A 112,105-nucleotide genomic window follows, 5' to 3' on the forward strand; every position below is an offset into this window, starting at 1 on the left:
GATGGGCGTGCCGACCGCGATGTTCACGCCGCTGTTCGTGATCTCGCGTACGGCCGGCTGGAGCGCGCACATCATCGAGCAGCGCGTCGACAACAAGATCATTCGGCCGAGCGCGAACTACACGGGTCCGGACGATCTGCCGTTCGTGCCGCTGGCGAAGCGCGTTTGAGGCGAGCCGCGAGCTAAACTCACCGCACTGTCCGACCGGCCGCGCGAGCGAAGCGCCGCCGCCGGCCTCCGGCATCCTGTCCGGCGGCCGATAACCGTCCTGTTCCTACGTCATGAATACTGCCAACCGCAAACGCCTTCCTGGCACCGAGCTCGACTTCTTCGATACGCGTGCCGCGGTCGACGCCATCGAGCCCGGCGCCTACGACAAGCTGCCGTACACGTCGCGCGTGCTCGCCGAAAACCTGGTGCGCCGCTGCGATCCGGTGACGCTCACCGCTTCGCTGAAACAGATCATCGAGCGCAAGCGCGAACTGGATTTTCCCTGGTTCCCGGCGCGCGTCGTCTGTCACGACATTCTCGGCCAGACCGCGCTCGTCGATCTGGCGGGTCTGCGCGATGCGATCGCCGCGCAAGGCGGCGATCCGGCGCTCGTGAATCCCGTGGTGCCGACGCAGCTCGTCGTCGATCACTCGCTGGCCGTTGAATGCGGCGGTTTCGATCCGGATGCGTTCGCGAAGAATCGCGCGATCGAGGACCGGCGCAACGAAGACCGCTTCGATTTCATCAACTGGACCAAGCGCGCGTTCCGCAACGTCGACGTGATCCCGCCGGGCAACGGCATCCTGCATCAGATCAACCTCGAACGCATGAGCCCGGTCGTGCAGGTGAAGGACGGCGTCGCGTTTCCCGACACGCTGGTCGGCACCGACTCGCATACGCCGATGGTCGACGCGCTCGGCGTGATCGCGATCGGCGTCGGCGGCCTCGAAGCGGAAAGCGTGATGCTCGGCCGCGCGTCATATATGCGGTTGCCGGACATCGTCGGTGTGGAGCTTTCCGGCAAGCCGGGCGAGGGCATCACCGCGACCGACGTGGTGCTGTCGCTGACCGAATTCTTGCGCAAGGAGAAGGTCGTCGGCGCGTACCTGGAGTTCTATGGCGAAGGCGCGGCGAACCTGACCTTGGGCGATCGCGCGACGATCGCGAACATGGCGCCTGAGTTCGGCGCGACCGCCGCGATGTTCTATATCGACGAGCAGACGATCCGCTATCTGAAGCTGACAGGCCGCGACGACGAACTCGTCAGACTCGTCGAAACGTATGCGAAGCACACCGGCTTGTGGGCCGATACGCTGAAGCACGCCGAGTACGAGCGCGTGCTGAAGTTCGATCTGTCGAGCGTGGTGCGCACGCTCGCGGGGCCGTCGAATCCGCATCGGCGCCTGCCGGTGTCGGAGCTGGCCGCGCGCGGCGTGTGCGGCAAGGTCGAGAGCGAGCCTGGTCTGATGCCCGATGGCGCGGTGATCATCGCCGCGATCACGAGCTGCACGAATACGAACAATCCGCGCAACATGATCGCGGCGGGGTTGGTCGCACGCAATGCGAACCGGCGCGGACTCGTGCGCAAGCCGTGGGTCAAGAGTTCGCTCGCGCCGGGCTCGAAGGCCGTCACGCTCTATCTGGAAGAGGCAGGGCTCTTGCCTGAACTCGAACGGCTCGGCTTCGGCGTGGTCGCGTATGCGTGCACCTCGTGCAACGGCATGTCCGGTGCGCTCGACCCGGTGATCCAGAAGGAAGTGATCGAACGCGACCTCTACGCGACCGCCGTGCTGTCGGGCAACCGCAACTTCGACGGCCGGATCCATCCGTACGCGAAGCAGGCGTTTCTCGCCTCGCCGCCGCTGGTGGTCGCCTATGCGATCGCGGGCACGATCCGCTTCGACATCGAGAAGGACGTACTAGGCGTCGATGCCAACGGTCATGCGGTCACGCTGAAAGACCTGTGGCCGTCGGATGCGGAGATCGATGCGATCGTCGCGGCGAGCGTGAAGCCGGAACAGTTCCGCAAGGTGTATGAACCGATGTTCGCGGTGCACGCCGACACCGGCGCGAAAGCCGATCCGCTGTACGACTGGCGCGAGCAAAGCACCTATATTCGCCGTCCGCCGTACTGGGAAGGCGCGCTGGCCGGCGAGCGCACGCTCAAGGGCATGCGGGCGTTGGCCGTGCTCGGCGACAACATCACGACGGACCATCTGTCGCCGTCGAACGCGATTCTGCCCGATAGCGCGGCCGGCGAGTACCTCGCGAAAATGGGCCTGCCCGAAGAGGACTTCAACTCGTACGCGACGCACCGCGGCGATCACTTGACCGCGCAGCGCGCGACCTTCGCGAACCCGACTCTGAAGAACGAGATGGTGCTCGAGAACGGCCAGGTGAAGGCCGGGTCGCTTGCGCGCATCGAGCCCGAGGGCAAGGTCACCCGCATGTGGGAAGCGATCGAGACGTATATGGAGCGCAAGCAACCCCTGATCGTGATTGCAGGTGCCGATTACGGGCAGGGCTCGTCGCGCGACTGGGCGGCGAAGGGCGTGCGGCTGGCGGGCACCGAAGCGATCGTCGCGGAAGGCTTCGAGCGCATTCACCGCACGAACCTCGTCGGCATGGGCGTGTTGCCGCTCGAATTCAAGCCGGGTGTGAACCGCCTGACACTGGGCATCGACGGCACCGAGACGTTCGACGTGATCGGCGAGCGCAAGCCGCGCACCGATCTGACTCTGGTGATTCATCGTCGCAATGGCGAGCGCGTCGAAGTGCCGGTGACATGCCGGCTCGATACGGCCGAAGAAGTGTCGATCTATGAAGCCGGTGGGGTGCTGCAGCGTTTCGCGCAGGACTTTCTCGAATCGACCAGGGCGGCGGCTTGATGAATTGACGCACGTTTCGCAGTGAGCGTCACAACAGACGAGGGCGATGCAGCTTGACTGGCCGCATCGCCCTTCATCAAGATCACGTCATCTCAGGACACTTTCATGCACTTACCCCAGATCAGGATTCCGGCCACCTATATGCGCGGCGGCACCAGCAAGGGCGTGTTTTTCCGCCTGCAGGATTTGCCCGAGGACGCCCAATCTCCGGGCGCCGCGCGCGATGCGCTGCTGATGCGCGTGATCGGCAGTCCCGATCCGTATGGCAAGCAGATCGACGGCATGGGCGGCGCGACGTCCAGCACCAGCAAGACCGTGATCATTTCACGCAGCAACCGGCCCGATCACGACGTCGACTATCTGTTCGGTCAAGTGTCGATCGACAAGGCGTTCGTCGACTGGAGCGGCAATTGCGGCAACCTGTCGGCCGCGGTCGGGCCGTTCGCGATCAGCGCGGGCCTCGTCGATGCGAGCCGCGTACCGCGCGATGGCGTCGCGATCGTGCGCATCTGGCAGGCCAATATCGGCAAGACGATCATCGCGCACGTGCCGATGACCGGCGGCGCGGTTCAGGAGACCGGCGACTTCGAACTCGACGGCGTGACCTTTCCGGCCGCCGAAGTGCCGCTCGAATTCCTGGACCCGGCCGCCGACGAAGACGGCGCGGGCGGCGCGATGTTCCCGACCGGCAATCTCGTCGACGACCTGGAGGTGCCTGGCGTGGGCACGTTGAAGGCGACGATGATCAACGCGGGCATTCCGACGATCTTCGTCGAGGCCGAAGCGATCGGCTACAAGGGCACCGAGTTGCAGGACGCGATCAATAGCGACGCGAAGGCGCTCGCGATGTTCGAGACGATTCGCGCGCATGGCGCGCTGCGCATGGGGCTCATCAAACATCTCGACGAGATCGCGACGCGGCAGCATACGCCGAAGGTCGCATTCGTGGCGAAGCCCCAGGACTACGTCGCGTCGAGCGGCAAGCCGGTGCGCGCGGCCGACGTCGATTTGCTGGTGCGCGCGATGTCGATGGGCAAGCTGCATCACGCGATGATGGGCACGGCGGCGGTCGCGATCGGCACCGCGGCGGCGATCGCGGGCACGCTCGTCAATCAGGCGGCGGGCGGCGGCGAACGCGAGGCGGTGCGCTTCGGGCATCCGTCGGGCACGCTGCGCGTCGGCGCGCAGGCGAGTCTGAAAGACGGCGAATGGGTGGTCACGAAGGCGATGATGAGCCGCAGCGCGCGCGTGTTGATGGAGGGTTGGGTGAGGGTGCCGCAGCAAGGCTGAGGCGCTGCCGATGCCGGCGGATGCGGGCCGACGCCGGCGGCACGCAAGGCTGGGCGAATCAGGCGAAAGCTCCAATGGCGGTTCGAAACGGGCCGCTTTTCCTCAAGCGGATCCAATCCGATGCCACGCCTATAATGAATCGCGACCGGTTGACCAATCGAGCATCATCAGCATCACTTACGCAACGAGGCTGACAGCATGTACATCGCGATGAACCGCTTCAAAGTGGCACCCGGCTCCGAGGCCGCCTTCGAACATCTGTGGACCACGCGCGACACCCATCTGAAAGAGGTGCCGGGCTTCATCGAATTCCATTTGCTGAAGGGACCGCGCAAAGACGATCACGTGCTCTATTCGAGCCACACTATCTGGCGCGACTACGCATCTTTCGAAGCATGGACGAAGTCCGACGCTTTTCGCGCTGCGCATCGCAGCGCCGGCAACGAAAACCGCGTGCTGTATCTCGGCCACCCGGAATTCGAAGGCTTCGAAGTGATCCAGACCGTTAGATAACGCGCCACTCACCGAGGAACGAAAACATGAAAGCCGTCAGAATCGGTTCGCCCGCCACCGTCGATAGTTTGCGGGTCGTCGATCTCGCCGATCCCGGGCAGCCCGCGGCCGGGCAGATTCGCGTGCGGATTCGCGCGAGTTCGCTGAACTACCACGACTACGGTGTCGTCTCCGGCAATTTGCCCGCCGAAGCGGGCCGCATCCCGATGGCCGATGGCGCGGGCGTCGTCGAAGCGGTCGGCGCGGGCGTGAGCCAATTCAAGGCCGGCGATCACGTCGTGTCGTGCTTCTTCCCGTTGTGGGAGAACGGCTCGCCCGAGATCGGCGATTTTTCGACCACCCCCGGCGACGGCGTCGACGGTTACGCGCGCGAAGCCGTGGTGCTGCCGAGCCACTACTTCACGCATGCGCCGGCGGGCTATAGCCATGCCGAAGCCGCCACGCTGACCACGGCGGGATTGACCGCGTGGCGCGCGCTCGTCGTCGACGGTCAGCTGAAGGCAGGCAGCACGGTGCTCGTGCTGGGTACCGGCGGCGTGTCGATCTTTGGTCTGCAGATGGCGAAGGCGATGGGGGCGTCGGTGATCGCGACCTCGTCGTCGGATGCGAAGCTCGCGAAGCTGCGCGACCTCGGCGCCGACCATGCGATCAACTATCGTGACAATCCCGAGTGGGGCAAAGAGGTGCGTCACCTGACGAATGGACGCGGCGTGGACCACGTGATCGAGGTCGGTGGGCCCGGTACTTTGCCGCAGTCGATCACCGCGTGCCGCATCGGCGGGCATATCGCGCTGATCGGCGTCTTGACCGGTCGCGCCGGACCGGTGCCGACCGCGCATCTGATGGTGCGGCAGCAGCGCCTGCAAGGGCTGATCGTCGGCAGCCGGCAGGATCAGATCGAGATGGTGCGCGCGCTGGAGACGACCGGCATCAAGCCCGTGATCGACAGCACGTTCGAGCTCGACAAGCTCGCCGATGCGTTCCGGCACGAGGCATCAGGTGCGCACTTCGGCAAGATCTGCGTGGCGATCTGAGTCAGGTACCCCGCGCGAGGTCCGCGAAACACACACGCGTCGCCTCGCAGGCCTGGGTGAATCCTTCGTCGTAGCTCGTGAAAAATACCGTGGGCGTGGCGCCGAGCGTTCTGAACAGATCGGCGAGCACCGAGCGCGCGGACGCGTCGAGTCCTCCGGCGGGTTCGTCGGCGATCAGCACACGGGTCTCGCCAAGCGCGGCCGCCGTCAGGAACACTTTTTTGCGGCTTCCCAATCGCCAATTGACACCGGAGGATGCGGCAGCCCTTCTCGCTGACGCTGCGCAGGGCGTGAACGCAAAGCTGGCGGCCATGGACGCTTCATGGACGAAGCACTGACCGGCTTGGATCTCTGACAATAAAGGCGGCGCAATGCCGCCTTTTTGTTGAGCTGCAATATCGACAAAACGCGATTGAAAATGAGATGTCTGGAACTATTGTGAATATTTGTCAAATCGGCTCTATCCCGAATTAAAGCTGTTGACCATGACCCGTTTAGGTGGTCAATTTATCGGGTATTTCTTAAATCATAAGAGGTCGAATGAAACAACAAGCGCAGGAAGGCGCCTGGGAACTTATGACGGACGAGGAAGAATGTCTTGCTGCCGCATAACCTATTCAATATATTCCAAGTTCCCGCCAATGTCGTCCGCAATGGCACTGAACGTCGAAACCGGCGAATGGTTTCCGTTTGACAGGCTTCGGTCGTACTCAACGGGGTACCAAATGGCCGACGCTTTGGGCTACGCATGGGCCTGCAATTGTCGCGGACGCGCGCAACAACCGGACGTGCCGCAGAATCTCGGTAATGCACATGCGTTTAAATACAGCGGGGGTAACCTCCCGTATGCTGGCGAAGTGGAGGAACTAGCTGGAACGACAAATGAAAAATACGCCGGAAAATGTTTGGTTACGATCGTTCCACGTTCCGTGAAATGATCCACAGATTCAAGAAGAGAAATGGCATCGGGCCCGCTGACAATCTTGAGTTTGAAGAGAATGGAGACGTGTATTTCCGGGAAATCTACATTGACAATTTTCACGACTACGGCAATTAAGGGGCGGGAATGACGGACAGACTTGTTGCATCAGCGAGTTTCACGATAACGGGCGATCATGTCGTGCCAGAGTGGTGGACACAGTATTTTGGTGTGGCGCCGGATGTGGCGGTAACCAAGGGGGAGCCGCTTCGTGATCGGACTGGACAGGGCCGCACCTTGGCACGACGAACGGGCGTGTGGGGACTTGATAGCGAAAAGACAGTGCGTAGTGAGCGCTTGGAGCCGCATCTGCGCTACCTGATACAGCGATTGGCACTGCCCCGGGCGGATTTGAAACAGCGCGTTGAAGGCGTGGGCGCGAAAATGCGGTTTTTCTGTTACTGGGTCAACGAGTCGGGAGATCGAGTCCCAGATATTCCAGAGGATATTCGCACGATGATGGAATCCCTTGGCGGAACCATCGAGATTGACGAATACCGCGATTAACTCGAAACTAGGTATTTAGCCTATATATATGCATTTATCTATGGCCTGCCATACGACATCTGTTCGAAGCGTTTGTCCAGATGTGGCGTGAGGCCGAAGCGTTCGGCGAGCGCGAGCGCGTCATCGGTGAGCGCGCTGTGTCGCGCCGCAGCGCAGATAGTCGCGGCCGGTCTGATCGGGCCAGTTGATGCTGTCTTCCGCTACTTACGTGAGCAGTGCTTGCGCGGCATGCGCGGCGGTGCGCAGCGAATGACCGTCGAGCCATACGTCTCCGGTATCGGCTTCGAGCGCGCCGGCGAGGATGGCGAGCAACGTCGACTTGCCGCTGCCGGATTCATCGTTTAGCGCAACGCAGCCGGACGTCGCGTCAAAGTGCAGTCCTTCGAACAGGGCGCGGTCGCTATAGCGCCTGCTGAGGTTGTCGAATCGAAGGATCGGTTGGCGCGCGAAGGGCGATAAGTACGCGCGCAGGATTGCACCGCAGCTCGTGCGAAATCTTCTGCACGGTCATGTCGTGCCAGTCTAGCGCCGCGCCGGCTGCTTCCGCGCGGTTACAGCGGCGCCACCGTCTCCAGAAAAAACTCCACCATCCGGTCACATACGCACTCGAACATTTGCGTGCCCGTCACGGTCCGGCACCCGCGCGCGTGTGCCGCTTCGATCAGCGGCGTGAGCGGCGGCTTCGTGACGACGTCGCCGACAAAAGTTGTGCCCCGCAAGCGCGCGGCGTCGATCGGCAACGGATCACCCGTGCGCATGCCAAGCGGCGACGCATTGACGATCACGTCGTACCTGCTCAAGTCGAGTTCGGCCGCCACGCCGCGCGCTTCGCCTCGCCCAAGCGCATTGAGCCGCGCGCTCAGCGAGCCGGTGCGTTCCGCGTCGTTGTCGCGCACGTCGAGCGAGCCAATGCCGCGCTGAATCAGCGCATGGCCGATCGCCGAGCCCGCGCCCCCCGCGCCAACCAGCAGCGCGCGCCTGCCCTGTAACTCGCAGCCCGCGGCGACGAGCGCCGCGACGAAGCCGGTGCCGTCGAACATCCCGCCGTGCCAGGTGCCGTCGGCGTTGCGGCGCAGCGTGTTGACCGCGCCGAGGAACGCCGCTGCTTCGGCAAGCGTCGCGCAATAGCTCGCGGCGCTGAATTTGTGCGGCACCGTGATGATCACGCCGTCGACGTTGCGCATCGCCGCGATGCACGTGAAGAACGCGGGCAAATCAGCGGGCGCGACGTGCGCGGGCACCACCAGCGCATCGCGGCCAGCCGCGCGCAACGCGGCGGTCACACCCGACGGCGAGCGCACCTGCGCAATCGGATCGCCGACGATGAAATACACGCGCGTCGCGCCGCTCAGACCCGCGTCGAGCGACACCGGAAATGAAGGGGTATCTCCCGCCTGCTGCATGGTCGAATCTCCTGAAAGGGCTGTGCGTTTGCACTTTCGATGGCGGCGCGTCGATCACGTGACCGACCCGCTGGCGCCACGCAAGAAACTGTTCGCCGGGTGCGCGCCCTTTCGTGCCAAAGCGGCTGCACGACACGACCGTGCGCGAATCGTCCGCGGCGCGGGCGGCGAGGTGGGGCGGCAACGGAGACTGGCTCATGAAATGACCGCTATTGCGTGCATGGACGGATTGACGGGGCAAGGCGGGGCCGAACCAGCCAGCTTTCCTCGCGCCCGCGCCCTTTTTGAGACACATGGTCAAGCCGCGTCCAGAAACAACGCTATCGTCACACGATACGATTGCGGTTGGCTTTCGATCGAGAGTTGATGCATCGGGTACCGGGATAGTGCAGTGCAGGGCAGAATAGTTGATGCCGCCCGGCATCGGCGCCAATAACGTGGAACCTGAGAGAAAGTGGCGATGACGCGAACGGACCCGTAGAGGCCCGTCGCTCATCCGCCCGCCTTCACCGTCATACCGTGGCGTTGGCATTCGTATCCGGCAATTTGATTCGATTTTTCAGGCGGCATCGGAAGCCACGTTCCCGGCCGCTTCCCGTACCGGTTCGTCGCGTGCCTTCACCCGCAAAATCGGCGCTTCGATAAATCGCCACGACAGCAGCGCAATGCCAAGCGAAATCGCAAATGACGCGAAGATACCAAGCGCATGCGCCCACATCGGCACGTTGCCTCCAAATAGCGCTTCGGCGTGCCGGTTACGCGTGAGGTCGGGGATCAGGTTGTGATACAGGTAGAAGCCATAGCTGATACGCCCAAGCCCGGCGAGCCAACGAGTCTGCAACAGAGCCATCACGACAGCGTTGCGGCAACACGCAATCGAAGCGACCAGCGCCGCAATGCCGGCCCCGTACACGGCGCTGATCGCGGTCAACGGCAACGGATTGCCGAGTGTGTCCCACACCGGCTCCGCCGCGCACAAACCGATTACGACGAGACTGAGCGCGAACAGCGTCAGACCATGACCGAGCCATGCACGCGCGCGGCCGCGATCGTTCGCGATCACCAGAGCGCCGACGCCGCCTAACGCCAGCAGCCAGACATTGCTCAACGGGTGCGTGTAGATCGCGATCTCGTCCCAGTGCGCGGCGTGCATCGCGAACAACGAAGCAAGGCCGAGCGCCACGATCGCCCAACATGCCGCGCGGTGCCGCCGCGTGGCAAGCAGCAGCAAAAGCGGCGCAACCACGAGATAGAACTGCTCCTCGATCGCGAGGCTCCACAAGTGCGAATAGCGGCCCGGCCAGTAACGCAGCACCGAGCCGATCCAGAAGTTCGACAGATACGCGAAGTGAAACGGCATGCCGCCCGCGAGTTCCGGATTTGCCAAGCCCAACGCCATCAGCACGCACATCACGACGAGCATCAGGTAATAAATCGGAAAGATGCGCACGGTGCGGCGAAACAGGAAGCGCCCGAGTTCGGCGCGGAAGCGACTGTCGCCCGATTCGATGCGCGCGCGCTGCGACGACAGAATGCCGATGATCAGAAAGCCGCTCAGCGCAAAGAAGATCCACACACCGAGATGCCCGATTTCGCCAATGTCGCCGAACAGTCGATGCTGCAAAAACACCATCAGCACGGCGATCGCGCGCAATCCGTCGAAGCCGGCAATTCTGTTTTTCATAAAGCTGTATACGCAAAACGGCGGAAAGCATGAAAACATCGTACGGAGAAAAAAGAGCGAAAAAAATCGTGCTGTGTGTTTGTTTATTTATTTTTGAGTGCTGCACCATCCCAACTTACCGATGCCCCCGTTTCGGGTGTGAAAAGCCGCAAATCTTTCCGTCGATTCGCTAAAGACGTACCCAGTATTACGAGTCACCAACGCGTCCATTTCAGAATGCCGTTGTGAAAGCGAAAATGAAAGGCGGCCTGTCAGTGCGCATTCTTCGAGAAGACGAATGAAAAACTCTGACCTTGTTCGTGGACGATCGGTCGAAGTCGATTTCTTTCGTGGCGTGGTGCTGATCGTCATCGTGCTCGATCACATGCCCAGCAGCACGCTATCGCATCTGATGCTGCACGCGTATGCACTGTGCGACTCGGCCGAGGTGTTCGTGTTTCTCGGCGGCTATGCATCAGCGGCGGCTTATACGGCGGTGCTCGCGCATCGTGGCGAACACGCGGCGACGCTGCGCTTTTTCAAGCGCTGTTGGGAGATCTATCGCGCGTATCTGTTGACCGCCATGTTGACGCTCGTGTCCGGCGCGATTCTTGCGGTGCTGAATCTGAACCGGCCGATGGTCGAGCTGAGCGGCTGGCCGCCGTTCGCATCGCAGCCGTGGCGCGAAGCCTTCGATATCGCGCTATTGCGCCGGCAACCCTATCTATCCAGCGTGCTGCCGATGTACACGCTGTTTGCGCTATACGTGCCCGTCATGGTGCCGCTCGCGCGCCGCTCGACATCGCTCGCACTGGCCGTGAGCCTCGCGGTGTGGGCGGCCGCGCGGCCGCTTGCCGCGTTATTCAGCATTGACGATGTCGCCGGCTGGGCATTTAATCCGTTTGCGTGGCAGTTGATGTTCGTGCTCGGCATGCTATGCAGGGTGCAGCCGATCAGCGAACGCTTTCATGCGAGCCACGCCGCGCACTGGTTCACGCGCGTCGCGGTGGCCGCGGTGCTTGGCTTCGCCATCATCAAACTCTTCGTGCTGACGCAACCTGTGCCCGGCACGCACAAGCAGAACCTTTCCGTGGAACGTGTGATCAATTTCATCGTCATCGCGTGGCTTGCCGCCCAGTTCGTGCGGATGGGCAGCATCGCATGGCTCGCGAGGCGGCTCCCCGCCGTCGTGACGGTCGGACGCACCGGGCTCGTGTGCTTCATTGCTGGCACGCTCGTGTCGTTGATCGTCGATACGGCGACGCCGCACACGTTTCACGGCTTTCGCGGCGTGCTGGTCGGACTCGGCGGCGATCTGGCCGCGATCGGCGCGCTGCTCACCATCGCGCGCGGCTGGAGCGGCTGGAAGGGACCGCAGCCGGGTGCGCATGCGAATGGCGCGCGCTACGGATGACGCGGCGCGAGCACCGCGGGCGCATCACGCCCACGATGCGCACGAAGCGCAGGCTCGTAGGGCGCGCGAGTGTCGTGAGTGTCGTGAGCGTCGTCGTGACCGCGTGGCTCGCGATGCACCGCACGGCCGCGTTGGCCGAAGAAACACCGCTCGCGATGCGCTGCGCTCAGTTCGCGGGCGCGGCGGTGTCGCCCGAACTGATCGCGATGCCGACGGCAGGCGCGCAGATCGAAAGCGCGGGCATGATCGGCGCGACCGCGCCGGGCAATCAGCAAGGCGGTGAATATTGCCGCATCACAGGCCGCATCAAGGCGCTGAATCCGACGACGCCCGACATCCGCTTTGATCTGAATCTGCCGCGTCACTGGAATGGGCGCGCATTGCAGATTGGCGGCGGCGGGTATGACGGGGAGGTCGTCAGCGGCATCGGTGTGATGCCGTTTTCCCCGGATCGCGCGCCGCTCGCGCAAGGCTATGCGACGTTCGGCGACGACTCGGGGCATGTCGGCAATGCGTCGCTCGCGATATTTGGTCTCGTCGATGAAGCCGTGACGAACTTCGGTTACGCGCATCTGAAGAAGACGCACGACGCCGCGCTCGCGCTGATCGCGCGCGCTTACGGCAGGCCGCCGCAGCGCATGTATTTTGCTGGTGGCTCGACGGGCGGCCGTGAAGGCTACACGGTGATGCTGCGCTTTCCCGAGGACTACGACGGCGTAATCGCCAATTCGCCCGCGCTCAATTTTTCCGGCGTGCGGCTGATCGGCGTGAAGCTCGGCCAGGCCGAGTACGCTTCACCGGGCGGCTTCGTGCCGCCGCCGCTGCTCGAGCGCGTGTATCAACGCACGCTCGAGGTATGCGACCGGCTCGACGGCGCGGCGGACGGCATCGTGAGCGACGTCCAGGCATGTCGCGAGCACGAAGCGCAAATTATCGATTCACTGCGTTGCGCGGTTCATCCCGAATCGCACGATGCCTGTCTGACCGACGCGCAATTGGCCACCTTGCTGGTGATGCGCAACGGCCTATCGCTGCCGTATCGGCTCGCGTGGGACGTGGCCGGCTATCGCGGCTACAACGTGTTCCAGGGCACGCAACTGACGGGCGCGCTCGGGCTTGCGCATCAACCGTGGCGCCAGCCGGTGCCGGCCTTCTATGCGAACGGCTATCTGTTCGCGCAAGGCGACGGCTACCTACGCTACTTCATCGCGCGCGATGCGGACTTCGATTCGCTGACGTTCGATCCGCAACGGCCCGGCAAATACCGGGCGCAAATGATCGCGCTGTCGGCCACGATCGGCTCGATGAATCCCGACCTGTCGCGCTATATCGCTCACGGCGGCAAGCTGATCACGCTGCAGGGCCTCGCCGACGAAGTGATCAGCCCGAATCAGACGATCGCGTATCACGACGCGCTCATCGCGCGCTTCGGCAAGGACGAGGTCGATCGTTTCATGCGGCTCTACATGGTGCCGGGTTTTCAGCATGGCAACGGCGTGTTCATTCCATCGGTGGATCTGCTCGGCGCGCTCGACGCGTGGGTCACGCGCGGCGTCGCGCCCGAAACGCTGACAGCCACCGATCTCGCCGCGGCGACGAATGGGCGCTCGCGGCCGCTGTGCCGCTATCCCGGGTTCCCGCGCTATGTCGGCAAAGGCAATGTCAATCTGGCGAGCAGTTTCGTCTGTGCGCTGCCGCCAGGCGACCGCTGACGCGCTGCACGCTTTCGCGCTTTCCATTACATTGCGGAAGCGGCGCGCCAGTGGGCGCCGTTCCCTCTCATTCAACAGCGGTGTCTGCCCCTAGAGTCCATGCAGCCAATCGTTTCAATCACGAACCTGTCGAAAACCTATGCCAGCGGTTTTCAGGCACTGAAGAACATCAATCTGGCAATCGACCGTGGAGAAATCTTCGCACTGCTCGGGCCGAACGGCGCGGGCAAGACCACGCTCATCAGCATCATCTGCGGCATCGTCAACGCGAGCGCGGGCAGCGTGACGGTAGACGGCCACGACATCGGCGCTAACTATCGCGCGGCCCGCTCGCTGATCGGCCTCGTACCGCAGGAGCTGACTACCGACGCGTTCGAAACCGTGTGGGCCACCGTGTCGTTCAGCCGCGGCCTGTTCGGCAAGCCGAAGAACCCCGCTTACCTCGAGAAGGTGTTGCGCGACCTGTCGCTATGGGAGAAGCGCAACAACAAGATCATCACGCTGTCGGGCGGCATGAAGCGGCGGGTGCTCATCGCGAAGGCGCTGTCGCACGAGCCTCGCGTGCTGTTTCTCGACGAACCGACCGCCGGGGTCGACGTCGAGCTGCGTCGCGACATGTGGAAGCTCGTGCGCTCGCTCGCGGCGAGCGGCGTGACGATCATCCTGACCACGCATTACATCGACGAAGCCGAGGAAATGGCCGACCGCATCGGCGTCATCAACGCGGGCGAGATCATGCTCGTCGAAGAGAAGGCGGAGCTCATGCGCAAGCTCGGCAAGAAGCAGTTGACGCTGCAACTCGAGAGTCCGCTCGTCGAGGTGCCGGCTTCGCTTGCAGGCTACGGGCTCGCGGTCGTGAACGGCGGCAACGAACTGACCTACACCTACGAAGGCGAGGGCGGGCGTACCGACATCATCGCGCTGCTGAAATCGCTCGACGACGCCGGTATCTGCTTCAAGGACCTGCACACCACGCAGAGTTCGCTCGAAGACATCTTCGTCAGCCTGCTGCGGGGGAACCAATGAACATCTACGCAATGCGCGCGATCTACAGGTTCGAAATGGCGCGCACGTGGCGCACGCTGATGCAAAGCATCATCGCGCCGGTGATTTCCACTTCGCTGTACTTCGTCGTGTTCGGCTCGGCGATCGGCTCGCGCATCAAGGAAGTGGAGGGCATCAGCTACGGCGCGTTCATCGTGCCGGGGCTGATCATGCTGTCGTTGCTGTCGCAGAGCATCGCGAACGCGTCGTTCGGGATTTACTTTCCGCGCTTCACCGGCACGATCTACGAGCTGCTGTCGGCGCCCGTGTCGTATCTGGAGATCGTCGTCAGCTATGTGGGTGCGGCGGCCACCAAGTCGATCCTGCTCGGGCTCATCATTCTCGCGACCGCTTCGCTGTTCGTGCCGTTGCAGATCATGCATCCGCTCTGGATGGTGCTGTTTCTCGTGTTGACGGCGATTACGTTCAGTCTGCTCGGATTCATCATCGGCATCTGGGCGGACAACTTCGAGAAGCTCCAACTGGTGCCGCTGCTGATCGTGACGCCGCTCACGTTTCTCGGCGGCAGCTTCTATTCGGTGAACATGCTGCCGCCGTTCTGGCGCAGCGTCACGCTGTTCAATCCGATCGTTTATCTGGTCAGCGGTTTCCGCTGGAGCTTCTTCGAGCTGGGCGACGTCGACGTGGGCCTGAGTCTCGGCATGACACTGCTGTTTCTCGCGGTGTTCCTCGTGATAGTCGGCTGGATCTTCAGGACCGGCTATCGGTTGAAAAGTTGACAGGGCGCGACGGCGAGAAGCCGTCACGCCCTGCTCATCGATACGCGGCGACGCAGCCCAACTATGACAGATAAGCCTGCGCGACATTGATCAACTGCACGCGATTGCGCACGTTGAACAGCTGGCGCAAGCGCCGCAGATGGTAGTCGACGTTGTGCGGCGACAGCCCGAGGAAATACGCGATTTCCTTGTCGCGCTGTCCCTGCACGACCGCTTTCAGCACCGCATGCTGCAACGTGCTCAGCGCGACGCGCTGCTGCTGCGCGGGCGCGATGCCGATCACGCTCTTTGCGTGCGTCCAGATGAACTCGTGAATCGTGTGCGCGAACATCAGTGTTTCCGCGACGATCGATTCGGTCATCCAGCGCGGGTTGCCGATCTCCGAGTTGAAGCACAGGCTCGCGCTCAGATCCGGCTCGGGCAGCGGCATCTGCGTGAGAATGCCGCTTTTGCGTCCGGCCGCCTCGAGCATGTCGATCAGATCACCGAGCCGTTCGCTGCGCGACTGGGCGCGCGGCAGATCGGCGCGCATGTCAGCGGTATTCCACAGAAACGGCATGCCAGTCGGCGACGCGTGCGCGACGCGCGGATCGAGCTCGAAATAGCGCTCGCGGAAATAGCGCGTGAGCCACGCCTGCGACTCGTAGCTCGTCAATACGAACATCGTCTTGTGATGTGACGATGTGCGCGTGGCGGCATAGCTAAACGAGTCGAAGCCCAATTGCCTGATGCGCTGGCGCACGAACTCCATGCGGTCCTGCACGCTGCCGAACCGTCCGAGCGGACTGATCAGCGGCCCGGCGCGGCGCCCCACAGGCGGCGGCATGCCAATCTCCTCCTCGGTGAACAGAGTCAGGAAGCTACTGCGCGTCGCGCCATTGGCGGCGCGGGGAGACGTCTTCGATGCTTCAGCCGCGTGGGCTGAATTTGCGGCGTGCTGCGCACCGGCCGGGTAGGCCGGTTGGGCGGACGCCGCTCTCGGGTTTGCTGCCGACGCGTGCCCGGCTTCGCCTTGTGGCGAGCCGGTCAGCCATTGCGGCAGCGTATCGCATTCATGTTCCATGAAACGGTAGCTCCGGCGTTCTAAACGCGTGAAAGACGACAAACTCAATGATTAGCGATTTCGTGAATTAGCGGTAGCCGGTTCGTTGCTATCATTTTTGTGACCTTGCCGTGACAGTGGACCGGCAATCCGGGTACGGCGGCGCTTCCCCTTGCATACGGCACCTCCTTTGAAGGGTGTGATGGCACGAATTCCCCAGCTCACGACGACGCCCGCTCGCGACCGCTACATGGCCGGCCAACGACTCGTGGGGAGCGTGGCTCGCGCACGGTGGCATCGGGCGCTGCGCTCGTATCTCGAGCCGGTGCGGCAATACCTGCTCGAAGCGCCCGGTTTGCGCGACTTCACGCTGATGAGGCTCGCGAGCGGCGCCGAGCACCTCGACCGCAACCTCGGCAGACACTGGAAAAGCGCCGGCATGCGCGTGAACGACCTGTGGTTCGTGCATTCGATCAGCGACGAGCCGCTCTCGACCATGCACGTGTACATCAAGCGCGGTTTGATCGATAGCGTCGCGCAACAGATGGGGCTCGACGCGGGCCGAACGGCCGGCGCCGCGCCGGATCCGGCGGGTGACAGACTACATCCGCGCCAAGCTCGCCGAAAATCTGGCCATCGTCGAACTGACCGGACAGGCCGGGCTAAGCACTTTTCATTTTGCCCGGGTGTTTCGCCGCGAGACGGTCGAGACGCCGCTCGCCTGCCGCTTGCGCTGGGATGCGCGCCAGCCGTAACGGCGAGCCGTGAGGCGAGCCTTTCTCCAGCCAAAATCACGCACCTGCGAAGTGTGCGTTGCATTGCGCAGCTTGCAAACTACGAACTTTCGTGGCGGCGCGCAGTGCAAACTGGCACGGCAGGCTGCGCAAGGCTTCGCGGCACGTCATTCGCAAGCAACCTCGTGCGGTCTAACTGGCCTGACCGGTGCCCGGGCAACTGTACCTGTCGAAACCTTGCATAGGACGAGAGAATCGAAGCGCCTTTCAACCTCACTGACCGGATGACCTGCGATGACCCGACTCACCATGACCGCCTGCGGTCACACCTTTATCGCCGAGACCCATCCTGATGCGCCGCGGACCGTGGCCGCATTCCTGAAGCTGTTGCCGTACCGGCAGAAGCTGATCCACGTGCGCTGGAGCGGCGAAGGCTGCTGGGTGCCGCTCGGGGAGTTCAAGCTGGAGAACGACGGCATCGCGGTCGGCTTCGAAAATCACACGAGCCATCCATCGGTCGGCGACGTTCTGTTCTATCCGGGCGGTTACAGCGAGACCGAAATCATCCTTGCGTATGGCGCGTGCTGTTTCGCGAGCAAGATGGGCCAGCTCGCGGGCAATCATTTTCTGACGATCGTCGAAGGCAAGGAGAAACTGCGCGAGCTTGGCACGAAGGTGCTGTGGGAAGGCGCGCAGGAGGTGGTGTTCGACAAGATCTGATTGGGGGTAGCTCCTTGCCGGGCACACGCGATGCTGGTTCGCAGAGTCGCTAGCGTTCAGGTCCCGGTTCCGTCTGACCTGCGCGGCAAGGAGGACGAAATGCAAGGAATAAATGACAAGCTCCGCGCTGCAGTTTTTGCCATATCAGCCGTGTTGCTCTTCGCATGCGGCGGGGGCGGCGGGGGCGGCAGCGGCGGCTCGGGTAGCGGCAGCAGCACCGCGGCGGGGCCGGCCGGCGGCGTCACCCTGCAAGTGGTGTCGTTTGGCGACAGCCTGTCGGACGTCGGCACATATGCGCCGCTCGCGAGCGCGGTGGGCGGCGGACGTTTCACGACCAATCCCGGCCAGGTGTGGACCCAGGACGTCGCGCAATACTACGGCGATACGCTCAGCGCTGCGTACACGATCGACATCACTCACAAGCTGAGCGCGCACGGCGGCCTTGGTTATGCCGAAGGCGGCTCGACGGTGGCGACGCCCGCGAACCAGTACGACTTCCTGAGCGATGTCATCGGCAACATCGAAATGCCGGTGAATCAGCAGGTGTCGAGCTATTTGAGCGCCCACGGCAGTTTCAACGCCAATCAGCTCGTGCTTGTGTGGGCGGGCGCGAACGATGTGCTGCGCGCCGGCAACCTGCCCGCCGCGGCCCCGATTGTCCAGACGGCGGCCACCACGCTCGCCCAGCTCGTCGGGCAGATCGTGCAGAACGGCGGCGCGCACGTGGTAGTGGTCAATCTGCCGAATATCGGGCTATCGCCGAAAGGACTCGCTTCGGCCGATGGTGGCGCGAACCTCACGCAGTTGTCGCAGCTTTTCAACAATACGTTGAACGCCGCGCTACAAACCGATGGGCTGCAGTCGAAGGTGATCGAGGTCGACTCGTACACGTGGACCAATCAGGTCATCGCGAACTTTCGGGCGAACGGTTTCGCCGTGTCGAATACGGCGCAGGCCTGCGATCCGGGCAAAACGCCCGATGACACCTCGCTGCTATGTTCGGGTGCGACCTATGTGAGCGCCAATGCGGACCAGACTTACATGTTCGCCGATGATCTTCATCCGACGACGCATATGCATGCGCTGTTTGCGCAGTTCGTCGAGCAGCAGATTGCTCGCAGCGGGTTCGGGCGGTGATGGGGTGTCGTGACTAGCCGGCAGCAGGCGCGGCCCGGGATCCGCACCCCGCCCTCGACAGGGCAGGGGTGCGCGAGACATCACTTCATCAATTGAACAACTTCATCGCCTGCGACAGTGTATTGAACACGCCCCATGCAAGCGGAACCATCACATACAGCCAGAACACCACGAGCATCGTCTTGTTGGTCGGATGTGCGGTTTGAACGGTCGGCATACGGATCTCCTCACGCGCCCTTGGCGACTTGTGCATCGGTCATGTGGTGCTTGGCATCCACGCGCTTGACCAGCAGGTTGCAGATAAAGCCGATTACCAGCAGCACGGCCATGATGTGCACGGTCATCGTGTAGGCGTCCGCTTTCGCGACGCCGCTCGCGACTTCATACGCGCGGATGTAATTGACGAGCACCGGACCCGCGACGCCCGCCGCGGCCCAAGCGGTCAGCAGACGTCCATGAATGCCGCCGACGAATGTCGTGCCGAACATGTCGGCCAGATAGGCGGGCACCGTCGAGAAGCCGCCGCCGTACATCGACAGGATGATGCAGTACGTCAGCACGAACAGTGCGATCTGCCCGTTGGCGGCAAAGCTCGGCACGAGGTAGTAGAGCACCGCGCCAAGCGCGAAGAAGATGAAGTAGGTGTTCTTGCGCCCGACCCAGTCCGACGCCGACGCCCACACGAAACGTCCACCCATGTTGAACAGCGACAGCAGCCCGACGAAGCCGGCCGCCGCCGCCGCCGTCACCGTGTTCTTGAAGCTCTCCTGAATCATCACCGAGGCCTGGCCGAGAATGCCGATGCCAGCCGTCACGTTGAGGAACAGCACGAGCCAGATCAGATAGAACTGCGGAGTCTTCAGCGCCTGATCGATATGCACGTGATTGTTCGTGATCAGCCGGTGCTGGGTCGCCGCGGGCCGCGTCCAGCCGGCCGGCTTCCAGTCCGCCGGCGGCACGCGGATCGCGAGCGAGCCGATCGTCATCGAGATGAAATAGACGATGCCGAGCACGACGAAGGTCTCCGCGACGCCGACGCTCGTCGCGCTATGGAAGTGGTTCATCAGCGCTACGGACAACGGCGCCGCGATCATCGCGCCGCCGCCGAAGCCCATGATCGCCATGCCGGTCGCCATGCCGCGGCGGTCCGGAAACCAGCGGATCAGCGTCGACACCGGCGACACGTAACCGAGCCCCAGCCCGATGCCACCGATCACGCCATAGCCGAGATACAGCAGCACGATCTGATGCAGATACACACCGAGCGCGGACACGAGGAAGCCGCCGCCAAAACAACATGCGGCGGTGAACATCGTGCGGCGCGGGCCGACGTGTTCGAGCCATTTGCCCGCGAATGCCGCCGACAAACCGAGGAACACGATTGCAAGCGAGAAGATCCAGCCGAGCGCGGTCAGCGACCAGTCATCGGGGGCGGACTGCGTGATGCCGATTACTTTCGTTAGCGGTCCGTTGAAGACCGAGAACGCGTAAGCCTGGCCAATGCACAAGTGCACGGCAAGCGCGGCGGGCGGCACCATCCAGCGCGAAAAACCGGGCTGCGCGATGGTGGCCTGTTTGGAAAAAAATGGGGCGGAACCTCGCTGGGTGCCCGGTTCGCTGATGCTGCTCATATAGGTGGGTCTCCTTCCGGTTGGTCCGTTGCCGGCGGGTTGTGGATTTTTAGGGGACGGACCAGTGTACCGCGTGTAGGCCGCCTCGTCATCGCTATATGCAATTTTATTTCATATGTCCCGTTTTCAGGCACCGGGATTCGTTCCAGGATGGACAATAGGACGAGCACGACGGCTTCGCAATATGAAGTGAGCCGACATAAGGCGTGATCTTTATGAAACGGGCTGTTTTCCGCGTGCGTCGCTCCGAAGGTTGAACTCGAAGGGCCATGGGAAGACAGCAAGAACAAGCCGCGCAAAAGAGAACTCGCGCGGCATGTGCAGGTTCGCGGTGCAGCAGTTCAGCGCGAATGCGTTATGAATAGGCGGCGAACATGGATACCTCATCCGCGCTGAACCAGTAGAAAACTCACGCCGATCGCCGCCAGAAATCCGCCGCAGCAGCGATTGAACCAGCGGCGGATCTTCGCGCGCATGAGCCATTTGCCGAGATGCATGCCGGCCCAGGAATACAGCGCAATTGCGACCCATTCGAGTACCAGAAAGCTCGCGCCGAGCGCGGCGAATTGCGGCAAGATCGGCTGCGCGACATCGACGAATTGCGGCAGGAACGCGGTGAAGACCAGAATCGCCTTCGGATTGCCCGCAGCCACGAAGAACTCGTGCCGCGCAATGCGCGTGAGCGCGGCTTCCTGCGGTTGCGACGTATCGATGGCGGGGGCGTCGCTGCGCCACAACTGGATCGCGAGCCAGATCAGATAAGCGGCGCCCGCGAGTTTGATCGCGAGAAAGATCCATTCAGACGCATGCAGCACGACGGCGAGACCGGTCGCGGCGAGCGCGAGCATCATCGCGAAGGCTAACAGCCGGCCAGTGCCGCCGACGAAGGCCTTCATGAAGCCATGACGCGCGGCGACATTGATCGACAGCAGATTATTGGGCCCGGGTGCGAGATTGATGGCGAAGCAGGCGGGCAAAAAGAACAGCCAGGCGGTAAGGGACATGATCGGGCACATTCCGAACGGGAGATCAGGCTGCATCGCGTGGCGGATTGCACGCGATGCAGCACATGGATTGTAGCGAAACCGGACCGCGCATCGGCCGACCGCGCGTTCAGTTCACCGCCTTGATAAAGCCGGGATCGTCGATCAATGCATCGACGCTGAGCTTGACCGTGTTGTCGATCGCGATCGTATCGTTGGTGAATTTCGGCGACTTCTGCTTCACGGTGCGCGTGGTCGAGAACATCACTTTCTGCGTCGACGCGTCGGTGACCACATAGTGCATCTTCAGCGTCCACAGTGCTGGCGAGCGCGTGTCGTCCACCGTGAATGTTTCGATGCTGCCGCTGAGCACGTGTTTGTGGTCGTCGACACGAAAGCCGGCCACGCGCAGGCTATGCTCGACGTCATTGCGCACGAGGAAGCTGATGTCGTCCTTCATGACCAGCGCGGTCATCGCGGTATTTTCGATGCGGTTCGGCGAAATGTGATCGTCGCGCGCGGGCAGATACGCGAAGCCGCTCGCAGGTGCGACGCTGAGCGAGCCGGTGCCGTGGTGCTTCGCGTGCGTCGTGCTGGCGTGGCTATTGAGGCCGAACCATGACCACGAGCACGCGGACAGCAGCATGGGCAGCAATACGGCGCCGCAGCCCTTGAGCACGACGGATCTCAACGGCCAACACGCGGCAGCCATGCGGGAGAAAGCGGCGGTCGAAGTCAGAGGAAGTGCCCTTTTAAGTAGAGTCGTCCTGGTAGAGAACAGCATGGTAGCAGCGAATCGGAGCGTCACCCCTTGGTGCGGCGCGACGGATACCCGCCGATCCGGGCCGAGAGGCGCGCATCGGGGTGGCTAGATCGCGCATCATATGGGCCCTCGGTGGCGACGGATATTGGGGCTAAGCCCAAAGCGCATGCCGGGCAGGCTTGCACGCGCAACGATAGTCGCGGCGGATGGGAACGAGGTGAAAATGGATTGCACGCACCGCGTGTTCGCGCTGTTCCTGATCTGGTCAGAAAAAGCCGGCTTTTCCCTGCGTGATATCGATCAGCGTTCGTTTGGCATCGTCGAGAGCGTTGGCGGGCACGCGCATCGTCATCCTCACGAGCATGCCGTAGGCGCTGTCCACGAGCGGATAGCCTTCGGCGTCCATCCATCGGCGGATTTTGGCTTCGTCGGCATAACTCACTTCGACGCCCAGCAAGACCTGTGCAATCCTCTCGACGCGCTGCGCGCCGAGCAGGGCGGAGGCGATCGCATCGGTATAGGCACGCACCAGACCGCCCGCGCCGAGCTTCACGCCGCCGTAATAGCGCACGACGGCCGCGAGCACGCCATCCAGATCATGGTGCCGCAGCACTTCGAGAATCGGCCGGCCCGCGGTGCCGGACGGCTCGCCGTCGTCGGACATGCCGGACTGGCCGCCCGCGAGCAGCGCCCAGCACACATGCGTCGCGGCCGGATGTCGTTCGCGCAGGCGTTGCAATTCGGCCATCGCGGCATCGCGGTCGGCGACCGGGATCGCATACGCGATGAAGCGGCTCTTGCGAATCTCGAGTTCTGCGCTCAGCGGCGCGGGTAGGGTATAGGTCGGCAATGTGGAAACGGCAATGGATGAAAAGAAGACGCAGTACGCGGCGCAACGTCCGTCATGGTAACGAATTGTCCGTGCCTGAGGCCCGCGCACGTAGGTCTCGTGCCTTCGTCTACAATGATCCGCACAACGCGCACCGCTGGCCTCGCTCCCGCGCGTCGCAAGGAGACGACATGCTTGATCTATCCACGTTGGGGACTTTCGTCGCCGTCGTGCTCGGCCTCTTTCTGATTCCGGGCCCGGCCGTGCTGCTGGTTTTGACGCGCACCATGCACGGCGGACGCAAGGCCGGCATTCTGACCGGCCTCGGCATCGCTGCCGGCGACTTCGTGCATACCTTGGGCGCCGCCGTGGGCCTCTCCGCGCTGCTGATGACATCCGCGCTGGCCTTCAACGCGGTGAAATTTATCGGTGCCGCGTATCTCGTCTATCTGGGTATTCGCGCACTGCGCGAGAAGCAAGTGAGCGCGCATCTGCCGGTCGTCGCGCCGGTGTCCGGTTCGAAAGCGTTCTTGCAGGCGATTCCCGCCGAAGTGCTGAACCCGAAAACCGCGCTGTTTTTCCTCGCGTTTCTCCCGCAATTCGTGCGCCCCGAACATGGCTCGACGTTTCTGCAGTTCGCGACACTCGGTCTGATTTTCGTCGCGATGAGCGCGCTGTACACGACGCTGATCGTGTTGACGATGCGGCCGTTGGGCAAGCTCGTGAAGCGTTTGACGTGGCTGACGCGCTGGCAGAACAAGATCATCGGAGTGGTATTCATTTCGCTCGGTCTGCGCGTGGCCGTTCAGACGCGCTGAGTCATAGAGGGGACAGCGATGAATGACGACGCGACTTCGCCCGCGCGCGCAATCGAGTTCTGGTTCGACTTCGGCAGCAACTACAGCTATCTGAGCATGATGCGTATCGAAGCGTTGGCGGCAGCGCGCAACGTGACGATCGTCTGGCGGCCATTTCTGCTCGGTCCGGTATTTCGTCAGCTCGGTTTCGAGAACTCGCCCTTCGTACTGCAGAAAGAAAAAGGCGCGTACGTCTGGAAAGACATGGAGCGTCAATGCCGCAAATACGGCATTGCACTCACCCGTCCCAGCACGTTTCCGCGCGCGGCCGTTCTGGCGATGCGCGTCGCGGTGCTCGGTGCGAACGAGCCGTGGATCGGTGCCTGGTGCCGCAAGATCATGCAGTTGAACTTCGCCGACGACCGCGACATCGGTTCAATCGATGTCGTGAGCGAAGCGCTCGACTCCCTCGGCCTACCCGCGCAAAGCGTGATCGACGCCGCACTAAGCGACGCGAACAAACTGCGCCTGCGCGAGCAGACCGAAGTGGCCATCCATCGAGGGATCTTCGGTGCGCCGACGTTTTTTGTCGGCGGCGAGATGTTCTGGGGTAATGACAGGCTGGAGGATGCGTTGGATTACTGCGACGCGATCGCGGCGCGCCAGTGAGCGTGGAATAGAACGCTCAGTCAGCCTGCTGACAGAAGCGCCGCCCCGGTACGTGAGAGACCACGGCCTGGGCGATTTCGAGCGGAGTACTTTCGGCGGGAACGACGCGACGGATCGATTCGGGCATGTGCTTCATCGTCCATTCGACGAGCCGGTATGAACGGCCCCAAGGCGGTTGCAGCGGATCGGAAACCTTGCAGGAATGAATCTGGTGAGTCCATTCATGGCCGGGCATCGCATGCAGGTGTTCGACGACCATCTCTTCAACCATGACTTGCCTCCTTCTTTTCGTGCGTGTGACCCGTTTTCAGTAGCGTTACTGGCAGCCCCAGAGAAAAAGCGCCGCCGATGTTCTGGCGGCTCAACAGGGGATTTGCGACATGTTTGCAGGGAACAATTAACCGAAACTTAAGAAAAACAATCATTGCGCAGCCCAAATCTCAAGACATGTAAGCAAGTGCAAGTGAATGCAAGCGCGGTCTGACCACCCGCCGCGACGCCGCCCTCCAGACCTCGGCGGGCGGCCTCCGTGCGGCAGCAGGTGCGGCTCGGTGATCCCGTCGCGCGATATGGCGGCGAGGAATTCGCCGCGCTGCTGCAAGGCGATCGCGCAGATCGACGCCGCCAGCGAGCCGGATTGATCGCTCGCCACAGACGCAACCCGACACAACCCGTTACACTCCGGCCGCATCCGGCGGCACCCCTAGCAACTGCAAAGCGCCGCCCGTCACGCCGCTGAACACCGGTCCAGCGACCGTGCCGCCATAAAACGTCTTGCCGGCCGGGTCGTCGATCATCACGGCGACGATCAGGCGCGGATCGCTCATTGGCGCCATGCCGACGAACAGCGCGCGGTAACGGTTCTTCGCGTAGCGCGCGCCGATCTGCTTGCGTGCGGTGCCGGTCTTGCCGCCGACGCGGTAGCCCGCCACCGTCGCCGCGCGTCCCGTGCCGCCTTCGCCAGTGGCCATTTCGAGCATGTTGCGGATCGCGCGCGCGGTGCCGGGCGTCGTGACCGGCGCGCTGCGATCGGCGAATGACGCGGGGGCGTCCGCATCGAGCGGCTCGCGCAGCAGGCTCACGCGCTGCATCGCGCCGTCGCCCGCATAGGCGGTGTAGACCTGCGCGATCTGCAGCAGCGATACCGAGAGGCCGTAGCCATAGGCCATCGTCGCCTGCTCGATCGGGCGCCAGCGTTTGTACGGCCGCAGCTTGCCCGCGGCCACGCCGGGGAAGGGCAGCTCGGGCTTCATGCCGAGTCCGTATTGTCGATACTTGGTCCAGATCGTCTCGGCCGGCAGATTCAGCGAGAGCTTGGCGAGCGCGATATTGCTCGACTTCTGCACCGCCTCGGCGACCGTCATCGCGCCGTGATTCGACGTGTCGTGGATCACGGCCGGGCCGATCCGATACGAGCCGGGCGCGGTATCGATGATGCTTTGAGGCCGCACCTTGCCTTCGTCGATCGACAGCGCCACGACGAGCGGCTTGATCGTCGAGCCCGGTTCGAACGTGTCGATCACGGCGCGGTTGCGAAGCTGCCGGCCGGAGAGGCGCGTGCGGTCGTTCGGATCGAAGCTTGGGTAGTTGGCGAGCGCGAGGATCTCTCCATTGCGCGCGTCGAGCACGACCACGCTGCCGGCTTCGGCCTGGTGCCGGGCGACGGCTGCTTTGAGTTGCGTGTACGCAAGTTGCTGGATGCGCCGGTCGATCGTCAGCTGGATCGTCGCGCCGTTGCGCGCGGGCACGAGCGGCCGCGTCTCCGAGATCACACGGCCGAGCCGGTCGCGGATTACTTCGCGCTCGCCGGGCACGCCTTGCAGCTGCGCATTGGCAGCGAGCTCGACGCCTTCCTGGCCGTTGTCCTCGATGTCCGTGAAGCCGACCACGTGCGCGGCCGACTCGCCCTCGGGATAAAAGCGTTTGCTGTCGGCGATCTGCGTGATGCCGGCAAAGCCGAGGCGCGACAAATGCGCGGCAGTGTCGGCATCGACCTGGCGCTTGAGCAGCACGAAGCTGCGCTCACCGCTCAGGCGCCGGCGCAGTTCCGCCAGTGGCAGATCGAGCAGTCTTGCGAGCGGCGCGATTGCGCTTTCGTCGACCAGCTTCGGCGAAGCCCAGATTTCGTAGGTCCCGAGGCTGACCGCAAGCATGGAACCATTGCGATCGACGATCCGGCCGCGCGTCGCGTCCAGTTCGAGCAGACGCTGATAGCGCTTCTGCCCCTGGTCGACGTAGAACGCCTGATTCACGACCTGCACCCAGAACGCGCGGGCCGCGAGCATGGCGAACGCGCCGAACGCGAGCATCACGACGAACGTCGAGCGCCATGCGGGCAGGCGCGCGCCGAGCAGCGGGTTCTTCGCGGCGGTGCACGGATCGTGCGATGACGGTTTTTTCTGGCGGATCATGGGCGGCGGGCAACGACCGTTGCGAAGGGTAGCGGAAAGGACCTGCGTGAGGCCGATTGTAAATAAAACGTAATCTAAGCGCGAGGATCGTGAAAGGTGTTGGGGAAAACGAAAAGCCGCGCGGACTTGGAAAATCCGCGCGGCCGATTCGTTCGATTGATGCGTCGACTCCGACGCGGCGTGTTGAAGGGGCGCTCCCAGCCTGGGGAGCGCCTCCTTTTTGTCGCGCCCGTTGCGGGCGCGGTGCTACAAGCTCAGGCCGGCAGCGCGAAACTCGCAATTGCCTCGCGCAACACGCCGACCTGATCCTTCAGCGAATGCGCGGCGGCTGCCGCTTCTTCGACCAGCGCAGCATTTTGCTGCGTGACCTGATCCATCTCACCGACCGCGCGATTGACCTGCTCGATGCCCGCGCTCTGCTCGCGCGACGCGTGGCTGATCTCTTCGAGAATCTCGTTGACGCGCCGCACGGACTGCACGATTTCGCCCATCGTCGCGCCCGCGTTGGCGACCAGCGACGCGCCGGTCTCGACCGTATCGGTCGAGGTTTCGATCAGCGCCTTGATCTCCTTGGCGGCCGTCGCCGAGCGCTGCGCGAGGCTGCGCACTTCGGAGGCGACCACCGCGAAGCCGCGGCCCTGTTCGCCGGCGCGGGCCGCTTCGACGGCGGCGTTCAGCGCGAGGATGTTAGTCTGGAACGCGATGCCGTCGATCACGCCGATGATGTCGCCGATTTGCCGCGAGCTCGCGGTGATCTCGCCCATCGTGCGTACGACGTCGTCGACCACGCGGCTGCCGCGCGTCGCGACGTTCGCCGCGTCGCTGGCGAGTTGCGCGGCCTGGGTAGCGCTGTCCGCGTTCTGCTTCACGTTGACCGTCATCTGATCCATGCTCGACGCGGTTTGTACTAGCGCCGCCGCCTGCTCCTCGGTGCGTTGCGACAGGTCGGTGTTGCCCGCCGCGATTTCGTTCGCGCCGACGTTGATGTTTTCGGTGCCCTGACGCACGCGCGAGACGGTGTCCACGAGCCCCGCCTGCATGGTATGCAGCGCATGGAGCAGGCTGCTGCTGTCGTGCGGGTCGATCGGCACCGGCGTCGCGAGATTGCCTTGCGCCATCAGCCGCGCGTGCTTGACCGCCACTTCGAGCGCGCCGCCGAGCGAGCGGCGGATGCTGCGCAGCACGGCCAGCATCACGATCGTGGAGAGCGCGCCGAGCGTCACCGTGATCGCGAGCCAGCGCAGCAGGTTGCGGTAGAACGCGCTTTGCACGTCGTCCATATACATGCCGGTCACGAGGTACCAGTCCCACGGCGCGAAGTGCATCGAGTAGCTGGTCTTCGCGACCGGCTGCTCGCTGCCCGGCTTGGCCCACAGATAATCGACGAAGCCGCCGCCGTCGTGGTTGCCCGCGTTGACGATATCGATGAACAGATGATTGCCCGCCGGATCGGTGAACTGCGCGAGGTTCTTGCCGATGAGTGCGGGCTTGATCGGATGCATCAGCATGACCGGTTGCGAGTCGTTGATCGACAGGTAGCCGTCCGTGCCGTAGCGCATCGCGCCAAGCGTCGCGAGCGCCTGTTTCTTCGCGTCGTCCTCGGATAACGCGTGCTGCTGCACGAGCGCGTAGTAGTGACCGACGACGTGGTTCGCTTCCTCGATCAGCGAGCGCAGTTGTTCGCGCCGGTCCGAGATCATCGACGCGCGGCTTTGCCACGCGCCGAAGCCCCCGATCAGGATCAGGCCGACCCACAGAACAGCGATCATCGACGCCAGTTTTCGGTTCAAAGTCATAGCGATGGGAATAGGCTTTGGGCCAGTAAAGTCCGGGGGATGGCGGCAAGGTGCCGCTCGCTGTGTTTACGGCGCGAAATCGCGTTGATCGAGGCAGGGGAAACCCGTTGTTTCGCATCGCTATCGGATTGACAGGCTCTGTGCCATCGCAAGGGCGAGTTTTTCCATCTCGCCGTCGAAAACGGCGTGTGCGGCGAGCGCATCGCTCGCGGCCCCCTCACACTGGATCTTTATCCGGCGGTCCCTCAGGCCGCTGCGGCTCCTCGACGTGATGCCCCGGCGACGGCGGCACGAGCGGGTCGGCTTCCGGGTCGCGGTTGGGATCGGCATTCGGGTCGGGAATCGGGCTGGTGTGCATGTCGTAGCTCATTGCGTCACCTTTGCGGATGAAATGCGCGAGTCAGGCGTGGCTGGCTTTTACCGCCGATGCGCGCCGTCATATCGGTAATCCGTTCTCAAGCGTAGGCGTTCGCCGCGCTTCCTGCGCGCTCCTTTTCCCTACTTTCTCGCGCGTTTACGGCCGGCGCTCAACTGCCAGTAGCGCTCGGTCGCGAACACATCGTCGTAATTGCCTGGCCCGAAAGCGCGCAACTGGCTCGCGTACGCGTTGACCGCTTCGCGCTTCAGATGCGCCTGGCGCTGCATGTCGATCGTATTGCTCATGCTCGGCGTTGCGGGTGTCGCGACGATGCCGCGTTGCGCGAGATCCGCGAGCCGCGCCTGTACCACGCCCGGTGTGAGCCGGTGAATCGCTTCCTCGTAGCCGAACCAGTTCAGGTGCGTGAGCCGCGGCAGGATTTCGCAGCATGCTTCGAACACCCGCACATGATCGTCGCGATCGAGGCCGAGCGGCATCAGCAGCGTGTTCGCGGTCGTGCGGTAGATCGTTTCTTCCAGCGCGGCCGCCATCTGGCCGATCGACGGCGAATCGCCGTACTGGCTGTCGCGAAACGGCATGCGCAGCGGAATCGCGTCGAGCACTTCGAGCGCGCGGTTGTCTTCGATCGTGCGTTCGCGGATCGCTTCACGAGCGTTCGCGAAACCCGCTTTTTCGTCCCACTCCGTGTGCATCTCGTGTTCGGGGGGCGCAGCGAATACGGTGCAGACGGCGGCGTCGGGGTGGGCCGCGAGCAACGCGCCGCAACTGAAAACGGCGTCGTCGAAATGGGGCGAGACGATGAAAAGGCGCGGGCTGGTTTCGCTCATGGGCTTGCGTGCGGCGTTCGAGGCGAGGCGGACTGGACGTCGAGGCTGACGAGCGCCCAGGCGCCGCACCCGAAAAAACGTGGCGTCACCACAGCTTAGGCGTAATCGGCGCGGCTTGCGCGCGAAACTAGCGTCGCGCAAAGTGCGTGCCTGCTAGCTGGGATGTCGCACATGGTCGAGCAGCGCGCCGATGTCAACATGCTTTAGAGCCTGCGCAAATCGTCCGGCGTATCGACGTCGCGCAAGATGCCCGGGTCGTCGACGTCGATGCGCGTCAGCGCGTGTGACATCAGCAGCGCTTTCGCGCCACTGTCACCGTCCAGCGCGAGCAGCGCGTCGCGGTGCTCGATGCCGAAGCCGACCGGATGGCCGCGCTGGCCTTCGTAGAACGGCGCGACGAGCGGCGCGCCGTTGTCGAGCGCGCGGGCTACCGCTTCGATCGTCGCAAGCGCGATGCGCGGCATGTCGGCCAGCGCGACGAGCCAGCCTTCGGCCTCGTCGCTCGCCGCGATGCCCGCGGCGAGACTTGCGCCCATGCCGCGCTCGGCGCTCGCCGCAAACACCACATCGCAGCCGGCGTCGTTCAGCACACGGGCGAGCGCGTCGGAGCCCGGCCGCACCACGGCGACCACGCGCGGCACGACCCGTAGCAGCCGATGCGCGGCTTCATGCGCGACCGGCGTGCCGTCGGGCATGTGCGCGAGCAGTTTGTTGTGCAGCCCGTTCGGATCGAAGCGCGAGCCGAAACCGGCGGCGAGCAACACGCCAGTGGCGAGCGAGGCATAGGCCATCGGCGAATACTGGTAGTCAGGAATGCCCCGATTGTGCGGTGCGACGGGGTCAGAGGCAAGCGGCGATGCGAACCGCCTGCCGTTGCGTGCCCCGTGGCGTGCGCCGCGCACCATCGCCCGTTCAGGTCTGCATCACCTTGTCCAGCGTGATCGGCAAGTCGCGCACCCGCACGCCGGTCGCGTGATACACCGCGTTAGCGACCGCCGCCACCACGGCCGTGATGCCGATCTCGCCGACACCGCGCACGCCGAGCGAGTTGATATACGGATCGGGCCGGTCGAGAAACGTAATGTCGATCGTGCCGATATCGGCATTGACCGGCACGTGGTACTCGGCGAGGTTCGCGTTGGTGAAGCGCCCAAAGCGCTCATCGAGCGTGCTTTGCTCCTGCAGCGCCGCGCCGATGCCCCACACGATGCCGCCGAGCATCTGGCTGCGCGCGGTCTTCTCGTTCAGCACGCGGCCGACGTCGTACACCGCGACCACGCGCGGCACGCGGATCGTGCCGAGCTCCGCATCGACGTGGACCTCGGCGAACACTGCGCCGAACGAGTGGAACGAGTACTTCTGCTTCTCGTCGCCGGGCTTGACGGTCGCGCTTGCCTCGATCGGCTTGCCGCCCGAGCGCGCGATGATCGCGGCGGCCGGATCGCGTTTGCCGGGTTGTGAGCGGCTCACCACCCAGCCGCTTTCGACGGTGACGTCCTCGAGCGGCAGGCCATGAACGGGCGAGGCCGCGTCGGCGAGCGCCAGCGCGATCAACTGGCCGCGCGCCTGGCTTGCCGCGTCGCGCACCGCGGGCGATACGCTCGCCGCCGACTGCGATCCGCCCGAGACCGGCGCGTGCGGCAGCGTCGAATCGCCGAGCGCGAAGCGGATTTGCTCGGGCGTGAAGCCGAGCGCATCGGCGGCGACCTGGGTCATCACGGTATAGGTTCCGGTGCCGATATCCTGGGTGCCTGATGCAACCACCGCGCTGCCGTCCGGCAGAATCTGCGCGAGCGCCGATGCCTCGCTGCGGTTGGCCGGATAGGTCGCGGTCCCCATGCCGTAGCCAATCAATGTGTTGCCTTCGCGCATCGAGCGTGGCGCCTGTGGCCGGCGCGACCAGCCGAACTTCTCGGCGCCGATCTGGTAGCACTCGAGCAGCGACTTCCCCGACCACGGCTTGAACTCCTGCGGATCGCTCTGCGCATAGTTCTTCAGGCGCAGTGCGAGCGGGTCCATCTTCAGCGCGACGGCGAGTTCATCCATCGCCGATTCGAGCGCGAACGAGCCGGTGGTTTCGCCCGGCGCGCGCATGAAGGTCGGCGTGCCGACATTCAGTTGCACGAGACGGTGCGTCGTGATCTGGTTGGGCACCGCGTACAGCATGCGCGTGACCATGCAGCAGGTCTCGGTCCAGTCTTCGATCATCGACGTGTTCGAGATGCTGTCGTGACGCATCGCCGTCAGCGTGCCGTCATGCCGCGCGGCGATCACGAAATGTTGTTCGGTGCGCGGCCGTGCGCCGACCGGGCCGAACATCTGCGGACGTTCGAGCGCGAGCCGCACCGGCCGCCCGGTTTGCCGCGCGGCCATCGCGCACAGCGACACGTGCGACCACGACGAGCCCTTGCAGCCGAAACCGCCGCCGATCAGCGGCGAGATCACGCGCACGTCGGACACCGGAATGCCGAACGTCTTCGCGAGCACCTGCGCGGTGCCGCTCACGCCCTGGGTCGAATCGTAGACGGTCAGTTGCGGGCCGTCCCAGTGCGCCATCGTCGCGTGCGGCTCCATCGGGTTGTGATGCTCGATCGGCGTCGTGTAGGTGGCCTCGATATGCACCTCGGCGCTTTGCATGCCGTCCTCGAAGCTGCCCCGCTGGGTATCGGTCTGGCGGCCCTGCGGCCTGTCCGGCGCATGCGCGTGCGCCTTTGCCTGCGTGAAATCGAGCGCCGCGGTGCCCGGCTGATAGACGATGCGCAACTGGCGCGCGGCGTCGGCCGCATGTTCGAGCGTATCGGCGACGACCACCGCGACCGGCTCGTTGCTGTAATGCACTTCGTTATCCTGCAGAAGCGACAGACGCCTGCCCGCGGGCGGCGCGAGCGCGGGCTTGCCGCCATTGGGCAGGCGCGGCGCGTTCTGATAGGTCATCACGAGCAGGACGCCCGGTACCGCCTCGGCGCGGCTCGCATCGACCGACGCGATCGTGCCGGCGGCGATCGTGCTCGTCACGAGCACCGCATGCGCGAGTCGCGCGGCGGGAAATTCGGCTGCATATCGCGCGTCGCCGGTTACCTTCAACAGACCGTCGACGCGATCGAGCGGTTGTCCGGTCAGATTCATGCGACACCTCCCGCGTAACCGGCGGCCTGATTGACCGCGCGCACGATCGCGCGTTGCGCGAGCTGGACCTTGAAAGCGTTGTCGTGGCGCGGCTGCGCGCCGCTCAGCGCGGCCGCGGCAGCCTGCTTCAGCGTGGCCTGACTGAGCGGCTGGCCGCTCAGCATCTGCTCGGCCGCGTGCGCGCGCCACGGTTTGTGCGCGACGCCGCCGAGCGCGATGCGTGCGCTCCGCACGCGCTCGCCGTCCATCTGCAATGCGGCCGCGACCGATACGAGTGCAAACGCGTAACTGGCGCGGTCACGCACTTTCAGGTAGTGCGAATGCGCGCTGAAAAGCGGGGGCGGCAGATCGACCGCGGTGATCAACTCGCCGGGCTGCAAGGTGGTATCGACGTCGGGACGGTCGCCCGGCAGGCGATGGAAATCGGCGAAGGCGATCGTGCGCTCGCCGTCAGGTCCGCTCACGCGCACCAGCGCATCGAGTGCGGCCAGCGCGACGCTCATATCGGACGGATTGACCGCGATGCATTGCGGACTTGCGCCGAGGATCGCGTGCATGCGGTTGTGGCCGTCGAGCGCCGCGCAGCCGCTGCCGGGCATGCGCTTGTTGCATTGCGTGAACGCGGTGTCGTAGAAGTAGCCGCAGCGGGTGCGTTGCAGCAGATTGCCGCCGACCGTCGCCATGTTGCGCAACTGCGCCGACGCGCCCGCGAGCAGCGCCTGCGAGAGCAGCGGGTATTGCTCGCGCACCAGCGCGTGATTCGCCGCGTCGCTATTGCGTACCAGCGCGCCGATGCGGATGCCGCCGCCGGGCAGCGTCGTCACCGAGTCGAGGCCGCTGATATGCGTGATATCGATGAGCCGCACCGGCCGCGCGACGCCACCCTTCATCAGATCGAGCAGATTCGTGCCGCCGCCGATAAACACCGCGCCCGGCTGCTGCGCCGCGCGCACCGCGCCGGCGACGTCGCCGGCGCGTTCGTAGGAGATCGCATCCATGTCGGTCTCCGTCAGGCGTTGTCGTGCGCGGCGCGCACCGCGGCGACGATGTTCACGTACGCGCCGCAGCGGCAGATGTTGCCGCTCATGCGTTCGCGGATTTCATCGTCGCTCAGCACGGCGGGACGCGCGCGCACGTCGGCGGTCACGGTGCTGGCCGTGCCGCTGCGGAATTCGCTGAGCAGGGCCGTCGCCGAACACAATTGCCCCGGCGTACAGTAGCCGCACTGGAATGCATCGTGTTCGATGAACGCGCGCTGCACCGGACTCAACGCACCGTTGCTCGCGAGCCCTTCGACGGTCGTAATGGTTTCGCCCTCATGCATGACCGCGAGCGTCAGGCACGAGTTGATGCGGCGGCCGTCGATGAGCACCGTGCAGGCGCCGCATTGACCGCGGTCGCAGCCCTTCTTCGTGCCCATCAGTCCCGCGTATTCGCGCAACGCGTCGAGCAGCGTCACGCGCGGCTCCAGTTGCAGCGTGTAGGCGCGGCCGTTGACGGTCAGCGTGACGGGGCGTGGCGGCACCACGGGGTTGCCTGGCGGCGCGGCTGAGGCGGGGGCCGGCGCTTGCGTTTGCGCGCGCAGATGGGGCGCCGCGCCGATCGTCGCGGCGGCCGCCGCCGATTGCAGGAAGCGGCGGCGCGAGGGCTGTGAAAGTGTGGTGGCGGGTTCGCGGGAGAGGTCCGGAGCGGCGTCGCCGTCGCAATCCTGACATTCTGTATGCGTGGTCATGACGATCTGTTGACTCCATTGAAAGGTCAATGCAGGCTCACGACGCGTCGTTGTTCAACGCATCGCGTTGAAGCAAAACCATTGCGCAGCAACTTCAATGCCGCTACAGGTACCACGGTATTAAAAACGCGCTCCAGGCACAAAGCCGTTCTGCGCAATAAAGGCAGGCTAATTTGCGCAACAAAAGCCGCCTCGTGCTCGCCGCAATCACGCCATCTGGCTACGCGTCTTGCGAATGCGCATGCGGGAACGCGAACAGCACGCCGCCCGGATGCAGTTTCTGCCGTGAAGGCCTGGATCATGCGCGTGGCGTCCACGTTGAGCCGTACCTCGGCGGCGCGGCCCGCGAGTACGTCGCGCTGCAGGTTGGGCGGAATGTTGGGCACGAAGATGTAGCGGCCCGCGTCCCTGCCCGCGGGCCTCGGCTGGCGTGACGTCCCGCGGGGCGAGAAAGTGCGGCGGGAAGAATGCCTGGATGATGCGCTGCGAGAGCGGCGAGACGTCGTGGTCGATCACGGCGATGGGCGCCATGTTCAGCGATTCGGGCCGCGCGGTCGCTGACGAATAGATCATCGCCGTGAACGGGAATACGATCAGCAGCGGTAGCATGGGGTCGCGCGCAAGGCTCCGTCGTTCCTTGACGCCGAGGCGGTAGATGTTTGCCAGATGCATAACGAAGCCCCGGGGATAACCGAACCAGGCCGCATGGGAGGCTCGATCGTGACGAAGCTGCGGATTGCGACGTTCAACGTCAACGGGTTGCGCCCGCGCCTCGCGGCGCTATTGCAATGGCTCGAGCGCGAGGCGCCGGACGTTGTCTGCCTGCAGGAACTGAAGGCGGTGGATAGCGCCTTTCCGGTCGACACATTGCGTGACGCCGGTTATGGGGCCGTGTGGCAGGGCCAGAGCGCATGGAACGGGGTGGCGATTCTCGCCAAAGGCGACGCCCCGCTCGAGCAGCGGCGCGGCCTGCCCGGTTTCGAAGCGGACACGCACAGCCGTTATATCGAGGCCGCGGTCCGCGGCGTGCTGATCGGGTGTCTGTACTTGCCGAACGGCAATCCGCAGCCGGGACCCAAGTTCGACTACAAGCTCGAGTGGTTCGATCATCTGATCGCGCACGCGGCGCAACTCTACAGGAGCGGCCACCCTGTCGTGCTCGCTGGCGACTTCAATGTCGTGCCGACCGACGAAGACATCTACAACCCGCGCTCATGGCTCAAGGACGCGCTGTTGCAGCCGCAGAGCCGCGAGCGGTATCGCAAGTTGCTCGCGCAAGGCTGGACCGATGCGCTGCGCACGCATTTCGGCGACGCGCGGGTCTACACGTTCTGGGATTATTTCCGCCGCCATTGGGACACGAACTCGGGCCTGCGCATCGATCATCTGCTGCTCAGCGCCGATCTCGCGCCGCGTCTGCGCAATGCGGGCGTGGACCGCTGGGTGCGCGGCGAACCGCATGCGAGCGACCACGCGCCGGCCTGGATCGAACTGGAAATGGGCGCGGGTCGCAAGAAGAAGAGTGGCTGAGTTAGTCGCTGCCGCGACCGCCGCGCGACCACAGCGCGCCCATCACGAACCCGGCGAGCGCGACGACGGCGAGCGTCGCGAACGGGCTCTCTGCTGTCGTATCGCGCAGCAGGCTCGTCGTGTTCGCGCACAGCTCCTGCGCCTTGCCGCTCAATTCGCGCGCCTTGCCCGCTACCTGCGCACTGGTGTCGCCGAGTGCGTCGCCGACGGCGCTTTGCACTTTGCCCGCGGCTTCCTTCACCGTGCCTTCCACTGAATTCGTGTCCATCTGCGTCGCTCCTGTTGTCAGATTTACGTGTAAGCCCGCTGCAATTGCAGCGGCGTGGTACGAGCGGGTCGCGCACGCCGCGCCGGGGCGGCGCGGGCCCGCGTCGGCAGCCAAACCGCGCAAGAAGTGCGCCCGGCAACGAGGCGCAATGCGCGCGGCGAAACCGCAACGCGCGGCAACGTCAGCGCCGACGCCTGAAATTGATCCCGGCGAACACGGCCAGCAGCATCAGAAAACCACCGAACAGCAGCGCGGAATTGACGAGGACCTGGCGCAGCCCCAGCACTTCGACGTTGATGAACGGATAGGGATAAAAGTCGGACAGGGTGCCGCGCCAGAACGTGACGCCGAGATAGGTGAGCGGGTAGACGAGCCACAGCAGACAGTGGCGCAACCGCAGATGGAAGCGCGGCACGAACAGCATCCAGTAGAGCGCGGCGAGCGTCGGCAGCAGGCTGTGCAGCGACTCGTTGAGCAGCCGCCGGTAGGGCGACAGCGGCCACAGCCCGCGCAACAGCAGGTGATACGCGATGCCGACGAACACCATGTACGCGACCACCGCGGTCACGGCGGTCGGCCGCCGGAAAAAGCGCGCGAGCGGCGAGCCGTGCTTCCACAGCGCGATGGAGGTGAAGCAGAGCGCGCAGGCGAGCACCGTCAGATTGGTCAGGTAGCTGCTCATGCGCGCGAGCGCGTCGAACACGGTGAGCCCGCGCGCAAGCGTGCGATCGATCGTCAGGTCGGCTTGCGCGAGGATTGCTATCCACGCGATGACGGCTATGACCGCCGCGAGCGTCAGCGACGCCACGCTGGGTGTCTGCAGCGGCAGTTCGGGCTCGCGCTGCGCAACGGGGCTAGGGTGCATGCGAACGATTCTACGCGGGGCAGCAGCACCGCGAGAATCAGCGACTGGCCGTCGACGGTCTGCCGCCTTCCTCCGTATCCGGATGGTCGTGAATCGTGCGCGATGCGCAACCGCGAACGCTACCATTGTTGCTCCCGGCGATCCTTGCTTTGCGAAAGCACGCTGAAAGACGTCGCGCGGTTTGCGATCGCCTATGCGTTGTTGTAAGGTGCCGGGCGAAAAGAAGGGCGCCTTAACCTTACATAACAGGAGATGCAGGATGTCGGAAACTGGAACCGGAAAAGTGGCGCTGGTGACGGGCGCGGGCAGCGGCATCGGCCGCGCGTGCGCGCTGAAGCTCGCGGAGCATGGCTATAGCGTGGTGCTCGCCGGACGCCGCCAGGCCGCGCTCGATGCGGTCGCGCAAGAAGCAGAGGGGCTGCGCGGCGACGCGCTAGCGGTGCCGTGCGACGTGACCGACGCCGCCAGCGTGGCCGCGCTGTTCGATACGATCCGCGCGCGCTTCGGCCGGCTCGACGTGCTATTCAACAACGCCGGACGCAGCGGCTCGCCCGTCGATCTCGACGAAGTGAGCATCGACGAATGGCGCTCGATCGTCGACACCAATCTGAACGGCGTGTTCCTCTGCACGCGCGCGGCGTTCGGCCTGATGAAGACGCAGAACCCGCGCGGCGGCCGCATCATCAACAACGGCTCGATCTCCGCACACGCGCCGCGGCCGAATAGCGCCGCGTACACGGCGACCAAGCACGCCATTACCGGATTCACGAAAGCGGTGTCGCTCGATGGCCGCAAATACGACATCGTGTGCGGGCAGATCGATATCGGCAACGCTCAGACCGAGATGGCTGCCCGGATGGCGCGCGGCGTGCCGCAAGCGAACGGCGAGATCGCGGTCGAGCCGCTGATGGACGTGCAGCACGTCGCCGACGCGGTGCTGCATATGGCGAGCCTGCCGCTCTCGGCGAACGTGCAGTTCATGACGATCATGGCGAGCAAGATGCCATTCGTCGGGCGCGGTTGAGCGGCGCACGCCACGCCATGCAACAACTGGGGGCGGGGACGGGGCGAGCGCGTTCAACTTATACTGGGCGCTCCGCCGCCCTGCCACGCAAAAGCGCCGTGCCCCGAGCCACACCCAGCGACGACCCGCCGCCGCAGCCGCCCGTGCGGCCCGCTCTCGACGACTGTTGTCACAGCGGCTGCACGCAGTGTGTGTTCGATCTGTACGACGAAGCGCTCGAGCGCTACGAGGTCGCGCTGAGTGCGTGGCGAGCGCGGCAGGCTCGGCCTCCGCAAAAGCAAGGCGCGAAGCTGAAACCGCAAGCCGACCCGCCTCGCTCGGCACCATCGCGCGCCAAACCGCGCCCACGCCGCTGATCCGCACGCACTTGCACCGTCCCCGTCATGACCGACCTTCAGTTCACGCCGACCGAACCACTTGCCGCCTCGCACACGCTCGACGAGCTGCATCGCTTCGTGCAGCGTCATCCGCGCCTGTTCGTGCTGAGCGGCGCGGGCATCAGCACCGACTCCGGCATCTCCGGCTATCGCGACGACAACGGCGCATGGAAGCGCTCGCCACCCATCACGCTGCAGGAGTTTCTTGGCACGCTCGCGATGCGTCAGCGCTACTGGGCGCGCAGCATGGTCGGCTGGCCGCTCGTTGCGCGCGCGCAGCCGAATGCCGCGCATGTCGCGCTTGCGCGGCTCGAAGTGGCGGGTCACGTGCCGACGCTGGTCACGCAGAACGTCGACGGTTTACATCAGCGCGCGGGCAGCCGCGACGTGATCGAGCTGCATGGCGGCATCGACGGCGTGAGCTGTCTCGACTGCGGGATGCAGCATTCGCGCGCCTCGATCCAGCAGACGCTCGAAGCCGATAATCCCGCGCTGCTCGACGTCACGGCCGAAGCGGCCGCCGATGGCGATGCGCATCTCGAGTGGCACGATCTCGGCGGCTTTCGCGTGCCGGCATGCTCGAATTGCGGCGGGCTGCTGAAGCCGTCGGTGGTGTTCTTCGGCGAGAACGTGCCGAAAGCGCGTGTCGAAGCGGCGTCGCATGCGCTCGAGGCGGCCGACGCGGTGCTCGTGGTCGGTTCCTCGTTGATGGTGTATTCCGGCTACCGCTTCTGCCTGTGGGCACAGCGCCAGGGCAAGCCGATCGCGGCGATCAACCTCGGCCGCACGCGCGCCGATCCGCTGCTGTCGCTGAAGATGGCCGCGCCGTGCGGCGATACGTTGAGCGCGCTTGCCGGACTGCTGGCTGGCGATTGAAAACGAGTCCATATCCCCATCACATGACCGACCCCCGGCAACATTCACCTTCCGCCGAACGCAATCGCGAACCGATTCTCGCCGTACTGCGCGATGCGCTGCCGGCGAGCGGCCGCGTGCTCGAAATCGCGAGCGGCACCGGCGAGCACGCGATCTGGTTCGCCAGTGCGCTGCCCGGCCTTGACTGGCAGCCGAGCGATGCCGATGAGGAGGCGCGCGAGTCGATTGCCGCGTGGTGCGCGCACGCAGGGGTCGCGAACGTACGCGCGCCACTCGCGCTCGACGTGCATCAGCCCGACTGGGGCATCGACGCGCTCGATGCGGTGGTCTGCATCAACATGATCCACATCTCGCCGTGGAGCGCGGCGCGGGCACTGTTCGACGGCGCCGGGCGGCGGCTCGTCGACGGCGGCGTGCTGTATCTGTACGGTCCTTACCGGCGCGGCGGCGCGCATACGGCGCCGAGCAACGAAGCGTTCGATCAATGGTTGAAAAGTCGCGATCCCGCATGGGGCGTGCGCGACCTGGAAGCGGTCGTCGCGCTCGGCGACGCGGCCGGGCTTACCTGCGAGCAGGTGGTCGAGATGCCCGCGAACAATCTCAGTCTGGTATTCAGGAAGCGGGCAGGCTAGCTGGCAGACCGGCGGATCATCCATTCGCCCGCGCCTTTCGCCAAATCTCAGCCCGATTCGAAACTCGACCCGCCGCCCACGCGCCGGCGCGCGCACAATACCTGTCGGCACGCGCAAACACGAGCCCGCCAGCCGCACGGACCACTGGCGTCCTTGCTCGCCACCAAGCGGCAAGCGCGCATTTCTTTTATCCTTTCACCCTCGGCGCCGCGCCGGTGTTTTTGCAGCGCGGCGACACGATATTTTTTTGGACTCTGGAGAATTCACATGGGCAAACAGGCAATCGGCGTGGTGGGGCTGGCGGTCATGGGCCGCAATCTGGCGCTCAACATCGAGAGCCGCGGCCACGCGGTGTCGGTCTACAACCGTACCCGCGAGAAAACCGACGAACTCATCGCCGAATATCCGGATCGCAAACTGGTTCCGGCTTTTACGCTGGAAGAGTTCGTCGAGTCGCTCGAAAAGCCGCGCCGCATTCTGCTGATGGTCAAGGCCGGCGAGCCGACCGACGCGACCATTGCCTCGCTCAAGCCGCTGCTCGACAAGGGCGACATCCTGATCGACGGCGGCAACACGCATTTCACCGACACGATCCGCCGCAATCAGGAACTCGCGAAGGCGGGTCTGCACTTCATCGGCACGGGGGTGTCGGGCGGCGAGGAAGGCGCGCTGAAAGGCCCGTCGATCATGCCGGGCGGTCAGCGCGACGCGTACGACCTCGTCGCACCGATCCTCACCGAGATCGCCGCGAAAGCGCCGGACGGCGAGCCCTGCGTCGCCTACATGGGACCGGACGGCGCGGGCCACTTCGTGAAGATGGTGCACAACGGTATCGAGTACGGCGACATGCAGTTGATCGCCGAAAGCTATGCGGTGCTCAAGCAGGTCGTCGGCCTGTCGAACGAGGAGCTCGGCAAGGTCTATACCGAGTGGAACCAGGGGGAACTCGACAGCTATCTGATCGAAATCACCTCGAAGATCTTCGGCAAGAAGGACGACGAAACCGGCAAGGACCTCGTCGACGTGATTCTCGACCGGGCCGCGCAGAAGGGCACCGGCAAGTGGACCAGCCAGAACGCGCTCGATCTCGGCGCGCCGTTGCCGCTGATTACCGAGGCGGTGTTCGCGCGCGTGCTGTCGTCGCTGAAGACGCAGCGCGTGGCCGCGAGCAAGGTGCTCGAAGGTCCGCAGGCGAGGCCGCTCGAAGGCGCGAGGGACGCGTTCATCGAATCGGTGCGTCGCGCGTTGTACTTCAGCAAGGTGATCTCGTACGCGCAGGGCTTCGCGCAACTGCGCGCGGCGTCGGAAGAGTACAAGTGGGATCTCGACTACGGCACGATCGCGAAGATTTTCCGCGCGGGCTGCATCATCCGCGCACGCTTCCTGCAGAAGATCACCGACGCCTACTCGAAGGACAAGGCCCTCGCGAATCTGCTGCTCGATCCGTATTTCCGCGACATTGCCGGGAATTACCAGGCGGCGCTGCGCGAAGTCGTGGTGGCCGCGGTCAACGCCGGTGTGCCGGTACCGGCGTTCGCTTCGGCGATCGCGTATTTCGACGCCTACCGCTCGGAACGTCTGCCCGCGAACCTCGTGCAGGCACAGCGCGACTTCTTCGGCGCGCACACGTTCGAACGGATCGACAAGCCGGGCAGCTTCCACGCGCAGTGGAGCTGACCGTTTGAAAGACGGCCCGGCGCGCGGTGGTCATACGGCGTGCCGGGCCGTTGGTCGGTCTGGATTCGCAAAGAGGGGGATTGTTGCTTAACATGACGCCGCGTTGGTATTGGCACGGAGATCGCGAAATTATTATTGCGACCAAGGCAATAGACTTTCGTCGTCTTAGGTGTTTACCCTAGGTATCGACGCCTCTAGACTTGATATCAACCGCTAAGGGAGAAGCAGAAACCCGAAGCGCAGCAGACAACAAGTCCTTTGGAGGTTGATGATGAAAACTCTGATTTCCGCGGTTGCAATCGCCGCCGCCCTCGTTGTTCCGGTGGCTTCTTTTGCTCAAGCCAGCCAGCCGATGACCCGCGCTCAGGTTCGTGCTGAACTGGTTCAACTCGAAAAGGCCGGCTACACCCCGGTTGGCGACTACGCGAACTACCCGGCAGACATCCAGAAGGCGCAAGCTCGCCTCGATGCGCAACACGGCTTGGCCACCGCGGACACCAGCGGTTATGGCGCTCCGGCTGCCGGTACGTCGCAGGCTGGCCGCGGCCACGCTGTCCTGCCGGCGAAGGCCGATCGTAACTCGGTGTACTTCGGCGGCTAATTGCCCGTAAGGGTTGCGCTGAAGTTCGATGGGGAAGTCTGCGGCAGCAGTGTGCGGTAGCCGCCGCGTCGCGCAATAGCGAACGCGGCGGCCAAGAAAAAACGCCATCCAGTTCGATCGGAAGGCGTTTTGTCGTTTACGGCGTCGCGGTGCGGCGGGCTTGCGTCAATGCAGCGTGCGATGCCGCCGGCTGATCTCATCGAAGAGCGCGCGGCTCGGCTCCAGCGCCAGCAGCCACGATTCGTCGTAGCCGCTGAGGTTGTCGAGCGCCTCGCGCAGCCGCTCGACGGCCACCGCCGGCAACTCGACGCTCGCCTCGACCCCGCTCGACAGCCCCGCGATGCTCGCCAGTTGCACGAGCGCATCGGCGGCCTCGGCGACGTCGGCGGCGAAAACCAGATGCGTGTTCAGCAGTTCGACGAGGCCGGGAGACGCCGCCACATCGTCGACGTTGAGTTGCACGGACAGAAAGGTCGCTTTGTTCATCCTCGATTCCTCCCAGAATCGCAACGGTGTCGTGAGCGGCTCCGCGCGGCTTGAGTGAGTATAGGCGATGCCCGATCGCCTGCAATGATAGGACGGATCGGCAGCGCCGACCTGGCTTGCGAGGTGGCGCGTGCCGCCAGACCTATAATAGGGCCAGTCGCGCCAGTGCCGTCGCTCGCGCCTGCCGCGCATAATAGCCAGGCGACGGCAAGACGGTCGCGACAGCCGCGCGAGCGAGGCGGCACGGCAATTGCAAGGGCGTCGATTGAATCGGATTGACGCACACGTCGAGGAAAATCAGATGACAGAACAACCGACGGAGATCCGCCTCCTGATGGCGGCGGCGCTTGTCGTGATGGTCGCCGGTTGCACGACGATGCCGTGGGAAAGCACGCCGTTCTACAGCAGCGCGCCGACCACGACGACCCTGGCGACGGTGCCGGTGCCCGCCGGCTACTACCGCGTCAATCCGGGCGATACGCTGGCCGGCATTGCCACGGCCTATGGACGCACGCCGCAGGAAATTGCTGCGTGGAACGGCGTGCCGATCAACGCGGCGGTCGCGCCCGGCCAGGTGCTGCGCGTGTCGCCGCCGATGGTCTCTGGCAGTGTAGTCGCGCCGCCGGTTGCGGTGGCACCGGGTGCCGCAGCCACGCCGGTCGCGCCTGGCGCGGCGGCGAATGTGGCGCCCGCCGCCGCGGCCGCGCCACAGCCGGGTGTGTTGCAATGGCCGTTGCGCGGACCGGTCCTGCGGGCGTTTGCGCCAGGTAAATCCAACGGCATCGTAATCGGCGGGCAACCGGGCGATCCGGTGAAGGCCGCGGCGACCGGCCGGGTGGTCTATGCGGGCACCGGCATCGAAGCCTATGGCCCGCTGATCATCATCAAGCACAACGACTCGCTGATTACCGCGTATGGGCAGAACAGCCAGTTGCTCGTCAAGGAAGGCGACGCGGTGGCGCAAGGGCAGACGATCGGCGAAGTCGGTGTCGACAGCCACGGCGTCGCGTCGATCCAGTTCGAAGTGCGTCAGAACGGCCAGCCCGTCGATCCGCTCCAGTGGCTGCCGAAGCCGGGCGGCTGAGCATTCCCCTCCTGGTTGTCACTCCTCGCGGCCGGATCGGTGCGCCTCCCGGGTGCGGCGATTTTCAGCGCTGCGTGAATTGAATACACTGTGTCGCTCGATTGCCGGCGCCTGCGCTTTCCTTGCGGAACGTACGCGCGGCCGGTCGACGTAGGCTGTCATTCATGGACGCACAGGGACACACAATGATCGATTTGCGCAGCGATACCGTTACCCGTCCGACTCCGCCGATGCTCGCGGCGATGTCGGCGGCCGAAGTCGGCGACGACGTCTGGGGCGACGACCCCACCGTACTGCGTCTGCAGTCCACGCTGGCCGAGCGCACCGGCAAGGAAGCGGGGCTGTTCTTTCCGAGCGGCACGCAAAGCAACCTCGCCGCGTTGATGGCGCACTGCGCACGCGGCGACGAATACATCGTCGGCCAGCTCGCGCACACCTACAAATACGAGGGCGGCGGCGCGGCGGTGCTCGGCAGCATCCAGCCGCAACCGCTCGAAAACGCCGCCGACGGCTCGATCCCGCTCGAGAAGATCGCTGCCGCGATCAAGCCGATCGACGATCACTTCGCGCGCACCCGGCTGCTCGCGTTGGAAAACACGATCGGCGGCAAGGTGCTGCCGGCGCAGTACGTCGCCGAGGCGACGCAACTCGCGCACGAGCGCGGCCTCGCAACGCACCTCGACGGCGCGCGCGTGTTCAACGCGGCGGTCGCGTCGGGCAAGCCGGTCGCGGCCCTGACCGAGCCGTTCGATTCGGTGTCGATCTGCTTTTCGAAGGGACTGGGCGCGCCGGTCGGCTCGGTGCTGGTCGGCAGCCGCGCGCTGATCGACGTGGCGCATCGCTGGCGCAAGGTGCTCGGCGGCGGCATGCGCCAGGCCGGCGTGCTCGCGGCGGCGTGCCTCTACGCGCTCGATCACAACGTCGAGCGTCTCGCCGACGACCACGCGAACGCCGCGCATCTGGCAGCAGGGCTGGAGACGATCGAGCAGGTGAAGGTGCAATCGGTCGCGACGAACATGGTGTTCGCGCAGTTTCCGCAGCAGCATTGCGCGCCGCTCGAGGCGTGGCTCAAGGAGCGCGGCATCCTCACCCAGATGCTGTATGCCTCGCGCTTCGTCACGCACAAGGATGTGTCGCGCGACGATATCGATACGTTTGTTGCCACGGTGAAGGGGTATTTCGCGGGGCGTTGACACGATCGCGCAGAGCGGCGGGGAAAGGGGGCTTGGGATTTCGCGTTTGGGATTTTTGGGTAACGCAACTAACCGTCAATGCCGCCCCGCGTCTGCGCGTTGACGCGCGGCCGGTATTAAATCCAGCCTGTATGGGCTAAAACCGTCCAGCAGAACGAACTGCCCGATTCGATCACGCCCGGAGCAACGCCGGGCTTCATTCGCCCGTCACGCATCGAAAAAATAATCGATGTGCAGCGCAAGGGCACGGTCTCGGCGTACCAGCTTGGCCAACCGCATCCCACCGCGATTCGCGCCCGCCGATGCACACTCCGAGTGCCGCCGCCACGCGGCCTTGCACCGCATCCGGGCGCTTGCCGCGGCGCCTTCCCGTGGCGCCGGGCTGGCGCGCTGGGCATGGCACATGCGTCACCGTCCGTTCGCGCGCCGGCGCGCGCGATCTCCAAAATGTCCTACTCTGTTTCTTTAAACCGCTCCGACAGGCACGCGCCTCCCGTTCGTCTTGAGTGCGGTTCGCGTCTGCCGTGTCGAACTCCCCGGAGGCTTCGATGACAACCGTCGATCTGGAATTCGACCAGCTCCACAGTACCGTCGACGCGCTACGGCGCTCAATTTCGAATCGCATGATGTATGGCGTCGGCAAGGACGCCATCACCGCACACCCGCACGACTGGCTGCACGCTGCCGCGTTGACCGTGCGGGACCGGCTCGTCGCGCGCTGGATGAAGACCACGCGCCTGCAATACGAGCAGGACGTGAAGCGCGTTTACTACCTGTCGATGGAGTTCCTGATCGGCCGGACTTTTACCAACGCGCTGCTCGCGCTCGGCATTCACGATCAGATGAAGGAGGCGCTCGCGAGCCTCGGCGTCGACATGGACGCGCTGATCGAAATCGAACCCGACGCCGCGCTCGGCAACGGCGGCCTTGGCCGGCTCGCCGCGTGCTTTCTCGACTCGATGGCAACGCTTGGCATTCCGGGCTTCGGCTATGGCATCCGCTACCAGTACGGCATGTTCCGTCAGGAGATCGTCGACGGCGAGCAGGTCGAGGCGCCTGATTACTGGCTGCGCGCGGGCAACCCGTGGGAATTTCCGCGGCCCGAAATCAAGTACATGGTGCACTTCGGCGGCCGCACGGTGCAGCGTGGCGAGAAGACCGAATGGATCGACACCGAGCACGTGAACGCGACCGCGTACGACACCGTGATCCCCGGCTACGCGACCGACGCGACCAACACGCTGCGCCTGTGGTCCGCGCGTGCGACGGAAGAGCTCGACCTCGGCGCATTCAATCGCGGCGACTACCGCAACGCGGTCGACACGAAGAACATGTCCGAGAACGTGTCGCGGCTGCTCTATCCGGACGACTCGACGTCCGCCGGCCGCGAGTTGCGGCTGCGCCAGGAGTACTTCTTCGTGTCGGCGACGATGCAGGATCTGATCCGCCGCTATCAGCGCACGCACAGCACGTTCGGGCGCTTCTCGGAGAAGGTCGCGGTGCATCTGAACGACACGCACCCGGTGCTAGCGATTCCCGAGTTGATGCGCCTGCTCGTCGACGAGCATCAGGTGCCGTGGGACAAGGCGTGGAAACACGTGACGCAGATCTTCTCGTACACGAATCACACGCTGATGCCCGAGGCGCTCGAAACCTGGGATGTTGAAATGTTGTCGCGCCTGCTGCCGCGGCATCTCGAGATCATCTTCGAAATCAACGCGCAGTTTCTGAAGCACGTCAGCGAGCAGTCGGGCCACGATGCCGAGATGATCCGGCGCATTTCGCTCGTCGACGAATATGGGCAGCGGCGCGTGCGCATGGCGTATCTGGCGATCGTCGCGAGTCATAAGGTCAACGGCGTGTCGAAGCTGCATTCGCAACTGATGACACGCGACATCTTCGCCGACTTCGCGCGGATCTATCCGGACCGCTTCACCAACGTGACCAACGGCATTACGCCGCGCCGGTGGCTCGCCCAGGCGAGTCCGTCGCTGTCGTCGCTGATCGACTCGCGCATCGGCAAGCACTGGCGCAGCAATCTGTTCGAGCTGGAGCAGCTGCGCAATCTGCGCAAGGACGGCGAGTTTGTCGAAGCATTTCGCGAGGCCAAGCGACAGAGCAAGCTGCGGCTCGTGCAGCGGCTCGCGCATCACACGAAGATGCACTTCAGTCCGGATGCGCTATTCGATCTGCAGGTCAAGCGCATTCACGAATACAAGCGTCAACTGCTGAACGTGCTGCACGTAATCGTGCGCTACAACGAGATTCGCGCCAATCCGGAGCGTGACTGGGTGCCGCGCGTCGTGCTGTTCGCGGGCAAGGCCGCGTCCGCGTACCGGATGGCGAAGACGATCATCAAGCTGATCGGCGACGTGAGCGAGAAGGTCAATCGCGATCCGCTGATCGGCGATCGGTTGAAGGTCGTCTTCGTGCCGAACTACGGTGTGAGCGTGGCCGAACTGATCATTCCGGCGGCCGACCTGTCGGAGCAGATCTCGATGGCCGGCACCGAGGCGTCGGGCACCGGCAACATGAAGCTCGCGCTGAACGGGGCGTTGACGATCGGCACGATGGACGGCGCGAACGTCGAAATTTGCGACGCAGTGGGGCGCGAGAACATTTTCATCTTCGGCCACTCCGCCGACGAAGTGGACGACCTGCGCGCGAGCGGCTACCGGCCGCGGCATATCTACGAGGAGAACGAAGCATTACGCACCGCGCTCGATCAGATCCGCTCGGGCTTCTTCTCGCCGGACGATCCGCTGCGCTTTTCGGATATCTTTCACACGCTGGTCGACTGGGGCGATCACTACATGGTGCTCGCCGATTTCGACGCGTTCGCAAAGGCGCAGAACGAGGTGGATGTGCGCTTCGTCGACCGGCGCGCGTGGGCCGAAAGCGCGATCGAGAACGTCGCGGGCATGGGGCAGTTTTCGTCGGATCGCACGATCGGCGAGTATGCGCGCAATATCTGGCGAGTGAGCCCGCTCGATCTCGAGTCAGCGTGACATGAGGTCAACGTAGTCGTTTCGTTCGAGCAGGCAGATGTAAAGCCGTGCGGGGCTGGCGCTGACTGGTCGCGCACGGCTTTGTCATAACTGAATGTCGATTCGCGTCAGGCCTTCGCCGCTGCCGCGGCCGCCTTCGCCCGATGCACGGCCTCGCCGACGCGTTCGACGAACTCGCGATCCGTGCTCATCAGCGCCTCGCGTTCGCCGTCGGGCGTCTTGACCATCAACCGATGCGTGACGTCCTGGCTCACCCAGGTGAGCCAGCCGACCACGATCAGCATCACCCCGCATACGAGCCCCGCCGGCGAATGCAGCAGTCCCCCGGCGATCGCGCCGATCAATCCGGCCACCGAGATCGCGAGCGGCACGAGCCTGTTCCTCTGCACGGTGACGACCTGCACGTCGACGATATCGCGCAGCGGGAAGACCTGACCCGCTGACGAGAGGGCGTTGCGCGTGACCGACACGCCGCGATCGTTGAAAGGGGTTTCCATCGGTTCGATGCAAGGGTGGTGAAGCGCGCAGCGTAGCAGACTTCGCCGTCGTGGAGTGACGCGATGTCATCCGCCGATTGCATTGCATCAAGGAAATTCCTACTTTGCCCGGACGGATTGGCTAAGATGTCGCAGGCTCGCGCACTACTGCGACTTGATCCCGCCCGGAGGCCATTCATGACTATTGGCTTATATGCCACGCTGGTCGCGACATCGCTCGTGCTGCTGCTCGGCGAAAAGCTCGTGCAATGGGTCGGCGTGCTGCGGACCTATTCGATTCCGGCGCCGGTGGCGGGCGGGCTCATCGTCGCGATCGGCGTGCTGATCACGCGCCTCACGACCCACGTCGAGGTCAAATTCGATTCGACGCTGCAGGCGCCGCTGATGCTCGCGTTCTTCTCGACGATCGGCCTGAACGCGCATCTATCGAGCCTGAAGGCGGGCGGGCCGGTGCTGGTCCGCTTTCTCGCGCTGGTCAGCGGTCTGCTGATCCTGCAGAACGTGCTCGGCCTGCTGCTGGCGTTCGCGCTTGGCGTCGATCCGCTGCTCGGCATTCTGGGCGGCTCGGTCACGCTGTCGGGCGGTCACGGCACGGGCGCCGCGTGGAGCCAGGTCTTCACCGAGCGTCACGGGCTGGAGTCGGCGACCGAGATCGCGATCGGCTGCGCGACGTTCGGGCTCGTGATAGGCGGCGTGCTGGGCGGCCCGCTCGCACGCCTGCTGCTGCGGCGGATCAGTGCCGAAGAACTGCGGCGCGTCAAGCAGCGCGAAGAAGAGACGCTGGTCTTCGAAGAACCGGAGGCGCAGCAGGCCACCACGCCCGCCGCGATCATCACGACGCTCGCGCTGATCTCGATCTGCCTCGCCGGCGGCGAACTGTTCGCCGACTGGATCGCGAACACTCCATTCGAGTTGCCGACTTTCGTTTGTGTGCTGTTCATCGGCGTGATCCTGAACAACGCGCTCTCGCTCGCACGTGTGCAAATCGACCAGCATGCGGTCGCGCTCGTCGGCAACGTGGCGCTCGCGCTCTTTCTCGCCATGGCGCTGATGCGTCTCGATCTATGGGAGCTTGCCGCGCTCGCCGTGCCGATCATCTCGATCCTCGTCGCGCAGACTGTTCTGACGGCGCTCTATGTGAGCTTCATCACATTCCGGGTGATGGGCCGCAACTACGACGCGGTCGTGTTGTGCGCGGCACAATGCGGGCTCGGCATGGGCGCGACGCCAACCGCGATCGCGAACATGCAGGCGATCACGAGCCGCTTCGGACATTCCCATGTCGCGTTCCTGATCGTGCCGATGACGGGCGCGTTTTTCATGGACATCGTCAACGCGATCGTCATCAAACTGTTTCTCGCGCTGCCGTTATTTCATTGAGCCGCGTTGGCATGGCCAGATCAACCTCACCAGCACATATCATGAGCGATCAACCCAGCAAAAAACCGGTCGGTTTCGGCAAAGGCCTGACCAACTACGGCGACCGCGATTTCAGCGTCTACCTGCGCCGCACGTTCGCGAGTTCGATGGGCTATAGCCGCGAGATGCTGGACCGCCCGATCGTCGGCATCGCGCATTCGGCAAGCGGTTTCAATAACTGCCACCGGCATTTCCCGGAGATGATCGAAGCGGTCAAGCGCGGCGTGCTCGCGGCCGGCGGTCTGCCGATCGAGTTTCCGACCATCTCGCTCGGCGAGACTTTTCTGAGCCCGACGAGCCTGAAGTTCCGCAACCTGATGTCGATGGACGTCGAGGAAATGACGCGCGCGCAGCCGATGGATTCGGTCGTGCTGCTCGGCGGCTGCGACAAGACAGTGCCCGCGCAGCTGATGGGCGCGGCGTCCGCGAATCTGCCCGCGGTGCAACTGGTCGCGGGGCCGATGTCGACGAGCCGGCATCGCGGCGAGCGCCTCGGGGCCTGCACCGACTGCCGGCGCTTCTGGGCGAGGTTCCGCGCGAGCGAAATCGACGCGCAGGAAATCGGCATCGTCGAACGGCGGCTCGCGTCGACCGCGGGCACCTGCGCGGTGATGGGCACGGCGAGCACGATGGCGATCATCGCCGAAACGCTCGGCATGATGCCCGCGCACAGCGCCGCTTGTCCGGCTGTCGATGCGGACCGGCTGCGCATCGCGGAAGAAACGGGACGCGTCGCGTTCGATCTGATCGCGAAGCCGATCCTGCCGAGCGAGATCATTACGGCGCAGTCGGTCGAGAATGCGTTGCGCGTGCTGCTCGCGATCGGCGGCTCGACCAACGCGATGATTCATCTGACCGCGATCGCCGGCCGCGTCGGCGTGAAGGTCGATCTGCAGCGGCTGAACGAACTGAGCGATACCACGCCGGTGCTCGTCAACCTGAAGCCGACCGGCGATCACTATATGGAAGACCTGTACGCAGCGGGTGGCGTGCCGGCGATCCTGCGCGAGATCAAACACCTGCTGCATCTCGACTGCCGTACCGTGACCGGCGAAACGCTCGGCGAGCGGTTGCACGACGTGAGCTGGGTCGATCACTCGGTGGTGCGGCCGTACGCGCAGCCGGTGCGCGAGAACGGCGGCCTCGTCGCGCTGTTCGGCAATCTTGCGCCGCGCGGCGCGATCCTGAAGCGTTCGGCGGCGGATCCAAAGCTGTTCGAGAAGGAAGGGCGCGCGGTCGTGTTCGAATCGCTCGAAGACCTGGCGAACCGCGTCGACAGCGACGAGCTCGACGTCAGCGCCGACGATTTTCTGGTGCTGCAAAACGCGGGCCCCACCAGTGAATCGGCGATGCCTGAAGCCGGCTATCTGCCAATCCCGGCGAAGCTCGCGCGCGCCGGCGTGAAGGACATGGTGCGCATGTCGGACGCGCGCATGAGCGGTACCGCGTACGGCACGATCGTGCTGCACATCACGCCCGATTCGGCGTCAGGCGGGCCGCTCGGTCTGGTGCGCAACGGCGATCGGATTCGCTTGAGCGTCGCGAATCGCTCGCTCGAATTACTCGTCCCGGATGAAGAACTCGATCGGCGCCGCGCCGCGTTGCCGCCGCGAACGCAAGCACCGGTCAAACGCGGCTATGCGAAGCTGTACGAGCAGGAAATTCTTCAAGCCGACGAAGGTTGCGATTTCCGTTTTCTCAAGTAATTGAGCGGGCAACACTGAATGAAAAGGATTGACATAGTGATGAGCGAACAACGACAGGCAGCACCCGACAGCACCGCCGCGCGCGTCGCCCTATGGCGTGCGCTGCACGTGCTGGCCGACCCGGCGCCGCATGTGTTCGAAGACGAAGTCGGCCTGCAATTGCTGGCCCCCGCCGAAGACTGGCGCAGCCGCGGCGACATGGACCCGCAGTTCACGCGGCCATTTCGCGCGTCGATCGTCGCGCGCGCACGCTTTATCGAGGATCTGGTCGTCGAGCAGGCCGGGCGCGGCGTCGATCAGTATGTGATTCTCGGGGCCGGTCTCGACAGCTTCGCGCAACGCCGGCCCGACATCGCATCGCGGCTCACCGTGTTCGAGGTCGATCCGCCGGGACCGCAAACGTGGAAGCGTCAACGCCTGGGCGAGCTGGGTTTCGGCGTGCCGGACTGGCTGCGTTTCGTGCCGGTCGACTTCGAAGCGGGCGACATCTGGCGGCAGCGTCTCGTTGCCGAAGGTTTCGACGAGAGCAGGCCGGCCGTCGTCGTGTCGACCGGCGTCAGCATGTATCTGACGAAGGAGGCGAACGCGGCGACGCTGCGCGAAGTGGCCGGGCTTGCGCGTGGCTCGACGTTCGCGATGACGTTTCTATTGCCGCTCGAGATGGCGGACCCGGATGTGCGTCCCGGACTGGAAATGGCGGAGAAGGGCGCGCGTGCCAGCGGGACGCCGTTCATCAGCTTCTTCACGCCGCAGCAGATGATCGCCATGGCGCGCGACGCGGGATTCGACGAGGCGCGGCATGTGTCTGCCGCCGATCTGACGCAGCGGTATTTCGCGGGTAGGACGGATGCGCTGCGTCCGCCGGAGAATGCGGAGGAATTGCTGGTGGCAAAAACGTAGCGGTTGTGGCTCGCTTCCCCGAGACGGCTATAATCGCGCTCGAATATGGCCTCCGAAGTCTACTCATGAAAAGAATTGCAGCCTTCGCACTCGTCGCGTGCGCACTCGCCGCCTGCTCGTCCCCGGAAAAGCAGGCGCAGCGCGCCCAGCAGGAAATCCTTCATAGCGAACCGAACCTCCTCGCCGCGCAACGCAACGCGGTGATCGATTGCGCGCCGGCGAATTGCGATGCCGCCTGGGCGGCGACGAAGCGCTATATCGAGCAGCATTCCGACATGCACGTGATCCGTGCGGATGCGATCGCGATCGATACCGACGTGCCCGACGATTCGGGCAAAGCCGCTTTTTCAGCGACGCGCGCGGACAAGAGCACGGGCGGCGCGACCCTCACGCTGTTCGCGCAGTGCCGCGGCATGTATGGTCCGGACAGCGCAAAGGGCTCGGACTATGACGAGTGCGCCGACAAGATCCTGAAAACGCAGAACGGGTACGTGCCGTACCTGCGCTCGCACGCGTCGGCGCAGTAGGCGGCACGCCATCGCGGCGCGCCGGGCGCGGCACTCAAATTGCGATCCGCTGAACCATCGCCATGAGGCGGCGGGAGGCGCTATGCTGATGCGTCTTCGCCTCGCGGATCCACATCATGCACGCACCCGGCGCAACCGTGCCGATCTCGCTAGTCAATGGTTTCCTCGGCAGCGTCGGGACGCAGCCGGCGATCGTCGACCGGCATCTGTCGGCCGCGAACATCCCTCGTGCGCTTCTGGACCAGCCTGGGGCGCGCGTCACCGAGGAACAGTTCTCGACGCTCTACCGCGCGCTCGCGATCGAACTCGACGATGAAATGCCCGGCGTATTCTCGCGCCCGCTACGCAGCGGCGCGCTGAAGTTTCTGTGCCTGAGCCTGCTGGATGCGCCCAACCTCGAAACCGCGATGCACCGGTTCGGCCAGTTCTTCCATCTCGTGCTCGACGACTTCCGCTTCGAGTCGCGCCGCGGCGAATTCGTCGCGAGCCTGACGCTGAATCCGGGAAGCACGGGCGCGCAACCCGGCATTCTGGGTCAGGAACTGATGCTGAAGCTGGCGCATGGGATTGCGTCGTGGCTCATCGGGCAGCGAATTGCGTTGTTGCAGGTGCAGTTCGCATTTCCCCGTCCGCCTCACGCGCTCGAGTATCTCTATCTGTTTCCCGGGCCGGCCAAATTCGACTGCGCCCGGACCTCGATGCAATTCAGCAGTGCCTATTTCGACATGCCCGTGCGTCAGCGCAAGGCGAATCTGCGCAGGTTTCTCGCTCGCGCGCCGGAAGACTGGATCTTCGTTTCGTTTAACGAACAGCTTTTCAGTCATCGCGTGCGGGAATATCTGGCGACCCGGCTTCCCGACGTTCCGACCATCGAAGAAGCAGCGGACGGCCTGCATTGTTCGGTCAGAACGCTGTGCCGTCATCTGGCCGCCGAGGGCACCACGTTTCAGGTGCTCAAGGACGAACTGCGGCGCGACATCGCGATACAGCGTCTGACAGGCACGCTCGAGCCCATCGCCATCATTGCCGGCGATGTCGGCTTCGGCGACCCCACCGCGTTCCACAGAGCGTTCCGTCACTGGACGGGCAGCACGCCGGCGGCCTATCGCCGGGGTGGCTGATTTCGCCATATTGAAGCGTCGGCTACACAGGCCGACGCCAGTCCGGCGCGGCATTCAGCCTCTTCGGCCTGGCCAGGTATGTCAATAGATCGTCCGGTTTGGACAACCGGGCAGAGCCTGTGCGGCGCTACGATTCAGCCATACGTTACCCCGGCCGCAGCGCCGCCAGACGGGTGACATTCCCCACGGACCATCTGATCGGAAGAACGGCAATGAGCTACGTCGCGCCTCTCAAGGACATGTTGTTTGCAATCACGGAACTGGCCGGAATCGACCGCCTGTCGGCCTTGCCCGGCTGTGAGGACGCGACCGCCGACACCGCCCGGGCCGTGCTCGAAGAGGCCGCGCGGCTGCACGAGGGTGTACTTGCGCCGCTGAACTTAGACGGCGACCGCTGTCCGAGCACCTGGAAGGACGGCGCGGTGAGCGCCACGTCCGGTTTCAGGGAGGCGTTTCGTCAGTTCACCGAAGGCGGTTGGCAGGGTTTGCAACATCCGTCTGAGTACGGCGGTCAGGATCTGCCCAAACTGCTGTCGACGCCCTGCATCGAAATGCTCAATGCCGCCAACCTGTCGCTGGGACTGTGTCCGCTTCTGACCGACGGCGCAATCGAAGCGCTACTGACAGCGGGCAGCGAAGAGCAGAAGCAACGCTTCGTGCCGAAGCTGATCTCAGGCGAATGGACCGGCACGATGAACCTGACCGAACCGCAAGCCGGCTCCGATCTGGCGCTCGTGCGCACCCGCGCCGAGCCGCAGGGCGACGGTTCGTTCAAGCTGTTCGGCACGAAGATTTTCATTACGTGGGGCGAGCACGATATGACCGAAAACATCGTGCATCTCGTGCTCGCGCGCACGCCGAACGCGCCCGAAGGCGTAAAGGGCATTTCGCTGTTTCTCGTGCCGAAGTTCCTCGTCAACGAGGACGGCTCGCTCGGCGAGCGCAACGACGTTCATTGCGTGTCGATCGAGCATAAGCTCGGCATCAAGGCGAGCCCGACCGCGGTGCTGCAGTTCGGCGATCACGGCGGCGCGATCGGTCAGCTGATCGGCGAAGAAAACCGCGGTCTCGAGTACATGTTCATCATGATGAACGCCGCGCGCTTCGCGGTCGGGGTGCAGGGCGTGGCGATCTCGGATCGTGCGTACCAGAAGGCCGTCGCGTATGCGAAGGAGCGGGTGCAGAGCCGTCCCGTGGATGGTTCCGCGAAGCAGGCGGTGCCGATCATCCAGCACCCGGACGTCCGCCGCATGCTCTCGACGATGCGCGCGTTGACCGAAGGCGCTCGCGCGCTGGCGTATGTCGCGGCATCGCATTGCGACCTCGCGCATCGTCATCCGGACGATATGACGCGAGCGAAGCATCAGGCGATCTACGAATACCTGGTGCCGGTCGTGAAGGGCTGGAGCACGGAGCTGTCGCTGGAGGTGACGAGTCTCGGCGTGCAGGTGCACGGCGGCATGGGCTTCATCGAGGAAACCGGCGCTGCTCAGTACTACCGCGATGCGCGCATCCTGCCGATCTACGAAGGCACGACGGCGATCCAGGCGAACGATCTCGTCGGCCGCAAGACCGTGCGCGACAACGGCGAAGTGGCCGTGATGCTGCTCACGCAGATCGACGCGACACTGAACGCGCTGCGATCGCACGCGTCGTATCGTACGAGCCCGACCTTTCAGGCGATGGTCCGGCATCTTTCCGCCGGCCGTGACGCCTTCTACAGCGCGGTGCGCTACGTTGTCGAGCGGGTCAAGAGCGATCCGAACGCGGTGTTCGCGGGCAGTGTCTCCTATCTGATGCTCGCGGGCACCGTGCTCGCGGGTTGGCAAACCGCACGATCGCTCGTGCTCGCAACCGACAAGCGCGACGAAGATCCGGCCTTTTACGACGCCAAGATCGCGACGGCGCACACCTACGCAACCCAGGTGCTGCCTCGTGCAGTCGCGTTCGAAGCGGCGATTCGCGGCGCTCGCGATGGCGAAGGCGCGTTGGCGCTGCGCGAAGACCAGTTTTGATGTCATCAATCAACGTGACGTGTCATTCGAAACGATAGGGCCCGGCCTTATCGGTGTGGGAAGGAGAGTGTTGTGAGAGTTCTGGTAGCCGTGAAGCGGGTGGTCGACTACAACGTGAAGGTCCGTGTGAAGTCGGATAACACGGGAGTCGATATCGCCAACGTGAAGATGTCGATGAACCCGTTCGATGAAATCGCGGTGGAAGAAGCCGTGCGTCTGAAGGAAGCGGGCGTCGCGACCGAAGTGATCGCCGTGTCGGCCGGTGTGACGCAGGCGCAGGAAACGCTGCGCACCGCGCTCGCGATCGGTGCGGATCGCGCGATCCTGGTCGAATCGAACGAAGACCTGCAGCCGCTCGCAGTCGCCAAGCTGCTCAAGGCGCTCGTCGAGAAGGAACAGCCTTCGCTCGTCATTCTGGGCAAGCAGGCGATCGACGACGACTCCAACCAGACCGGCCAGATGCTGGCTGCGCTGGCCGGCTTGCCGCAGGCCACCTTTGCCTCGAAAGTGGTGGTAGCCGATGGCAAGGCGACCGTCTCGCGTGAAGTGGACGGCGGCGCGGAAACGCTGTCGCTGACGCTGCCCGCGGTGGTGACGACCGATCTGCGCCTGAACGAGCCGCGGTACGTGACGCTGCCCAACATCATGAAGGCGAAGAAGAAGCCGCTGGAAACTGTGAAGCCCGAAGATCTCGGCGTCGATGTCACGCCGCGTCTGAAGACGCTGAAGGTCGCCGAGCCGCCCAAGCGCTCCGCCGGTGTGAAGGTGCCGGACGTGAAGACGCTGGTCGAGAAGCTGAAGACCGAAGCCAAGGTGCTGTGAGGAGACGCAAGAAATGACGAACCTGGTAATTGCAGAATTCGACGCCCCGAAGGAAGCCCCCTTGGGGGGCAATGCGTCGATCAAGGCCGCGACGCTGAACACGATCGCAGCGGCACAGAAAATCGGCGGTGACATTCACGTGCTGGTCGCGGGCCACAATGCGCAGGCCGCAGCCGAGGCGGCCGCGAAGATCGCGGGCGTGAGCAAGGTACTGCTGGCCGACGCGCCGCAACTGGCAGAGGGCCTTGCGGAAAACGTCGAAGCCACGGTGCTGGGCATCGCTCAGCACTACACGCACATCCTCGCCCCGGCCACCGCCTACGGCAAGAACATCGCGCCGCGCATTGCCGCGAAGCTCGACGTCGCGCAGATCAGCGACATCACCGCAGTCGATAGCGCCGACACGTTCGAGCGTCCGATCTACGCGGGCAACGCGATCGCGACGGTGCAATCGGCTGACCCGGTCAAGGTCATCACGGTGCGCTCGACCGGTTTCGACGCGGTCGCGGCCGAGGGCGGCAGCGCGGCGGTGGAGAAGATCGAAGCGGCCGCCGACGCCGGCATCTCGCAGTTCGTGAGCCGCGAAGTCACGAAGCTCGACCGTCCGGAACTCACGAGCGCGAAGATCATCGTCTCAGGTGGCCGGGGTCTCGGCAACGGCGAGAACTACGCGAAGATTCTGGAGCCGCTCGCCGACAAGCTCGGCGCGGCGCTGGGCGCCTCGCGCGCGGCGGTCGACGCGGGCTTCGTGCCGAATGACTATCAGGTCGGCCAGACCGGCAAGATCGTCGCGCCGCAACTGTACGTGGCAGTGGGCATCTCGGGCGCGATCCAGCACCTGGCGGGCATGAAGGACTCGAAGGTCATCGTCGCGATCAACAAGGACGAGGAAGCGCCGATTTTCAGCGTGGCGGATTATGGTCTGGTCGGTGATCTCTTCACCGTCGTGCCGGAACTCGAGCAGGCTCTGCGCTAACCGCATCCGGCGCTTCGCGCCCGTCCCAACACGCAGTACGCACCGAGCAAAGGGCCAATGCCCGCCAAGCAAGCGGAATAATCATGAATGAGCTTAACGGATACGATTTCGAAGACCTGCGACCAGGCATGAGCGCCCACTTCGCCAAGACCATCACGGAGGCGGACATCGTGCTTTTCGCGGGCGCGTCGGGAGACATCAACGCGGTTCACATCAACGAGCAGTTCGCGCAAACGACAGCTTTCAAAGGGCGCGTCGCTCACGGGATGCTGAGCGCGAGCATCATTTCCGCGGCCATCGCGGGGCGGCTGCCCGGCCCGGGCACGATCTACCTCGGCCAGAACCTGCGCTTCAAGGCGCCGGTTCGACCCGGCGACACCGTTCGGGCCGAAGTAACCGTCAAGGAACTGATTCGCGACAAGCGCCGCGTCGTCCTGTCCACCGTTTGCACGGTCAGCGGCAGGGTGGTGATAGAGGGCGACGCCCTGGTCCTGCCGACATCGTGCCGCGATCGTGCCGATGCAGACGCGGTTTGCGCCGTCAGCAACGCATGACAGCGAGTCCCCGCCATGAGAATGCCATTCAACATCCCACAGGCGAGCGCCCACTACCTGCACCAGCACGCGCAACTGTGGGGCGACACGGTAGCCGGATTGATCTGCGCGCGGACGGCGTTGAAGCCGGTCGCCGAGCCCGAGCACGGAGACCGGCGGTTTCACGCCGATGACTGGTCCAGCAACGGCTGGTACAGCCTTCTGAAGCAGAGCTATCTGATCAATGCACGGGCGCTCGCAGAGCTCGTCGAGGCAAGCACGCTCGATGAAAAGTACAAGCACAGGCTGCGCTTTTTCACGCGTCAGTTCATCGACTTCGCCAGCCCCGCGAACTTCGCCGCGACGAATCCCGAGGTTGTCCGCACAGCGGTGGAATCGGGCGGATCGAGTCTGCTCACGGGCTTGACGCATCTGCTCGACGATCTGGGCAACGGTTCGATCTCGATCACCGATCGAAGCGCGTTCGAAGTGGGCAAAAGCGTCGCCACATCGAGCGGCGCGGTGGTGTATGAAAACGATCTGTTCCAGTTGATTCAGTACGCGCCGCTGACGCCTAAGGTCGCGGCACGGCCGCTCGTGATCGTTCCTCCGTGCATCAACAAGTTCTACATCCTGGATCTTCAGCCGGAGAATTCCTTCGTGCGCTTCGCCTGCGAGCAGGGGCTGACGGTGTTCGTCGTGTCCTGGCGCAATCCGCAGCAGGACATGGCGGATACCACATGGGACGCCTATCTCGAGGATGGCGTGATGCAGGCACTCAGCGTCGCACGTGCCATCAGCCGGGCCGACAAGGTCAACGCATTGGGCTGGTGCGTGGGCGGCACACTGCTTTCGTCGGCGCTTGCGATCATGCGTGCAAACGGCGACGACTCCGTCGCGAGCCTGACGCTGCTCACGGCGTTGCTCGACTTCAGCGAACCGGGCGATCTCGGCGTGTTCATCGACGAGCAGGGCGTGCAGATGCGCGAGCATACGATCGGTCGCGGCGGCCTGTATCCCGGGCGCGAACTCGGCTTCGTCTTCCAAGCGCTACGCGCCAACGATCTGATCTGGCCGTACGTCGTGAACAACTACCTGAAAGGCCAAACCCCGGCCGCGTTCGACCTGCTGTACTGGAACGCGGACACGACCAATCTGCCCGGCCCGATGTACAGCTTCTATCTGCGCAACATGTACCTCGACAACAGTCTGCGCGTGCCGAACAAACTGACGTTCTGCGGTACGCCCGTCGATCTCGGCAACATCGATATGCCGAGCTACCTGATGGCGGCCGAGGAAGACCACATCGTGCCGTGGCGATCCGCCTATCGATCGACGCAGTTACTGGGCGGCCAAACCGAATTCGTGCTGGGGGCGAGCGGCCATATCGCGGGGGTGATCAATCCGGCGTCGAAGAACAAACGCAGCTATTGGACCAACGAGAGTTGCGACGAAAATGCCGACGACTGGCGCGCAACGGCGGTAGAGCGGCGCGGCAGCTGGTGGAATCACTGGATCGGCTGGGTGAGGAAACATTCGGGTGAGCAGGTCGAGGCGCGCACGACGCTCGGCAACAGGAAGTACAAGGTGATCGAGAGCGCACCGGGCCGGTATGTGAAGCTTCGCGCCGAATGAGAGGGCGACGTATGCGCATGGCGTGTCAAAAGAGAATTGCCCAACGCCGTGCAGCGTCGCCGCGCAGCAGTACACGCAGCGCTTCCCCCAACTATTGCTTGACCGTGTCCCTTTCCCTTTTTCTCTAAACCTTGTAGGGCACTCGCACGCCCGGTTCATCCGCTGGAAAATCCTTCGTATTGCGAGAAACCAGGAGCAGCGAATTAACTTGTGCGGATGCCCAAACTATCGCATCAGGCAATCTGATTCGTCTTTGCTTGCGAATCTCCACTGCGCGATTTGCGATGGCACTGTCCAACACGATGAGTTCAAAGGAACCGAGCCATGCACGAATCGTCGCTTCATCTTCCGCCGTCGTGCCGACAAGAACTTCCATCCAGGTAATTGTGCTGATCGCTCCATACTCGTAGCGCGAGAGTTCTTTCTTCGCTGCGGTGACACCGCTGAGGTAGTCGATCAATATGTTCGTATCGAAAAGTGCTCTTACCATTCCGAGCGAAGCTCCTGCTGATATTCAAGGCCGTCTATTTTCCTGTTCTTCCACAGCCCGAAAACTTCAGCTCCGCGCGCTTGCTTGTGATTCGCGATATACGCCTCGATCGCGTCACGGATCACAGCGGCACGGGGGCGGTGCTCCATCTCCACGAGCACCGCCAACTCTTCGATCTGCGCATCGGGCAAATCAATCAAAATCCGACTCATTACCGCCTCCGTGTCATGATATACATATCATATATCATATGCGCCAGCTATGCAAAAGTTGACGGGCTTCGCAGATGGCTTCAAGTGCGCCCCCATCATTTCGAATGGCTCGCCCGCCAGTCACGCGGCGTCATATGGAATCGCGACACGAACCAGTTCGTGAACGATCCCTGTTGCGCGTAGCCGAGAAGCGCCGAGACCCGTCCGATCGGATAGGTGGGGTTGCTCATGTAGCGCACGGCGAGTTCTTCGCGTACGTGCTCCACCTGATCCGAAAAGCTGGTGCCGGCCGAATTCAACTGGCGTTGCATGGTGCGCACGCTCAGGTGCAGATGACGCGCCACCAGTTCCGCGTTGGCCTGTTCGAGCGGCAGCAGCAGGTAGATCGCCTTGCGCACTTCCAGCGCGGCCGATTCCGCCGCGCTCGCGTTCAGCGGAGTGGCGAGACTCTCCGCATAGCGCACGAGTTCAGGGTCGGCTAGCGGATTCGGGTAGTCGAGATCGGCGCTCGCGCAGACGAAGCCGTTGAAGTCGCTGCCGAACTCCAGCGGACAATTGAAAAAGTGCCGGTGAAACGTCAGGTCCGCAGGCGCCGCGTGAGTGAAGTGGACTTCGCGCGGTTTCCAGAACTTGCCGAGCAGCGCGCTGGAGTGTCTCGCGAGAACACCGAGCGCCAGTTCGATGGCCTGCCTCGTGGGTGTACCCGGTTCGACGACGAGTTCTTCACGAATGGTGACCGTCTTGTCAGCATCCTCGACGTGGACCGCCAGTGCTTCATTCAGCAGATGACGGTATTCGGCTGCGGCCAGCAGCACTTCACGCAGCGTCCGTTTGTGCGCGAGCAGGACATTGACCACACCGCTGCCGAACGTCTGCCGCGTTTCCGCCATTTGCAGCGCGAAGGTTGGGCACGACGCCTTGCTGGCCGTCATTTCCAGTAGCCGACAGCAGGCGGCAGCCGGTACGCGATCGCCCGGATTCGCGAGCGCAGCGGGATCGACGCCGGCCTCTCTGGCGAGCTCGACCGGATTCAGTCCAAGCCGTCGCGTCACTTCGAAATAGCCACTCATGGCTACCGACGTCAACATCGTTTCCATCGTAGTTTCTCCGGACGATTCGCCCGCGGGGCAATTTTCAGGTCATTAAACGCTTGCTTCGCGCAATGATCGGTGTTAACGCGCAGTGGCACGAATGGCTAAAAGCATGGCGCCCAATCATAAAAGTGTACTGCGTGATTGCCGTATCTTTTGCCCATGACGTTAGAAATGTTCCAGCAAATTTCCCCGCGGCTTGGCGAGATCGGAACAGCGTCACCCCAAACTCGATGGAGGCAGACAATGCAGTTTCTCGACGATTCGTTGCACCCGGAGAATCAGGACAAGGTAGTCATCACCACCGCGCCGTACGGCCCGGAATGGATGCCCGAGGATTTCCCGGAAGACATCCCCGTGACAATGGACGAGCAGATCCAGAAGGCGGTCGATTGCTACAACGCCGGCGCCACCGTGCTGCACCTGCACGTGCGCGAACTCGACGGCAAGGGCTCGAAGCGCCTGTCGAAGTTCAATGAACTGATCGCGGGTGTGCGTGCCGCCGTGCCCGACATGATCATCCAGGTGGGCGGCTCGATTTCGTTCGCACCGGAAGACGATGGGCAGGCCGCGAAGTGGCTGTCCGACGACACGCGCCATATGCTGGCCGATCTCGAACCGAAGCCCGATCAGGTGACGGTCGCGATCAACACCACGCAGATGAACATCATGGAGTTGCTCTATCCGGAGTATCTCGCAGGCACCTCGCTTTCGAACCCTGCGTTCATGGCCGCCTATAGTGAAATGACGGTTCCGGCTGGCCCCGCGTGGGTCGAGGAGCACCTGCGCCGCCTGCAGGCTTCGGGCATCCAGCCGCACTTCCAGCTCACAGGCATTCATGCGCTCGAAACGCTCGAGCGCCTCGTGCGCAAGGGCGTCTACAAGGGCCCCCTGAATCTCACGTGGATCGGCATCGGTGGCGGCTTCGACGGCCCGAATCCGTTCAATTTCTTCAACTTCGTGCATCGCGCGCCGGATGGCTGCACGCTCACCGCCGAGTCTCTGCTGAAGAATGTGCTGCCGTTCAACATGATGGCGATGTCGATGGGCCTGCATCCGCGCTGCGGCATCGAGGACACGATCATCGACCAGCACGGTAAGCGCTTCACGTCGGTGCAGCAGATCGAGCAGTGCGTGCGCGTCGCGCGTGAACTGGGGCGTGAAATTGCCACCGGCAAGGAAGCGCGCGAGATCTATCGTATTGGTGTGCAGTACGAGACGATCGACGAGACGCTTCTCGCCAACGATATGGCGCCGAACCGCCAGGCCGGCGTCAGGAACGTGCCGCTGCGGGCGGCGTGAGCGCCGAAAATCAGCCTCGAAGGAGACGGAACCATGCTTGTACAGCATGCTGGGCCCACGACGGGCGATCTATCGGCATCTCAGACAGACGTGCGCGCTTATGCGTGGGTGGTATTTGCATTGACGGTCGGATTGCTGCTTTCCGACTACATGTCGCGGCAGGTGTTGAACGCCGTATTTCCGCCGCTCAAGGCGGCATGGCACCTGTCCGACGCGCAGCTGGGCTCGCTCAGCAGCGTGGTGGCGCTGATGGTTGGCGTGCTCACGTTTCCGCTGTCGGTGCTCGCTGACCGTTGGGGGCGCGTGAAGAGCATCGTGCTGATGGCGGGAATGTGGAGTCTCGCGACGGCAGGCTGCGCGATCTCGGCGAGCTATGGCCAGTTGCTGCTTGCGCGTGCCTTCGTCGGGATCGGTGAAGCGGCCTACGGCAGTGTCGGAATCGCAGTTGTCCTGAGCATATTTCCGGTGCGGCTGCGCTCCACGCTGACCGGCACCTTCATGGCGGGCGGCGCGTTCGGTTCGGTGCTGGGCATGGCGCTCGGCGGCGCGGTGGCGGCTCACCTCGGCTGGCGATCGGCATTCGGTGCGATGGCGGCGATGGGGCTCGTGCTGGTCGTGATCTACCGGCTGGTCGTCACCGAACAGCGTCTGGTGCCGCTGCAGCCGGCAAGCGTGACCAGGCAGGCACAAACGCGCAGCGTGTGCATGAGCCTGCGCGCGCTGATGAAGGGACTGTTCTCGACGAAGTCCGTGGTATGCGCCTATGTCGGCAGCGGCCTGCATCTGCTGGTTCCCGCCGCGGTGTGGGCGTGGATGCCGAGCTTCCTGAATCGCTACTACGGTATGGCTACCGGTAAGGCCGCGATGTGTGCAGCGGTGTTCGTGCTGGTGACGGGGGTGGGCATGGTGGTGTGCGGAAACCTCGCTGACCGGCTCAGCAAGCACGCACGGGAACGGAAGTGGTTCGCCGCGATCGCCTTCTGCCTCGCCTGTTTCGTTCTGCTCGGGATTGGCTTGCGGATGCCCGCGGGGCCGTGGCAGCTCGTCGTGATCGGTGCCGGCATGTTCTTTTGCGCCGGTGCGAGCGGCCCGTCGGGGGCGATGGTGGCGAACCTCACGCCGTCGTCGATTCACGCCTCGGCGTTCGCGACCCTGACGCTCGCGAACAACCTGCTGGGCCTCGCGCCGGCGGCCGTCCTCACGGGGATCATCGCCGATCGGATCGGGCTGCTGGGCGCGCTGCAACTGGTGCCGCTCGCGCCGCTAGCCGCGGCTGCCGCATTCATGATCGGCAAACGGAATTACTCGGCCGATCTGGATCGTCTGAACACCCTGCGTGAGCAGGCCGCAGGCTGACATTGCATCGCGCCACGCGGACGGCGCGTAACACAGGCTCCGCGACTGCGCCACGGGCGCAAAGCATTTCGCAGATTGCAGATTGGGAAGAATTGGAGATTCGACATGGCAAAGGCAGTGCGCTTTCATGAAACCGGTGGTCCCGACGTCTTGCGCTACGAGGACGTCGAAGTGGGCAACCCCGGCCCCGGTCAGGTCCGCCTGCGCCATCAGGCAGTGGGCCTCAATTTCGCCGACACCTACTTCCGCAGCGGCCTGTATCCGGTTCCGCTGCCCGCCGGGATGGGCGTCGAGGCCGCAGGCGTGGTCGAAGCCGTTGGTCCGGACGTGACGAACGTCGCGGTGGGCGATCGTGTGACCTATACGGGCTTTATCAACACGCTCGGCGCGTACAGCACCGAACGCCTGATTCCGGCTGCCCCGTTGATCCGGCTGCCCGATGCGATCCACTGCGAAACGGCCGCCGGCATGACCATGCGCGGTCTGACCGCCGCGTATCTGATGCGCCGCATTCACGACTTCAAGGTCGGCGACACGATCCTTCTGCATGCCGCCGCTGGCGGCGTCGGCCTGATCGTTTCGCAATGGGCGAAGCTGCTGGGTCTGACCGTGATCGGCACGGTTTCGACCGAAGCCAAGGGCGAGGTGGCCCGCGCGCACGGCTGCGACCACGTCATCAACTACAGCCGCGAAGACGTCGCCAGGCGCGTGCGCGAACTGACCGATGGCGTCGGCGTGAACGTGGTGTTCGACAGCGTCGGCAAGGATACCTTCGAGGCCTCGCTCGATTCGTTGAAGCGCCGCGGTCTGATGGTTTGCGTCGGCACGGCTTCCGGCCCGATTCCGCCGTTCAATCCGCAACTGCTGGCGATGAAGGGCTCGCTCTATCTGACCCGCCCGGCGCTTGCGGACTATATCGCCGATCCGGCCGAGAAGAATGAACTCGCCGGCGAAATCTTCGGGCTGATCGCTTCGGGACGCATCAGGATCGAGGTCAATCAGCGCTATGCGCTCGAAGATGCGGCGCAAGCCCATCGGGATCTGGAATCGCGCAAGACGACGGGGTCGTCGGTCTTCGTCATCTGAGGAGCGAGTCATGCGAATCGAACAACTGACGTATGCGATCGGTGCCGAGCTGATCGGGGTGAATGTCGCTCACGCGATCAACGACGATGGCCTGTTTGCCGAGATCCGCTCGGCGCTGCTGAAGCACCGGGTTCTGTTCCTGCGCGACCAGCACATCACGCGCGCCGAGCACGTGGCGTTTGCGCGCCGCTTCGGCGAGCTCGAAGACCATCCGGTCGCGGGCAGCGATCCGGAGTACCCGGGCCTCGTGCGCATCTACAAGACCCCGGATCAGCCCAACGACCGCTATGAAAACGCGTGGCACGCCGACGCCACCTGGCGCGAAGCGCCGCAGTTCGGTGCCGTGCTGCGCTGCGTGGAGTGTCCGCCCGTCGGTGGCGACACGATGTGGGCGAACATGGTCCTCGCGTACGAGAATCTGCCGGCATATGTGAAGACGCAGATCGCGGATCTGCGCGCCCGCCACAGCATCGAGGCGAGCTTCGGCGCTGCGATGCCGATCGAAAAGCGTCTCGCGCTGAAAGCACAGTTTCCGGACGCGGAGCATCCGGTGGTGCGCACGCATCCGGAGACGGGCGAGAAGGTGCTATTCGTGAATGCCTTCACCAGTCATTTCACGAACTTTCACACGCCGGAACGCGTGCGTTTTGGGCAGGACGCGAATCCGGGCGCGGGCGATCTGCTGCGCTACCTGATCAGCCAGGCGTACATCCCCGAGTATCAGGTGCGCTGGCGCTGGGAGAAAAACAGCATCGCGATCTGGGACAACCGCAGCACGCAGCACTACGCGGTGATGGACTACCCGCCGTGCCATCGCAAGATGGAACGCGCCGGCATTATCGGCGACAAGCCGTACTGAACCAGCAAGTCACTTCCGATGAATTACGAACTGACACCGACCATCTTGATGGTCCCGGGTCTGCGCGACCATGTCCCGGAGCATTGGCAAACCTTGCTGGAGCAAAGGCTGCCGAAGGCACGTTCGGTGCCGCCGCTCGAGCACGACAAGCTCAGTTGCGGCGCGCGCGTCGCGGCGCTCGATGCCGCGCTGGCGAGGATCAGCGGCCCGGTGATTCTGGTCGCGCATAGCGCGGGCGTGATGATCACCGTGCATTGGGCGGCGCAGCACAAGCGCCAGATTCACGGTGCGCTGCTCGCGGCGCCCGCGGACATCGAAACGCCGCTGCCGCCAGGTTATCCGGAGCGGCAGACGCTCGAGCAGAACGGCTGGCTGCCGATTCCGCGCCAGCGTCTGCCGTTCCCGAGCATCGTCGGCGCGAGCCGCAACGATCCGCTTGCGCGGTTCGAGCGTGTGCAGGACATGGCGCAGGACTGGGGCAGCCGCTTCGTCGACCTCGGCGAAGTGGGGCACCTCAACCCCCCTGCCGGCTTCGGCGAGTGGCCGATGGCCGAGACGTTGATTCGCCGCCTGGTGCTGATGTGATGCGGCCCGAGGCGGATCGCAAGGCTTCCGGGATGCCACGTCGGATCGTGGTGGGTGTCGCCGGCGAGCTCGCGCCGGGCGAGCGCAAGCTGGCTTTCATCGATGGCCGCAGCATCGTGCTGTTCAACCTCGACGGCACGCTCCACGCCATCGACAACGCGTGTCCGCACAACGGAGCCGCGCTCGCGGGCGGCCGGCTGGAAGGCTGCATGTTGCGCTGCCCGGCGCACGGTCTGCGCTTCGACGTGCGCACGGGCTGCATGGCGGGGCGAGGCGGATTGAAGGTGACGACCTTCACGGTCGCCATAGTGGATTCAAAGGTGGTGGTGAGTCTCGACGAGCCGCACGCGCCGACTGAGCAGGCGCGAGACGCCACACCCTATCAGGAGACGGAAAGATGCAAGGCTTGATGATGCAGCAACCGCTGCTGGTCGCTGCGCTGCTCACGCACGCGGAGCGCCATCACGGCGAACAGGAAATCGTGTCGCGACGCGTGGAGGGAGACATCCATCGCTATTCGTATCGGCACCTCGCGCAGCGCGCGCGCCAGATGGCCAACGCGCTGTCGACGCTCGGCGTCGGTCAGGGCGAGCGCGTCGCGACGCTCGCGTGGAACGGCTATCGGCACATGGAGCTGTATTTCGCCGTGTCGGGTTCCGGGTCGGTGCTGCATACGCTGAACCCGCGGCTGCACGTCGACCAGCTGGCGTACATCATCGAGCATGCGGAAGATCGTGTGGTGTTCTTCGACCTGAGCTTTTTGCCGCTGATCGAGAGCGTCGCGCCACGGGTGAAGAGCCCGAAGGTATTCGTGGCCATGACCGATCGCGCGCACATGCCGCAAGCGGACGACCTCGGCGGCTTGCTGATCTGCTACGAGGATCTGCTCGATCTTCACGACGACGTTTTCGAATGGCCGCTGCTCGACGAGAACAGCGCGTCGTCGCTGTGCTACACCTCGGGCACCACCGGCAATCCGAAGGGCGTGCTGTATAGCCACCGCTCGACGGTGCTGCACACCTACGCGGCGGCGCTGCCCGATTCGCTGAACTGCTCCGCGCGCGACGTGATCCTGCCGGTCGTGCCGATGTTCCATGTGAACGCGTGGGGACTGCCCTACATCGCCTGCATGGTCGGCGCGAAGCTGGTGTTTCCGGGCCCGGCGCTCGACGGCAAGTCGCTCTACGAATTGATCGAAACGGAACACGTGACGTTGTCGGCCGGCGTACCGACCGTGTGGCAGGGATTGCTCGCGCATGTGGATGCACTGGGCGGGTCCTTTTCCTCGATGCGGCGCACCGTGATCGGCGGCGCGCCGTGTCCGACCGCGATGACCGAGGCGTTCCAGAAGCGCCATCGGGTCGAGGTGCTGCACGCGTGGGGCATGACCGAATTGAGCCCGATGGGTACGGTCTGCAGCTTCAAGGCGCATCACCAGTCGCTGCCGATGGCGGAGCAGTACAAGGTTCAGGCGAAACAGGGACGGGCGCTGTTCGGCATCGACATGAGAATCGTCGGCTCACAGGGCCATGAATTGCCGTGGGACGGCGAGACGGCTGGCGATTTGCAGGTGCGCGGTCACTGGGTCACGCAGCAATACTTCGGCGCCGACGTTGAGTCGCCGCTCAGCGACGGCTGGTTTCCGACCGGCGACATCGCCACGATCGACCGGCACGGCTTCATGCAGATCACCGATCGCAGCAAGGACGTGATCAAGTCCGGCGGCGAATGGATCAGTTCGGCGGCTATCGAAAACGTGGCGTATCTGCATCCGGAAGTCTCGACCGCCGTCTGTATCGCCGCACGGCACCCGAAGTGGGACGAACGGCCGCTTCTGCTGGTCGTGAAGAAGCCCGGCAGCGATCTGGCGAGCGAAGAACTGCTGTCCTTCTTCAACGGCCGGGTCGCGCGCTGGTGGACGCCCGATGCAGTGGTGTTCGTCGACACGGTTCCTCTCGGCGCGACGGGCAAGGTACTCAAGAACCAGTTACGCGATCAATTCGGGCGTTACTACCTGCCGGCGTGATCCGCCGCTTTCGCAGCATCGCATTTCGATTCACGCAACGAAGCGACCGGGTGAATCCGGCGCTCACATAAACACCAACCAACTTGAAGCGACCGCAGCATGGGCATTGGCACCCACGCCGGTACGCGGAGGAGACGCAATGAAGTTGAAGTCAGGGAGCGCGATCGTGCTGGCTATCTTTGCTACGGCAGCGCACGCGCAATCATCAGTGACGCTCTACGGCGTAGTCGATACAGGGCTGCTGTATCAGAACACTTCGGCGGCTACCTTTTTGCCGCATGCGCCGAACACGGGCAGCGTTTTTCAGTTGAAGGACGGCGGCATCTATGCGAGCTACTGGGGTATGAAGGGTGCCGAAGACATCGGCGGCGGCTACAAGATTAACTTCAAGCTGCAAGGTACATTCAATACTACGAACGGCAAGTTCGGTTTGTCCGACACGCCGGGCGTCACCGCGATTTTCAACCAGTTCGCGACGGTGGGCGTGTCCGGGCCGTTCGGTACCTTCGACGCTGGCCGGCAGATCGTTCCGATGATCTACGCGATGGCGGAAACCGACGTTCGCGGCGCGCAGTATTTCGGCAGTATTCTGACGGCCTGGCTCGGTATCAATCAGGCGGCCGGCTGGCCGGGCACCAGCACGAACGCGCCGATCGGCGCCTTGTACGACAGCAACGCGCTCGTCTATAACTCGCCGAAATTCTATGGCGCGTCGCTCGCGCTCGAGTACGCGCCGGGTGGCGTCGCAGGCCATTTCCAGGGCGGCACGCGCGAGTCGGCCGTGCTCAAATACTCGAATTACGGTCTGAATCTGTCCGCCGTGTATTACAACGGCCACGACACCAACCCGTTCCCGCTGACTTACCCGGCGGCGCCCGCCATTCCTGCGACCGGTCTCGCGAACAATCGCCTCTACTATTTCGGCGCGATGTACACGATCGCCGGGTTCTCGGTGTCGGCCTCGTATGGCGTCGGCAAGAACCCGGCCCATAGCAATACGGCGAACTTCGAAATGATCTCGGGAGGCCTCGGCTACCAATTCAATTCGCGTTTCACGATCACGTCCGGCTACTACTACCTGAACGATAAGAACCACTCGGCGAACCATTCGACCGAAGTCGCCGCGGGAGCGGAATACAGCCTGTCGCAGAGGACCAGAGCGTACGCGCAAGTGGGCTATGTCGCCAACCGGGGAACCATGAACCAGACTATCGTCTATGGCGCTCCGGTTGCGCCAGGCGTGAACACCACAGCGGCGATGGTCGGCATCCGCCACACCTTCTGATTCCGTCCGTTACAACAATTGGAGTATTCGATGAAAAGCATTCATGCACGCGCGTTGGCAATGGCCACCTTGATTCTGGCCACGTTCAGCAACGCATGGTCGCAGCCGGGCCAGACGGGCAGTGTGCCTTCCGGTGCACCGGCTGCATCCGCGGCGGAAGCGGGTGGGGCCGCTCCCGTCAGCGCAAGGAAAGCCAATCGGACGCTGCGCCGGCAGGTGTATGCCGCCATCGGCAAACACAAGGAAATCAGCGCCGGCAATATCAGCGTCATCGCAAAAGGCGGCGCGGTGACGCTGAGTGGCACGGTCACGGACGCGTCGCAGGTCAACCAGGTCGCGGAGATCGCGAAGGGCGTACCGGGGGTGACCTCCGTGACCAACAAGCTGACCGTGCAGAAGCCGTTTGGCGGGATGTAAACAGCTCACGCATCGGGGAAGTCAGCGCGAGGCGCCAACTATGTCAACACACAACGTGTCGACTACAATGACCAGGTTGCTACGGCATCCTACCGGTTAAACCTGGCGCCCCCGATGAACGCAGCGGAACGTATCGACGAGCCGATCGCAAGTGGGTGGGCAGCCCGGTCTGGTCGCGCAACGGCATGATCGCGGTCGCCAATGCGCACAAAGGCAAGGTCAAGCTGACCTTGCCGAAGAGGAACACACGCGGCGCGCAATCGAAAGCCCATAGAAAGAAAATGTCCGGTCAGGCGGAGGCCGGCGTGGCCTGAAGCCGTCAAGCTCCGCTCGCCCGGCTTCCGCGCCGGCCCTCGCCACATTGGCATATCCGGCGACTCCATACCAAAACTGATATCTATATCGCCAAAAATATAATTGGAAAGATATCGGCCCGCTCCATACACTTCACCATCCCAGGGCATTGAACGACAGCTTTGCGCGGTAGCGCGAGGCGTGCCGTTTCAGGCAAATCGGCCGGTGAGGGTCCCGGCACAAGCATCAAGGACCTAGCATGTCGGAAAAAAAGCGGAAACTACGCTCGGCCGAGTGGTTTGGCACGGCTGACAAGAACGGCTTCATGTATCGAAGCTGGATGAAGAATCAGGGCATTCCCGATCACGAGTTCGACGGCCGTCCCATGATCGGCATCTGCAACACGTGGTCCGAGCTGACCCCGTGCAACGCGCACTTTCGCAAGCTCGCCGAGCACGTGAAGCGCGGCGTCTATGAAGCGGGCGGCTTTCCGGTCGAATTCCCGGTGTTTTCGAACGGCGAATCGAATCTGCGTCCAACCGCGATGCTCACGCGCAATCTCGCGGCGATGGACGTCGAGGAGGCGATCCGCGGCAATCCGATCGACGCGGTCGTGTTGCTGACCGGCTGCGACAAGACGACCCCCGCGCTGCTGATGGGCGCGGCGAGCTGCGACGTGCCGGCGATCGTCGTGACCGGCGGACCGATGCTGAACGGCAAGCTCGACGGCAAGAACATCGGCTCGGGCACCGCGGTGTGGCAGCTGCACGAGTCGCTGAAGGCCGGCGAGATCGACCTGCATCAGTTTCTGTCGGCCGAGGCGGGCATGTCGCGCTCGGCGGGCACCTGCAACACGATGGGCACCGCATCGACGATGGCCTGCATGGCCGAGGCGCTCGGTACGTCGCTGCCGCATAACGCGGCGATTCCCGCGGTCGATTCGCGCCGCTACGTGCTCGCGCATATGTCGGGAATGCGGATCGTCCAGATGGCGCTGGAGGACCTGAAGCTCTCGAAGATCCTGACGCGCGAGGCGTTCCTGAACGCGATTCGCGTCAATGCGGCGATCGGCGGCTCGACCAATGCGGTGATTCATCTGAAGGCGATCGCTGGACGCATCGGTGTCGATCTCGAACTCGACGACTGGGTGCGCATCGGCCGTGACACGCCGACGATCGTCGACCTGATGCCGTCGGGCCGCTTCCTGATGGAAGAGTTCTATTACGCGGGCGGCCTGCCGGCCGTGCTGCGCCGGCTCGGCGAAGCGAACCTGCTGCCGCATCCGGGCGCGTTGACGGTCAACGGCAAGTCGCTGTGGGACAACGTGAAGGACGCGCCCAACACCAACGACGAAGTGATCCGTCCGCTTGACAGGCCACTCGTCGCTGACGGCGGCATTCGCGTGCTGCGCGGTAATCTCGCGCCGCGCGGCGCGGTGCTCAAGCCGTCGGCGGCGACGCCCGGCTTGCTCAAGCATCGCGGACGCGCGGTCGTGTTCGAGAACCTGGAGCACTACAAGGAGCGCATCGTCGACGAAACGCTCGACGTCGACGCGAATTCGGTGCTCGTGATGAAGAACTGCGGGCCGAAGGGTTATCCGGGCATGGCCGAAGTCGGCAACATGGGCCTGCCGCCGAAGCTGCTGAAGCAGGGCGTGAAGGACATGGTGCGCATTTCCGACGCGCGCATGAGCGGCACCGCATACGGCACGGTGGTGCTGCACGTGACGCCGGAAGCCGCGGCCGGCGGTCCGCTCGCCGCGGTACAGGACGGCGACTGGATCGAGCTCGATTGCGACGCGGGCACGCTGCATCTCGACATCAGCGATGCGGAACTCGCGCGCCGCCTCGCGCAGCATGCGCCGCCGCCCCGGCCGGAAGGCGGCGGCTACCGGCACCTCTATATCGATCATGTGCTGCAGGCCGATGAGGGCTGCGACCTCGACTTCCTTGTCGGGTGTCGCGGGTCAGCGGTGCCGCGTCATTCGCATTGACGGGTTCCGCCAGGTGAGGAACGGCCGCTTGAGCGTAAGCGGGGTGTTCCCCACCGCGAACCGTCTGCTTAGAACTTGTGACGCAGACCGACACGGAACGCGAGCTGGTTGTCGGCACCGACGCCCGACGTGCTGAAGTAGCTCGTGCTCGAACCGATCTGTGCCTGCAGATCCTGCGTGCCGTTGCGGCCCGACGCGATCTGGTAGATACCCAGCACGTACACGTCCGTGCGCTTGGACAGCGCGTAGTCGCCGCTCAGGTTCACCTGGTTCCAGTGACCGACGTTCGCGCCGCTCAGGTGCATGTACGTGTAGCCCGCGCCTGCCGTGATAGCCGGCGTGAACGCGTACTTCGCGCCTGCTTCGTAGGCGGCGAACGTCGTCGATCCGCCCGAGATCGGTGCGAGGCGCGTGTTCGTGTACAGGGCCCACAGCAGCGCCGGACCAAACGCGTAACGGCCGCCGACGCCGACCGTGCGCAGATCCTGGATCTGCGTGGTGCCGGGCGTCGGGAAGGAGACGTTAGCCAACGACGTCGAGAAGGCCGGCGTCGCCTGGCCGGGGTAACGGATGTCCGTGTATGCCACGCCGAGACCGAACGGGCCGTTCGCGTAGTTCGCGCCGAAGCTGTAAGCGCGCGACGAACCCGCCACCGGGGCAGCCGCCGTGCCCGTGCCCGGCGAGCCGGCGAAGGCGCCCGCCGTGTTCGAGAAGCCGTACATCGCGCCGAAGGTCAGGCCAGCGAAGTTCGCGCTGCTGTATTTGACCGAGTTGTTGATACGGCTCGACGTGAGCTGGTCGACGTCGTTGATGTGGTAGGCGTAGTTGCCCGCGACGGTCAGGCCGCCGGTCGCGTAGTTGGAGCCGAGGTACTCGGTCGAGAACGAGTACTGGCGGCCGAACGTCAGCGAGCCGATGTCGTTCTGCGAGAGGCCGACGTATGCCTGGCGGCCGAACATCGCGCCGCCCTGGCCGGCGGCGCCGTTCGCGCTGCTGAAGCCGTTTTCCAACTGGAACAGCGCCTTCAGGCCGTTACCGAGATCTTCCGTGCCACGCAGACCCCAACGGCTGCCCTGCGCGACGCCGTCGTCGAACTTGGTCAGGCTGGCGTGGCCGGTGGACGTTTTCGAGTTGTTCACGTAGCTGATACCCGCATCGATCAGGCCATACAGCGTGACGCTGCTTTGTGCGTGCGCGGCGGTGGCGAAGACGGCAAACGTAGCGGCGGTCAGAATTTTTTTCTTCAAGGTACTTCTCCGGTTAGCGAATTTGAGCGATCGCAACGCGCTGCTCTGCGGCAGTGTCGCGCGACGGCCCGCAATTTAAGGGAACGCTGAGTAAGCTATGTGACAGTGAAAACATTTTTCCGCGGTGTCGTGCGGGCGCGACACGTGGGAGCGGACCGGAGGCGGGACGAGTCGATTGACCCGAAGGTGGGCGGGGACGCGCGGCGGCGGATCGCCCGCCGGGCGGCAGGCGATCGACTACTTCAACTGGTAGGTGCGCTGAAAATGCAGTTACATGACCGGCTGCGACAGGATCGATCGTCGCAGCGGCTTGGGCGGTCAGTTACTCAACAACGAGCCGCTGCGGAACGGCGTCGCGCCGGCGATGCGGGCGAACTCGAGTCCGGCCGTCGCGAAGCGCGCCAGACGCCGGGCATACAGCACGCCGGCCACGGTGTTCTTGATCGTGACGACGCGATCGGTCAACGGATCGACGATGTCCGCGATTTCGTGGCCCACGTCCACCCACGAACCGACTTCACAGCGATACACGAGCACGCCGCTGATCGGCGCAACGAGCGGCTCGGCGCCCGCGAGCGGCGTCGCCGCGAATTCGAGCGGCGGCAGCGGGGCCGGCTCGCCGTCGACCACGCCGCGCGAAGTCAGATATTCGATGATCGCCTGCGCGTCTTTTTCCGCGTATTCGTATGAGACGTCGCGCTGACCGCGCAGCTCGATCGTGACCGAGATCCCGCCGTTCGGAATCGGGAAGCGCTCGCCGAAGCGGCCGCGCAGATCCGACCAGCAGAAGCTGTGGATCTCGTCGAACGGATTACCGACCGAGTTCAGCGCGAGCAGCGACGCCTTCGCGTCCAGATAACGCGCGAGCGGCTCGACTTCGGGCCACAGATCCGGATTCGTATACAGATGCATCGCGGCTTCCCAGTCGCAATGCAGATCGAGCACGACATCGGCATCGTACGAGAGCTTTTGCAGCGCGAGGCGTTGCGACGCCAGTTCGGTGGTCGGCTGCTGCGCGTCGAGCGCTTCGCGCATCGCGCTGCGGATCGCCGCGCGGTTCGCGTCGATGTCGCCGCCCAGGCGCGACTCGATGACCGGCAGCACCAGCTCGGCAAGGTCGTAGAAGTTGCGGTTGAAGTTTTGCGCGCTGCCGGTTTCGAAGCGGCCGAGCATCTGGCCGAGCAGGTGCTGGTTCAGGCCGATCGGATTCGGCACCGGCACGATCACGACTTCGCCGCGCAGCTTGCCCGCGGCTTCGAGCGCGGCCAGCTTGCGGCGCAGCGACCACGACACCAGCATGCCGGGCAGTTCGTCCGCGTGCAGCGACGACTGGATATAGATCTTCTGTCCGCCGCCGGGACCGTAGTGGAAACTCGTCAGTTCGCGGGCGGTGCCAAGCGACGGGGCAATCAGCGAATGGGTCTGGGTTTGCATGGTTTTAGCTTCGCGGCTCGTCCGGAGCAGCCGCGCTAGGTAGTTGATTGCAAGGGGAAAGATGTGTGCCGCTGCGCGCGGGGGAGTGCGTGCGCGGGCTGCGGCGACCTGTCGCACGCAGGTCGCGTTTCGCACGATCTTAGCCGATCTGCCACGCGACGTGGCTTTATGTGGCTGGACGTGGCCGCGCAAAACAAAACGGGCTCCGCATTGCGGAGCCCGTTGGGCGTACAACCGGCCGGCGCGCCGTGCGGCGCGCGTGGGCGATTTAGCTGCCGTACACGTCGAAGTCGAAGTACTTCTTCTCGATCTTCTTGTAGGTGCCGTCCTTGATCATGTCGGCGATTGCCTTGTCGACCTTCGCCTTCAGATCGGTGTCTTCCTTGCGCATGCCGATGCCGGCGCCGCTGCCGAGGATCTTCGGATCGTCGAGGTCCTTGCCGACGAACGTGAAGCCCTTGCCGCGCGGCGTCTTCAGGAAGCCCTGATCAGCCTGCACCGCGTCTTGCAGCGCTGCGTCCAGACGGCCCGAGATCAGGTCGGCGTAGACCTGGTCCTGGTTCTGGTACGGCACGATTTTCGCGCCCGCCGGTTCCCAGTACGTCTTCGCGTAGGTTTCCTGAATCGTGCCCTGTTCGACGCCCACCGTCTTGCCCTTCAGCGATTCGGCGGTCGGCAGGATGCCCGAGCCCTGCTTCGCGACGAGGCGGGTCGGCGTGTTGAACAGCTTCGACGAGAAGGCGATCTGTTCGGCGCGTTGCGGCGTCATCGACATCGACGACAGCACGCCGTCGAACTTCTTCGCTTTGAGTGCCGGGATCATGCCGTCGAAGTCGTTCTCCACCCACACGCACTTCGCACCCACGCGCTTGCAGATTTCATTGCCGAGGTCGATATCGAAGCCGACGAGCTTGCCGTCCGCGCCTTTCGACTCGAACGGGGGATAGCTGGCGTCAACACCAAAACGGATCGTCGACCAATCTTTAGCGTGTGCGCCAATCGAGACGGTGGCAAGCAGAGCGACCGTCAAAGCCGCTAGCAGTTTCTTCACTGTTGTTACTCCTCGGTGTAGTTCAATTACGCCCTCGGCGGTTGTGCCGCCCCGGGACGCCCGGCGCGACTCACGGCAGGGCTTTCAGTCAGATTGCAAGCCGGGGTGGCCTGCAATGCGCGCCAAGCTTATCAGTTCAAAAATATCGGGATGCTAGTAAAACACCGGATGACGCAGGAGGAGGCTCTCTACAGCAACGCTTGCGCGCAAGCCGGCGTGACCGGATCGTACACTGTCGGCGAGGTTTGCGTAACGCGGGTGTAACGAACTAGCGCTAATACGATGGCCGGGCGAGTGCAATCGACTCGCATTTGCAGCGATTTTCCCGGGAATTTGCCGACAGCCGGTTTGAAAGGCGGTTCGATCGCTGGCGCACCATTAAAGGTTACGCATAAATTTGCCGTTAATTGACAACGATGTCGAGACTATTGCATGAGATGTCAATGCCAGAGCCCGGTTTTTTTGCCGCCATTTTGAACCGGTGCAAAAACGAAGTTTTTGGCGCTATCATCGATCCTCCCTGCGCGGGAAGCCCACGTCGGCGCAGGCGGGAATCGCGTTGCTACACGTCGTCGAACAGCTGTCAAGATTTAAATGCCGCGCATTTGCGCTCGCTCAAAAAAGCCTTTCTGCTCAACGGTGTTATTCATGCACGCGAAGTTCATGGCGGATCAAACGGGCCGTTGTAAGCAGGCATTTAAGCGACAAATCGCGAGCGCTGGCGTGCGAACGCGCGCGGCTTTATTGCAGCGCCTTTTTGTTGGCGCGTTTTTGCCGAGCGATTCATACGGATTTTCGGTGATTGGCGCCGCCGCATTGGGGTCTGCGATTCTTTCCGGGCTTTTGCCTTTTCTGATTGCGCTAGTCCTGTGCACGGGTTTCGGCGCGACGACGCCCGCCGTGGCCGCCGATAAGGTGCTGCGCGTGCTCGCATGGCCCGGCTACGCGGACCCGGACGTCGTCAAGGAATTCGAAGCACGCTACGACGCGAAGGTCGAGGTCACGCTCGTCGATTCCGATGAAGCACTGTGGGCGCAGGTGCACAGCAAGGACACGCCGCCGTTCGACGTGCTCGCCGCCAATACCGCCGAAATCCGCCGCTATGCCGAGGCGAATCTGCTTGCACCGCTCGATCTCGCGAGTCTGCCGAACACGAAGAAGCAGTTGCCGCGTTTTCGGGCGCTCGGCTCGATCGACGGCCTGACGTCGGCGGGCAAGGTGTACGCGATTCCTTTCACGTACTCGTCGATGGGGCTCATCTACGATCGCCGGCAGATCCCGGTCGCGCCGCGCTCAATGCTCGAACTGTGGAACCCGCGCTATCGGGGCAAGGTGCTCGACTTCAACAGCGCGCAGCACAACTTTTCGTTCACCGCGCTCGCGCTCGGCTATCCCCATCCGTTTCAACTCGACGCCGCGCAGATGCGCGCGGTTGCGCACAAGCTCGTCGATCTGCGCCGCAACCTGCTGACCTATTACACGCTGCCGGAGGAGGCGACCGCGTTCTTCATCCAGCACAAGGCCGCGCTGATGTTCGGCAACTACGGTACGCAGCAGGTGGAGTTGCTGCGCCGCGCGGGCGCGGATGTCGGCTACGTGATTCCGGACGAGGGCGCGCTGGCATGGCTCGATTGCTGGTCGATGACGCGCGCGGCGAGCGACAAGCCGCTCGCGCTCGCCTGGATCAACTACATGCTCGAACCGGCCGTGAGCGCATTGCTCACGCAGCGCCAGGGACTCGCGAACACGCTGACCGAGCCTGCGGAAGGCAGCGCCAACGCGCATATCGTCTGGATCGGTCCGGTCGAGGATATCGACCGCCGAGAGAAGCTGTGGGTGCGGATCGTGTCGGGCGACCGTTCGGAGCGCTTCTGATGCTGCATCGCGGCTTGACCTTCAAGCTCTCCGTGCTGCTCGCGTGCATCGGCGTGCTGGCATCGGGCGCGACCGGCTACTACGCGTATCGCGCGAATCGCACGATGCTCGTCAACGAAGCGCAGCACAGCCTGCAGACTTCGACGGAGCTGCTCGGTCAGCGCATCGCCGTGTCGATCGACGACGTCGCGGCGGACGTGCTCGTGCTCGCGACGCTGCCCTCGTCAGTGAGCGTCGCGCAGACCGATGACGGCATCGGCCCGAATCCCGGCCGCGAGCGGCTCGCCCAGGTCTATTCGAGCTTCATGCTGCATCACCCCGAATATCTGCAGGTGCGGCTGATCACGCAGCAACATCACGGGCTCGAACTGATCCGTTTCGATCGCGACAGCGACGGCCTCGTGCGCGTCGAGGGCAACGATCTGCAGGAAAAAGCCCAGTTTCCCTATGTGTTCGAAACGCTCGCGTTTTCGCCGGGCCGCATCTACACGTCGCCGATCTCGGTCAATCACGAGTACGGCACGCATGCGGCGCAAGGCAGGCCGACGCTGCGTCTCGGCACGCCGATCGCGGACGCGCGCGGCACGGTGGTCGGCGTCGTCGTGCTCGATGTCGATCTGGCCGGCATGTTGCGGCGTTTGCAGAGCGATCTGCCGAGCGACTATCAGGTCTATCTGGCAAACGAGTGGGGCGATTTCCTGGTTCACCCCGACCCGTCGAAGACCTTCGGCTTCGACCGCGGCCGGCGCGTGCTGATGCAGGACAGCTTCCCCATTACGAAGCCACTGTTCGAGCAGCACCGCAACGACGCACTCGTCCACGGTCTCACGGGCTCCTGCGAGGTGGCCGGACACGTGCTCGCGTTCGTGCGCCGGCCGTTCGGCGGCTCGGAGGGCAACCGCTTCATCGTGCTCGGTCTCGCGAAGCCGCTCGAAGACGTGCTGGCCGGCGCGAATCAGCTCGGCACGCGGATCATTCGCATGGTCCTCGTGTTCAGCGCATTGTCGGTGCTGCTGGCGATCCTCTTCGCGCGAGCACTGACCAAACCGCTGCATCTGCTCGCGCACGCGGCGACACATCTGTTCGCCGAGCATGCGATGCACACCCTGCCACTCAGACGCACCGACGAAATCGGCGTGCTCGCGCGCTGCTTCGAGCGTTTGCGCCGCGAAATCCGCGCGCAGATGGATGCGCTGCACAGCAAGCAGAGCGAGCTCGTGCATCTGGCTTCGCACGACGCGCTGACCGGCCTGCCGAACCGCATGCTGTTCATGCAAAAGCTCCAAAGCGCGATCGAGGAGGCGAAGTTCCGCGGCGAAGGGCTCGCCGTGCTGTTCGTCGACCTCGACCGCTTCAAGCAGATCAACGATCAGTTCGGTCACTCGGTCGGCGACAAGGTGCTGGTCGCGGTCGCACGCCGCCTGCAGGACGTGCTGTATGCGGGCGACGTGGTCGCGCGGCTCGGCGGCGACGAATTCATCGTGTTGATCGAAGGGCCGCGCGCGGCGGAAGTCACACCCGCAATCGCCGCGGTCATCCTGGAGGCGCTCAACGAAACGCTGACCATCGATGGCAATAGCATGACGGTCGGCGCGAGCATCGGCATCAGCGAGTTCCCGCACGACAGCGGCAATGCCGAGGAACTGCTGCTGAACGCCGACGCCGCGATGTATGCGGCGAAATCGGGCGGACGTTGCGCGTATCTGCGCTATCGGGATCTGCTCGCGATGCGGCGGGACGAGCAGGCCGAGCAGGCACGGGAGCTTGCCCGCGCCCAACTCGCGCAGGCGCGTGCCGCACAGGATGCGATCGAGGGGCGCGAGCCGGAGCCCACCGCGTGACGCGCGTTTATCCGCGTGCCTGACGGTCGTCGACTGCAACCCCCGATTGCGCCGCGGGCGCCCACTCAAACAATCCGCACCCCCGCTCGATAAGTCGCGCGCGGCACTGGCAGCTTGTCGAGCATCGTCACGCGCACGAGGTCCGCGCGCAAGCCTGGCTCGATCGCACCGCGGTCCGCGAGGCCCACGGTGCGCGCCGGTTCGGCCGAGACCGTCGCCATGGCGCGCGGCAGCGGCCAGCCCGCTTTTTCGACGAGATCGAACACTGCGGCGAGCAAGCTCGACGGCACGTAATCCGACGACAGGATGTCGAGCAGATCCGCGCGCGCGAGTTCGAGCGCCGACACGTTGCCCGAATGCGAGCCGCCGCGCACGATATTCGGCGCGCCCATGATCGTCGCGATGCCGTGCTCGCGCGCGGCCTGCGCGGCGACGTGCGTGGTCGGGAATTCGGCGAGCACGATGCCCTCGGCCTTCGCCTGTTCGACGTGCTCGATCAGTGTGTCGTCGTGGCTCGCGAGTGGAATGCCGAGGCGCCCGCAACGCTCGACGATCTCGCGGCGGTGCGCATCCGCGTAACGCTCCTGTTCGACCGCAAGCTCGGCGAGTGCAGTCGCGACGCGTTCGTCGCTCATCTTGCCGTTGCGCTCCTGGTAGCGGCGCCATTGTTCGCGGTCATGCCATTGGCGCTGACCCGGCGTATGGTCCATCACCGATGCGAGTCGCAGCAGCGGATGCGCGCACAGCGAATCGAATACTTCGAGCACGTCGGCGGTCGCGATCTCGCAGCGCAGATGCAGAAAGTGCTCGGCGCGCAGCAGCTGACGCGCGGACAGCCGCAGCAGCGAGTCGGCGCAGCGCGTTTGCACGTCGCGGTTACGCAGACCCACGTTCGAGCGCGAGCCGATCGCGAGCGCGTCGAACACCGTCGTGATGCCGGCGGCGGCGACCTGTGCGTCGTGGATCACGAAGGCCGCGTCGGTATTCCATTCGACGCCGGGACGCGGCACGAGGTGCTTTTCGAGGTTGTCCGTGTGCAGTTCGATCAGACCGGGCAGCAGATAGTCGCCGTCCCAGTCTTCGGTGCCGCGTGTCGAACTCGCGCCGCGATCGACGTCGCGGATCACGCCGTTTTCGACGCGCACGGCGCCAATGAATACTTCGTCTCACGTCACGATGCGAGCGTTGCTGATCAACATCAACTTGCTCCGTAGTCAGTCGGTATCCGTTCGAGTTTAGTGCCGCAGCGGCGGCCGCAGTTCCAGGCGGCGCGTCGCGACCTTGTTGCGCGTTTCTTCGTCGTGAAAGATACCAACGATCGCGGCGCCGCGTTCGCGCGCCTCGACGATCAGATCGGCCACCACGTCGCGGTTTTCCGCATCGAGCGACGCGGTCGGTTCGTCGAGCAGCAACAGCGCATGCCCGGCGATCAAGCCGCGCGCGATGTTCACGCGCTGCTGCTCGCCGCCCGAAAACGTCGCGGGCGCGAGCGGCCACAGACGCTCCGGCACGTTCAGCCGCGCGAGCAATGCAGCGGCGCGCGCATTGGCTTCGTGTTCGGCGACGCCGCGCAACACCAGCGGCTCGGCGACGAGCGCAAGCGTCGGTACGCGCGGAATCACGCGCAAAAACTGGCTGACGTAGCCGACCACGCCGCGGCGCAGACGCAGCACGTCGCGCGGTTCGGCTCCGGTGATCGTGACGGGCTGGCCCTGATCGCTCGTGTCGCGAATCGCGATCGAGCCGGTGCTCGCCAGATAGTTGCCGTACAGACAGCGCAGCAGCGTACTCTTGCCCGCGCCGGATGGCCCGACCAGCACCACGCATTCGCCGCGCTGGACATCGAGCGACACGTCGGCGAGCGCGTCGATCCGCACACCGCCCTGGCCGTGCAGCGTGAAGCTCTTGCCAATGCCGGCGGCGCGCAGCATCAACGCCGCGTTGTCGGAGAACGCTCGCTCGGCGCCTCTATCAATTGCTACGTCAGTGGATCGCATTGTGGGCCTCAAACCGGCAGAACCGAGGAAACCAGCGTTTGCGTATAAGGGTGCTGCGGATCGTCCAGCACCTGATCGGTCAGGCCGGCCTCGACGACTTCGCCCGCCTGCATCACCATCAGCCGATGCGCGAGCAGACGCGCAACCCCGATATCGTGCGTGACGATCAGCACCGACAGATGCAGCGTCGAGCTCAGCGTGCGCAGCAGATCGAGCAGACGCGCCTGCACGGAGACGTCGAGACCGGCGGTCGGTTCGTCCATGAACACGAGACGCGGACCGGTGACGAGATTGCGCGCGATCTGCAGACGCTGCTGCATGCCGCCCGAAAACGCGGCGGGGAATTCGTCGATGCGGGCGGGTTCGAGCTCGACGCGCTCCATCCATTGCGTGGCCGTGCGGCGAATCTCGCCGTAGTGGCGCGCGCCGACCGCCATCAACGGCTCGCCGATGTTGGCGCCGGCCGATACGCCGCTGCGCAGGCCGTCGCGCGGATTCTGCTGCACGAAGCCCCACTCGGTGCGCATCAGCAGGCGGCGGCGCGGCTCGGACAGCGCTCGCAGATCGAGCGGGTCGCCATGCGACGCGGTGTAGTGCAGCGAGCCGCTGTCGGCCTCGGTCCTCAGCGCCAGCGTGTTGAGCAGCGTGGTCTTGCCCGAGCCCGATTCGCCGACGATGCTCAGCACCTCGCCCGGATACAGGTCGAAGCTCACGTTGCGGCAACCATTGCGGCCGCCATACTGTTTGGTGAGCGCGCGTGCGCTCAGAAGCGGCGTCATGCGGATTCTCCTACGCGCGCGGCGCGCGGCAGCGGTGCTTGCGGTCCGGTAGCGCCATCGCCGCGCCGCTCGTGGCAGTAGTCGCTATCGGAGCACACGAACATGCGCGTGCCCGCGTCGTCGACGATCATCTCGTCGAGGAAGCTTTCCGCCGATCCGCACAGTGCGCACGCGTGCTGCCACTTCTGCACTTCGAACGGATGATCGTCGAAGTCGAGGCTGCGCACCGCCGTATAAGGCGGAATCGCGTGAATGCGCCGCTCGCGGCCTGCGCCGAACAGTTGCAGCGCGGCGTTCATATGCATCTTCGGATTGTCGAACTTCGGGATCGGCGAAGGCGACGCCAGATAGCGGTGATTGACGATCACCGGGTAGTCGTACGTGGTCGCGATGCTGCCGTGATGCACGATGTCCTCGTAGAGCTTCACGCTGATCAGTCCGTAATCAGCGAGCGCATGCAGTTTCCTGCATTCGGCGACGCGCGGTTCGAGCCGGTACAGAGGCTCGGGCATCGGCACCTGAAAGACGAGAATCTGCCGCTCGTTCAGCGGCGTTTCGGGAATCCGGTGGCGCGTCTGGATGATCGTCGCCTCGCTCGTGCGCCGCGTGGTCGCCACACCCGTGGTGCGCGCGAAGAAGCGGCGGATATTGACCGCGTTGGTGGTTTCGTCGGAGCCCTGGTCGATGACCTTCAGCGTGTCGTTGCGGCCGATGATGGCGGCCGTCACCTGAATGCCGCCGGTGCCCCAGCCGTATGGCAACGGCATTTCGCGCGATGCGAACGGCACCTGGTAGCCCGGCACGGCGACTGCCTTCAGCAGCGCGCGGCGCAGCATGCGCTTGGTTTGCTCGTCGAGATACGCGAAGTTGTAGCCGTGTGCGGCGCTGTCGTACGGCGTGTTTGCAGCGGGGGTGTCGGGCGCGTTCATGCTGCCTGCTCCTTGCCGGTGGCGTCGCCTGCTTCATCGTTGCTTCGAGGCCGCGAGCGCAAGCGCCGCACCAGTTCCAGCTCCGCCTGGAAGTCGACGTAATGCGGCAGCTTCAGGTGTTGCACGAAGCCCGACGCCTCGACGTTATCGCTGTGCGAGAGCATGAATTCGATGTCCTGTGTCGGTGACGAGAGCGTCTCGCCGAGTTCTTCGGCTCGCAACGCGCGATCGACGAGCGCCATCGCCATCGCCTTGCGCTCCGAGTGGCCGAACGCGAGACCGTAGCCTTGCGTGAAAGCGGGCGGCGCCGCGCCGCTGCCCGCGAACTGGTTGATCATCTGGCATTCGGTGATGTCGATATCGCCGATGTCGACCGCTTCGCCAAGTTCATCGAGGTCCATCTCGACCGCGATCGTGCCGAAGCGGATCTCGCCCGCGAACGGATGCGAGTGCGCGTAGCCTCGTTGCGTCGCGTACCCCATTGCGAGCAGAAAGCCCTCGTCGCCACGCGCGAGATTCTGCAGGCGTATCGCGCGGCTGGCCGGAAACGCGAGCGGTTCGCGCGACAGATCGCCGGGCTGCGCGCCGCCGGGTGTCGGGCGCTCCTGTTCGATCAGGCCTTCCTTGTCGAGCAGCGACACGACGCGCGGCATCGGTTCCGGCGCGGGCGGTTCTCGCGAAACCGGCTCGCCGCCGTGCGCGAGGTCTTGCTGCACGTCCTCACCCTCCGCGAGCAAGGCGAAATCGAGCAGGCGCTGCGTGTAGTCATAGGTCGCGCCGAGCAGTTGGCCGCCCGGCAAGTCCTTGAAGGTCGCCGAGATGCGACGCTCGACCTGCATGGTTTCGGTATCGATCGCGCGCGTATAGCCGAAGCGCGGCAATGTGGTGCGATATGCGCGCAGCAGGAAAATCGCTTCGACCAGATCGCCCGCCGCCTGCTTGATGGCGAGCGCGGCGAGTTCTTCGTCGTAGACCGAGCCTTCGGTCATCACGCGCGCGACCGCGAGCCGCAACTGCTCGCGAATCTGCGCGACGCTCAGTTCGGCGAGCCGCGTGTCGCCGCGGCGCGCTTTGTCGAGCAGACGCCACGACGCTTCGATCGCGCGTTCTCCACCTTTGACGGCAACGTACATCAGTTCACCTTCGCTTCAGTTGTGCGCGGCAGGCCGATCACGCGGTGGCCGCAGACCAGATAACAGTCGATGCCGCAAGGAAACAGCGGTGCCAGCATCGAGCGTTCGCGCCAAAACCGCGCGGGCAGACCGACTGGGGAAATTGCTTCGGTATCCAGAATGCCTGGGCCGCTCAGTGTGACCGGTGCGCCGCCCGTCAGCGCGTCGACGCGGATCAGTAGCGTCGCCGATTGTTCGGGCGACTCGGCGCTGCCGGACGCGAAGCTTTCGAGCGGCGGCAGTGCGTTGGCATCGTGCAGATACGCGAACCCGGCCTCGCCAGGCGCATCGACGAGCGGCGCGCCGGTATGAAAACGCAACGCCGACGCGAGCGCGGTATCGGACTGCGCAAGCCAGACCGGTGTTGCATAGTCGCAGAGCGTGAGCAGCGTGGCGAACGCAGCGGGTTCAACCGGCGTATTGCGCAACTCGGGCAGCATGTCGCCGATCACGCGGATCGTGCCGGGCCGCGACAACGCGTCGAGCAGTGTGCGGAACACAGCCTGGGTATCGTGGACGGGGTCCGCGAATCCCGGCGTCAGCGTGGACAAAGCGATCGATGAATGTTCCATCAGTCGCCCCGCACCATCGTGAAGAATTCGACACGCGTAGCCGCGGTGTCCTGTTGCCGTTGCGCGCGCCGGGCTTGCTGCTGCGCGGTGAACGGCTCGATCAGGTGACGCTGCAAGCGGTCATGATGCTCGGGCATTTGCAGCAACGCATCGGCGAGCGCGGCGAGCTCGGCGCGACGCCGGTCGCGTCCCAGGTGGCAGGCCACGCCGACGGTGGCCTCGGCGTTCCCGCTGGCTCGCAGACGCAGCGTGGCGCGCGTGACGGTCGCTTCGCCGAGATTGAACGGATCGCCGCTGCCGCCGATACGCCCGCGCACCATCGCGAGGCCTATTTCCGGGGGACGGAGCCAGTCGTAGGCGGGCGCGGGGTGGCCTTGCAGCGCCCGCTGCAGCGCGGCTTCGAGGTCGGCGCGCGGCGTGCGCGCCAACACGGCCATCCAGGCGCGACGCGGCGCCGAAGAGGAGGGAACGGAAGTCGGGCTCATCGGATTTCCTGTCGATCCAGCGAATGGACATTGAAGCATCTATTCATCTAAACGTCTAGACGTTTATTGGCATAGCAGTCTGGATGGTCGTGCGCGGCCGACGTTTCATATTTCCATCACCGCTTGCGCACTACAATGCACGTCATGGCGATCATTTGAACCGAAGGGAATGACAGCACCATGACATCGAATGACAGCGCGGCGCCGGCCACGACGCTCGAACGTGGCGCGGGGGTGGCCGTCTGGAGGCAGATCGAACAGATTCTCGCCGCCGAGATCGCGGCGAGCGGGTTCGGCGAAGAAGGGCGGTTGCCGAGCGAGGGAGAGCTGGCGAAACGCTTCGACGTCAACCGTCACACGGTGCGTCGCGCAATGCTCGGCCTCGCCGCGCTCGGCCTCGTCAGCGTCGAGCAGGGACGTGGCACCTTCGTGCAGCCCGGCGCGATCGACTATTCGATCGGCCGCCGGACGCGCTTCACCGAGAACCTGCGGCAGCAGCATCACTCGCCCGCGGGCACGATGCTGTCGGCCGCGCGCGTGAAGGCCGAGCCCAGTGTCGCGAAGGCGTTGGGTCTGCGCGCGGGTGCGGCGGTCTATCGCATCGAATCGCTGAACGAGTCCGACGGCGTGCCGCTCACGTTCGCGCGCAGCTGGTATCCGGCCGCGCGTTTCCCGGACCTGCCGGAGGTGCTGCAGCGCGTCGGCAGCACGACGAAGGCGCTCGCCGAATTCGGTGTGGACGATTATCTGCGCAAGTGGAGCCGCATCGGCAGCGTGCTGCCCGAACCAGAAGTCGCGCGGCGGCTGAACATCAACCGTCAGCAGCCGGTGCTGTGGGTCGAGAACGTCGACGTCGATCTGCGAGGCACGCCGGTCAAGTACGGCTTCACGCATTTCGCGGCCGACCGCGTGCAACTGCTCGTGGAGCACGACCTGTGAGCGGCCCCGCATGGGGCGCCGACGCGCGCTTTGCGCTCTACTACGCGCCGTCGCGTGAATCCGCGTGGTGGCAGGCCGGCTCGACATGGCTCGGCCGCGATGCGCAAAGCGGCGAACGCTGCGCGCAGCCGCAGCCGCCGGGTCTCGCGCGCCCGCTCGCGGCATTGACCGACGCGCCGCGCCGCTACGGCTGGCATGGCACGCTGGTCGCGCCGTTCACGCTCGGCGCCGGCGTCACGCAGCACGACGTGCTCGCAGCCGCGCGTGCGTGGGCGCTTACGCAGCGGGCGTTCGCGCTGCCGGTGGAAGCGGCCACGCTGGGCGACTTCGTGGCGTTACGCCCCGCCGATGAGCACGGCGAAGCGCGCATCCGGGAACTTGCCTCGAGCGCGCTGCAGTCGCTCGATGGGCTGCGCGCGCGAGCATCGGCGGCCGATCTCCAGCGCCGGCTCGCCGCGCCGCTCAGTGAGCGCCAACGCGCGTTGCTGCTGCAATGGGGCTATCCGTACGTGTTCGACGAATTCCGTTTTCATATGACGTTGTCCAGTTCGCTCGCCGATGCCGGCGAGCGCGCGACGCTAATCGCATGGTGGCGTGAGCGCACGCCCGCGCTCGGGCCGCTCGCGGTCGATCAGGCCGCGCTTTTCGTCGAGCGGGCGCCCGGCGAGGCGTTCGCGTTGTGGCAGCCGTTGCCGTTCGGCCCCGGCGCGCAGCACCGCGATCGTAAGGACAGACAGCACCACGAGGTGAGCAGCCAATGACAGGGCGATTGATCTATGTGATGGGGCCATCGGGCGCGGGCAAGGACGCGCTGCTGCAATTCGCGCGCAAGCGGCTCGCGGGCGAGCCGGTGGTGTTCGCGCATCGTTACATCACGCGGCCGAGTGGCAATGGCGAGGTGCATGTCGCGCTGAGCGTCGAGGAATTCGCCGCGCGCTCGGTGCTTGGCCTGTTCGCGCTCGAATGGTCGAGCCACGCGCTGCGCTATGGCATCGGTATCGAGCTCGATGCATGGCTCGCGCGCGGCTGCACGGTGGTCGTCAACGGCTCGCGGCAGTACGTGCAGCATGCGCTCGCACGCTATCCGCGCGCGGAAGTGGTGCACGTGAGCGCCGCGCCGCACATTCTCGAAGCTCGGCTCGGCGCGCGGGCGCGTGAATCGGCGGAGCAGGTCGCGGCGCGGCTCGCGCGGCGCGCTCCGTTTGCCCTGCCCGCCGGCGTACGCTACACGACGATCGACAATTCCGGCGCGCTCGAAGAAGCGGGCCACGCGTTGATCACGGTGCTCACGGAAAACGTGAACGCGTAGCGCAAGCACGCGTCCTTTGCGCGGCTACTCATTGGAACACTACAAACTATGAACGAGACCTCGCGTTTGACCGAAGTATCCGACCTGGAACCCGCCGCCGCGAGCCTGCGCGAGATCCGCCATCAGATTCACCACCATCCCGAGCTTGCGTACGAGGAAGTGCAAACCGCGGCGCTCGTCGCCGGGAAGCTCGAAGAGTGGGGCTGGCAGGTCACGCGCGGGGTCGGCCAGACCGGCGTGGTCGGCTCGCTGAAAGTGGGCGACGGCAAGCGCAGCATCGGCATTCGCGCGGACATGGACGCGCTGCCGATCATCGAGCAAACCGGACTGCCATACGCGAGCGGCACGCACGGCAAGATGCACGCGTGCGGCCACGACGGCCACACGACCATCCTGCTCGGCGCCGCGCAACGGCTCGCGGCCACGCGCAACTTCTCGGGCACCGTGCATCTCTATTTCCAGCCGGCCGAGGAAAGCGGCATCGACAGCGGCGCGCTGAAGATGATCAACGACGGCTTGTTCGAGCGCTTCCCGTGCGACGCCGTGTTCGGCCTGCACAACCATCCGGGCGCGGAGCCGGGCGTGCTGCTGTTCCGCAAGGGGCCGTTCATGTCGGCGGGCGACAAGGCGATCATCACGATCGAAGGGGTCGGCGGCCATGCGGCGCGTCCGCACCTGAGCGTCGATCCGGTCGTGATCGCCGCGAGCATCGTGATGGCGCTGCAGACGATCGTCGCGCGCAACGTCGATCCGTCTCAGCCGGCGGTGGTGACGGTCGGTTCGATGCATGCGGGCACCGCGAACAACGTGATCTCGAGCAATGCGCGGCTCGAACTGAGCGTGCGCTCGTTCAGCCCCGAAGTACGCGCGTTGCTGAGGAAGCGCATCATCGAGCTTGCCGAAGCGCAGGCTGCGAGCTATGGCGGCAAGGCGCACGTCGAGTACATCGATGGCTATCCGGTCGTCATCAACACGGACGCCGAAACGGATTTCGCGGTGCGGGTTGCGCGAGAACTGGTCGGCGACGACAAGGTAGTCGAGCAGGCCGACATCCTGATGGGCAGCGAGGACTTCGCGTTCATGCTGCAGAAGCGTCCGGGCACGTTCCTGCGCATCGGCAATGGCGTGGGCGAGGACGGCTGCATGGTGCACAACCCGCGCTACGACTTCAACGACCGCAGCCTGCCGATCGGTGCGGCGTTCTGGGCGCGCCTCGTGGAGCGCTATCTCGCGCAGTGAGCGCGGTGTCGCTAGCCCCGCCGCGCGACCATCTGCGAGACCGTCTGCGCGGCCTGCTGCAGCGGTTCGAGAAACGCCTTCACCATCTGCTTCGCCGAATTGCGCTGCGCGTTGCCGCTGATGTTCATTGCAGCGATTACGCGCCCCTGGCGATTGCGGATCGGCGCGGACAGCGAAATCAAACCGCCTTCGAGCTCCTGATCGACGATCGCCCACCCCTGGCGACGCACCTGCTCGATCAGCTTTTTCAACTCGTCCTTGTCGGTGACGGTGCGCGGCGTGTGCGCATAGAGTGGCGACGAGTTCAGCGTCGCGTCGAGCGTCTCGTCGTCGAGCGAGGCAAGCAGCACGCGGCCCATCGACGTGCAATAGGCGGGCAGGCGGCTGCCGATCGACAGATTGATCGTCATGATCTTGTGGGTCGGCACGCGCAGCACGTAGACGATCTCGGTGCGATCGAGCACGGCCGCCGAGCAGCTTTCGTGCACTTGCGCCGACAGACTCTCCATGACCGGTTCGGCGAGATTCCAGAACGGCATCGAGGTCAGGTACGCGAAGCCGAGATCGAGAATCTTCGGCGTCAGACGGAAGAGGCGCCCTTCGGCCTCCACGTAGCCGAGCGTTTGCAGTGTCAGCAAAATCCGGCGCGCGCCGGCACGCGTCAGGCCGGTCGCCGCGGCGACGTCGGTGAGCGTCTGCTCGGGGCGTGTTGCGTCGAACGCGCGGATGACCGCGAGGCCGCGCGCGAACGACTGCACGTACGAGTCGCCCGGTTTCTCCGGGGCCTGTTCGGCGATGACGGGCGCGACGGGAGACGGCGGCAGGGCTTTGCTCATGGACCTTGATCGTGGTTTCGGAAGAGTGCGCACGAAGGACGCGCGACACGAGTTCGTTGCGATGCGGCGCCGCGTTTTGCGTTGCGCCGCAAAGGCGAGACGATAGCTTAAGCCTTCCGTTTCGCCAAATGACGCCATCCGTTCAAAAAACCAGGGGTTTGCGCGGATGCGGTCTATCGTCCGGATTTGTATGATGACCCGACAACCCGATCCATTCACGGTGCCCGACCCAACCGAGACGCCATGTTCGACAAGATTCCCGCGCGCGCGTTGAGCGACACCGTCGCCCAGCAACTGCTCAAGCAGATCGACAAGGGTGCCTTCGCGCGCGGCGCGAGGCTGCCGACCGAAGCCGTGCTCGCGCAACAGTTCGGCGTGAGCCGCACGGTGATTCGCGAGGCGCTGTCGCGGCTGAAGAACGAGGGCGTGGTCGAGCCGCGCCAGGGCAGTGGCGTGTTCGTCGCGGGGCACGGCGCGATTCGCCCGTTGCGGATCGACTACGCGGAAGCGGTCGAGCCGGGCTCGGTCGTGCAGATCCTCGCGCTGCGCCGCGCGATCGAGGCGGAGGTCGCGTCCGAAGCCGCGATGCGCCGCAGCGATGCCGACATGGCCGCGATCGACGCCGCGCTCGCGCGCATCGAGCGCGCGGTCGCCGACGGCGAAGACGGCGTCGCCGAAGACGTCGCGTTTCATCGCGCGATCGCGGTGGCAACCGGCAATCCGTATTTCCTCAAGACGCTCACGTTCCTCAATCAATACCTCGAAGCGGGCACGGTCGTCACGCGTCGCAACGAGGCGCTGCGCGAGGACTTTTCACGGCAGGTTCGCGAGGAGCACGCGGCGATCGCCGCGGCGATTCGCTCGGGCGATCCGATGGCGGCGCGCAACGCCGCGCAGACGCATCTGTGTAACGCGGCGCGGCGGCTTGCCGAGGCGGGCATCGTCTGACGCGCTCAAAGGCACAAACGCAGCACCAATCCATAGAGGTCATGCATGTCGAAAAATGTCGGTGTCATTGGTCTAGGAGCGATGGGGCTCGGCGTCGCGCGCTCGCTGTTGCGCGCGGGCTTCAAGGTCCACGCGTGCGACTTGCGGCGCGACGTGTTGCAGGCGTTCGTCGATGAAGGCGGCGTTGGCTGTGCAACGCCCGCCGAGCTTGGCGCGCAGTGCGAAGTCGTGATCACGCTGGTCGTGAATGCCGCGCAAACCGAAGCCGTACTGTTCGGCGAGCGCGGCAACGACGGCGCGCTCGCGTCGATGAAAGCGGGTGGCGTCGTGATCGCGAGCGCCACGGTCGCGCCGGACTTCGCGAGTGAACTCGGCAAGCGCGTCGAGGCGGCCGGATTGCAGATGCTCGATGCGCCGGTGTCGGGCGGCGCGGCGCGCGCCGCGTCGGGCGAAATGACGATGATGACGTCCGGACCCGCGGCCGCTTACGCCGCGTGCGAGGACGTGCTTGCCGCGATCGCCGGCAAGGTCTATCGGCTCGGCGCAGCGCATGGCGCGGGCTCGAAAGTAAAGATCATCAATCAGCTGCTGGCCGGCGTGCATATCGCCGCGGCCGCCGAGGCGCTGGCGCTCGGCTTGCGAGAAGGCGTCGACCCGGACGCGCTATACGACGTGATCACGCACAGCGCCGGCAATTCGTGGATGTTCGAGAACCGCGTGCCGCATATTCTCGCTGGCGACTACACGCCGCTGTCGGCGGTCGACATCTTCGTCAAGGACCTTGGGCTCGTGCTCGATACCGCGCGTCGCACGAAGTTTCCGCTGCCGCTGTCGGCGGCGGCCCATCAGATGTTCATGATGGCGTCGACGGCGGGCCACGGTGGCGAAGACGACTCCGCGGTGGTGAAGATTTTCCCCGGCATCGAACTGCCGGCGAAGCACTAGCCGCGGGGCAGGTCATGACGGCTCAAACGAAACCTGCGCTGCTCGGCTGCATTGCCGACGATTTCACCGGCGCCACCGATCTCGCCAACATGCTCGTGCGCGGCGGCATGCGCACGGTGCAGACGATCGGCGTGCCGGCATCGAACGAAACGCGGAACGAAGCGCTCGGCGCCGACGCGCTCGTCGTCGCGCTGAAGTCGCGCACGATCCCCGCGGCCGACGCGGTCGCGCAGTCGCTCGCCGCGCTCGACTGGCTGCGCGCGCAAGGATGCCGGCAGTTCTTCTTCAAGTACTGCTCGACGTTCGATTCGACCGATGCGGGCAATATCGGCCCGGTGACCGACGCGTTGCTGAAGACGCTGTCCGGCGAATTCGCCGGGCGCGCCGCGTTCACGATTGCGTGTCCCGCGTTTCCCGAGAATGGCCGGACGATTTTTCGCGGTCATCTGTTCGTCGGCGATGCGCTGCTCAACGAGTCGGGCATGGAAAACCATCCGCTCACGCCGATGCGCGACGCGAACCTCGTGCGCGTGTTGCAGCGGCAAACTCAATCGAAGATCGGGCTCGTGCGCTATGACGCGGTCGCACGAGGCGACGCGGCCGTGCGCGCCGCGTTCGACGCGCTGCGCGCCGACGGCGTGCGTATTGCGATTGCCGATGCGGTGTCCGATGCCGATCTGCACACGCTCGGCGCGGCCTGCGCGGACCTCGCGCTGATCACCGGCGGCTCGGGCGTTGCGCTCGGACTGCCGGCCAACTTCCGGCGCGCGGGTCTGCTCGGCGAGCCGGCCAACGCCGCGCAATTGCCGCGTGTCGAAGGTTTGTCGGCGGTGCTAGCGGGCAGCGCGTCGAAAGCGACCAACGCGCAGGTCGCCGCCTGGTGCGCGACGCGGCCTGCGTTTCGCCTCGACCCGCTCGCGGCGGCGCGCGGCGCGGACGTCGTCGGCGAGGCGCTCGAGTTCGCGCAGCAGCGGTTCGTGCACGCGGAGCCGGCGCTGATCTATGCGACCGCAACGCCCGATGAAGTGAAGACCGTGCAGCGTGAACTCGGCGTCAACGAGGCCGGGCATCTGGTGGAAACTATGATGGCTTCGATTGCGCGCGGCTTGCGCGAGCGCGGCGTGCGCAAGTTCGTCGTCGCGGGCGGCGAGACCTCGGGCGCGGTTGTCCAGGCGCTCGGCGTGCGCATGCTGCGCATCGGCGCCCAGATCGATCCAGGCGTGCCGGCCACCGCGACGACCGATGCGCAACCGCTCGCGCTCGCGCTGAAGTCCGGCAACTTTGGCGCGACCGACTTCTTCGACAAGGCGCTGCGCCATCTCGGCGGAGCCGCGCAATGAGTGGCACACCGGCATTGCACACATCCGCCGAGGCGCGCGTGCGCGAGGAGATCTGCGTGGTGGGCGCGAGTCTGTATCAGCGCGGCTATACGGTCGGCACGGCCGGCAACATCAGCGCGCGGCTCGACGACGGCTGGCTGATCACGCCGACCGACGCTTGCCTCGGCCGCCTCGATCCCGCCGGCATCGCGAAGGTAGACGCGGACGGCCACGCGGTGTCGGGTGGCAGGCCGTCGAAAACGCTCGAGCTGCATCGCGGCATCTATGCGCGCAACGGCGAAGCGCGCGGCATCGTCCATACCCATTCGACCCATCTGGTCGCATTGACGCTCGCTGGCGTGTGGAACGAAGCGGACGTGTTGCCGCCGATCACGCCGTACTACGTGATGAAAGTGGGACATGTACCGCTGATTCGTTACCGGCGCCCAGGCGATCCGCAAGTGGCCGCGCAGATCGCCACGCTGGCCGACCGCGTGCGCGGGGTGCTGCTCGAACGGCTGGGGCCGGTGGTGTGGGAGCGCTCGGTCACGCAGGCGTCGTATGTGCTCGAAGAACTCGAGGAGACCGCGCGCCTGTGGCTGATGACGAATCCGCGGCCAGCGCCGCTCGATGCCACGGCGATCGAGGAACTCCGCGCCACTTTCGGCGCGCGCTGGTAGCGCCACGCGCCATTTCGAACTGTCTTGAAGGAGCTGTCGTTATGCCTCGCTTCGCGGCCAATCTGACGATGATGTACAACGAGCACGCGTTCCTCGACCGTTTCGCCGCCGCCGCCCGCGACGGCTTCAACGCGGTCGAGTTCCTGTTTCCCTACGAGTTCCGCGCGGGCGAGCTGAAGGCGCGGCTCGACGCGCACGGCCTCACCCAGGCGCTGTTCAATGCGCCGCCCGGCGACTGGCATGGCGGCGAGCGCGGCCTCGCGTCGTTGCCGGGCCGCGAAGACGAGTTCCGCCGCAGCGTCGACACGGCGCTCGAATACGCGCGCGTGCTCGGTAATCGCAAGCTGCATGTGATGGCCGGCTTGCTCCTCGGCGATCAACCTGGTGAGACGCAGCGTCGAATCCAACGCGACGTGTACCTGAACAATCTCGCCTATGCCGCGCGGGCCGCACAAGCCGAACAGATCACGGTCGTGATAGAGCCGATCAACACGCGCGACATGCCCGGCTATTTCCTCAATCGACAGGACGACGCCCAGGCGATCTGTGCCGAAGTCGGCGCGCCGAATCTGAAGGTCCAGTTCGATTGCTATCACTGCCAGATCGTCGAGGGCGATCTCGCGATGAAGCTCAAACGCGACATGGCCCGCATCGGCCATATCCAGATCGCGGGTGTGCCAGAGCGGCACGAGCCCGACATCGGCGAGCTGAACTACCCGTATCTGTTCGATCTGATCGATGCGCTCGGCTACGACGGCTACATCGGCTGTGAATACCGGCCGCGCGCGGCGACCTCGGCGGGGCTTGGCTGGTTGAAGCCTTATCTCGGCGCGGGACGCTGACTCGTTCCGGCAACCACTGACGGACACGCAACCATGAAAGTACTGATCACCGGCGGCGCCGGCTTTCTCGGCCAGCGTCTCGCGCGCGAACTGCTCGCGCGAGGTGCGCTCAAGGATGCGCACGGCGCGTCGCAGGCGATTACCGAACTGCTGCTGGTCGACGTCGTGCGCGCGCACGATTTCGGCGATGCGCGCGTGCGCGTTGAAGTTGGCGATATCGCGGAGCGCGGCGTGCTCGAAAGCGTCATCGACGCTCGAACTTCGGCGATCTTTCATCTGGCCGCCATCGTCAGTGGCCAGGCCGAGGCGGACTTCGATCTTGGCATGCGCATCAACCTCGATGCGTCGCGATTGCTGCTCGACATCTGCCGCCAGCGCGGGCACCAACCGCGCGTCGTGTTCACCAGTTCGGTGGCGGTCTATGGCGGTGATCTGCCCGCGGTCGTGCAGGACGAGACCGCGCTCAATCCGCAGTCGTCTTATGGCGTGCAAAAGGCGATCGCGGAGCTGCTGCTCAACGATTATTCGCGGCGTGGTTTCGTCGATGGCCGCGTGTTGCGGCTGCCGACCATCAGCGTGCGGCCGGGGAGGCCGAATGCGGCGGCGTCGTCGTTTGCGAGCGGCATCATCCGCGAGCCGCTGAATGGCGAAGAGGCCGTGTGTCCGGTCGCCGGTTCGACACGGCTGTGGCTGCTGTCGCCGCGCAAGGCGATCGACAGCCTGATCGCCGGTCTCGAACTCGACGGCGCCGCGCTCGGCAAGCAGCGCGCGCTGAACCTGCCGGGCCTGTCGGTCAGCGTCGACGAGATGATCGCGGCACTGCGCGAAGTCGCGGGCGACGCGGTCGCGAGCCGCATCGTGCGACAGCGCGACGAGCGCATCGAGAAGATCGTCGCCAGCTGGCCCGGTGCGTGGGATACGTCGCGTGCGCAACGGCTCGGGCTCGCGGGCGAGCGCAGTTTTGCGGACGTGATCCGCGGCTACATCGCCGAAGAACGCGTCAAAGTTCGCTGAAGACGACCCCTGCGCGTATTCCCTGGTACCGTGGCACCGCTGCAGCCATGCTTGACACGCTTTCGCGCCCACGCCTATTATCGAGCCTGTTTTGTTCGATATATGACCTAGTGTTCGTATACAGAACATCGGGCCGGGTGAGGAAATCGCAACAGCCGCAACCGCCGGCACTCCCAAGCCCATCGTTCACGATCCTGCGCTAAGCTGCTCCGATGTGACGGCTATCGCGCCGCTGCTTTTTTGCGGCTTCCCGCGCCTTGTCAGGACGGCCTCCAGTTCGATGCCCCGCGCTTCGAGCCGGTGTCATCGGTGCAAAGCAGGCCGCGGCGCAGCGCACGCAGCATCTCAACTGGAGACATCACATGACCGAAGCATTCCTGTGCGACGCGATTCGCACCCCCATTGGCCGCTATGCGGGTTCGCTGTCGTCGGTGCGCGCCGACGACCTCGGCGCAGTGCCGCTCAAGGCGCTGATGGAGCGCAACAAGAACGTCGACTGGACCGCGATCGACGACGTGATCTATGGCTGCGCGAACCAGGCCGGTGACGACAACCGCAACGTCGCGCGCATGTCGCTGCTGCTCGCGGGTCTGCCGAAGGACGTGCCGGGCTCGACGGTCAACCGTTTGTGCGGTTCGGGCATGGACGCGGTCGGCATCGCCGCGCGTGCGATCAAGTCGGGCGAAGCAGCGCTGATGATCGCGGGCGGCGTCGAGAGCATGAGCCGCGCGCCGTTCGTGATGGGCAAGGCCACCACCGCGTTCTCGCGTCAGGCCGAGATCTACGACACGACGATCGGCTGGCGTTTCGTCAACCCGCTGATGAAGAAGCTGTACGGCGTCGACTCGATGCCGGAAACCGGCGAAAACGTCGCGACCGACTACAACATCAGCCGCGCCGACCAGGACGCATTCGCGCTGCGCAGCCAGCAGAAGGCCGCGCGCGCGCAACGTGACGGCACGCTCGCGCAGGAAATCGTCGGCGTGACGATCGCGCAGAAGAAGGGCGACCCGATCACGGTCACGCAGGACGAGCATCCGCGCGAAACGAGCCTCGAGACGCTCGCGAAGCTGAAGGGCGTCGTGCGTCCGGACGGCACGGTCACGGCTGGTAACGCATCGGGCGTGAACGACGGCGCGGCCGCGTTGCTGCTCGCCAACGAAGAGACCGCGAAGCGCTTCGGCCTCACGCCGCGCGCCCGCGTGCTCGGCGTGGCCACCGCCGGCGTCGAGCCGCGCGTGATGGGCATCGGTCCGGCACCCGCCACGCAGAAGCTGCTCGCGCGTCTGGGCATGACGATCGGCCAGTTCGACGTGATCGAGCTGAACGAGGCGTTTGCGTCGCAAGGCATCGCGGTGCTGCGCGCCCTCGGCGTCGCGGACGACGATCCTCGCGTGAACCCGAACGGCGGCGCGATCGCGCTCGGCCACCCGCTCGGCATGAGCGGTGCGCGTCTGGTGACGACCGCGACGTATCAGTTGCAACGCACGCAGGGCCGTTTTGCGCTGTGCACGATGTGTATCGGCGTCGGCCAGGGCATCGCGATCGCGATCGAGCGCGTGTGACGCGTTAGCTGGTCCAGCGAATAGTAAGAAGCAGAAGGGCGGGCGTGTCGTCGAGACACGCCCGCCCTTTGTTTTCGTTGGGCCTTTTCTGCACAGGGTGCGGTCCACGCATGCCCGACAAATCGTTCGCGTCATACTGTTTGCCGTGGTTGTCGTGAATACGCGGCGTTCCTCGCGTATTTCAACCTTGCTCGAGGAGAACGCGCATGAAGAGAGCGACGATAGGCGCGGCGGTGATGCTCGCGGCAGTGGCCGCGGCCCAGCCGGCGCGCGCGCAGGGCGACATGGCAAGCGCACCGCAACAAGCGGTGTCCGGTGCGCCGCCGGTGCACATGACTGCGGAGGTCGTCGGCATCGATGCGGGCGACCGCGCACTGACGCTGAAGGGCTCGGGCGGCAACGTCGTCATCGTGCTCGTTAGCCAGCAGGCCGCCAGTTTCGACCAGCTGAAGATCGGGGACCGCATCGACGTGCTCTACAGGAACGCTCTGCTCACGAAGGCTGAAAAGGTCGGCGGCGCGGGCAAGGGGAGTCGCGAGCGGATCGACAGGCAAAGCAATACACCGGCGTCGGGCGGCTACGAGTCGGCGCGGCAGACCGAGGTGCTGGCGACCGTATTGAAGATCGATCGCAAGCAGCGTCTCGTCACGCTGCGCGGCGCGTATCAAACGCAGACGTTCGAAGCCGCGCCCGATGTCGATCTGAGCGACGTCAAGGTCGGCGATACCTTGCGTGCGGCGTTCGTGTCGGCTGCCGCGGTGGAGGTGACGCCGTTGGGGCGGTGAGCGGCCAGCTTCGCAGCCCCGTTCCCGGGGCCGGGTTTGTTTCCCCAATTATGTCGAATGATGTCGCGCTGCCGGCCAGATGCCCGCAAATCCTTGCCCGGCGGGCCTGCGCCACGGTGAAACAGCGCGACATATCTTCCGTGATGATTTCCGCGATGTGTCCTCCTATAGTCCGTTCGTCGCCACGCGGCATTGACGCAAGTGGCCCGAATCCAGCAAGGACACTCCGTGAAAAATCGTTCATTCGCAGGTTCCGACAAGGTTTTCGCTGACGTCGCACGCGGCGCGCTGCGCGCCGTGGTGCGCGGTGCGGCCGCTGCCGTCTTCGCATTCGGCAGCGCATCGGCATTCGCGTGGTCGGGTCACGGCACCGCCTATACGTCGCGCGGCGTCTATAACGGCGCGCGCTACGGCTCGTGCGGTGGCGGTAGCTGCTCGCATGCGGGTAGTGTCGTCGGCCCGTATGGCGGCTTCGCGAGCAACACCGGCACGGTCACGCGCACGGCGCCTGGCCAGTTCTCGAACTCGGGTACCGCGACCGGCCGCTACGGCAATTCGGTGCAGCACTCGGGCGACACGAGCTGCGCGGGCGGTTCCTGCTCGCATACCGGCACGTTGACCGGTCCGGACGGCAAAAGCGCGACGACGTCCAGCGACGTGACGCGCACCGCGCCGGGACAGTATTCGTCGTCAGGCTCCATCACGGGTTCGAACGGCAATACGGTCAATCATTCCGCGTCGACGAATTGCGCGGGTTCGACCTGCGCGCGCTCGGGCACGGTGACGGGCCCGGACAACAACAGCGTCTATCACTCGGGAACCGCGACGCGAGTCGCGCCTGGTGTCGTGACGACGTCGGCGAGCGTGACCGGCACGCAGGGCAACACGGTGTCGACGAGCGGCACGGTGGTTACGGGCGGCGTGGTGGTCGCTGGCGGGACGACGACCACCGGCGCGACCGTGGTCGTCGCGCCGAAGCCGGTGGTGGCCGCGCCGCCGCCGGTCGTCGTGCCGCCGCCGGTCGTCTACGCGGCGCCGAAGCCCGTCGTGGTGACGCCGCCGCCCGCATACGTTCCGCCGCCGGTGGTGTACGTGCCGCCGCCCCCGCCGCCGGCCGTGTACGTCGCCCCGCGTCCCGTGTATGTCGCGCCGGCGCCGCGGCCCGCCGTGTGGGTGCCCGGCCATTGGGTTGGGCGCGTGTGGGTGCCGGCACATTGGGCCTGATGATGAGCGCGGTGACCCGAATCAGCGCCTGCGTCGAAGGCAGGCGGTCGCGTCGCGCCGCGCGGCGCCTGGCAGCCGCGCTCGCGACCCTCGTCGTGGCGACGTGGCTGACGATCAATGCGTTGATGGACGCCAGCGATGCCAACGGCGACCTTCACGCGAACCCTGCCGCCCGCTCAGCGAGAGACTGTTCGGCGCGCTATGCCGCATTGCTCGACCTGGCCGAACTCGCGCGCCGCGACGGCAAATCATCCGAAGTGGTCGTGCGCGGATTGAGCGCACGGAACGGCGCGATGAGCGCGTGCCTACTGCAAGATCGTGGCACGCCTGCACCGCAATGAGATTGAAGGCTGCCGCATCAGATCGTAAAGCGGATCTCGAACGTGGTTCCCACGCCCTCGCGCGACGCAAATTCGATCTGCGCATCGAGCACGTGGCACAGCTCCTTGACGATGGCGAGCCCGAGCCCCGTGCCCGGAATGTCCTCGCCGGCCGCGCGCTCGAATTCGTCGAACACGCGATCCGCGTCGGCGGGCGGAATGCCGACGCCGGTATCGGACACGCGCATCGTCCAGTGTTTCGCGCCGTGCATCGCGAAACGCAATTCGACCTGCCCCGACTTCGTGTACTTGATCGCGTTCGTCAGCAGATTGACCGCGATCTGCTTGAGCTTCAGCCGATTCGACGTGACGACCGGCAGCGCGGCATCGAACGCGCTGTGCAACGCGAGCCCCTTCGCGTCGATCGCTGGCCGCATCGACGCGACGAGTTCGTCGAAGAGCTCGCGCAAATCGACGGGTTCGAGCACGAGCGGCGCCGAGTCGCCGAGCACGACCGAGTACTCGATCATCTGGTCGACCAGTTCCTTCATGTCGGCAGCCTGGCGGTTCGCGAGCGTCAACGCGGTATCAGCTTTCGACGGCGCTTGCTCGATGACCCGCAGCGCGACCGCAAACGTATTGAGGAAATTGCGCAGATCGTGCACGACGCTGCGCGTGATCTGCATCCGCGATTCGTGCATAGCGCCGACCAGCCGTTGCTTGCGCATCAACTCGTGATTCGCGCGTTCGAGCCGTCCCGTGTATTCGTCGATCTTTCGATCGCGTTCGCTGACCACTTCCTTGATCGACGCATACTTGACCACGCTGAATACGTCGGCGATCAGGCGCCGCGCGAGGCTCTCGTAGCGGCGCGTACACGCTTTGTCGCGTTCGATGAATTCTTCGAGCGCATCGACGAGCACTTGCTGAAAGAGGTCCAGTTCGCGCACCAGCTCTTCGATCCGGTAGCCCTGACGCCAACGGACCTTGCCGTGCTTTCTCCCATCGCGTTCGATCGACGTTTCGACGCGTTCCAGATCTTCTACATCGAGCGCGGCGCACACCTCTTCGAGAATCTCCGGCAGATGGTCGGCCAGTTGCTGATAGGTGAGCTGGTCCGCTTCCCCGAGATCGGGGTCGGTGGAGACGGCATGCATCCACTGCCGCGTCAGGCGTCCCTGTTCCACGCGGATGAAGTGAGCGAAATTACGCAGCGGGCTCGCGTGTGTGTCGGTCATGATGGATATCAGAATGAAGTTTCTACAACATAAGCGGGTGCCACGTCATCATTCAGTAGACCTGCCGAATCGGCCTTCAGGAAATCGACGAAGGCGCGCAACGGCGCGGGCACATGACGATGGCCCGGATAGTAGAGGAACGGCCCTGAAAAGCGCTGCCACCACGGTTCCAGAATCGCTTCGAGTGCGCCGCTGTCCAGGTGCGGGCGCAGCATGTCTTCGAACAGGTGGATGATGCCGAGGCCCGCGATCGCGCCGCTCACCGCGAGGTCGATCGCGGCGCCGGGCCGCACCAGCAGCGGTCCGGTCGGATTCAGTTGCAGCAGCTCGCCATCGCGCTCGAAGTACCACGTCGGCAGCGCGCCGCTCGCGAATTGCCCGCGCAGGCAGGCATGCGCAAGCAGTTCGCTGGGATGCCCGGGGCGGCCGTGAGCGTCGAGATAAGCGGGCGACGCGGCGGTCGCGAAGCGCTGCACGCGCGCGCCGATCGGCACAGCGATCATGTCCTGCTCGAGGCGCTCGTCGTAGCGAATCCCCGCGTCGCAGCCGATTGACAGCACATCGACGAAGCCATCCTCGACCACGACTTCGACGCGAATATCGGGGTACTGCTTCAGAAAGCGCGCGAGCACGTCCGGCAGCACGATGCGCGCGACGCTCGACGGCACGTTGAGCCGCAGCGTGCCGGTCGGTGTGTCGCGAAAGCCGTTCAGCACGTCGAGCGCCGCTTCCATTTCGCCGAACAGCGGCGTCAGTTTCTCCATCAGACGCAGCCCGGCTTCGGTCGGCGCAACGCTGCGCGTGGTGCGGTTCAGCAGGCGCAGACCGAGCTTCGCCTCGAGGCGCCGCACCGCGACGCTCAGACTCGACGCCGACACGCCGCTCACACGCGCCGCATCGCGAAAACCGCCCGCGCGGGCGACCGAAACGAAGGCGGCGAGATCATTCAGTTCCATGGCGATCAATTGTGCAGATTTTTAAACAACCCGTACACGTTAGACCGGTTTATTCAACAACGCAATCCGGTGATACTGCCGCTCAACACTTCACAAGGAGATCGTCATGCCGAACTTCAGCTCTGTCGACGCCTACGCACTCGCCGGCCGGCCGGTGCGGCGCATGGGCTATGGCGCGATGCAACTGGCCGGCCCCGGCGTGTTCGGGCCGCCGAAAGACCGCGAAGCGGCGCTGGCGGTGCTGCGCGAAGCAGTCGCGTCAGGCGTCGATCACATCGACACGAGCGATTTTTACGGGCCGCACGTGACCAACCTGGTGATCCGCGAAGCGTTGCATCCTTATCCGCGCGATCTGACGATCGTCACGAAGGTGGGCGCAGTGCGCGACAGCGCCGGCGCGTGGCTGCCGGCGCAGGAGCCCGCCGACCTCGAGCGCGCGGTGCACGACAATCTGCGCAATCTCGGGCTCGATGCGCTCGACGTGGTCAACATCCGCATGATGGGCAACGTGCACGCGCCAAGCGAAGGCTCGATCGAAAAGCAGGTCACGGCGCTCGCCGAGCTGCAACAGCGGGGTCTCGTGCGTCATGTCGGCCTGAGCAACGCGACGGCCGCACAGATTGCCGAGGCGCAACGCATCACGCAGATCGTGTGCGTGCAGAACCACTACAACCTCGTGCATCGCGACGACGATGCGCTGATCGACGCACTCGCCGAGCAGGGCATTGCCTACGTGCCGTTTTTCCCGTTGGGTGGCTTCACGCCGATTCAATCGTCGGAGCTGTCCGACCTTGCGGGCCGGCTCGGTGCAACGCCGATGCAGGTCGCGCTCGCGTGGCTATTGCATCGGGCACCGAACATTCTGCTGATTCCGGGCACGTCGTCGGTCGGACATCTGCGCGAAAACCTGCAGGCCGCGCAGTTGAAACTGAGCGACGAGGTGCTCGATCAACTGAATGCGATCGGTGCTGAGAAGGGCTGAGCTTCGGCTTCGCCATACGCGCTGCTGGCGGCAGGCGACGGCGCCATTGCGGCAGCGTATCAGACCGATGCCGCAATGAACTCCCGCAACGATTGATGCGCGGGATCGCGATGTACGCGCTCGTGCCAGAGGATTGCCATTTCGTAGCCCGGCACCTCGACTGGCGGCTCGACCATCCGCAGCGCGTCGGAGTCACGCGCGAGACGCGCGGGCAGCATTCCCACGAGGTCGGTGCTCGCGAGCACCGATTGTATGAACAGAAAGTGCGGCACCGACAGCACGACCCTGCGCGCGAGCTCCGCCTTCGCGAGTGTTTCGTCCATGTTTCCGTGAGGTTTCTGCCTGACCGTGCCATGTGCCTCGCGCTCCATGCCGATCGAACGTTTGCGCCGTTCGTCGCACCGGGCCCGGGGGAAGAGGCCGTACCGGCAGGGCCATTTCCAGGCGAAGCTCACTGATTCGGCAGCGCATAGGCGACCACCGAATCGCCGAGCTTCGTGCCGAACGAGCCGTGCCCGCCTGCCGCGATCACCACGAACTGGCGACCGTTCACCGAGTACGTCATCGGCGTGGCCTGGCCACCTGCGGGTAGACGCGCATGCCACAGCTCCTTGCCATTGTTGACGTCGTACGCGCGCAGGTAGTTATCGGCTGTCGCGCCGATGAAGGCGACGCCGCCCGCGGTCACGATCGGGCCGCCGAGCATCGGCATGCCCATCTTGAACGGCAGCGGAACCGGCGAGCTGTCTCGCGTGGTGCCAATGCGCTTCTTCCAGATGATCCGATTCGTCTTGAGGTCGATCGCCGAGATATAGCCCCATGCCGGCTGCTTGCATGGCAGACCCAGTGGCGACATGAACGGATTCAGCGTCACGCCATAGGGCACACCATATTGCGGCTGCACGCCCGCTTCCGTGCCGCTGCCCTTCGCGCCTGCCACGGGCTCCATCGGATTACCCGGGCCGCGCGGGATGAGGCGCGAGACGAACGGCAATGCGATCGGGTTGGCGATGGCGATCTGGCGATCCGTATCGACCGCGATGCCGCCCCACTCGAACATGCCGAGATTGCCCGGGAACACGAGCGTGCCTTGCAGCGAAGGCGGCGTGTAGATGCCGTCGTAACGCAGTTGGTGGAACATCACGCGGCAAATGAGCTGGTCATACATCGTCGCGCCCCACATGTCCGCACCGGTCAGATTCTTCGTCGGGCGATAGGTGAGCGCGGAGAACGGCTGGGTCGGCGAGACGTGATCGCCGGGCGCCGCGCCCTGGGGTACCGGACGCTCGGGTGCGGGAACCACCGGCATCCCGGTGCGGCGGTCGAGCACATACAGATTTCCGGTCTTCGCGGGTGCGTACACGACGGGGATCGCGACGCCGTCCTTGCCGGTGATGTCGGCGAGCGTGGGCTGCGCGGGCTGGTCCATGTCCCAGAGGTCATGGTGCGTGGTCTGGTAGAACCAGGCCAGCTTGCCCGTGGATGCATGCAGCGCAAGCATGCCGCTCGCATAGCGTTCCATCAGTGGCGTGCGGTTGCCGCCCCAGATGTCGGGCGTTTCCACGCCCATCGGCAGATAGACCATGTCGAGCTTCGGGTCGTAGGCGGCCGGCGCCCACGAATTCGGCGAATTCCACGTGTAGTGCTGGCCGGCACCGGGCATGGCATTCGGGTCTTGCGCGCCCGTGTCGAAGACCCACAGCAGCGCGCCCGTGCTGACGTCGAAGCCGCGGATCACGCCCGACGGCTCGCGGGTCGAGAAATTGTCTTCCACCGAGCCGGCCACGACGATGACCTTGCTCGTGACGACCGGCGGCGAGGTGGGCTCGTACATGCCCGCGGTCGTCACGGGCTGGTTGGTCTGGAGATCGAGGTCGCCGTTGTCGGCGAAGTCGCGGCAACGCTGGCCCGTTTGCGCGTCGAGCGCGTATAGATGGCCATCGTCGACGGGCAGGAAGATCCGGCGCGTGCAGAGGCCCGGCGCCGCGGCGCCAGTGGTATCGCCTCGCTTTGCAGAAAGGTCCGCGTAGGCAACGCCCCGGCAAGTCACGTGCTGAAACGACGGGTCGGCTTTCAGCTGCGGATCGAACTTCCACTTCAACTGGCCCGTCTGTGCGTCGAGCGCGAAGAGAATCTGATGCGGCGAGCACAGGTAAAGCATGTCGCCGATCTTCAGCGGCGTGACTTCGTTCGTGATTTCGACGGGGTCGTTCGGACCTTTCATGTCGCCGGTATGAAACGTCCAGGCCAGCTTCAGGTTCTTCACGTTGTCCGGTGTGATCTGAGCGAGCGACGAGTAGCGTGTGCCCTGCGGCGTGCGGCCATACGCCGGCCAGTCGGCCGCGTCGGTACCGCCGGTCGGCGCTGGAGCCGCCTGTGCGCTAAAAGTCCCATTGACGGTCTGCGGATCGTTGAAGGCCGCGTAGGCGAGCACGCCGCCCCAGACCACGAGAGCGCCGAGCAGCAAGCCCGCGGCCGCGCCGCGCGGCGGCACGAGCGACGGGCTCACGACGATGAGCAGCCACAAGCCAAAAATGATCAGTACGCCAGAGCGTGCCACGAGCGCCCACAAGTCGGGACCCGATTCCCAGAGCCCCCATGCAGCCGTGCCGACGAGCACCAGCCCATACAACAGAAAAGCGGCAGGATGACGTCGCCAGATCAACCACGCAATCACGGCCAGTACGATGCCGGTGAGCAGGTAGTAGGGCGACCCCCTGACTGCGAGCAGCCATGCCCCACCGACGATCAGATAGAGTGCCGTGAGCCCGCAGAAGATGACGGAGAGTGCGTTGAGAATGCGCCTGGAGCTGGACTGAGCGTGCATGATGTGGAAGTGTCGCGGTGACGGTTTGTAATGAAGGGACTCACCCATCGACGGCCACCCCAATTTCGGCACGGTATGCACGAAGGGTGCGCAACGTGGGGTTACAGATCATCTCCGGAGCCCCGAGAAAACCTGGCCAGCGTTAGCCGTGCCTCGGTCGCGCGCAATCCGCGTGCCATACGGATGATGACGATTCGAGCAGCAACCAGCCGTGCAACGTCGGTCCGGTAGGTTACTGCAGCGACAGCTCAGGCACATGCCATGCGCCAGAAGGGCAAAGCCGGCCGCGGAAGCGGACCGGCGAGGAGCCCAACATGCGCTTGCAGGCTATCGAGACAGCCGACTTCCTCGTGAGCTGGACCGTCATCAGGGATTCGGAAGGCGCTTTCCAGTGGATCGTGCTCGTGACCGAACGTTGCGGCGAGCAACGCACCGTCTTCGAGCGGCGCGGGACGTGCGGGCACGTATCGTGGAGCGACGCGCTCGACATCGCGGCCGAGCGCGCGCGCCGGGTAGCGGCTGCACTCGCGGAGCCAGGCCAGCGGACGATGAGTGTCCAGGGGCGCAGGCGGTCACCGGCTGCTCCATGATGAGCCGAGCCGTCGACCCCAGCGGGTACACGTCATGCTGTCCAAGCTCCATATCACTCGAGGAGCAGACCATGCAAGCTCAATTCCGGAGCGTTTGGCTCCCAGGCATTCAGACAATGAGCCGTATCCGTTTGGGGAAGGCAATAGCCGGCATTGCATTGATGGGAAGTGTTTCCATCGCGTGCGCCGCTCATGCAGACGAGCCGGGTAAGTTTCTAGGTGACGCGATCCAGGATGGCCGGGCCGAAATTCAGTCGTGTCAGCTCGCGTTGCGCACATCGTCTGATCCGTCCGTGCAAGCGTTCGCGAAGCGCATGATCGCTGACCATGAATCGCTGGATGCACGTATCGAGACTCTGGCTCAGCGCAAAGGCTACACGTTGCCAGATGGAATATCGATGACTCAACAGGCAACGCAGACTGTGCTCAAGCCGCTGACCGGCCACGCGTTCGACCTTGCCTTCATGAAGCACAACGTGTCGGACCATGAGGCCGATATCAAGCAGTTCAGCGAGGAGGCGCAAAAGGGTTCCGACGCGGACGTTCGCTCGCTTGCCGCCGGTGCGCTGCCTACGCTGCAGGAGCACCTGAAGCTGGCCGAGCAGACGCAAGCGAAAGTCAAACGTTGAGCGTGACGCGGGCCTCGGGTGTGCCGACGCATTGCGCCGTCAGAGAGCCCGACCGCACTCGCCAACGGGGACATGAATGTGTGACCGCTGATCCGCGTGTTCGCGGCACTGCGAATGCTGGCAGTTCATGCCATTGCCGCGAAAAGCAGGATCGGCCAACGTTCGCCTTGCAGATCGGGAGCACTCGGCCGAGTCGCTTGTCGATCCTTTTTGCCACGCCAGAGGAAGAGATTGTATGGAAAAGCAGCCATTCACGTACCGGCTCTTTGCGTCAGTTGTCGCGATGGCTGTCCTCGTAGTCTGCACCGGCTGCCATCCCGCCGGTAAGGCCGGCGAGGCGTCCAACGCTGATTCGGCGGCTGCTAGCTCGGCGTCATCGCCGAACAAGTAACGTCGTTGTGGCCGTCGAGCCGACGCCGGCAGTGCGATGCATGAGGGGCGCCGCGCAAGGACGCGCGACTGGTATGAGCGCTGACGGCTCGGTCTGCCCTCCTGCCATCGAGCACGACAGGCACGCGGAATGCGCATGACATGGGCCGCCGCAGCGCTGGTTGTCCCATTGCGGCTTGCGCGCACCTGCACGAGCTTTGCAGGCGGCTTATCCAACCTATGCCATCCATGAGGGGAACGAAATGCCAGAATCCGATTCGACCGCGGGCCAGCGTCCGCTGAACCCATACATCGACGTTCAAAAGGCGCTCAAGGGCGTCTCCTATCCGGCGGACAAAAACAGTCTGCTCGAAAGCGCGCGATCGAACGGCGCCGACGAGGACACGATGCGACGTCTTCAGGATCTGCCGGATCAGCAGTATCAGAGCCCGCCGAAGTGTCAAAGGGCGTCGGCAACGAATAGCGCACCGGCTTCAGGCCGCGCGCAGGAGCAGCTTCAGAACGCCTGCCACGGTCGCAACCACGACCACGCCGGCAAGCCACAGTGCCGCAAACCAGGCGAGGCGGCGCCACATTTCAGTGGTACCCCTCGCCCGCGCGCATCTTTCCCTTGAACACTGAATAGCCGTAGAGGGTATAGGCGAGAATCATCGGTATCGTAATCGCGGCGCCGACCAGCAGGAACAGCAAGCTGTCGTGCGGTGCGGCCGCGTCGCGAAAACTGATCGACGGCGGCACCAGATAAGGATAGAGACTGATCAACAAGCCCGCATAGCACAGCACGAAAATGCCGTATGAAAACACCAGCGGCAACAGGTGACGGCGCGCGGACAGGCTACGGAACAAGCCGATCGCGAGCAGCACGACCAGCACCGGCACCCATGCGGTGAACAGCAGATCGGGCCAGCGGAACCAGCGTGCTGACAATGAATTCTGCAGCATCGGCGTCCACAATGTGACGATCACGATGAGGGCGAGCACGGTCACGGCCATCGTGCGCGCATGACGCCGGCAGCGCTGCTGCAACCCGCCTTCGGTGCGCCAGATCAGCCAGCACGAGCCGAGCAGTGTGTAACCGGCCATGACCGCGAGACCGCAGCCCATCAGCGGCCCGACGATCGGGCCCGCGCGAAACGCAAAGCCTGCCCAGTTAGTGCCGAATTCATAGGACATCACGAGGCCCGACACCACGCCGATGCCGAACACGACCGCGAAGATCGTCAACCAGTATCGGTAGACGGCCAGATACGCCGGCTTGCGCGTGACGAGCCAGGCGCCTTCGAGCACGGCGAGATAGCTGGCGAGACCGATCGACATCGCGGGAAAAATGATGTGAAACGCAATCGTGAAGCCGAATTGCGCGCGGGCGAGTGTGACGGCGGTAATGGTCATCGACATCGTGGCACCTGGTGGGGCGCACTCGCAAGGCGGAATGCGCGATGGACCGTGCGGTAGCGGCGCCAGCATCTGCAAGCAAGCCACGTACCGCTGTTCCCGCACCAGCGCGGTACACCGCTTGCTGAGGATCGCAAGGCACGCAGGCGCGAAGCCCCCAGGCGACGCATGCGAAGCCGTAACGGTGAGTACGGCGAGAGCCGCACCCCCTCAATCCGCACAGCGAAGGACCTGCCCCATGCGCTTTTTCGCTCTCGCGACCGACTACGACAACACCCTCGCCAGCGATGGCCGCGTCGCCGATTCAACATGGGCTGCGCTCGAACGCCTGCGCGCGTCGGGCCGTCACGCGATTCTGGTCAGTGGCCGCGAACTGGACGATCTGTTGACGATCTGCCCGCGGCTCGATCTGTTCTCGCGGGTGGTGGCGGAAAACGGCGGCGTGCTGTACTGCCCGGGCGATGGCGCGCGCCGTCTGCTCGCCCCCGCGCCCCCCGCGAATTTCGTGGCCGAATTGCGCCGCCGCGCGCCGCAGGCGTTCGGGATTGGCGAGACCCTCGTCGCGACGGTGAAGCCGCACGAACATATCGCGCTGGACGTGATTCGCGATCTCGGGCTGGAGTTGCGGATCATCTTCAACGGCGATGCGGTGATGATCGTCGCGCCCGGTGTCTCGAAGGCAAGTGGGCTCAGCGCCGCGCTCGCCGATCTCGAACTGTCGGCGCTGAACGTGGTCGGTATCGGCGACGCCGAAAACGACCACGCCCTGCTCGACGCGTGCGGTCTCGCGGCCGCTGTGGCGAACGCGTTGCCCGCACTGAAAAAGCACGCTGCTTACGTGACGCACGCGCCGGCGGGCGAGGGCGTGCGGGAACTGATCGACGCGCTGCTCGCCGACGATCTGCGCAGTATCGCCGGCGCATCGCCACGCGATCGCATCACGCTCGGCATGCGCTGCGACGCGGCGCCCGACTCGCAGCAAGCGGTCGCTGCGGCAACCGGCAGTGAGCGAACCGGCGAGCAGGCAAGCGGCGAACCGGCCGTTGCGGAGACGCCGTGGCTGCCGGTGCACGGCACGGTCGCATTGCTGGTCGGAGCGTCAGGGTGCGGCAAGTCGACCGCGACCGCCGGCCTGCTGGAGCGGATCGCCGCGGCCGGCTGCCAATTGTGCATCGTCGATCCGGAGGGCGACTACTGTACCGACGATGCGACGATCGCAATCGGCGATGCGCGCACCGCCCCATCGATCGACGAAGCGGTTCAACTATTGTGTCGGCCCGGGCGCCCTGCCGTCGCGGTCAATCTGTTGCGGGTGCCCCCACCGGATCGGCCGGCGTTCTGCGCGAATCTGCTATTGCAGGTGCAGCGTTTGCGCACGCGCACCGGACGGCCGCACTGGCTCGTGTTCGAGGAAGCGCATCATCTGTTTCCGGCGGTATGGGCGGGCGCGAACCAGGCGATTCCCGAGGCGCTCGAAACGGCGCTGGCAGTGACCGTATCGCCGGAACAACTGGCGCCCGCGCTGTTGCGACAGGTCGACACGGTGTTAGCGATGGGCGAGGGCGCCGACTCGGCGCTACAGCGTTTCGCCGCGGCGAGCGGGCGGGCGGCGCCGGCGGCCGGCGCTGCCGGAACCGCGGACGGCTCCCCGCGCGGCGGCGCGGCGCGCCTCGCGAGAGGCGAAGCGTTGTGGTGGCGCGTCGGCACAGCGGAGCCACCCGAGGTCGTCCGCCTTGAACCGAGCCGCAAGGAAAAGCGTCGTCATCGGCGCAAGTACGCCGAAGGATTGTTGATTCCCGAGCGCAGTTTCTATTTTCGCGGCGAGCACGGCGCATTGAATCTTCGCGCACATAACCTCGTGTTGTTCATCGAAATGGCCGAAGGCGTCGACGCCCAGACGTGGGAATTCCATCGGCGGCGCGGCGACTATTCGCGCTGGTTCGAAGATGAAATCGGCGACGCCGAGCTTGCGGCCGAAGCGCGCTCCATCGAGAGCGACGGCTCGCTCGATGCCGCCGAAAGCCTTGAGCGCATTCGCGCCGCAATCCAGCAACGTTATACACAGCCGGAAAATCCTTCGTTGCCGGCGGTGCTGAGCGGGCCGCCGCAAAATCCGGCCGAGCCGCAGCAGCAAGCGCCGCCGATCGATTCGCCGCAGTAAAGGCGGCTGGGTTCGATGAGTCGACGAGACGCTCGTGCCGGAGCGGACACGGTGTACGGGCCGACCCG

The 112,105-nt window shown here is 64.7% G+C and carries 104 protein-coding genes and 8 pseudogenes; 69 read left to right on the forward strand and 43 right to left on the reverse strand.

What is annotated here, in order from left to right:
• The 5 genes from LJ655_RS18985 to LJ655_RS19005 form a co-directional block, all read left to right on the forward strand.
• Positions 1–169: citrate/2-methylcitrate synthase (locus LJ655_RS18985; protein ID WP_316252023.1), on the forward strand; the 169-nt coding region annotated here is incomplete at its 5' end.
• Between the two features lie 112 nt (positions 170–281).
• Positions 282–2,879: a Fe/S-dependent 2-methylisocitrate dehydratase AcnD gene (acnD, locus tag LJ655_RS18990; protein WP_230562771.1), complete on the forward strand. Its 2,598-nt coding sequence runs from the start codon at positions 282–284 to the stop codon at positions 2,877–2,879.
• 105 nt (positions 2,880–2,984) lie between these two features.
• On the forward strand, positions 2,985–4,169 hold the full coding sequence (gene prpF, locus LJ655_RS18995; protein ID WP_230562772.1) for a 2-methylaconitate cis-trans isomerase PrpF: 1,185 nt from the start codon (positions 2,985–2,987) through the stop codon (positions 4,167–4,169).
• Between the two features lie 198 nt (positions 4,170–4,367).
• Positions 4,368–4,682, forward strand: coding sequence for a heme-degrading protein HmuQ (hmuQ, locus tag LJ655_RS19000; protein WP_230562773.1), 315 nt, complete (start codon positions 4,368–4,370; stop codon positions 4,680–4,682).
• Between the two features lie 26 nt (positions 4,683–4,708).
• Positions 4,709–5,716: a zinc-dependent alcohol dehydrogenase family protein gene (locus tag LJ655_RS19005; RefSeq protein ID WP_230562774.1), complete on the forward strand. Its 1,008-nt coding sequence runs from the start codon at positions 4,709–4,711 to the stop codon at positions 5,714–5,716.
• 1 nt (position 5,717) lies between these two features.
• Here the strand turns inward: LJ655_RS19005 and LJ655_RS19010 are convergent.
• Positions 5,718–5,948: pseudogene (locus tag LJ655_RS19010) on the reverse strand (P-loop NTPase family protein); the annotation flags it as partial.
• A 308-nt stretch (positions 5,949–6,256) separates the two neighbouring features.
• Between LJ655_RS19010 and LJ655_RS19015 the strand changes: the two are divergent.
• Both LJ655_RS19015 and LJ655_RS19020 read left to right on the forward strand, forming a co-directional pair.
• A pseudogene (locus tag LJ655_RS19015) lies at positions 6,257–6,498 on the forward strand (hypothetical protein); the annotation flags it as partial.
• 284 nt (positions 6,499–6,782) lie between these two features.
• Entirely contained in the window at positions 6,783–7,202 is a 420-nt protein-coding gene (locus LJ655_RS19020; RefSeq protein ID WP_230562775.1) for a DUF4279 domain-containing protein, read from the forward strand.
• 47 nt (positions 7,203–7,249) lie between these two features.
• Here LJ655_RS19020 and LJ655_RS19025 read toward each other — a convergent pair.
• The 3 genes and pseudogenes from LJ655_RS19025 to LJ655_RS19035 all read right to left on the reverse strand — a co-directional run.
• Positions 7,250–7,637, reverse strand: a pseudogene (locus LJ655_RS19025) (ABC transporter ATP-binding protein); the annotation flags it as partial.
• Positions 7,638–7,753: 116 nt separating this feature from the next.
• A complete protein-coding gene (locus LJ655_RS19030) occupies positions 7,754–8,605 on the reverse strand; it encodes a shikimate dehydrogenase family protein (protein ID WP_230562776.1) in 852 nt (283 codons plus the stop codon).
• Positions 8,606–9,164: 559 nt separating this feature from the next.
• Positions 9,165–10,289, reverse strand: coding sequence for an acyltransferase family protein (locus tag LJ655_RS19035; RefSeq protein ID WP_230562777.1), 1,125 nt, complete (start codon positions 10,287–10,289; stop codon positions 9,165–9,167).
• 277 nt (positions 10,290–10,566) lie between these two features.
• Here LJ655_RS19035 and LJ655_RS19040 point away from each other — a divergent pair, with 277 nt between their 5' ends.
• The 4 genes from LJ655_RS19040 (at position 10,567) to LJ655_RS19055 (ending at position 15,178) form a co-directional block, all read left to right on the forward strand.
• On the forward strand, positions 10,567–11,682 hold the full coding sequence (locus LJ655_RS19040) for an OpgC domain-containing protein (RefSeq protein ID WP_230562778.1): 1,116 nt from the start codon (positions 10,567–10,569) through the stop codon (positions 11,680–11,682).
• On the forward strand, positions 11,679–13,394 hold the full coding sequence (locus LJ655_RS19045) for a tannase/feruloyl esterase family alpha/beta hydrolase (RefSeq protein ID WP_230562779.1): 1,716 nt from the start codon (positions 11,679–11,681) through the stop codon (positions 13,392–13,394). Before LJ655_RS19040 ends, LJ655_RS19045 begins: the two co-directional genes overlap by 4 nt.
• Before the next feature lie 99 nt (positions 13,395–13,493).
• Entirely contained in the window at positions 13,494–14,420 is a 927-nt protein-coding gene (locus LJ655_RS19050; protein WP_230562780.1) for an ABC transporter ATP-binding protein, read from the forward strand.
• On the forward strand, positions 14,417–15,178 hold the full coding sequence (locus LJ655_RS19055) for an ABC transporter permease (RefSeq protein ID WP_230562781.1): 762 nt from the start codon (positions 14,417–14,419) through the stop codon (positions 15,176–15,178). The genes LJ655_RS19050 and LJ655_RS19055 overlap by 4 nt, the downstream gene beginning before the upstream one ends.
• A 61-nt stretch (positions 15,179–15,239) precedes the next feature.
• Here LJ655_RS19055 and LJ655_RS19060 read toward each other — a convergent pair whose 3' ends face one another.
• Positions 15,240–16,241, reverse strand: a complete 1,002-nt coding sequence (locus LJ655_RS19060) for a helix-turn-helix transcriptional regulator (protein WP_230562782.1) — start codon at positions 16,239–16,241, stop codon at positions 15,240–15,242.
• A gap of 181 nt (positions 16,242–16,422) precedes the next feature.
• Here LJ655_RS19060 and LJ655_RS19065 point away from each other — a divergent pair.
• From LJ655_RS19065 to LJ655_RS19075, 3 genes and pseudogenes are all read left to right on the forward strand, one after another.
• A pseudogene (locus LJ655_RS19065) lies at positions 16,423–16,936 on the forward strand (AraC family transcriptional regulator); the annotation flags it as partial.
• Positions 16,937–17,248: 312 nt separating this feature from the next.
• Complete coding sequence (locus LJ655_RS19070) at positions 17,249–17,674, forward strand: DUF3830 family protein (protein ID WP_230562783.1); 426 nt, start codon at positions 17,249–17,251, stop codon at positions 17,672–17,674.
• A gap of 99 nt (positions 17,675–17,773) precedes the next feature.
• The gene (locus LJ655_RS19075; RefSeq protein ID WP_230562784.1) at positions 17,774–18,811 is read left to right on the forward strand and encodes an SGNH/GDSL hydrolase family protein; all 1,038 of its coding nucleotides are present in this window, start codon (positions 17,774–17,776) and stop codon (positions 18,809–18,811) included.
• 88 nt (positions 18,812–18,899) lie between these two features.
• On the opposite strand, the gene LJ655_RS19080 is transcribed toward LJ655_RS19075, so the two are convergent.
• The 5 genes from LJ655_RS19080 to LJ655_RS19100 form a co-directional block, all read right to left on the reverse strand.
• On the reverse strand, positions 18,900–19,028 hold the full coding sequence (locus LJ655_RS19080; protein ID WP_230562785.1) for an MFS transporter small subunit: 129 nt from the start codon (positions 19,026–19,028) through the stop codon (positions 18,900–18,902).
• 10 nt (positions 19,029–19,038) lie between these two features.
• The gene (locus LJ655_RS19085) at positions 19,039–20,442 is read right to left on the reverse strand and encodes an L-lactate MFS transporter (protein WP_230562786.1); all 1,404 of its coding nucleotides are present in this window, start codon (positions 20,440–20,442) and stop codon (positions 19,039–19,041) included.
• Positions 20,443–20,825: 383 nt separating this feature from the next.
• Positions 20,826–21,446 carry a LysE family translocator gene (locus LJ655_RS19090; protein WP_230562787.1) on the reverse strand — a complete coding sequence of 207 codons (621 nt, stop codon included), beginning with the start codon at positions 21,444–21,446 and terminating at the stop codon, positions 20,826–20,828.
• Between the two features lie 109 nt (positions 21,447–21,555).
• Entirely contained in the window at positions 21,556–22,137 is a 582-nt protein-coding gene (locus LJ655_RS19095; protein WP_230562788.1) for a hypothetical protein, read from the reverse strand.
• A gap of 316 nt (positions 22,138–22,453) precedes the next feature.
• Positions 22,454–23,038 (reverse strand): IMPACT family protein, encoded by a 585-nt coding sequence (locus LJ655_RS19100; protein WP_230562789.1) that lies wholly within the window; start codon positions 23,036–23,038, stop codon positions 22,454–22,456.
• 170 nt (positions 23,039–23,208) lie between these two features.
• Here LJ655_RS19100 and LJ655_RS19105 point away from each other — a divergent pair, with 170 nt between their 5' ends.
• Both LJ655_RS19105 and LJ655_RS19110 read left to right on the forward strand, forming a co-directional pair.
• Positions 23,209–23,835, forward strand: a complete 627-nt coding sequence (locus LJ655_RS19105) for a LysE family translocator (protein WP_230562790.1) — start codon at positions 23,209–23,211, stop codon at positions 23,833–23,835.
• 18 nt (positions 23,836–23,853) lie between these two features.
• On the forward strand, positions 23,854–24,483 hold the full coding sequence (locus LJ655_RS19110; RefSeq protein WP_230562791.1) for a 2-hydroxychromene-2-carboxylate isomerase: 630 nt from the start codon (positions 23,854–23,856) through the stop codon (positions 24,481–24,483).
• A gap of 16 nt (positions 24,484–24,499) precedes the next feature.
• Here the strand turns inward: LJ655_RS19110 and LJ655_RS19115 are convergent, their stop codons facing one another.
• A complete protein-coding gene (locus tag LJ655_RS19115; protein WP_230562792.1) occupies positions 24,500–24,754 on the reverse strand; it encodes a DUF2866 domain-containing protein in 255 nt (84 codons plus the stop codon).
• Positions 24,755–25,003: 249 nt separating this feature from the next.
• Between LJ655_RS19115 and LJ655_RS19120 the strand changes: the two are divergent.
• Positions 25,004–25,222: pseudogene (locus tag LJ655_RS19120) on the forward strand (diguanylate cyclase domain-containing protein); the annotation flags it as partial.
• Here the strand turns inward: LJ655_RS19120 and LJ655_RS19125 are convergent.
• The 9 genes and pseudogenes from LJ655_RS19125 to LJ655_RS19165 all read right to left on the reverse strand — a co-directional run.
• Entirely contained in the window at positions 25,158–26,894 is a 1,737-nt protein-coding gene (locus tag LJ655_RS19125) for a peptidoglycan D,D-transpeptidase FtsI family protein (RefSeq protein WP_230562793.1), read from the reverse strand. The pseudogene LJ655_RS19120 and the gene LJ655_RS19125 overlap by 65 nt on opposite strands.
• A gap of 254 nt (positions 26,895–27,148) precedes the next feature.
• Positions 27,149–28,690 (reverse strand): methyl-accepting chemotaxis protein, encoded by a 1,542-nt coding sequence (locus LJ655_RS19130; protein ID WP_230562794.1) that lies wholly within the window; start codon positions 28,688–28,690, stop codon positions 27,149–27,151.
• A gap of 217 nt (positions 28,691–28,907) precedes the next feature.
• The gene (locus LJ655_RS19135) at positions 28,908–29,060 is read right to left on the reverse strand and encodes a hypothetical protein (protein ID WP_187637037.1); all 153 of its coding nucleotides are present in this window, start codon (positions 29,058–29,060) and stop codon (positions 28,908–28,910) included.
• Between the two features lie 128 nt (positions 29,061–29,188).
• Positions 29,189–29,896 (reverse strand): PIG-L deacetylase family protein, encoded by a 708-nt coding sequence (locus LJ655_RS19140; RefSeq protein ID WP_230562795.1) that lies wholly within the window; start codon positions 29,894–29,896, stop codon positions 29,189–29,191.
• A 203-nt stretch (positions 29,897–30,099) separates the two neighbouring features.
• Positions 30,100–30,687: a nucleotidyltransferase family protein gene (locus LJ655_RS19145; protein WP_230562796.1), complete on the reverse strand. Its 588-nt coding sequence runs from the start codon at positions 30,685–30,687 to the stop codon at positions 30,100–30,102.
• A gap of 121 nt (positions 30,688–30,808) precedes the next feature.
• Complete coding sequence (locus LJ655_RS19150; protein WP_230562797.1) at positions 30,809–33,022, reverse strand: xanthine dehydrogenase family protein molybdopterin-binding subunit; 2,214 nt, start codon at positions 33,020–33,022, stop codon at positions 30,809–30,811.
• Complete coding sequence (locus LJ655_RS19155; RefSeq protein WP_230562798.1) at positions 33,019–34,020, reverse strand: FAD binding domain-containing protein; 1,002 nt, start codon at positions 34,018–34,020, stop codon at positions 33,019–33,021. Before LJ655_RS19155 ends, LJ655_RS19150 begins: the two co-directional genes overlap by 4 nt.
• Before the next feature lie 11 nt (positions 34,021–34,031).
• Positions 34,032–34,754 carry a (2Fe-2S)-binding protein gene (locus tag LJ655_RS19160; RefSeq protein WP_230562799.1) on the reverse strand — a complete coding sequence of 241 codons (723 nt, stop codon included), beginning with the start codon at positions 34,752–34,754 and terminating at the stop codon, positions 34,032–34,034.
• Between the two features lie 284 nt (positions 34,755–35,038).
• Positions 35,039–35,426, reverse strand: a pseudogene (locus LJ655_RS19165) (hypothetical protein); the annotation flags it as partial.
• A 48-nt stretch (positions 35,427–35,474) separates the two neighbouring features.
• Here LJ655_RS19165 and LJ655_RS19170 point away from each other — a divergent pair.
• On the forward strand, positions 35,475–36,284 hold the full coding sequence (locus LJ655_RS19170; RefSeq protein WP_230562949.1) for an exodeoxyribonuclease III: 810 nt from the start codon (positions 35,475–35,477) through the stop codon (positions 36,282–36,284).
• Position 36,285: 1 nt separating this feature from the next.
• On the opposite strand, the gene LJ655_RS19175 is transcribed toward LJ655_RS19170, so the two are convergent.
• Together LJ655_RS19175 and LJ655_RS19180 are read right to left on the reverse strand one after the other, a co-directional pair.
• The gene (locus tag LJ655_RS19175; protein WP_230562800.1) at positions 36,286–36,552 is read right to left on the reverse strand and encodes a CsbD family protein; all 267 of its coding nucleotides are present in this window, start codon (positions 36,550–36,552) and stop codon (positions 36,286–36,288) included.
• 181 nt (positions 36,553–36,733) lie between these two features.
• Positions 36,734–37,417 (reverse strand): Pr6Pr family membrane protein, encoded by a 684-nt coding sequence (locus LJ655_RS19180; RefSeq protein WP_230562801.1) that lies wholly within the window; start codon positions 37,415–37,417, stop codon positions 36,734–36,736.
• Positions 37,418–37,676: 259 nt separating this feature from the next.
• Here LJ655_RS19180 and LJ655_RS19185 point away from each other — a divergent pair, with 259 nt between their 5' ends.
• The 6 genes from LJ655_RS19185 (at position 37,677) to LJ655_RS19210 (ending at position 42,604) form a co-directional block, all read left to right on the forward strand.
• Positions 37,677–38,441 carry an SDR family oxidoreductase gene (locus tag LJ655_RS19185; RefSeq protein ID WP_230562802.1) on the forward strand — a complete coding sequence of 255 codons (765 nt, stop codon included), beginning with the start codon at positions 37,677–37,679 and terminating at the stop codon, positions 38,439–38,441.
• Between the two features lie 17 nt (positions 38,442–38,458).
• Entirely contained in the window at positions 38,459–38,797 is a 339-nt protein-coding gene (locus tag LJ655_RS19190) for an oxidoreductase-like domain-containing protein (RefSeq protein WP_230562803.1), read from the forward strand.
• A gap of 27 nt (positions 38,798–38,824) precedes the next feature.
• Complete coding sequence (locus LJ655_RS19195; protein WP_230562804.1) at positions 38,825–39,694, forward strand: NAD-dependent protein deacetylase; 870 nt, start codon at positions 38,825–38,827, stop codon at positions 39,692–39,694.
• Positions 39,646–40,326: a DUF938 domain-containing protein gene (locus tag LJ655_RS19200; protein ID WP_425605821.1), complete on the forward strand. Its 681-nt coding sequence runs from the start codon at positions 39,646–39,648 to the stop codon at positions 40,324–40,326. Before LJ655_RS19195 ends, LJ655_RS19200 begins: the two co-directional genes overlap by 49 nt.
• 267 nt (positions 40,327–40,593) lie before the next feature.
• On the forward strand, positions 40,594–42,003 hold the full coding sequence (gene gndA / locus LJ655_RS19205; protein WP_230562806.1) for an NADP-dependent phosphogluconate dehydrogenase: 1,410 nt from the start codon (positions 40,594–40,596) through the stop codon (positions 42,001–42,003).
• A gap of 271 nt (positions 42,004–42,274) precedes the next feature.
• Positions 42,275–42,604 (forward strand): DUF4148 domain-containing protein, encoded by a 330-nt coding sequence (locus tag LJ655_RS19210; protein WP_230562950.1) that lies wholly within the window; start codon positions 42,275–42,277, stop codon positions 42,602–42,604.
• 165 nt (positions 42,605–42,769) lie between these two features.
• Here the strand turns inward: LJ655_RS19210 and LJ655_RS19215 are convergent, their stop codons facing one another.
• A complete protein-coding gene (locus LJ655_RS19215; RefSeq protein WP_230562807.1) occupies positions 42,770–43,090 on the reverse strand; it encodes a hypothetical protein in 321 nt (106 codons plus the stop codon).
• Between the two features lie 301 nt (positions 43,091–43,391).
• On the opposite strand from LJ655_RS19215, the gene LJ655_RS19220 reads away from it, so the two are divergent.
• The 3 genes from LJ655_RS19220 (at position 43,392) to LJ655_RS19230 (ending at position 48,375) form a co-directional block, all read left to right on the forward strand.
• Positions 43,392–44,174: a peptidoglycan DD-metalloendopeptidase family protein gene (locus tag LJ655_RS19220; RefSeq protein WP_230562808.1), complete on the forward strand. Its 783-nt coding sequence runs from the start codon at positions 43,392–43,394 to the stop codon at positions 44,172–44,174.
• Between the two features lie 185 nt (positions 44,175–44,359).
• Positions 44,360–45,367 (forward strand): low-specificity L-threonine aldolase, encoded by a 1,008-nt coding sequence (gene ltaE / locus LJ655_RS19225; RefSeq protein ID WP_230562809.1) that lies wholly within the window; start codon positions 44,360–44,362, stop codon positions 45,365–45,367.
• 548 nt (positions 45,368–45,915) lie between these two features.
• The gene (locus LJ655_RS19230) at positions 45,916–48,375 is read left to right on the forward strand and encodes a glycogen/starch/alpha-glucan phosphorylase (protein WP_230562810.1); all 2,460 of its coding nucleotides are present in this window, start codon (positions 45,916–45,918) and stop codon (positions 48,373–48,375) included.
• A 107-nt stretch (positions 48,376–48,482) separates the two neighbouring features.
• Here the strand turns inward: LJ655_RS19230 and LJ655_RS19235 are convergent, their stop codons facing one another.
• Positions 48,483–48,872, reverse strand: coding sequence for a DUF6232 family protein (locus LJ655_RS19235; RefSeq protein ID WP_230562811.1), 390 nt, complete (start codon positions 48,870–48,872; stop codon positions 48,483–48,485).
• 177 nt (positions 48,873–49,049) lie between these two features.
• On the opposite strand from LJ655_RS19235, the gene gltS reads away from it, so the two are divergent.
• The 10 genes from gltS (at position 49,050) to LJ655_RS19285 (ending at position 60,526) form a co-directional block, all read left to right on the forward strand.
• Positions 49,050–50,252: a sodium/glutamate symporter gene (gene gltS / locus LJ655_RS19240; RefSeq protein WP_230562812.1), complete on the forward strand. Its 1,203-nt coding sequence runs from the start codon at positions 49,050–49,052 to the stop codon at positions 50,250–50,252.
• A 41-nt stretch (positions 50,253–50,293) separates the two neighbouring features.
• Positions 50,294–51,997 (forward strand): dihydroxy-acid dehydratase, encoded by a 1,704-nt coding sequence (locus tag LJ655_RS19245; protein WP_230562813.1) that lies wholly within the window; start codon positions 50,294–50,296, stop codon positions 51,995–51,997.
• Positions 51,998–52,036: 39 nt separating this feature from the next.
• Positions 52,037–52,897: a class I SAM-dependent methyltransferase gene (locus LJ655_RS19250; RefSeq protein ID WP_230562814.1), complete on the forward strand. Its 861-nt coding sequence runs from the start codon at positions 52,037–52,039 to the stop codon at positions 52,895–52,897.
• Positions 52,898–52,962: 65 nt separating this feature from the next.
• Complete coding sequence (locus LJ655_RS19255) at positions 52,963–53,424, forward strand: hypothetical protein (RefSeq protein ID WP_230562815.1); 462 nt, start codon at positions 52,963–52,965, stop codon at positions 53,422–53,424.
• Positions 53,425–53,540: 116 nt separating this feature from the next.
• Positions 53,541–54,545 carry an AraC family transcriptional regulator gene (locus LJ655_RS19260; RefSeq protein ID WP_230562816.1) on the forward strand — a complete coding sequence of 335 codons (1,005 nt, stop codon included), beginning with the start codon at positions 53,541–53,543 and terminating at the stop codon, positions 54,543–54,545.
• 212 nt (positions 54,546–54,757) lie between these two features.
• Positions 54,758–56,560 (forward strand): acyl-CoA dehydrogenase, encoded by a 1,803-nt coding sequence (locus LJ655_RS19265; protein WP_230562817.1) that lies wholly within the window; start codon positions 54,758–54,760, stop codon positions 56,558–56,560.
• A 72-nt stretch (positions 56,561–56,632) separates the two neighbouring features.
• On the forward strand, positions 56,633–57,382 hold the full coding sequence (locus tag LJ655_RS19270) for an electron transfer flavoprotein subunit beta/FixA family protein (RefSeq protein WP_230562818.1): 750 nt from the start codon (positions 56,633–56,635) through the stop codon (positions 57,380–57,382).
• Between the two features lie 13 nt (positions 57,383–57,395).
• Positions 57,396–58,358 carry an electron transfer flavoprotein subunit alpha/FixB family protein gene (locus LJ655_RS19275; protein ID WP_230562819.1) on the forward strand — a complete coding sequence of 321 codons (963 nt, stop codon included), beginning with the start codon at positions 57,396–57,398 and terminating at the stop codon, positions 58,356–58,358.
• Positions 58,359–58,441: 83 nt separating this feature from the next.
• Positions 58,442–58,912 (forward strand): MaoC family dehydratase, encoded by a 471-nt coding sequence (locus LJ655_RS19280; RefSeq protein ID WP_230562820.1) that lies wholly within the window; start codon positions 58,442–58,444, stop codon positions 58,910–58,912.
• A gap of 15 nt (positions 58,913–58,927) precedes the next feature.
• Positions 58,928–60,526, forward strand: a complete 1,599-nt coding sequence (locus LJ655_RS19285) for a PHA/PHB synthase family protein (RefSeq protein ID WP_230562821.1) — start codon at positions 58,928–58,930, stop codon at positions 60,524–60,526.
• Between the two features lie 124 nt (positions 60,527–60,650).
• Here LJ655_RS19285 and LJ655_RS19290 read toward each other — a convergent pair whose 3' ends face one another.
• The 3 genes from LJ655_RS19290 to LJ655_RS19300 form a co-directional block, all read right to left on the reverse strand.
• The gene (locus LJ655_RS19290; RefSeq protein ID WP_230562822.1) at positions 60,651–61,016 is read right to left on the reverse strand and encodes a type II toxin-antitoxin system VapC family toxin; all 366 of its coding nucleotides are present in this window, start codon (positions 61,014–61,016) and stop codon (positions 60,651–60,653) included.
• Positions 61,010–61,228, reverse strand: a complete 219-nt coding sequence (locus LJ655_RS19295; protein ID WP_230562823.1) for a ribbon-helix-helix domain-containing protein — start codon at positions 61,226–61,228, stop codon at positions 61,010–61,012. The genes LJ655_RS19290 and LJ655_RS19295 overlap by 7 nt, the downstream gene beginning before the upstream one ends.
• A gap of 95 nt (positions 61,229–61,323) precedes the next feature.
• The gene (locus LJ655_RS19300) at positions 61,324–62,325 is read right to left on the reverse strand and encodes an AraC family transcriptional regulator (protein ID WP_230562824.1); all 1,002 of its coding nucleotides are present in this window, start codon (positions 62,323–62,325) and stop codon (positions 61,324–61,326) included.
• A gap of 240 nt (positions 62,326–62,565) precedes the next feature.
• On the opposite strand from LJ655_RS19300, the gene LJ655_RS19305 reads away from it, so the two are divergent.
• From LJ655_RS19305 to LJ655_RS19355, 11 genes and pseudogenes are all read left to right on the forward strand, one after another.
• On the forward strand, positions 62,566–63,621 hold the full coding sequence (locus tag LJ655_RS19305; protein WP_230562825.1) for a beta-keto acid cleavage family enzyme: 1,056 nt from the start codon (positions 62,566–62,568) through the stop codon (positions 63,619–63,621).
• Between the two features lie 33 nt (positions 63,622–63,654).
• Positions 63,655–64,977 carry an MFS transporter gene (locus LJ655_RS19310; protein ID WP_230562826.1) on the forward strand — a complete coding sequence of 441 codons (1,323 nt, stop codon included), beginning with the start codon at positions 63,655–63,657 and terminating at the stop codon, positions 64,975–64,977.
• A 105-nt stretch (positions 64,978–65,082) separates the two neighbouring features.
• Positions 65,083–66,063 (forward strand): quinone oxidoreductase family protein, encoded by a 981-nt coding sequence (locus LJ655_RS19315; protein ID WP_230562827.1) that lies wholly within the window; start codon positions 65,083–65,085, stop codon positions 66,061–66,063.
• A 10-nt stretch (positions 66,064–66,073) separates the two neighbouring features.
• The gene (locus LJ655_RS19320) at positions 66,074–66,922 is read left to right on the forward strand and encodes a TauD/TfdA dioxygenase family protein (protein ID WP_230562828.1); all 849 of its coding nucleotides are present in this window, start codon (positions 66,074–66,076) and stop codon (positions 66,920–66,922) included.
• A gap of 18 nt (positions 66,923–66,940) precedes the next feature.
• A complete protein-coding gene (locus LJ655_RS19325; RefSeq protein WP_230562829.1) occupies positions 66,941–67,507 on the forward strand; it encodes an RBBP9/YdeN family alpha/beta hydrolase in 567 nt (188 codons plus the stop codon).
• Between the two features lie 32 nt (positions 67,508–67,539).
• Positions 67,540–67,917 (forward strand): Rieske (2Fe-2S) protein, encoded by a 378-nt coding sequence (locus LJ655_RS19330; protein ID WP_230562830.1) that lies wholly within the window; start codon positions 67,540–67,542, stop codon positions 67,915–67,917.
• Entirely contained in the window at positions 67,905–69,533 is a 1,629-nt protein-coding gene (locus tag LJ655_RS19335; protein ID WP_230562831.1) for a 3-(methylthio)propionyl-CoA ligase, read from the forward strand. Before LJ655_RS19330 ends, LJ655_RS19335 begins: the two co-directional genes overlap by 13 nt.
• 139 nt (positions 69,534–69,672) lie before the next feature.
• Positions 69,673–70,818 carry a porin gene (locus LJ655_RS19340; protein WP_230562832.1) on the forward strand — a complete coding sequence of 382 codons (1,146 nt, stop codon included), beginning with the start codon at positions 69,673–69,675 and terminating at the stop codon, positions 70,816–70,818.
• A 30-nt stretch (positions 70,819–70,848) separates the two neighbouring features.
• Positions 70,849–71,235 carry a BON domain-containing protein gene (locus LJ655_RS19345; RefSeq protein ID WP_230562951.1) on the forward strand — a complete coding sequence of 129 codons (387 nt, stop codon included), beginning with the start codon at positions 70,849–70,851 and terminating at the stop codon, positions 71,233–71,235.
• Between the two features lie 149 nt (positions 71,236–71,384).
• Positions 71,385–71,465 (forward strand): annotated as a pseudogene (locus tag LJ655_RS19350) (DUF1801 domain-containing protein); the annotation flags it as partial.
• A 323-nt stretch (positions 71,466–71,788) separates the two neighbouring features.
• The gene (locus LJ655_RS19355; RefSeq protein ID WP_230562833.1) at positions 71,789–73,522 is read left to right on the forward strand and encodes an IlvD/Edd family dehydratase; all 1,734 of its coding nucleotides are present in this window, start codon (positions 71,789–71,791) and stop codon (positions 73,520–73,522) included.
• 68 nt (positions 73,523–73,590) lie between these two features.
• Here LJ655_RS19355 and LJ655_RS19360 read toward each other — a convergent pair whose 3' ends face one another.
• The 3 genes from LJ655_RS19360 to LJ655_RS19370 form a co-directional block, all read right to left on the reverse strand.
• Positions 73,591–74,769, reverse strand: coding sequence for a porin (locus LJ655_RS19360; RefSeq protein ID WP_230562834.1), 1,179 nt, complete (start codon positions 74,767–74,769; stop codon positions 73,591–73,593).
• 318 nt (positions 74,770–75,087) lie between these two features.
• Positions 75,088–76,203, reverse strand: coding sequence for a succinylglutamate desuccinylase/aspartoacylase family protein (locus LJ655_RS19365; protein ID WP_230562835.1), 1,116 nt, complete (start codon positions 76,201–76,203; stop codon positions 75,088–75,090).
• Between the two features lie 268 nt (positions 76,204–76,471).
• Entirely contained in the window at positions 76,472–77,254 is a 783-nt protein-coding gene (locus LJ655_RS19370; protein ID WP_230562836.1) for an ABC transporter substrate-binding protein, read from the reverse strand.
• Positions 77,255–78,109: 855 nt separating this feature from the next.
• Here LJ655_RS19370 and LJ655_RS19375 point away from each other — a divergent pair.
• Complete coding sequence (locus LJ655_RS19375) at positions 78,110–79,129, forward strand: extracellular solute-binding protein (RefSeq protein WP_425605823.1); 1,020 nt, start codon at positions 78,110–78,112, stop codon at positions 79,127–79,129.
• The gene (locus LJ655_RS19380) at positions 79,129–80,970 is read left to right on the forward strand and encodes a diguanylate cyclase domain-containing protein (RefSeq protein WP_230562838.1); all 1,842 of its coding nucleotides are present in this window, start codon (positions 79,129–79,131) and stop codon (positions 80,968–80,970) included. The genes LJ655_RS19375 and LJ655_RS19380 overlap by 1 nt, the downstream gene beginning before the upstream one ends.
• 65 nt (positions 80,971–81,035) lie before the next feature.
• Here the strand turns inward: LJ655_RS19380 and LJ655_RS19385 are convergent, their stop codons facing one another.
• From LJ655_RS19385 to phnG, 7 genes are all read right to left on the reverse strand, one after another.
• Positions 81,036–82,124: an alpha-D-ribose 1-methylphosphonate 5-triphosphate diphosphatase gene (locus LJ655_RS19385; protein WP_230562952.1), complete on the reverse strand. Its 1,089-nt coding sequence runs from the start codon at positions 82,122–82,124 to the stop codon at positions 81,036–81,038.
• A gap of 81 nt (positions 82,125–82,205) precedes the next feature.
• Positions 82,206–82,967, reverse strand: a complete 762-nt coding sequence (gene phnL / locus LJ655_RS19390) for a phosphonate C-P lyase system protein PhnL (RefSeq protein WP_230562839.1) — start codon at positions 82,965–82,967, stop codon at positions 82,206–82,208.
• Positions 82,968–82,975: 8 nt separating this feature from the next.
• Complete coding sequence (gene phnK / locus LJ655_RS19395; RefSeq protein ID WP_230562840.1) at positions 82,976–83,746, reverse strand: phosphonate C-P lyase system protein PhnK; 771 nt, start codon at positions 83,744–83,746, stop codon at positions 82,976–82,978.
• Positions 83,743–84,675 carry an alpha-D-ribose 1-methylphosphonate 5-phosphate C-P-lyase PhnJ gene (locus tag LJ655_RS19400; RefSeq protein ID WP_230562841.1) on the reverse strand — a complete coding sequence of 311 codons (933 nt, stop codon included), beginning with the start codon at positions 84,673–84,675 and terminating at the stop codon, positions 83,743–83,745. The genes phnK and LJ655_RS19400 overlap by 4 nt, the downstream gene beginning before the upstream one ends.
• Positions 84,672–85,808, reverse strand: coding sequence for a carbon-phosphorus lyase complex subunit (locus LJ655_RS19405; RefSeq protein ID WP_230562842.1), 1,137 nt, complete (start codon positions 85,806–85,808; stop codon positions 84,672–84,674). Before LJ655_RS19405 ends, LJ655_RS19400 begins: the two co-directional genes overlap by 4 nt.
• A complete protein-coding gene (gene phnH / locus LJ655_RS19410; protein WP_230562843.1) occupies positions 85,808–86,419 on the reverse strand; it encodes a phosphonate C-P lyase system protein PhnH in 612 nt (203 codons plus the stop codon). Before phnH ends, LJ655_RS19405 begins: the two co-directional genes overlap by 1 nt.
• Entirely contained in the window at positions 86,419–86,904 is a 486-nt protein-coding gene (phnG, locus tag LJ655_RS19415) for a phosphonate C-P lyase system protein PhnG (RefSeq protein ID WP_230562844.1), read from the reverse strand. Before phnG ends, phnH begins: the two co-directional genes overlap by 1 nt.
• A 180-nt stretch (positions 86,905–87,084) precedes the next feature.
• On the opposite strand from phnG, the gene phnF reads away from it, so the two are divergent.
• From phnF to LJ655_RS19435, 4 genes are read left to right on the forward strand one after another with little or no spacing between them, the layout of a single operon-like run.
• Positions 87,085–87,843, forward strand: coding sequence for a phosphonate metabolism transcriptional regulator PhnF (phnF, locus tag LJ655_RS19420; RefSeq protein WP_230562845.1), 759 nt, complete (start codon positions 87,085–87,087; stop codon positions 87,841–87,843).
• Positions 87,840–88,604, forward strand: a complete 765-nt coding sequence (locus LJ655_RS19425) for a DUF1045 domain-containing protein (RefSeq protein ID WP_230562846.1) — start codon at positions 87,840–87,842, stop codon at positions 88,602–88,604. Before phnF ends, LJ655_RS19425 begins: the two co-directional genes overlap by 4 nt.
• Entirely contained in the window at positions 88,601–89,152 is a 552-nt protein-coding gene (gene phnN / locus LJ655_RS19430) for a phosphonate metabolism protein/1,5-bisphosphokinase (PRPP-forming) PhnN (protein WP_230562847.1), read from the forward strand. Before LJ655_RS19425 ends, phnN begins: the two co-directional genes overlap by 4 nt.
• 48 nt (positions 89,153–89,200) lie before the next feature.
• Positions 89,201–90,391 (forward strand): M20 aminoacylase family protein, encoded by a 1,191-nt coding sequence (locus LJ655_RS19435; RefSeq protein WP_230562848.1) that lies wholly within the window; start codon positions 89,201–89,203, stop codon positions 90,389–90,391.
• 11 nt (positions 90,392–90,402) lie between these two features.
• Here the strand turns inward: LJ655_RS19435 and LJ655_RS19440 are convergent, their stop codons facing one another.
• Positions 90,403–91,227: an IclR family transcriptional regulator gene (locus LJ655_RS19440; RefSeq protein WP_230562849.1), complete on the reverse strand. Its 825-nt coding sequence runs from the start codon at positions 91,225–91,227 to the stop codon at positions 90,403–90,405.
• A 243-nt stretch (positions 91,228–91,470) separates the two neighbouring features.
• On the opposite strand from LJ655_RS19440, the gene LJ655_RS19445 reads away from it, so the two are divergent.
• From LJ655_RS19445 to LJ655_RS19490, 10 genes are all read left to right on the forward strand, one after another.
• The gene (locus LJ655_RS19445) at positions 91,471–92,175 is read left to right on the forward strand and encodes a FadR/GntR family transcriptional regulator (protein WP_230562850.1); all 705 of its coding nucleotides are present in this window, start codon (positions 91,471–91,473) and stop codon (positions 92,173–92,175) included.
• 45 nt (positions 92,176–92,220) lie between these two features.
• Entirely contained in the window at positions 92,221–93,120 is a 900-nt protein-coding gene (gene ltnD / locus LJ655_RS19450; RefSeq protein WP_230562851.1) for an L-threonate dehydrogenase, read from the forward strand.
• A 14-nt stretch (positions 93,121–93,134) separates the two neighbouring features.
• Positions 93,135–94,460: a 3-oxo-tetronate kinase gene (gene otnK, locus LJ655_RS19455; RefSeq protein ID WP_230562852.1), complete on the forward strand. Its 1,326-nt coding sequence runs from the start codon at positions 93,135–93,137 to the stop codon at positions 94,458–94,460.
• Positions 94,457–95,119 (forward strand): 3-oxo-tetronate 4-phosphate decarboxylase, encoded by a 663-nt coding sequence (otnC, locus tag LJ655_RS19460; protein WP_230562853.1) that lies wholly within the window; start codon positions 94,457–94,459, stop codon positions 95,117–95,119. The genes otnK and otnC overlap by 4 nt, the downstream gene beginning before the upstream one ends.
• Positions 95,120–95,160: 41 nt before the next feature.
• Entirely contained in the window at positions 95,161–95,961 is an 801-nt protein-coding gene (gene otnI, locus LJ655_RS19465) for a 2-oxo-tetronate isomerase (RefSeq protein ID WP_230562854.1), read from the forward strand.
• 33 nt (positions 95,962–95,994) lie between these two features.
• Positions 95,995–96,975: a D-erythronate dehydrogenase gene (gene denD / locus LJ655_RS19470; RefSeq protein ID WP_230562855.1), complete on the forward strand. Its 981-nt coding sequence runs from the start codon at positions 95,995–95,997 to the stop codon at positions 96,973–96,975.
• Positions 96,976–97,337: 362 nt separating this feature from the next.
• Positions 97,338–98,540 (forward strand): 3-oxoadipyl-CoA thiolase, encoded by a 1,203-nt coding sequence (gene pcaF, locus LJ655_RS19475; protein ID WP_230562856.1) that lies wholly within the window; start codon positions 97,338–97,340, stop codon positions 98,538–98,540.
• Positions 98,541–98,746: 206 nt separating this feature from the next.
• Positions 98,747–99,325 (forward strand): copper-binding protein, encoded by a 579-nt coding sequence (locus LJ655_RS19480; RefSeq protein ID WP_230562857.1) that lies wholly within the window; start codon positions 98,747–98,749, stop codon positions 99,323–99,325.
• Between the two features lie 228 nt (positions 99,326–99,553).
• Positions 99,554–100,549 carry a hypothetical protein gene (locus tag LJ655_RS19485; RefSeq protein WP_230562858.1) on the forward strand — a complete coding sequence of 332 codons (996 nt, stop codon included), beginning with the start codon at positions 99,554–99,556 and terminating at the stop codon, positions 100,547–100,549.
• Positions 100,550–100,560: 11 nt separating this feature from the next.
• On the forward strand, positions 100,561–100,890 hold the full coding sequence (locus tag LJ655_RS19490; protein WP_230562859.1) for a hypothetical protein: 330 nt from the start codon (positions 100,561–100,563) through the stop codon (positions 100,888–100,890).
• A gap of 17 nt (positions 100,891–100,907) precedes the next feature.
• Here LJ655_RS19490 and LJ655_RS19495 read toward each other — a convergent pair whose 3' ends face one another.
• The gene (locus LJ655_RS19495; RefSeq protein WP_230562860.1) at positions 100,908–102,107 is read right to left on the reverse strand and encodes a sensor histidine kinase; all 1,200 of its coding nucleotides are present in this window, start codon (positions 102,105–102,107) and stop codon (positions 100,908–100,910) included.
• A gap of 8 nt (positions 102,108–102,115) precedes the next feature.
• Entirely contained in the window at positions 102,116–103,063 is a 948-nt protein-coding gene (locus LJ655_RS19500) for a LysR family transcriptional regulator (RefSeq protein ID WP_230562861.1), read from the reverse strand.
• 106 nt (positions 103,064–103,169) lie between these two features.
• Between LJ655_RS19500 and LJ655_RS19505 the strand changes: the two genes are divergently transcribed.
• A complete protein-coding gene (locus LJ655_RS19505) occupies positions 103,170–104,045 on the forward strand; it encodes an aldo/keto reductase family oxidoreductase (protein ID WP_230562862.1) in 876 nt (291 codons plus the stop codon).
• Between the two features lie 59 nt (positions 104,046–104,104).
• Here the strand turns inward: LJ655_RS19505 and LJ655_RS19510 are convergent.
• Positions 104,105–104,374: pseudogene (locus LJ655_RS19510) on the reverse strand (LysR substrate-binding domain-containing protein); the annotation flags it as partial.
• A gap of 122 nt (positions 104,375–104,496) precedes the next feature.
• On the reverse strand, positions 104,497–106,872 hold the full coding sequence (locus LJ655_RS19515; RefSeq protein ID WP_230562863.1) for a glucose/quinate/shikimate family membrane-bound PQQ-dependent dehydrogenase: 2,376 nt from the start codon (positions 106,870–106,872) through the stop codon (positions 104,497–104,499).
• A gap of 314 nt (positions 106,873–107,186) precedes the next feature.
• Between LJ655_RS19515 and LJ655_RS19520 the strand changes: the two genes are divergently transcribed.
• The 3 genes from LJ655_RS19520 (at position 107,187) to LJ655_RS19530 (ending at position 109,095) form a co-directional block, all read left to right on the forward strand.
• A complete protein-coding gene (locus tag LJ655_RS19520) occupies positions 107,187–107,462 on the forward strand; it encodes a hypothetical protein (protein ID WP_230562864.1) in 276 nt (91 codons plus the stop codon).
• A gap of 71 nt (positions 107,463–107,533) precedes the next feature.
• Complete coding sequence (locus tag LJ655_RS19525; RefSeq protein WP_230562865.1) at positions 107,534–108,091, forward strand: DUF4142 domain-containing protein; 558 nt, start codon at positions 107,534–107,536, stop codon at positions 108,089–108,091.
• A 632-nt stretch (positions 108,092–108,723) separates the two neighbouring features.
• Positions 108,724–109,095 (forward strand): DUF2795 domain-containing protein, encoded by a 372-nt coding sequence (locus LJ655_RS19530; protein WP_230562953.1) that lies wholly within the window; start codon positions 108,724–108,726, stop codon positions 109,093–109,095.
• On the opposite strand, the gene LJ655_RS30120 is transcribed toward LJ655_RS19530, so the two are convergent.
• Complete coding sequence (locus LJ655_RS30120) at positions 109,058–109,879, reverse strand: cytochrome d ubiquinol oxidase subunit II (protein WP_268991580.1); 822 nt, start codon at positions 109,877–109,879, stop codon at positions 109,058–109,060. The two genes, LJ655_RS19530 and LJ655_RS30120, sit on opposite strands and share 38 nt — an antisense overlap.
• A gap of 235 nt (positions 109,880–110,114) precedes the next feature.
• Between LJ655_RS30120 and LJ655_RS19545 the strand changes: the two genes are divergently transcribed.
• Positions 110,115–112,037, forward strand: a complete 1,923-nt coding sequence (locus LJ655_RS19545) for an HAD family hydrolase (RefSeq protein ID WP_230562866.1) — start codon at positions 110,115–110,117, stop codon at positions 112,035–112,037.
• Positions 112,038–112,105: the final 68 nt, after the last annotated feature.

The sequence above is a fragment of the Paraburkholderia translucens genome (genome assembly GCF_020881035.1).
GTDB lineage: Bacteria > Pseudomonadota > Gammaproteobacteria > Burkholderiales > Burkholderiaceae > Paraburkholderia > Paraburkholderia translucens.

What these genes read in the sequence shown, in the direction of transcription:
- acnD (WP_230562771.1), top strand. Translation starts at nt 282, where the DNA reads ATGAATACTGCCAACCGCAAACGCCTTCCTGGCACCGAGCTCGACTTC.
- prpF (WP_230562772.1), top strand. Translation starts at nt 2,985, where the DNA reads ATGCACTTACCCCAGATCAGGATTCCGGCCACCTATATGCGCGGCGGC.
- hmuQ (WP_230562773.1), top strand. Translation starts at nt 4,368, where the DNA reads ATGTACATCGCGATGAACCGCTTCAAAGTGGCACCCGGCTCCGAGGCC.
- LJ655_RS19005 (WP_230562774.1), top strand. Translation starts at nt 4,709, where the DNA reads ATGAAAGCCGTCAGAATCGGTTCGCCCGCCACCGTCGATAGTTTGCGG.
- LJ655_RS19020 (WP_230562775.1), top strand. Translation starts at nt 6,783, where the DNA reads ATGACGGACAGACTTGTTGCATCAGCGAGTTTCACGATAACGGGCGAT.
- LJ655_RS19030 (WP_230562776.1), bottom strand. Translation starts at nt 8,605, where the DNA reads ATGCAGCAGGCGGGAGATACCCCTTCATTTCCGGTGTCGCTCGACGCG.
- LJ655_RS19035 (WP_230562777.1), bottom strand. Translation starts at nt 10,289, where the DNA reads ATGAAAAACAGAATTGCCGGCTTCGACGGATTGCGCGCGATCGCCGTG.
- LJ655_RS19040 (WP_230562778.1), top strand. Translation starts at nt 10,567, where the DNA reads ATGAAAAACTCTGACCTTGTTCGTGGACGATCGGTCGAAGTCGATTTC.
- LJ655_RS19045 (WP_230562779.1), top strand. Translation starts at nt 11,679, where the DNA reads ATGACGCGGCGCGAGCACCGCGGGCGCATCACGCCCACGATGCGCACG.
- LJ655_RS19050 (WP_230562780.1), top strand. Translation starts at nt 13,494, where the DNA reads ATGCAGCCAATCGTTTCAATCACGAACCTGTCGAAAACCTATGCCAGC.
- LJ655_RS19055 (WP_230562781.1), top strand. Translation starts at nt 14,417, where the DNA reads ATGAACATCTACGCAATGCGCGCGATCTACAGGTTCGAAATGGCGCGC.
- LJ655_RS19060 (WP_230562782.1), bottom strand. Translation starts at nt 16,241, where the DNA reads ATGGAACATGAATGCGATACGCTGCCGCAATGGCTGACCGGCTCGCCA.
- LJ655_RS19070 (WP_230562783.1), top strand. Translation starts at nt 17,249, where the DNA reads ATGACCCGACTCACCATGACCGCCTGCGGTCACACCTTTATCGCCGAG.
- LJ655_RS19075 (WP_230562784.1), top strand. Translation starts at nt 17,774, where the DNA reads ATGCAAGGAATAAATGACAAGCTCCGCGCTGCAGTTTTTGCCATATCA.
- LJ655_RS19080 (WP_230562785.1), bottom strand. Translation starts at nt 19,028, where the DNA reads ATGCCGACCGTTCAAACCGCACATCCGACCAACAAGACGATGCTCGTG.
- LJ655_RS19085 (WP_230562786.1), bottom strand. Translation starts at nt 20,442, where the DNA reads ATGAGCAGCATCAGCGAACCGGGCACCCAGCGAGGTTCCGCCCCATTT.
- LJ655_RS19090 (WP_230562787.1), bottom strand. Translation starts at nt 21,446, where the DNA reads ATGTCCCTTACCGCCTGGCTGTTCTTTTTGCCCGCCTGCTTCGCCATC.
- LJ655_RS19095 (WP_230562788.1), bottom strand. Translation starts at nt 22,137, where the DNA reads ATGGCTGCCGCGTGTTGGCCGTTGAGATCCGTCGTGCTCAAGGGCTGC.
- LJ655_RS19105 (WP_230562790.1), top strand. Translation starts at nt 23,209, where the DNA reads ATGCTTGATCTATCCACGTTGGGGACTTTCGTCGCCGTCGTGCTCGGC.
- LJ655_RS19110 (WP_230562791.1), top strand. Translation starts at nt 23,854, where the DNA reads ATGAATGACGACGCGACTTCGCCCGCGCGCGCAATCGAGTTCTGGTTC.
- LJ655_RS19115 (WP_230562792.1), bottom strand. Translation starts at nt 24,754, where the DNA reads ATGGTTGAAGAGATGGTCGTCGAACACCTGCATGCGATGCCCGGCCAT.
- LJ655_RS19125 (WP_230562793.1), bottom strand. Translation starts at nt 26,894, where the DNA reads ATGATCCGCCAGAAAAAACCGTCATCGCACGATCCGTGCACCGCCGCG.
- LJ655_RS19130 (WP_230562794.1), bottom strand. Translation starts at nt 28,690, where the DNA reads ATGACTTTGAACCGAAAACTGGCGTCGATGATCGCTGTTCTGTGGGTC.
- LJ655_RS19135 (WP_187637037.1), bottom strand. Translation starts at nt 29,060, where the DNA reads ATGAGCTACGACATGCACACCAGCCCGATTCCCGACCCGAATGCCGAT.
- LJ655_RS19140 (WP_230562795.1), bottom strand. Translation starts at nt 29,896, where the DNA reads ATGAGCGAAACCAGCCCGCGCCTTTTCATCGTCTCGCCCCATTTCGAC.
- LJ655_RS19145 (WP_230562796.1), bottom strand. Translation starts at nt 30,687, where the DNA reads ATGGCCTATGCCTCGCTCGCCACTGGCGTGTTGCTCGCCGCCGGTTTC.
- LJ655_RS19150 (WP_230562797.1), bottom strand. Translation starts at nt 33,022, where the DNA reads ATGAATCTGACCGGACAACCGCTCGATCGCGTCGACGGTCTGTTGAAG.
- LJ655_RS19155 (WP_230562798.1), bottom strand. Translation starts at nt 34,020, where the DNA reads ATGGATGCGATCTCCTACGAACGCGCCGGCGACGTCGCCGGCGCGGTG.
- LJ655_RS19160 (WP_230562799.1), bottom strand. Translation starts at nt 34,754, where the DNA reads ATGACCACGCATACAGAATGTCAGGATTGCGACGGCGACGCCGCTCCG.
- LJ655_RS19175 (WP_230562800.1), bottom strand. Translation starts at nt 36,552, where the DNA reads ATGGACACGAATTCAGTGGAAGGCACGGTGAAGGAAGCCGCGGGCAAA.
- LJ655_RS19180 (WP_230562801.1), bottom strand. Translation starts at nt 37,417, where the DNA reads ATGCACCCTAGCCCCGTTGCGCAGCGCGAGCCCGAACTGCCGCTGCAG.
- LJ655_RS19185 (WP_230562802.1), top strand. Translation starts at nt 37,677, where the DNA reads ATGTCGGAAACTGGAACCGGAAAAGTGGCGCTGGTGACGGGCGCGGGC.
- LJ655_RS19190 (WP_230562803.1), top strand. Translation starts at nt 38,459, where the DNA reads ATGCAACAACTGGGGGCGGGGACGGGGCGAGCGCGTTCAACTTATACT.
- LJ655_RS19195 (WP_230562804.1), top strand. Translation starts at nt 38,825, where the DNA reads ATGACCGACCTTCAGTTCACGCCGACCGAACCACTTGCCGCCTCGCAC.
- gndA (WP_230562806.1), top strand. Translation starts at nt 40,594, where the DNA reads ATGGGCAAACAGGCAATCGGCGTGGTGGGGCTGGCGGTCATGGGCCGC.
- LJ655_RS19210 (WP_230562950.1), top strand. Translation starts at nt 42,275, where the DNA reads ATGAAAACTCTGATTTCCGCGGTTGCAATCGCCGCCGCCCTCGTTGTT.
- LJ655_RS19215 (WP_230562807.1), bottom strand. Translation starts at nt 43,090, where the DNA reads ATGAACAAAGCGACCTTTCTGTCCGTGCAACTCAACGTCGACGATGTG.
- LJ655_RS19220 (WP_230562808.1), top strand. Translation starts at nt 43,392, where the DNA reads ATGACAGAACAACCGACGGAGATCCGCCTCCTGATGGCGGCGGCGCTT.
- ltaE (WP_230562809.1), top strand. Translation starts at nt 44,360, where the DNA reads ATGATCGATTTGCGCAGCGATACCGTTACCCGTCCGACTCCGCCGATG.
- LJ655_RS19230 (WP_230562810.1), top strand. Translation starts at nt 45,916, where the DNA reads ATGACAACCGTCGATCTGGAATTCGACCAGCTCCACAGTACCGTCGAC.
- LJ655_RS19235 (WP_230562811.1), bottom strand. Translation starts at nt 48,872, where the DNA reads ATGGAAACCCCTTTCAACGATCGCGGCGTGTCGGTCACGCGCAACGCC.
- gltS (WP_230562812.1), top strand. Translation starts at nt 49,050, where the DNA reads ATGACTATTGGCTTATATGCCACGCTGGTCGCGACATCGCTCGTGCTG.
- LJ655_RS19245 (WP_230562813.1), top strand. Translation starts at nt 50,294, where the DNA reads ATGAGCGATCAACCCAGCAAAAAACCGGTCGGTTTCGGCAAAGGCCTG.
- LJ655_RS19250 (WP_230562814.1), top strand. Translation starts at nt 52,037, where the DNA reads ATGAGCGAACAACGACAGGCAGCACCCGACAGCACCGCCGCGCGCGTC.
- LJ655_RS19255 (WP_230562815.1), top strand. Translation starts at nt 52,963, where the DNA reads ATGAAAAGAATTGCAGCCTTCGCACTCGTCGCGTGCGCACTCGCCGCC.
- LJ655_RS19260 (WP_230562816.1), top strand. Translation starts at nt 53,541, where the DNA reads ATGCACGCACCCGGCGCAACCGTGCCGATCTCGCTAGTCAATGGTTTC.
- LJ655_RS19265 (WP_230562817.1), top strand. Translation starts at nt 54,758, where the DNA reads ATGAGCTACGTCGCGCCTCTCAAGGACATGTTGTTTGCAATCACGGAA.
- LJ655_RS19275 (WP_230562819.1), top strand. Translation starts at nt 57,396, where the DNA reads ATGACGAACCTGGTAATTGCAGAATTCGACGCCCCGAAGGAAGCCCCC.
- LJ655_RS19280 (WP_230562820.1), top strand. Translation starts at nt 58,442, where the DNA reads ATGAATGAGCTTAACGGATACGATTTCGAAGACCTGCGACCAGGCATG.
- LJ655_RS19285 (WP_230562821.1), top strand. Translation starts at nt 58,928, where the DNA reads ATGAGAATGCCATTCAACATCCCACAGGCGAGCGCCCACTACCTGCAC.
- LJ655_RS19290 (WP_230562822.1), bottom strand. Translation starts at nt 61,016, where the DNA reads ATGGTAAGAGCACTTTTCGATACGAACATATTGATCGACTACCTCAGC.
- LJ655_RS19295 (WP_230562823.1), bottom strand. Translation starts at nt 61,228, where the DNA reads ATGAGTCGGATTTTGATTGATTTGCCCGATGCGCAGATCGAAGAGTTG.
- LJ655_RS19300 (WP_230562824.1), bottom strand. Translation starts at nt 62,325, where the DNA reads ATGGAAACGATGTTGACGTCGGTAGCCATGAGTGGCTATTTCGAAGTG.
- LJ655_RS19305 (WP_230562825.1), top strand. Translation starts at nt 62,566, where the DNA reads ATGCAGTTTCTCGACGATTCGTTGCACCCGGAGAATCAGGACAAGGTA.
- LJ655_RS19310 (WP_230562826.1), top strand. Translation starts at nt 63,655, where the DNA reads ATGCTTGTACAGCATGCTGGGCCCACGACGGGCGATCTATCGGCATCT.
- LJ655_RS19315 (WP_230562827.1), top strand. Translation starts at nt 65,083, where the DNA reads ATGGCAAAGGCAGTGCGCTTTCATGAAACCGGTGGTCCCGACGTCTTG.
- LJ655_RS19320 (WP_230562828.1), top strand. Translation starts at nt 66,074, where the DNA reads ATGCGAATCGAACAACTGACGTATGCGATCGGTGCCGAGCTGATCGGG.
- LJ655_RS19325 (WP_230562829.1), top strand. Translation starts at nt 66,941, where the DNA reads ATGAATTACGAACTGACACCGACCATCTTGATGGTCCCGGGTCTGCGC.
- LJ655_RS19330 (WP_230562830.1), top strand. Translation starts at nt 67,540, where the DNA reads ATGCCACGTCGGATCGTGGTGGGTGTCGCCGGCGAGCTCGCGCCGGGC.
- LJ655_RS19335 (WP_230562831.1), top strand. Translation starts at nt 67,905, where the DNA reads ATGCAAGGCTTGATGATGCAGCAACCGCTGCTGGTCGCTGCGCTGCTC.
- LJ655_RS19340 (WP_230562832.1), top strand. Translation starts at nt 69,673, where the DNA reads ATGAAGTTGAAGTCAGGGAGCGCGATCGTGCTGGCTATCTTTGCTACG.
- LJ655_RS19345 (WP_230562951.1), top strand. Translation starts at nt 70,849, where the DNA reads ATGAAAAGCATTCATGCACGCGCGTTGGCAATGGCCACCTTGATTCTG.
- LJ655_RS19355 (WP_230562833.1), top strand. Translation starts at nt 71,789, where the DNA reads ATGTCGGAAAAAAAGCGGAAACTACGCTCGGCCGAGTGGTTTGGCACG.
- LJ655_RS19365 (WP_230562835.1), bottom strand. Translation starts at nt 76,203, where the DNA reads ATGCAAACCCAGACCCATTCGCTGATTGCCCCGTCGCTTGGCACCGCC.
- LJ655_RS19380 (WP_230562838.1), top strand. Translation starts at nt 79,129, where the DNA reads ATGCTGCATCGCGGCTTGACCTTCAAGCTCTCCGTGCTGCTCGCGTGC.
- phnL (WP_230562839.1), bottom strand. Translation starts at nt 82,967, where the DNA reads ATGCGATCCACTGACGTAGCAATTGATAGAGGCGCCGAGCGAGCGTTC.
- phnK (WP_230562840.1), bottom strand. Translation starts at nt 83,746, where the DNA reads ATGACGCCGCTTCTGAGCGCACGCGCGCTCACCAAACAGTATGGCGGC.
- LJ655_RS19400 (WP_230562841.1), bottom strand. Translation starts at nt 84,675, where the DNA reads ATGAACGCGCCCGACACCCCCGCTGCAAACACGCCGTACGACAGCGCC.
- LJ655_RS19405 (WP_230562842.1), bottom strand. Translation starts at nt 85,808, where the DNA reads ATGTACGTTGCCGTCAAAGGTGGAGAACGCGCGATCGAAGCGTCGTGG.
- phnH (WP_230562843.1), bottom strand. Translation starts at nt 86,419, where the DNA reads ATGGAACATTCATCGATCGCTTTGTCCACGCTGACGCCGGGATTCGCG.
- phnG (WP_230562844.1), bottom strand. Translation starts at nt 86,904, where the DNA reads ATGAGCCCGACTTCCGTTCCCTCCTCTTCGGCGCCGCGTCGCGCCTGG.
- phnF (WP_230562845.1), top strand. Translation starts at nt 87,085, where the DNA reads ATGACATCGAATGACAGCGCGGCGCCGGCCACGACGCTCGAACGTGGC.
- phnN (WP_230562847.1), top strand. Translation starts at nt 88,601, where the DNA reads ATGACAGGGCGATTGATCTATGTGATGGGGCCATCGGGCGCGGGCAAG.
- LJ655_RS19435 (WP_230562848.1), top strand. Translation starts at nt 89,201, where the DNA reads ATGAACGAGACCTCGCGTTTGACCGAAGTATCCGACCTGGAACCCGCC.
- LJ655_RS19440 (WP_230562849.1), bottom strand. Translation starts at nt 91,227, where the DNA reads ATGAGCAAAGCCCTGCCGCCGTCTCCCGTCGCGCCCGTCATCGCCGAA.
- LJ655_RS19445 (WP_230562850.1), top strand. Translation starts at nt 91,471, where the DNA reads ATGTTCGACAAGATTCCCGCGCGCGCGTTGAGCGACACCGTCGCCCAG.
- ltnD (WP_230562851.1), top strand. Translation starts at nt 92,221, where the DNA reads ATGTCGAAAAATGTCGGTGTCATTGGTCTAGGAGCGATGGGGCTCGGC.
- otnK (WP_230562852.1), top strand. Translation starts at nt 93,135, where the DNA reads ATGACGGCTCAAACGAAACCTGCGCTGCTCGGCTGCATTGCCGACGAT.
- otnC (WP_230562853.1), top strand. Translation starts at nt 94,457, where the DNA reads ATGAGTGGCACACCGGCATTGCACACATCCGCCGAGGCGCGCGTGCGC.
- otnI (WP_230562854.1), top strand. Translation starts at nt 95,161, where the DNA reads ATGCCTCGCTTCGCGGCCAATCTGACGATGATGTACAACGAGCACGCG.
- denD (WP_230562855.1), top strand. Translation starts at nt 95,995, where the DNA reads ATGAAAGTACTGATCACCGGCGGCGCCGGCTTTCTCGGCCAGCGTCTC.
- pcaF (WP_230562856.1), top strand. Translation starts at nt 97,338, where the DNA reads ATGACCGAAGCATTCCTGTGCGACGCGATTCGCACCCCCATTGGCCGC.
- LJ655_RS19480 (WP_230562857.1), top strand. Translation starts at nt 98,747, where the DNA reads ATGAAGAGAGCGACGATAGGCGCGGCGGTGATGCTCGCGGCAGTGGCC.
- LJ655_RS19495 (WP_230562860.1), bottom strand. Translation starts at nt 102,107, where the DNA reads ATGACCGACACACACGCGAGCCCGCTGCGTAATTTCGCTCACTTCATC.
- LJ655_RS19500 (WP_230562861.1), bottom strand. Translation starts at nt 103,063, where the DNA reads ATGGAACTGAATGATCTCGCCGCCTTCGTTTCGGTCGCCCGCGCGGGC.
- LJ655_RS19505 (WP_230562862.1), top strand. Translation starts at nt 103,170, where the DNA reads ATGCCGAACTTCAGCTCTGTCGACGCCTACGCACTCGCCGGCCGGCCG.
- LJ655_RS19515 (WP_230562863.1), bottom strand. Translation starts at nt 106,872, where the DNA reads ATGCACGCTCAGTCCAGCTCCAGGCGCATTCTCAACGCACTCTCCGTC.
- LJ655_RS19520 (WP_230562864.1), top strand. Translation starts at nt 107,187, where the DNA reads ATGCGCTTGCAGGCTATCGAGACAGCCGACTTCCTCGTGAGCTGGACC.
- LJ655_RS19525 (WP_230562865.1), top strand. Translation starts at nt 107,534, where the DNA reads ATGCAAGCTCAATTCCGGAGCGTTTGGCTCCCAGGCATTCAGACAATG.
- LJ655_RS19530 (WP_230562953.1), top strand. Translation starts at nt 108,724, where the DNA reads ATGCCAGAATCCGATTCGACCGCGGGCCAGCGTCCGCTGAACCCATAC.
- LJ655_RS30120 (WP_268991580.1), bottom strand. Translation starts at nt 109,879, where the DNA reads ATGTCGATGACCATTACCGCCGTCACACTCGCCCGCGCGCAATTCGGC.
- LJ655_RS19545 (WP_230562866.1), top strand. Translation starts at nt 110,115, where the DNA reads ATGCGCTTTTTCGCTCTCGCGACCGACTACGACAACACCCTCGCCAGC.